The 110,111-nt window shown below is 72.1% G+C and carries 102 protein-coding genes (2 of these 102 cut by a window edge); 44 read left to right on the top strand and 58 right to left on the bottom strand.

The window, feature by feature from the left end; all coding sequences use genetic code 11:
- The 4 genes from ACFQZY_RS07025 to ACFQZY_RS07010 form a co-directional block, all read left to right on the top strand.
- Positions 1 to 981: the 3' portion of a two-component system response regulator gene (locus tag ACFQZY_RS07025; RefSeq protein WP_377414352.1), read on the top strand. It extends 90 nt beyond the left edge of the window; the window shows 981 of its 1,071 coding nt (coding positions 91-1,071); its start codon lies off the left edge, out of view; the stop codon is at positions 979 to 981.
- Positions 982 to 993: 12 nt separating this feature from the next.
- Positions 994 to 1,449 (top strand): MarR family winged helix-turn-helix transcriptional regulator, encoded by a 456-nt coding sequence (locus tag ACFQZY_RS07020; protein WP_377414350.1) that lies wholly within the window; start codon positions 994 to 996, stop codon positions 1,447 to 1,449.
- A gap of 83 nt (positions 1,450 to 1,532) precedes the next feature.
- Positions 1,533 to 2,039 (top strand): CHRD domain-containing protein, encoded by a 507-nt coding sequence (locus ACFQZY_RS07015; protein ID WP_377414348.1) that lies wholly within the window; start codon positions 1,533 to 1,535, stop codon positions 2,037 to 2,039.
- A gap of 93 nt (positions 2,040 to 2,132) precedes the next feature.
- Entirely contained in the window at positions 2,133 to 4,484 is a 2,352-nt protein-coding gene (locus ACFQZY_RS07010; RefSeq protein ID WP_377414346.1) for a YgiQ family radical SAM protein, read from the top strand.
- Between the two features lie 17 nt (positions 4,485 to 4,501).
- On the opposite strand, the gene ACFQZY_RS07005 is transcribed toward ACFQZY_RS07010, so the two are convergent.
- Together ACFQZY_RS07005 and pobA are read right to left on the bottom strand one after the other, a co-directional pair.
- Positions 4,502 to 5,374 carry a CoA transferase gene (locus ACFQZY_RS07005; RefSeq protein WP_377414344.1) on the bottom strand — a complete coding sequence of 291 codons (873 nt, stop codon included), beginning with the start codon at positions 5,372 to 5,374 and terminating at the stop codon, positions 4,502 to 4,504.
- Between the two features lie 71 nt (positions 5,375 to 5,445).
- On the bottom strand, positions 5,446 to 6,618 hold the full coding sequence (gene pobA, locus ACFQZY_RS07000; protein ID WP_377414342.1) for a 4-hydroxybenzoate 3-monooxygenase: 1,173 nt from the start codon (positions 6,616 to 6,618) through the stop codon (positions 5,446 to 5,448).
- Positions 6,619 to 6,745: 127 nt separating this feature from the next.
- Between pobA and ACFQZY_RS06995 the strand changes: the two genes are divergently transcribed.
- From ACFQZY_RS06995 to ACFQZY_RS06965, 7 genes are all read left to right on the top strand, one after another.
- Entirely contained in the window at positions 6,746 to 7,504 is a 759-nt protein-coding gene (locus ACFQZY_RS06995) for an IclR family transcriptional regulator C-terminal domain-containing protein (RefSeq protein ID WP_377414340.1), read from the top strand.
- A gap of 140 nt (positions 7,505 to 7,644) precedes the next feature.
- The gene (locus tag ACFQZY_RS06990; RefSeq protein ID WP_377414338.1) at positions 7,645 to 8,286 is read left to right on the top strand and encodes a peroxiredoxin; all 642 of its coding nucleotides are present in this window, start codon (positions 7,645 to 7,647) and stop codon (positions 8,284 to 8,286) included.
- A gap of 21 nt (positions 8,287 to 8,307) precedes the next feature.
- A complete protein-coding gene (locus ACFQZY_RS06985; protein ID WP_377414336.1) occupies positions 8,308 to 9,303 on the top strand; it encodes a sulfate ABC transporter substrate-binding protein in 996 nt (331 codons plus the stop codon).
- A 4-nt stretch (positions 9,304 to 9,307) separates the two neighbouring features.
- Positions 9,308 to 10,153 (top strand): sulfate ABC transporter permease subunit CysT, encoded by an 846-nt coding sequence (gene cysT, locus ACFQZY_RS06980; RefSeq protein WP_377414334.1) that lies wholly within the window; start codon positions 9,308 to 9,310, stop codon positions 10,151 to 10,153.
- Positions 10,154 to 10,238: 85 nt separating this feature from the next.
- Positions 10,239 to 11,126, top strand: coding sequence for a sulfate ABC transporter permease subunit CysW (gene cysW / locus ACFQZY_RS06975; RefSeq protein WP_377414331.1), 888 nt, complete (start codon positions 10,239 to 10,241; stop codon positions 11,124 to 11,126).
- Positions 11,127 to 11,208: 82 nt separating this feature from the next.
- Positions 11,209 to 12,309, top strand: coding sequence for a sulfate/molybdate ABC transporter ATP-binding protein (locus tag ACFQZY_RS06970; protein WP_377414328.1), 1,101 nt, complete (start codon positions 11,209 to 11,211; stop codon positions 12,307 to 12,309).
- Positions 12,310 to 12,378: 69 nt separating this feature from the next.
- Positions 12,379 to 12,885 (top strand): disulfide bond formation protein B, encoded by a 507-nt coding sequence (locus ACFQZY_RS06965; RefSeq protein ID WP_377414555.1) that lies wholly within the window; start codon positions 12,379 to 12,381, stop codon positions 12,883 to 12,885.
- A gap of 267 nt (positions 12,886 to 13,152) precedes the next feature.
- On the opposite strand, the gene ACFQZY_RS06960 is transcribed toward ACFQZY_RS06965, so the two are convergent.
- The 5 genes from ACFQZY_RS06960 to argA form a co-directional block, all read right to left on the bottom strand.
- Positions 13,153 to 16,686 (bottom strand): hypothetical protein, encoded by a 3,534-nt coding sequence (locus ACFQZY_RS06960; protein WP_377414326.1) that lies wholly within the window; start codon positions 16,684 to 16,686, stop codon positions 13,153 to 13,155.
- Positions 16,687 to 16,787: 101 nt separating this feature from the next.
- Entirely contained in the window at positions 16,788 to 18,155 is a 1,368-nt protein-coding gene (locus tag ACFQZY_RS06955; RefSeq protein ID WP_377414324.1) for an erythromycin esterase family protein, read from the bottom strand.
- A gap of 22 nt (positions 18,156 to 18,177) precedes the next feature.
- Positions 18,178 to 18,846, bottom strand: coding sequence for a phosphoribosyltransferase (locus ACFQZY_RS06950; RefSeq protein ID WP_377414322.1), 669 nt, complete (start codon positions 18,844 to 18,846; stop codon positions 18,178 to 18,180).
- Entirely contained in the window at positions 18,843 to 19,517 is a 675-nt protein-coding gene (locus ACFQZY_RS06945; RefSeq protein ID WP_377414320.1) for a dienelactone hydrolase family protein, read from the bottom strand. The genes ACFQZY_RS06950 and ACFQZY_RS06945 overlap by 4 nt, the downstream gene beginning before the upstream one ends.
- Positions 19,518 to 19,578: 61 nt before the next feature.
- Entirely contained in the window at positions 19,579 to 20,928 is a 1,350-nt protein-coding gene (argA, locus tag ACFQZY_RS06940; protein WP_377414317.1) for an amino-acid N-acetyltransferase, read from the bottom strand.
- 169 nt (positions 20,929 to 21,097) lie between these two features.
- Here argA and hrpA point away from each other — a divergent pair, with 169 nt between their 5' ends.
- Complete coding sequence (hrpA, locus tag ACFQZY_RS06935; protein ID WP_377414553.1) at positions 21,098 to 24,949, top strand: ATP-dependent RNA helicase HrpA; 3,852 nt, start codon at positions 21,098 to 21,100, stop codon at positions 24,947 to 24,949.
- A gap of 94 nt (positions 24,950 to 25,043) precedes the next feature.
- The gene (def, locus tag ACFQZY_RS06930; RefSeq protein ID WP_377414314.1) at positions 25,044 to 25,583 is read left to right on the top strand and encodes a peptide deformylase; all 540 of its coding nucleotides are present in this window, start codon (positions 25,044 to 25,046) and stop codon (positions 25,581 to 25,583) included.
- Between the two features lie 24 nt (positions 25,584 to 25,607).
- Here def and ACFQZY_RS06925 read toward each other — a convergent pair whose 3' ends face one another.
- From ACFQZY_RS06925 to map, 6 genes are all read right to left on the bottom strand, one after another.
- Positions 25,608 to 26,606 carry a DnaJ C-terminal domain-containing protein gene (locus ACFQZY_RS06925; protein ID WP_377414311.1) on the bottom strand — a complete coding sequence of 333 codons (999 nt, stop codon included), beginning with the start codon at positions 26,604 to 26,606 and terminating at the stop codon, positions 25,608 to 25,610.
- A 51-nt stretch (positions 26,607 to 26,657) separates the two neighbouring features.
- Positions 26,658 to 27,422, bottom strand: coding sequence for an SDR family oxidoreductase (locus ACFQZY_RS06920; protein WP_377414308.1), 765 nt, complete (start codon positions 27,420 to 27,422; stop codon positions 26,658 to 26,660).
- Between the two features lie 60 nt (positions 27,423 to 27,482).
- On the bottom strand, positions 27,483 to 27,836 hold the full coding sequence (locus ACFQZY_RS06915; protein WP_377414305.1) for a hypothetical protein: 354 nt from the start codon (positions 27,834 to 27,836) through the stop codon (positions 27,483 to 27,485).
- Entirely contained in the window at positions 27,833 to 28,117 is a 285-nt protein-coding gene (locus ACFQZY_RS06910; protein WP_377414303.1) for a DUF6516 family protein, read from the bottom strand. The genes ACFQZY_RS06915 and ACFQZY_RS06910 overlap by 4 nt, the downstream gene beginning before the upstream one ends.
- A gap of 108 nt (positions 28,118 to 28,225) precedes the next feature.
- A complete protein-coding gene (locus tag ACFQZY_RS06905) occupies positions 28,226 to 30,874 on the bottom strand; it encodes a [protein-PII] uridylyltransferase (protein ID WP_377414301.1) in 2,649 nt (882 codons plus the stop codon).
- A 5-nt stretch (positions 30,875 to 30,879) separates the two neighbouring features.
- A complete protein-coding gene (gene map, locus ACFQZY_RS06900; RefSeq protein WP_377414298.1) occupies positions 30,880 to 31,689 on the bottom strand; it encodes a type I methionyl aminopeptidase in 810 nt (269 codons plus the stop codon).
- Positions 31,690 to 31,825: 136 nt separating this feature from the next.
- Between map and purL the strand changes: the two genes are divergently transcribed.
- Entirely contained in the window at positions 31,826 to 35,794 is a 3,969-nt protein-coding gene (gene purL / locus ACFQZY_RS06895) for a phosphoribosylformylglycinamidine synthase (protein ID WP_377414296.1), read from the top strand.
- Positions 35,795 to 35,820: 26 nt separating this feature from the next.
- Here purL and ACFQZY_RS06890 read toward each other — a convergent pair whose 3' ends face one another.
- Positions 35,821 to 36,756, bottom strand: a complete 936-nt coding sequence (locus ACFQZY_RS06890; RefSeq protein ID WP_377414294.1) for an SAM-dependent methyltransferase — start codon at positions 36,754 to 36,756, stop codon at positions 35,821 to 35,823.
- 134 nt (positions 36,757 to 36,890) lie between these two features.
- Between ACFQZY_RS06890 and ACFQZY_RS06885 the strand changes: the two genes are divergently transcribed.
- Positions 36,891 to 37,691 (top strand): DUF2189 domain-containing protein, encoded by an 801-nt coding sequence (locus ACFQZY_RS06885; RefSeq protein WP_377414292.1) that lies wholly within the window; start codon positions 36,891 to 36,893, stop codon positions 37,689 to 37,691.
- Between the two features lie 30 nt (positions 37,692 to 37,721).
- Here ACFQZY_RS06885 and ACFQZY_RS06880 read toward each other — a convergent pair whose 3' ends face one another.
- Together ACFQZY_RS06880 and ACFQZY_RS06875 are read right to left on the bottom strand one after the other, a co-directional pair.
- The gene (locus tag ACFQZY_RS06880; protein WP_377414290.1) at positions 37,722 to 39,611 is read right to left on the bottom strand and encodes an ATP-binding protein; all 1,890 of its coding nucleotides are present in this window, start codon (positions 39,609 to 39,611) and stop codon (positions 37,722 to 37,724) included.
- Positions 39,612 to 39,618: 7 nt separating this feature from the next.
- Entirely contained in the window at positions 39,619 to 41,604 is a 1,986-nt protein-coding gene (locus tag ACFQZY_RS06875; protein WP_377414287.1) for a U32 family peptidase, read from the bottom strand.
- Between the two features lie 40 nt (positions 41,605 to 41,644).
- Between ACFQZY_RS06875 and ACFQZY_RS06870 the strand changes: the two genes are divergently transcribed.
- The gene (locus tag ACFQZY_RS06870; RefSeq protein ID WP_377414284.1) at positions 41,645 to 42,385 is read left to right on the top strand and encodes a heparan-alpha-glucosaminide N-acetyltransferase; all 741 of its coding nucleotides are present in this window, start codon (positions 41,645 to 41,647) and stop codon (positions 42,383 to 42,385) included.
- Positions 42,386 to 42,442: 57 nt separating this feature from the next.
- Here the strand turns inward: ACFQZY_RS06870 and ACFQZY_RS06865 are convergent, their stop codons facing one another.
- The 5 genes from ACFQZY_RS06865 to ACFQZY_RS06845 are packed head-to-tail and all read right to left on the bottom strand — an operon-like array spanning position 42,443 to position 45,999.
- Positions 42,443 to 43,222 carry a peptidylprolyl isomerase gene (locus ACFQZY_RS06865; RefSeq protein ID WP_377414282.1) on the bottom strand — a complete coding sequence of 260 codons (780 nt, stop codon included), beginning with the start codon at positions 43,220 to 43,222 and terminating at the stop codon, positions 42,443 to 42,445.
- Between the two features lie 11 nt (positions 43,223 to 43,233).
- Positions 43,234 to 43,524: a BolA family protein gene (locus ACFQZY_RS06860; RefSeq protein ID WP_377414280.1), complete on the bottom strand. Its 291-nt coding sequence runs from the start codon at positions 43,522 to 43,524 to the stop codon at positions 43,234 to 43,236.
- On the bottom strand, positions 43,521 to 44,081 hold the full coding sequence (locus ACFQZY_RS06855) for a septation protein A (RefSeq protein ID WP_377414278.1): 561 nt from the start codon (positions 44,079 to 44,081) through the stop codon (positions 43,521 to 43,523). The genes ACFQZY_RS06860 and ACFQZY_RS06855 overlap by 4 nt, the downstream gene beginning before the upstream one ends.
- 20 nt (positions 44,082 to 44,101) lie before the next feature.
- Complete coding sequence (gene msrB / locus ACFQZY_RS06850) at positions 44,102 to 44,512, bottom strand: peptide-methionine (R)-S-oxide reductase MsrB (RefSeq protein WP_377414276.1); 411 nt, start codon at positions 44,510 to 44,512, stop codon at positions 44,102 to 44,104.
- Complete coding sequence (locus tag ACFQZY_RS06845) at positions 44,509 to 45,999, bottom strand: YdiU family protein (RefSeq protein WP_377414274.1); 1,491 nt, start codon at positions 45,997 to 45,999, stop codon at positions 44,509 to 44,511. The genes msrB and ACFQZY_RS06845 overlap by 4 nt, the downstream gene beginning before the upstream one ends.
- Before the next feature lie 114 nt (positions 46,000 to 46,113).
- On the opposite strand from ACFQZY_RS06845, the gene ACFQZY_RS06840 reads away from it, so the two are divergent.
- Positions 46,114 to 47,754 carry a 3-(methylthio)propionyl-CoA ligase gene (locus tag ACFQZY_RS06840; RefSeq protein ID WP_377414551.1) on the top strand — a complete coding sequence of 547 codons (1,641 nt, stop codon included), beginning with the start codon at positions 46,114 to 46,116 and terminating at the stop codon, positions 47,752 to 47,754.
- Here ACFQZY_RS06840 and ACFQZY_RS06835 read toward each other — a convergent pair.
- From ACFQZY_RS06835 to ACFQZY_RS06815, 5 genes are all read right to left on the bottom strand, one after another.
- Positions 47,702 to 49,834: a hypothetical protein gene (locus ACFQZY_RS06835; protein WP_377414271.1), complete on the bottom strand. Its 2,133-nt coding sequence runs from the start codon at positions 49,832 to 49,834 to the stop codon at positions 47,702 to 47,704. The two genes, ACFQZY_RS06840 and ACFQZY_RS06835, sit on opposite strands and share 53 nt — an antisense overlap.
- Before the next feature lie 19 nt (positions 49,835 to 49,853).
- Positions 49,854 to 50,273 (bottom strand): hypothetical protein, encoded by a 420-nt coding sequence (locus ACFQZY_RS06830; protein ID WP_377414269.1) that lies wholly within the window; start codon positions 50,271 to 50,273, stop codon positions 49,854 to 49,856.
- Positions 50,274 to 50,399: 126 nt separating this feature from the next.
- Positions 50,400 to 51,065 (bottom strand): hypothetical protein, encoded by a 666-nt coding sequence (locus ACFQZY_RS06825; RefSeq protein ID WP_377414267.1) that lies wholly within the window; start codon positions 51,063 to 51,065, stop codon positions 50,400 to 50,402.
- A 13-nt stretch (positions 51,066 to 51,078) separates the two neighbouring features.
- A complete protein-coding gene (locus ACFQZY_RS06820) occupies positions 51,079 to 51,483 on the bottom strand; it encodes a type III secretion system chaperone (protein ID WP_377414265.1) in 405 nt (134 codons plus the stop codon).
- On the bottom strand, positions 51,480 to 51,884 hold the full coding sequence (locus ACFQZY_RS06815; RefSeq protein WP_377414263.1) for a type III secretion system chaperone: 405 nt from the start codon (positions 51,882 to 51,884) through the stop codon (positions 51,480 to 51,482). Before ACFQZY_RS06815 ends, ACFQZY_RS06820 begins: the two co-directional genes overlap by 4 nt.
- Positions 51,885 to 52,060: 176 nt before the next feature.
- Between ACFQZY_RS06815 and ACFQZY_RS06810 the strand changes: the two genes are divergently transcribed.
- The 3 genes from ACFQZY_RS06810 (at position 52,061) to ACFQZY_RS06800 (ending at position 55,230) form a co-directional block, all read left to right on the top strand.
- Positions 52,061 to 52,489 (top strand): PaaI family thioesterase, encoded by a 429-nt coding sequence (locus tag ACFQZY_RS06810; RefSeq protein WP_377414549.1) that lies wholly within the window; start codon positions 52,061 to 52,063, stop codon positions 52,487 to 52,489.
- Positions 52,490 to 52,586: 97 nt separating this feature from the next.
- The gene (locus tag ACFQZY_RS06805; protein ID WP_377414261.1) at positions 52,587 to 54,218 is read left to right on the top strand and encodes an acyl-CoA dehydrogenase family protein; all 1,632 of its coding nucleotides are present in this window, start codon (positions 52,587 to 52,589) and stop codon (positions 54,216 to 54,218) included.
- Positions 54,219 to 54,276: 58 nt separating this feature from the next.
- Positions 54,277 to 55,230, top strand: a complete 954-nt coding sequence (locus ACFQZY_RS06800) for a glutathione S-transferase family protein (protein WP_377414259.1) — start codon at positions 54,277 to 54,279, stop codon at positions 55,228 to 55,230.
- On the opposite strand, the gene ACFQZY_RS06795 is transcribed toward ACFQZY_RS06800, so the two are convergent.
- Positions 55,217 to 55,831 (bottom strand): hypothetical protein, encoded by a 615-nt coding sequence (locus ACFQZY_RS06795; RefSeq protein ID WP_377414256.1) that lies wholly within the window; start codon positions 55,829 to 55,831, stop codon positions 55,217 to 55,219. The two genes, ACFQZY_RS06800 and ACFQZY_RS06795, sit on opposite strands and share 14 nt — an antisense overlap.
- Before the next feature lie 148 nt (positions 55,832 to 55,979).
- On the opposite strand from ACFQZY_RS06795, the gene ACFQZY_RS06790 reads away from it, so the two are divergent.
- From ACFQZY_RS06790 to ACFQZY_RS06775, 4 genes are all read left to right on the top strand, one after another.
- Positions 55,980 to 58,307, top strand: coding sequence for a Tex family protein (locus ACFQZY_RS06790; RefSeq protein ID WP_377414254.1), 2,328 nt, complete (start codon positions 55,980 to 55,982; stop codon positions 58,305 to 58,307).
- 95 nt (positions 58,308 to 58,402) lie between these two features.
- Positions 58,403 to 59,935, top strand: a complete 1,533-nt coding sequence (locus ACFQZY_RS06785) for a hypothetical protein (protein ID WP_377414252.1) — start codon at positions 58,403 to 58,405, stop codon at positions 59,933 to 59,935.
- 46 nt (positions 59,936 to 59,981) lie between these two features.
- A complete protein-coding gene (locus tag ACFQZY_RS06780) occupies positions 59,982 to 61,082 on the top strand; it encodes a patatin-like phospholipase family protein (protein ID WP_377414250.1) in 1,101 nt (366 codons plus the stop codon).
- Positions 61,079 to 62,179: an acyltransferase family protein gene (locus ACFQZY_RS06775; RefSeq protein ID WP_377414248.1), complete on the top strand. Its 1,101-nt coding sequence runs from the start codon at positions 61,079 to 61,081 to the stop codon at positions 62,177 to 62,179. The genes ACFQZY_RS06780 and ACFQZY_RS06775 overlap by 4 nt, the downstream gene beginning before the upstream one ends.
- Here the strand turns inward: ACFQZY_RS06775 and leuD are convergent.
- From leuD to ACFQZY_RS06755, 4 genes are all read right to left on the bottom strand, one after another.
- Positions 62,130 to 62,744, bottom strand: a complete 615-nt coding sequence (leuD, locus tag ACFQZY_RS06770; RefSeq protein WP_377414246.1) for a 3-isopropylmalate dehydratase small subunit — start codon at positions 62,742 to 62,744, stop codon at positions 62,130 to 62,132. The genes ACFQZY_RS06775 and leuD overlap by 50 nt on opposite strands.
- A gap of 5 nt (positions 62,745 to 62,749) precedes the next feature.
- Complete coding sequence (gene leuC / locus ACFQZY_RS06765; protein ID WP_377414243.1) at positions 62,750 to 64,177, bottom strand: 3-isopropylmalate dehydratase large subunit; 1,428 nt, start codon at positions 64,175 to 64,177, stop codon at positions 62,750 to 62,752.
- Positions 64,174 to 64,725 carry a ribonuclease E activity regulator RraA gene (rraA, locus tag ACFQZY_RS06760; protein WP_377414241.1) on the bottom strand — a complete coding sequence of 184 codons (552 nt, stop codon included), beginning with the start codon at positions 64,723 to 64,725 and terminating at the stop codon, positions 64,174 to 64,176. Before rraA ends, leuC begins: the two co-directional genes overlap by 4 nt.
- A gap of 65 nt (positions 64,726 to 64,790) precedes the next feature.
- Positions 64,791 to 65,771, bottom strand: a complete 981-nt coding sequence (locus ACFQZY_RS06755; protein WP_377414239.1) for a Bug family tripartite tricarboxylate transporter substrate binding protein — start codon at positions 65,769 to 65,771, stop codon at positions 64,791 to 64,793.
- Positions 65,772 to 65,929: 158 nt separating this feature from the next.
- Between ACFQZY_RS06755 and ACFQZY_RS06750 the strand changes: the two genes are divergently transcribed.
- The 3 genes from ACFQZY_RS06750 (at position 65,930) to ACFQZY_RS06740 (ending at position 69,411) form a co-directional block, all read left to right on the top strand.
- Positions 65,930 to 66,844: an alpha/beta hydrolase gene (locus tag ACFQZY_RS06750; RefSeq protein WP_377414237.1), complete on the top strand. Its 915-nt coding sequence runs from the start codon at positions 65,930 to 65,932 to the stop codon at positions 66,842 to 66,844.
- Positions 66,841 to 67,344, top strand: coding sequence for a GNAT family N-acetyltransferase (locus ACFQZY_RS06745; RefSeq protein WP_377414235.1), 504 nt, complete (start codon positions 66,841 to 66,843; stop codon positions 67,342 to 67,344). Before ACFQZY_RS06750 ends, ACFQZY_RS06745 begins: the two co-directional genes overlap by 4 nt.
- 90 nt (positions 67,345 to 67,434) lie before the next feature.
- Positions 67,435 to 69,411, top strand: a complete 1,977-nt coding sequence (locus tag ACFQZY_RS06740; RefSeq protein WP_377414233.1) for an O-antigen ligase family protein — start codon at positions 67,435 to 67,437, stop codon at positions 69,409 to 69,411.
- 95 nt (positions 69,412 to 69,506) lie between these two features.
- Here ACFQZY_RS06740 and ACFQZY_RS06735 read toward each other — a convergent pair whose 3' ends face one another.
- Positions 69,507 to 70,412, bottom strand: coding sequence for a YgfZ/GcvT domain-containing protein (locus ACFQZY_RS06735; protein ID WP_377414231.1), 906 nt, complete (start codon positions 70,410 to 70,412; stop codon positions 69,507 to 69,509).
- A gap of 68 nt (positions 70,413 to 70,480) precedes the next feature.
- On the opposite strand from ACFQZY_RS06735, the gene mltG reads away from it, so the two are divergent.
- The 6 genes from mltG to ACFQZY_RS06705 are packed head-to-tail and all read left to right on the top strand — an operon-like array spanning position 70,481 to position 74,981.
- Entirely contained in the window at positions 70,481 to 71,476 is a 996-nt protein-coding gene (mltG, locus tag ACFQZY_RS06730) for an endolytic transglycosylase MltG (RefSeq protein ID WP_377414229.1), read from the top strand.
- Between the two features lie 6 nt (positions 71,477 to 71,482).
- The gene (gene tmk, locus ACFQZY_RS06725; protein WP_377414227.1) at positions 71,483 to 72,115 is read left to right on the top strand and encodes a dTMP kinase; all 633 of its coding nucleotides are present in this window, start codon (positions 71,483 to 71,485) and stop codon (positions 72,113 to 72,115) included.
- Entirely contained in the window at positions 72,112 to 73,104 is a 993-nt protein-coding gene (locus tag ACFQZY_RS06720; protein WP_377414547.1) for a DNA polymerase III subunit delta', read from the top strand. Before tmk ends, ACFQZY_RS06720 begins: the two co-directional genes overlap by 4 nt.
- A gap of 5 nt (positions 73,105 to 73,109) precedes the next feature.
- On the top strand, positions 73,110 to 73,472 hold the full coding sequence (locus ACFQZY_RS06715; RefSeq protein ID WP_377414225.1) for a PilZ domain-containing protein: 363 nt from the start codon (positions 73,110 to 73,112) through the stop codon (positions 73,470 to 73,472).
- Positions 73,473 to 73,515: 43 nt separating this feature from the next.
- The gene (locus ACFQZY_RS06710; RefSeq protein ID WP_377414222.1) at positions 73,516 to 74,319 is read left to right on the top strand and encodes a TatD family hydrolase; all 804 of its coding nucleotides are present in this window, start codon (positions 73,516 to 73,518) and stop codon (positions 74,317 to 74,319) included.
- A 14-nt stretch (positions 74,320 to 74,333) separates the two neighbouring features.
- Entirely contained in the window at positions 74,334 to 74,981 is a 648-nt protein-coding gene (locus tag ACFQZY_RS06705; RefSeq protein ID WP_377414219.1) for an ankyrin repeat domain-containing protein, read from the top strand.
- A gap of 120 nt (positions 74,982 to 75,101) precedes the next feature.
- Here ACFQZY_RS06705 and ACFQZY_RS06700 read toward each other — a convergent pair whose 3' ends face one another.
- Entirely contained in the window at positions 75,102 to 75,896 is a 795-nt protein-coding gene (locus tag ACFQZY_RS06700) for a GNAT family N-acetyltransferase (RefSeq protein WP_377414217.1), read from the bottom strand.
- A 145-nt stretch (positions 75,897 to 76,041) separates the two neighbouring features.
- Here ACFQZY_RS06700 and ACFQZY_RS06695 point away from each other — a divergent pair, with 145 nt between their 5' ends.
- Both ACFQZY_RS06695 and ACFQZY_RS06690 read left to right on the top strand, forming a co-directional pair.
- Positions 76,042 to 76,974: a 1-phosphofructokinase family hexose kinase gene (locus ACFQZY_RS06695; RefSeq protein ID WP_377414215.1), complete on the top strand. Its 933-nt coding sequence runs from the start codon at positions 76,042 to 76,044 to the stop codon at positions 76,972 to 76,974.
- A gap of 173 nt (positions 76,975 to 77,147) precedes the next feature.
- Positions 77,148 to 77,492, top strand: a complete 345-nt coding sequence (locus tag ACFQZY_RS06690; protein WP_377414214.1) for a hypothetical protein — start codon at positions 77,148 to 77,150, stop codon at positions 77,490 to 77,492.
- A 75-nt stretch (positions 77,493 to 77,567) separates the two neighbouring features.
- On the opposite strand, the gene ACFQZY_RS06685 is transcribed toward ACFQZY_RS06690, so the two are convergent.
- The 4 genes from ACFQZY_RS06685 to ACFQZY_RS06670 all read right to left on the bottom strand — a co-directional run bounded on the left by ACFQZY_RS06685 (position 77,568) and on the right by ACFQZY_RS06670 (position 81,394).
- The gene (locus ACFQZY_RS06685) at positions 77,568 to 78,479 is read right to left on the bottom strand and encodes an LD-carboxypeptidase (RefSeq protein WP_377414212.1); all 912 of its coding nucleotides are present in this window, start codon (positions 78,477 to 78,479) and stop codon (positions 77,568 to 77,570) included.
- Positions 78,476 to 79,606: a tRNA adenosine(34) deaminase TadA gene (gene tadA, locus ACFQZY_RS06680; RefSeq protein ID WP_377414210.1), complete on the bottom strand. Its 1,131-nt coding sequence runs from the start codon at positions 79,604 to 79,606 to the stop codon at positions 78,476 to 78,478. Before tadA ends, ACFQZY_RS06685 begins: the two co-directional genes overlap by 4 nt.
- Before the next feature lie 46 nt (positions 79,607 to 79,652).
- Positions 79,653 to 80,039 carry a translational machinery protein gene (locus ACFQZY_RS06675; RefSeq protein ID WP_377414208.1) on the bottom strand — a complete coding sequence of 129 codons (387 nt, stop codon included), beginning with the start codon at positions 80,037 to 80,039 and terminating at the stop codon, positions 79,653 to 79,655.
- 65 nt (positions 80,040 to 80,104) lie between these two features.
- A complete protein-coding gene (locus ACFQZY_RS06670) occupies positions 80,105 to 81,394 on the bottom strand; it encodes an MFS transporter (RefSeq protein ID WP_377414206.1) in 1,290 nt (429 codons plus the stop codon).
- Between the two features lie 132 nt (positions 81,395 to 81,526).
- Between ACFQZY_RS06670 and ACFQZY_RS06665 the strand changes: the two genes are divergently transcribed.
- Positions 81,527 to 82,117, top strand: coding sequence for a DUF2878 domain-containing protein (locus tag ACFQZY_RS06665; protein ID WP_377414204.1), 591 nt, complete (start codon positions 81,527 to 81,529; stop codon positions 82,115 to 82,117).
- Here the strand turns inward: ACFQZY_RS06665 and guaA are convergent.
- The 4 genes from guaA to guaB form a co-directional block, all read right to left on the bottom strand.
- Positions 82,068 to 83,687 (bottom strand): glutamine-hydrolyzing GMP synthase, encoded by a 1,620-nt coding sequence (gene guaA, locus ACFQZY_RS06660; protein WP_377414202.1) that lies wholly within the window; start codon positions 83,685 to 83,687, stop codon positions 82,068 to 82,070. The genes ACFQZY_RS06665 and guaA overlap by 50 nt on opposite strands.
- A gap of 5 nt (positions 83,688 to 83,692) precedes the next feature.
- Positions 83,693 to 84,109, bottom strand: a complete 417-nt coding sequence (locus ACFQZY_RS06655) for a type II toxin-antitoxin system VapC family toxin (RefSeq protein WP_377414200.1) — start codon at positions 84,107 to 84,109, stop codon at positions 83,693 to 83,695.
- Positions 84,096 to 84,407, bottom strand: a complete 312-nt coding sequence (locus ACFQZY_RS06650) for a type II toxin-antitoxin system Phd/YefM family antitoxin (protein ID WP_377414198.1) — start codon at positions 84,405 to 84,407, stop codon at positions 84,096 to 84,098. Before ACFQZY_RS06650 ends, ACFQZY_RS06655 begins: the two co-directional genes overlap by 14 nt.
- Before the next feature lie 99 nt (positions 84,408 to 84,506).
- Positions 84,507 to 85,982 (bottom strand): IMP dehydrogenase, encoded by a 1,476-nt coding sequence (gene guaB / locus ACFQZY_RS06645; protein WP_377414196.1) that lies wholly within the window; start codon positions 85,980 to 85,982, stop codon positions 84,507 to 84,509.
- 83 nt (positions 85,983 to 86,065) lie between these two features.
- Between guaB and ACFQZY_RS06640 the strand changes: the two genes are divergently transcribed.
- On the top strand, positions 86,066 to 86,548 hold the full coding sequence (locus tag ACFQZY_RS06640) for a DUF4124 domain-containing protein (protein WP_377414194.1): 483 nt from the start codon (positions 86,066 to 86,068) through the stop codon (positions 86,546 to 86,548).
- A gap of 65 nt (positions 86,549 to 86,613) precedes the next feature.
- Here the strand turns inward: ACFQZY_RS06640 and ACFQZY_RS06635 are convergent, their stop codons facing one another.
- Positions 86,614 to 86,952, bottom strand: a complete 339-nt coding sequence (locus ACFQZY_RS06635) for an RnfH family protein (protein ID WP_377414191.1) — start codon at positions 86,950 to 86,952, stop codon at positions 86,614 to 86,616.
- Complete coding sequence (locus ACFQZY_RS06630) at positions 86,945 to 87,385, bottom strand: type II toxin-antitoxin system RatA family toxin (RefSeq protein ID WP_377414189.1); 441 nt, start codon at positions 87,383 to 87,385, stop codon at positions 86,945 to 86,947. The genes ACFQZY_RS06635 and ACFQZY_RS06630 overlap by 8 nt, the downstream gene beginning before the upstream one ends.
- 58 nt (positions 87,386 to 87,443) lie before the next feature.
- On the opposite strand from ACFQZY_RS06630, the gene smpB reads away from it, so the two are divergent.
- Positions 87,444 to 87,917: an SsrA-binding protein SmpB gene (gene smpB / locus ACFQZY_RS06625; protein ID WP_377414187.1), complete on the top strand. Its 474-nt coding sequence runs from the start codon at positions 87,444 to 87,446 to the stop codon at positions 87,915 to 87,917.
- Positions 87,918 to 87,944: 27 nt separating this feature from the next.
- Here smpB and ACFQZY_RS06620 read toward each other — a convergent pair whose 3' ends face one another.
- Both ACFQZY_RS06620 and ACFQZY_RS06615 read right to left on the bottom strand, forming a co-directional pair.
- Complete coding sequence (locus ACFQZY_RS06620) at positions 87,945 to 89,162, bottom strand: hypothetical protein (RefSeq protein WP_377414184.1); 1,218 nt, start codon at positions 89,160 to 89,162, stop codon at positions 87,945 to 87,947.
- 9 nt (positions 89,163 to 89,171) lie between these two features.
- Complete coding sequence (locus tag ACFQZY_RS06615) at positions 89,172 to 89,651, bottom strand: CesT family type III secretion system chaperone (protein ID WP_377414182.1); 480 nt, start codon at positions 89,649 to 89,651, stop codon at positions 89,172 to 89,174.
- Positions 89,652 to 89,788: 137 nt separating this feature from the next.
- Here ACFQZY_RS06615 and ACFQZY_RS06610 point away from each other — a divergent pair, with 137 nt between their 5' ends.
- Genes ACFQZY_RS06610 through ACFQZY_RS06600 form a run of 3 tightly spaced genes read left to right on the top strand, consistent with a single transcriptional unit; the run spans position 89,789 to position 91,514 of the window.
- Positions 89,789 to 90,169, top strand: coding sequence for a hypothetical protein (locus ACFQZY_RS06610; RefSeq protein ID WP_377414180.1), 381 nt, complete (start codon positions 89,789 to 89,791; stop codon positions 90,167 to 90,169).
- A gap of 39 nt (positions 90,170 to 90,208) precedes the next feature.
- Complete coding sequence (locus ACFQZY_RS06605) at positions 90,209 to 90,727, top strand: sigma-70 family RNA polymerase sigma factor (protein WP_377414177.1); 519 nt, start codon at positions 90,209 to 90,211, stop codon at positions 90,725 to 90,727.
- A 10-nt stretch (positions 90,728 to 90,737) separates the two neighbouring features.
- The gene (locus ACFQZY_RS06600) at positions 90,738 to 91,514 is read left to right on the top strand and encodes an anti-sigma factor family protein (RefSeq protein ID WP_377414175.1); all 777 of its coding nucleotides are present in this window, start codon (positions 90,738 to 90,740) and stop codon (positions 91,512 to 91,514) included.
- A 34-nt stretch (positions 91,515 to 91,548) separates the two neighbouring features.
- Here the strand turns inward: ACFQZY_RS06600 and ACFQZY_RS06595 are convergent, their stop codons facing one another.
- From ACFQZY_RS06595 to rimP, 8 genes are read right to left on the bottom strand one after another with little or no spacing between them, the layout of a single operon-like run.
- A complete protein-coding gene (locus ACFQZY_RS06595) occupies positions 91,549 to 92,628 on the bottom strand; it encodes an enoyl-CoA hydratase/isomerase family protein (RefSeq protein ID WP_377414173.1) in 1,080 nt (359 codons plus the stop codon).
- On the bottom strand, positions 92,625 to 93,500 hold the full coding sequence (locus ACFQZY_RS06590) for a DMT family transporter (RefSeq protein ID WP_377414170.1): 876 nt from the start codon (positions 93,498 to 93,500) through the stop codon (positions 92,625 to 92,627). The genes ACFQZY_RS06595 and ACFQZY_RS06590 overlap by 4 nt, the downstream gene beginning before the upstream one ends.
- Positions 93,501 to 93,513: 13 nt before the next feature.
- Positions 93,514 to 95,346 (bottom strand): translational GTPase TypA, encoded by a 1,833-nt coding sequence (typA, locus tag ACFQZY_RS06585; RefSeq protein ID WP_377414168.1) that lies wholly within the window; start codon positions 95,344 to 95,346, stop codon positions 93,514 to 93,516.
- Between the two features lie 5 nt (positions 95,347 to 95,351).
- Positions 95,352 to 96,323 carry a tRNA pseudouridine(55) synthase TruB gene (gene truB, locus ACFQZY_RS06580; RefSeq protein ID WP_377414166.1) on the bottom strand — a complete coding sequence of 324 codons (972 nt, stop codon included), beginning with the start codon at positions 96,321 to 96,323 and terminating at the stop codon, positions 95,352 to 95,354.
- Positions 96,320 to 96,700: a 30S ribosome-binding factor RbfA gene (rbfA, locus tag ACFQZY_RS06575; protein WP_377414164.1), complete on the bottom strand. Its 381-nt coding sequence runs from the start codon at positions 96,698 to 96,700 to the stop codon at positions 96,320 to 96,322. The genes truB and rbfA overlap by 4 nt, the downstream gene beginning before the upstream one ends.
- A 21-nt stretch (positions 96,701 to 96,721) precedes the next feature.
- The gene (gene infB, locus ACFQZY_RS06570) at positions 96,722 to 99,568 is read right to left on the bottom strand and encodes a translation initiation factor IF-2 (RefSeq protein WP_377414162.1); all 2,847 of its coding nucleotides are present in this window, start codon (positions 99,566 to 99,568) and stop codon (positions 96,722 to 96,724) included.
- 23 nt (positions 99,569 to 99,591) lie between these two features.
- Entirely contained in the window at positions 99,592 to 101,082 is a 1,491-nt protein-coding gene (nusA, locus tag ACFQZY_RS06565) for a transcription termination factor NusA (RefSeq protein WP_377414160.1), read from the bottom strand.
- 1 nt (position 101,083) lies between these two features.
- Positions 101,084 to 101,653 carry a ribosome maturation factor RimP gene (rimP, locus tag ACFQZY_RS06560; protein ID WP_377414157.1) on the bottom strand — a complete coding sequence of 190 codons (570 nt, stop codon included), beginning with the start codon at positions 101,651 to 101,653 and terminating at the stop codon, positions 101,084 to 101,086.
- Positions 101,654 to 102,055: 402 nt separating this feature from the next.
- Here rimP and ACFQZY_RS06555 point away from each other — a divergent pair, with 402 nt between their 5' ends.
- On the top strand, positions 102,056 to 103,030 hold the full coding sequence (locus ACFQZY_RS06555) for a hypothetical protein (RefSeq protein ID WP_377414155.1): 975 nt from the start codon (positions 102,056 to 102,058) through the stop codon (positions 103,028 to 103,030).
- 12 nt (positions 103,031 to 103,042) lie between these two features.
- On the opposite strand, the gene arfB is transcribed toward ACFQZY_RS06555, so the two are convergent.
- The 5 genes from arfB to ACFQZY_RS06530 are packed head-to-tail and all read right to left on the bottom strand — an operon-like array spanning position 103,043 to position 108,981.
- Positions 103,043 to 103,453 carry an alternative ribosome rescue aminoacyl-tRNA hydrolase ArfB gene (gene arfB, locus ACFQZY_RS06550; RefSeq protein WP_377414152.1) on the bottom strand — a complete coding sequence of 137 codons (411 nt, stop codon included), beginning with the start codon at positions 103,451 to 103,453 and terminating at the stop codon, positions 103,043 to 103,045.
- Positions 103,450 to 105,108 (bottom strand): ABC transporter ATP-binding protein, encoded by a 1,659-nt coding sequence (locus ACFQZY_RS06545; protein WP_377414150.1) that lies wholly within the window; start codon positions 105,106 to 105,108, stop codon positions 103,450 to 103,452. Before ACFQZY_RS06545 ends, arfB begins: the two co-directional genes overlap by 4 nt.
- Complete coding sequence (locus tag ACFQZY_RS06540; RefSeq protein WP_377414148.1) at positions 105,105 to 106,142, bottom strand: ABC transporter permease; 1,038 nt, start codon at positions 106,140 to 106,142, stop codon at positions 105,105 to 105,107. The genes ACFQZY_RS06545 and ACFQZY_RS06540 overlap by 4 nt, the downstream gene beginning before the upstream one ends.
- A complete protein-coding gene (locus ACFQZY_RS06535) occupies positions 106,135 to 107,169 on the bottom strand; it encodes a microcin C ABC transporter permease YejB (protein ID WP_377414146.1) in 1,035 nt (344 codons plus the stop codon). The genes ACFQZY_RS06540 and ACFQZY_RS06535 overlap by 8 nt, the downstream gene beginning before the upstream one ends.
- A 3-nt stretch (positions 107,170 to 107,172) precedes the next feature.
- Positions 107,173 to 108,981 carry an extracellular solute-binding protein gene (locus ACFQZY_RS06530; RefSeq protein ID WP_377414144.1) on the bottom strand — a complete coding sequence of 603 codons (1,809 nt, stop codon included), beginning with the start codon at positions 108,979 to 108,981 and terminating at the stop codon, positions 107,173 to 107,175.
- A gap of 36 nt (positions 108,982 to 109,017) precedes the next feature.
- Between ACFQZY_RS06530 and fabI the strand changes: the two genes are divergently transcribed.
- Both fabI and ACFQZY_RS06520 read left to right on the top strand, forming a co-directional pair.
- The gene (gene fabI / locus ACFQZY_RS06525; RefSeq protein WP_377414141.1) at positions 109,018 to 109,812 is read left to right on the top strand and encodes an enoyl-ACP reductase FabI; all 795 of its coding nucleotides are present in this window, start codon (positions 109,018 to 109,020) and stop codon (positions 109,810 to 109,812) included.
- A gap of 121 nt (positions 109,813 to 109,933) precedes the next feature.
- Positions 109,934 to 110,111: the 5' portion of a CesT family type III secretion system chaperone gene (locus ACFQZY_RS06520; RefSeq protein ID WP_377414545.1), read on the top strand. It continues 365 nt past the right edge of the window; only the first 178 of its 543 coding nucleotides appear in the window; it begins with the start codon at positions 109,934 to 109,936; its stop codon lies off the right edge, out of view.

The raw sequence follows: 110,111 nt of genomic DNA, 5'->3' as shown, positions 1-110,111 counted from the left end.
TACCTCATGGCCCGCCTCTTCGAGGGCCGCTTCGAGGTGCTGCAGGCCGGCAGCGGCCGTGAGGCCCTGGCCCTGGCCGCCTCCGCGCCCGACCTGGACCTGGTGCTGCTGGACATCGTCATGCCGGACATGGACGGCTACGAGGTCCTGCGCCGGCTGCGCCAGCAGCCCGCCACCGCCGGCATCCCCGTCGCCTTCCTCACCAGCCTGGACGGCGAGGACCAGCAGCGCCTGGGCCGCGACCTGGGCGCGGTGGACTACCTGACCAAGCCGGTCGACCCGCTGGAAGTGGTGCGCCGCGTCGAGGGCCATGCCCGCGAGGTGCGCCAGGCCCGGCACCTGGAGGCCCTGGGCGAGCGGCTGTCGCGGCACCTGTCGCCCACGGCCTGGCACCAGTTGTTCCATGGCGCGGGCGCGGCCACCATCGGCTTCAGCTGCCAGGCCGCCACGCTGCTGGTGGTCGACGCCGCGCCGCTCAATGGCGAGGCCGCGGCGCGCCAGGCCTTCCTCGACGGCCTCGCCGACCTCGCCGCCGCCGGCGGCGGCGCGCTGGATGCCTATGGCCGCACCGAGGCCGCCCTGCTGTTCGACCACCCGCTCGCCGCCCTGCGCACCGCGCTGGCTTTGCAGGCCCGCCCCGAGGGCCGCGAGGCTCGGCTGGGGCTGCACCATGCCCCCTGCGTGGTGGCCCGCTTCCGCGGCCTGGGCGCCTGGGAGCGCACCCTCCTGGGCGGCGAGGCCCGGCAGGCGCGCGTGGCCACCGCGGGCGCGGGCCCGGGCGTGCTGGTGCTGTCCGCGCCGGCCTACGCCCTCCTGCGCGACGAGATCCAGGCCCGGCCCGATGCCGGCCTGCTGACCGGGAAATTCCTGGGCGACGGCCTGGCGCAAGCCTGGCTGGCGCCCGTCCCGCCGGCCGGGCCTGGGGCCCGGCCCCGCTGGCGCGACACCGCGGCCGGCCTGCCTGCCGCCGTCACACCCTAGGAGACCCGCCCGATGCCTTCCGCTGCCGACAACGCCCTGGCGCCCGAGAACCTGCTCACGTGGCGGCTGCACCGCCTGGGCAAGCTGACCGAGAAGGACACCGGCGATGCCCTGGCCGACGCCCTGGACCTGCCGCATGGCGAGGCGCGCTGCCTGGCCGCCGTGGGGCGGTTCGCGCCGCTGTCGGTGGTCGAACTGGCCCGGCATGCCAACCTGCACAAGGGACCCGCCAGCCGCGCCGCCCAGTCCCTGAGCGAGCGCGGGCTGGTGCGCAAGGCCGCCTGCCGGGACGATGCCCGCGGCGTCGTCCTCACGCTCACCGGCGCCGGGCGCCGCACCTGGAGCCGCGTCGTGCGCGTGCTCGCGCAGCGCAACGAGGATGTCTTCGGCTGCCTCAGCGCCGCCGAGCGCCGCCAGCTCGGCGCCCTCGTCGACAGGCTGATCGCCAACTCGCAGTCCGCGCGCTGAGGCGGTTGCGTGCCGGTCGCGGCGCGTGACATCATCGCGGCCCGACCGGCAAGAAAGGTGCAGCCATGATCTCCTCTCGCGTTGTGACTCGTTCCCTCCTCGTGGCCGCCGCTGCGGCGTCGGCCCTGGGCCTGGCGGCCTGCGCCGGCCACACCATGGGCCACCACCATGGCCACGCGGCGGGCCAGCCCGGTTACGGCGGCGGGATGCACCGGGCCATGGGCGCGCAGGCGGTGATGCTCACCGCCTCCCTCAGCGGCGCCCAGGAAGTGCCGCCGAACACCCGCCCGGGCACCGGCACGGCCGAAGTGCGCTTCGACAAGGACACCCGGGTGCTGACCTACAAGGTGACCTACAGCGGCCTGTCCGGGCCGGTGATCGGCGCCCACATCCACGGTCCGGCCGGCCCCGGCGCCAACGCCCCGGTGGTGGTGCCGTTCTCGCCCGCCGCCGACGGCTCCCTCAGCGGCACCGCCACCCTCAACCCCACCCAGGCCGGCGACCTGCTCGCCGGGCTCTACTACGTGAACCTGCACACCGCGGCCCACCCGCCCGGCGAAATTCGCGGCCAGCTGCGGCTGGCGCCCTGACGCCGGCCCCAGGCGCCGTGGGGGCAGGGGCCCGCCGGTAAAATCACGGGTCCGCCGCGCCGCTTGCGCGCGCCGGACCCCACCTCCCCCCGAATGAACGCCCCTCTCGACGTCTCCCTGTTCCCGCGCGCCGCCAAGCCGATCACCAGCTACCGCAAGTACTGGGCGGCGCGCTTCGGCACGGCCCCCTTCCTGCCGATGTCCCGGGAGGAGATGACCCAGCTGGGCTGGGACAGCTGCGACATCATCCTCGTCACCGGCGATGCCTACGTGGACCACCCCAGCTTCGGCATGGCGGTGATCGGCCGCACGCTGGAGGCGCAGGGCTTCCGCGTGGGCATCATCGCCCAGCCCGACTGGCAAAGCGCCGACCCGTTCAAGGTCCTGGGCAAGCCCAACCTGTTCTTCGGGGTGACCGCGGGCAACATGGATTCCATGATCAACCGGTACACCGCCGACCGGAAGATCCGCAGCGACGACGCCTACACCCCCGGCGACGTCGGCGGCAAGCGCCCCGACCGCGCCGCCGTCGTCTACTCGCAGCGGTGCCGCGAGGCCTGGAACGACGTGCCCATCGTGGTCGGCGGCATCGAGGGCAGCCTGCGCCGCATCGCCCACTACGACTACTGGCAGGACAAGGTGCGCCGCTCCATCGTGGTGGACGCCAAGTGCGACCTGCTGCTGTTCGGGAACGCCGAGCGCGCCATCGTCGAGGTCGCCCACCGCCTGGCCGCGCGCGAGCCGGTCTCGCAGATCACCGACGTGCGCGGCACCGCCTTCGTGCGCCGGGAGACGCCCGAGGGCTGGTTCGAGATCGACTCCACCGAAGTGGATCAGCCCGGCCGCGTCGACGAGCACATCAACCCCTATATGACCATTGCCGACCAGGCGAAGTCGCAGGGCAAGTCGTGCGCGAAGGAGGAGGGCGGCGACCCGCAGGGCGCCGGCGTGCAGCCCCTGACCTTCGTGGCGAACCCCGCCCTCGCGGGCAAGCACCGCCTGCCGCCGCGCGATCGCACGGTGATCCGGCTGCCGTCGTACGAGCAGGTCAAGTCCGACCCGGTGCTCTATGCCCACGCCAACCGCGTGCTGCACCTGGAGACCAACCCCGGCAACGCCCGCGCCCTGGTCCAGGCCCATGACGGCCGCGACGTCTGGATCAACCCGCCGCCGATCCCGCTGACCACGGCGGAAATGGACCATGTCTTCGGCCTGCCCTATGCGCGCAGCCCGCACCCCGCCTACGCCGACGAGAACGGCAGCCACGACGGCGCGACCAAGATCCCGGCCTGGGAGATGATCCGCTTCAGCGTGAACATCATGCGCGGCTGCTTCGGCGGCTGCACCTTCTGCTCCATCACCGAGCACGAGGGCCGCATCATCCAGAGCCGCAGCGAGGACTCGGTGATCCACGAGATCGAGGAGATCCGCGACAAGGTGGCGGGCTTCACCGGCATCATCTCCGACCTCGGCGGCCCCACCGCCAACATGTACCGCCTGGGCTGCCGCACCCCGGAGATCGAGGCGGCCTGCCGCAAGCCCAGCTGCGTGTTCCCCGGCATCTGCCAGAACCTCACCACGGACCACGGCCCGCTGGTGCACATGTACCGCCGCGCCCGCAGCCTCAAGGGCATCAAGAAGATCCTGATCGGCTCCGGCCTGCGCTACGACCTGGCGGTGCAGTCGCCCGAGTACGTGAAGGAGCTGGTGCAGCACCACGTGGGCGGCTACCTCAAGATCGCGCCCGAGCACACCGAGCAGGGCCCGCTGTCCAAGATGATGAAGCCGGGCATCGGCACCTATGACCGCTTCAAGTCGATGTTCGAGAAGTTCTCGGCCGAGGCGGGCAAGAAGCAGTTCCTGATCCCGTACTTCATCGCGGCGCACCCGGGCACCAGCGACGAGGACATGATGAACCTGGCCCTGTGGCTGAAGAAGAACGGCTTCCGCGCCGACCAGGTGCAGACGTTCTACCCCAGCCCCATGGCCACCGCCACCGCCATGTACCACTCGGGCCGCAACACGCTGCGCAAGGTGCACCGCGCGCTGCGCGAGGAGGACGCGGTGGATGTGGTGCGCGGCGAGCGCCGTCGCCGCCTGCACAAGGCCTTCCTGCGGTACCACGACCCGAACAACTGGCCGCTGCTGCGCGAGGCGCTCAAGGCCATGGGCCGTGCCGACCTGATCGGCAACGGCAAGCACCACCTGATCCCCAGCTACCAGCCGGCCACGGACGGCAGCTACCAGAGCGCGCGCCGCAAGAACTCCACGCCGTCCTCGGCGGCTTCGGCCTCCGCGCAGCCGGCCCAGGCCCGGCCGGCGCCCGGCACCACGGCGCGCGCCGCCCCGCGCAAGGGCCAGGTGCTGACCCAGCACACCGGCCTGCCGCCGCGGGTCACCGGCGCAGCCAAGCCGCGCGCCGGCGCGCCGCGCAAGCCGCGCTGAAGTCCGGGCCGGCAGCCTCAGGCCGGCAGGGTGTGCAGCGGCAGGTCGTGCCGGTGCGCGAGCGCCTCGAGCTCGGCGCGGGTGCGGCCGGCGAAGAACGCCGCCAGCGCCTCGCGGGTGGCCGGCAATGCCATCGCCTGCGGGTCGTCGGCCGTGAGGCCCGCCGCCTCGCACAGCGCCTTCGCGAAATGCGGCTCCAGGGCCGCCACCGCCACGCGGCCGTCGGCGCAGGCGTAGACCTGGTAGCCCGCGTGTCCGCCGCCGATGGTGGCGCCCGCGGTGGTCAGGCCCCAGCGGCGCGGCAGGGCGAGGTACTCCGCCGCCTCGGCCAGCCCGACCTCGAACGCGCGGCCCTCGCCGCCGCGTGCCAGCGCCGCCTGCAGGATCGCCTCCATCGCCATCAGCGAGCCGCCCATGTCGGCGTACAGCGTCGCCGGCAGCGCCAGGCCGGTGACCAGCCCGTGCTCGGCCTGGTAGGTCAGGTCGTGCCCCGGCACCTCGGCGGCTTCACCCCGCGCGCCCACGATGGACACATGGCTCACGCCCGGATGGCGCGCGTGCAGCGCCTCCCACCCCAGGCCCAGGCGCGCCAGGGCCGAGGGGCGGAAGGAGGTGAGGAGCAGGTCGCTGCGGGCCAGGTGCTCGTGCAGCAGGGCCTGGCCCTCGCCGGTCTTGAGGTTGGCGGCCAGGACGGTCACGCCCGCGTGCAGGTCGGCGTAGGCCTGCGGGCTGTAGTGCCGCATCGGGTCGCCGGCGGGCGGCTCGAGCTTGGTGCACTCGGCCCCCAGTGCGCGCGCCCGCATCAGGGCGGCGGGGCCCGGCAGGTTCAGGGCGAGGCTGAGGATTCGCAGGCCCGCGAGGGGACGCGGGGGCAGGGCGGAAGCGGTCATGGCGCGCAGGCTACCAAAGCCGGCGCGCCGTGACCGTCATCGCCTTGACAGAGGCGAGGCCGCCGCCCGCCTCACAGCGGCAGGCCGACGTAGTTCTCGGCCATCGCGGTGGACAGCGCCTTCGAGTTCACCAGGTAAGCGAGTTCGGCTTCCTGAAGCTTGCGGTCGATCGGCGAGTCCTCGGGGAAGTGGTGCATCAGCTTCGTCATCCACCAGGAGAAGCGCTCGGCCTTCCAGATGCGCTTGAGGCAGCGCTCGGAGTAGGTGTCGATGCCCTGCGCGCTCTTGTCCTTGTAGTACTCGATGAAGGCGCCGGAGAGGTACTTCACGTCGGTGGCGGCCAGGTTCAGGCCCTTGGCGCCGGTGGGCGGCACGATGTGGCCGGCGTCGCCCGCCAGGAACAGCTTGCCGAATCGCAGCGGCTCGGCCACGAAGCTGCGCAGGGGCGCGATGCTCTTCTCGATGCTCGGGCCGGTGACGATCTTCGCGGCCAGCTCGGGGTCGACGCGGGACTTCAGCTCGTTCCAGAAGCGCTCGTCGCTCCAGTCCTCGACCTTGTCCGTCAGCGGCACCTGCACGTAGTAGCGCGAGCGGGTCATGCTGCGCATGGAGCACAGGGAGAAGCCGCGCTCGCTGTTGCCGTAGACGATGGCGTGCGGCGACACCGGCGGGGTGTCGGCCAGCAGGCCCAGCCAGCCGAAGGGGTAGACCTTCTCGTACTCGGTGACGCGGTCCTTGACCGAGGCGCGCGCGACGCCGTGGAAGCCGTCGCAGCCGGCGATGAAATCGCACTCCAGCGTGAACGACTGGCCGTCCTTCCTGTAGGTGACCTTCGGGCTGGCGCCGTCGAAGTCGTGCAGCTGCACGTCGCTGGCCTCGTAGACCGTGGTCAGGCCGGCGGCGGCGCGGGCGTCCATCAGGTCGTGGGTCAGCTCGGTCTGGCCGTAGGCGGTCACCACCTTGCCGCCGGTGAGGCCGTGCACGTCGATGGGGTGGCGCTTGCCGCCGAACACCAGCTCGATGCTGTGGTGGATGATGCCTTCCCTGTCCATGCGCGCGGCCACGCCGGCCTCGCGCACCAGGTCCACGGTGACCTGCTCGAGGATGCCGGCGCGGATGCGGCCCAGCACGTACTCGCCGGTCTGGCGCTCGAGGATGATGTTGTCGATGCCGGCCTTGTGAAGCAGCTGGCCGAGAAGCAGGCCCGACGGGCCCGCGCCGATGATGGCAACCTGGGTGCGCATGGTGATGTCTCCTTGGAACCCGCTACTGTAGGCACGCCGCGCCGCCTTCCGGCGCCGCATCCCGAGGTGTTGTGCGATCATTGCCCCGTTTGCACGATGATCGTGCAAAGGACATGGAGGGCCGGGCATGGCGATCGCGAAGGCGGATTTCATCGAGGGCATCGCCCGGGGCATGGCGGTGCTGGAAAGCTTCGACACCGAGCGCCAGCGGCTCAACGCCACGCTGGCCGCCGAGCGCGCCGGCATCCCGCGGGCCGCGGCGCGCCGCCACCTGCTCACGCTGGCCCACCTGGGCTACCTCGAGACCGACGGCAGCCATTTCTGGCTGGCGCCCAAGGTGCTGCGCTTCTCCGGCAGCTACATGGCCTCGTCCCGCCTGCCGCGGGCCCTGCAGCCGACCCTGAACCGGCTGGCGGCGCAGACCGGCGAGTCCTTCTCGGCGGCGCTGCTGGACGACGACGAGGTGGTCATCGTCGCCCGGGGCGGGCCGACCCGGGTGCTGGCCTATGGCGTGCACCTGGGCGCGCGTCTGCCGGCCCATGCCACGTCCACCGGCCGGGTGCTGCTGGCGGCCCTGCCCAAGGCCCAGTTCACCGCCTGGCTCAAGGGCCGCTCCCTGGCCCGCCTGACCGCCCACACCGTGACCGAGCCCAAGGCCTTCCGCGCGGAGATCGAGGCGGTGCGGGCGCAGGACTTCAGCGAGGCGGCGCAGTCGCACGAACTCGGCGTCTACGCCCTGGCCGTGCCGCTGCGGGATGCCCGGGGCCGCACCGTCGCCGCGCTGAACGTGGTGGCCGGCGCCCAGCGCGCCGAGGGCGGGGCGCTGCGCCGCGACCTGCTGCCGGTGCTGCAGGACGCGGCCCGGGAGCTGCGGCCGCTGCTGTGAGGCCCGCGCGCGCAGGCAGCCCCCGAGCCTGGCGGGCGCCGCTTCATTCAATGCGCCGGATAAGCAAACAACGAGATGTTCGTTGGTCTTTCATAACCAAATCGCCACAATCCCGGGTCTTGATATACGAAAGGGAAGAAATGGCCACGCTTCGACTGGGCGACACCGCCCCGGACTTCGTCCAGGATTCGACCGAAGGCCCCATCCACTTCCACCCGTGGGCCGGTGATTCCTGGGTGGTGCTGTTCTCGCACCCCGCCGACTTCACCCCCGTGTGCACCACCGAGCTGGGCAGGACCGCGGCGCTGGCCGGCGAGTTCGCCCGCCGCGGCGCGAAGGCGCTGGCCCTGTCGATCGACCCGCTGGAGTCGCACAGCGCCTGGGTGAAGGACATCAACGAGACGCAGGGCGCCACCGTCAACTTCCCGATCCTGGCCGACGCCGACCGGAAGGTGGCCCTGCTGTATGACATGATCCACCCCAACTCGCTGGCCAATGCCACGGTGCGCAGCGTGTTCATCATCGACCCGAAGAAGGTCATTCGCGCCACCTTCACCTATCCTGCGTCCACCGGCCGCAACTTCGACGAAGTCCTGCGCGTGATCGACTCGCTGCAACTGACCGACAACCACAAGGTCGCCACGCCGGTGAACTGGCAGGATGGCGACGACGTGGTCATCGTCCCCAGCCTGCAGGACCCGGCCGAGATCGCCCAGCGCTTCCCGAGGGGCTACCGCACCGTCAAGCCCTACCTGCGCCTGACCCCGCAACCGAACAAGTGATATCGAGAGAGAGAGAACGCCATGAAGAAGCAACTGAAGACCCTCGTCGCGGCCCTGGCCTTCGCCGCCAGCGGCGCCGCCTTCGCGCAGCAGACCCTGCTGAACGTCTCCTACGACGTGGCCCGCGAGTTCTACAAGGACATCAACACCGCCTTCATCCCCGCCTACAAGAAGGCCACCGGCAAGGACGTGAAGGTCGACCAGGCCCATGGCGGCTCCTCCGCCCAGGCCCGCGCCGTGGCCGACGGCCTCGATGCCGACGTGGTCACCTTCAACACCACCACCGACATCGAGTTCCTCGCCGAAAAGGGCGTGGTCGCCAAGGACTGGGCGAAGAAATTCCCGAACAACGCCGCGCCGACCACGTCGACGATGCTGTTCCTGACCCGCAACGGCAACCCGAAGAACATCAAGGACTGGGAAGACCTGATCCGCCCCGACGTGAAGGTCGTGGTCGTCAACCCGAAGACCGGCGGCAACGGCCGCTACGCCTACCTGGCCGCCTGGGGCTACATCAAGAAGAAGGGCGGCTCCGACGCCCAGGCCGCCGAGTTCGTCGGCAAGCTGTTCAAGAACGTGCCGGTGCTGGCCCGCGGCGGCCGTGACGCCACCACCGCCTTCCTGCAACGCAACATCGGCGACGCGCTGATCACCTTCGAGTCCGAGGTCGTGTCCGTGGACAAGGAGTTCGGCGCCAACAAGGTGGACATCGTCTACCCGTCGATCAGCATCGTCGCCGAGAACCCGGTCGCCATCGTCGAGCGCACCGTGGCCAAGAAGGGCACCGGCGAGCTGGCCAAGGCCTACCTCGACTTCCTCTACTCCGAGGAAGGCCAGGAGATCGCCGCCAAGCACAACATCCGCCCGCGCAACGCCGCGGTCCTGAAGAAGTACGCGTCGGCCTTCAAGCCGATCCCCCTGTTCACCGTGCAGGAGCTGTTCGGCTCCCTGAGCGAGGCCCAGAAGGTGCACTTCAACGACGGCGGCCAGTTCGACAAGATCTACACCGTCAAGTAAGTCGATGGCCGCCACGCCCACGCCGGGCGGCACCCGCAAGGTGCTGCCCGGCTTCAATTTGACGCTCGGCTACACGCTGGTGTACCTGAGCCTGATCGTCCTCATTCCCCTTGCGGCCCTGGTCCTCAAGAGCCTCACGCTCTCGGGCGCCCAGTTCTGGGAGGCGGTGAGCTCGCCGCGCGTGATGGCGGCCTACAAGCTCACGTTCGGCGCCTCGCTGTTCGCCGCCGCGGTGAACGTGGTCTTCGGCCTGCTCGTGGCCTGGGTGCTGGTGCGCTACTCGTTCCCGGGCAAGCGCATCGTCGACGCCCTGGTGGACCTGCCGTTCGCGCTGCCCACCGCGGTGGCCGGCATCTCGCTGACCGCGCTGCTCGCCGGCAACGGGTGGGTGGGCCAGTACCTGGAGCCGCACGGCATCCAGCTGGCCTTCAACCCGAACGGCGTGGTGATCGCGCTGATCTTCATCGGCCTGCCCTTCGTGGTGCGCACCGTGCAGCCCGTGCTGGAGGACACCGAGCGCGAGCTCGAGGAGGCCGCCATGTCGCTGGGCGCCACCCGCTGGCAGACCTTCGCCAAGGTGATCTTCCCGGCCATCGCGCCGGCGCTGCTCACCGGCTTCGCCATGGCCTTCGCCCGCGCGCTGGGCGAGTACGGCTCCGTCATCTTCATCGCCGGCAACATGCCCATGGTCTCGGAAATCGTGCCCCTGATCATCATCGGCAAGCTGGAGCAGTACGACATCGCCGGCGCCACCGCGGTGGCCGTGGTCATGCTGCTCATGTCCTTCCTGATGCTGCTCGTGATCAACTCGCTGCAGTCCTGGCAGCGCAAACGCTCGGGGGGCGCATGAGAGCGCAGCGCAGGGCCGCCCCAAGCAAGCTCGCGCCCCCTCGGGGGGCAGCGCAGGACACGAAGTGCCAAGCGTGGGGGCAACCATGAGCCAGGGCAAGCACATCACCACCACCGAATCGGCCTGGGTGCGCTGGACGCTCACCGGGGTCGCGCTGGTCTTCATCGCGCTGTTCCTGCTGCTGCCGCTGGCGGCGGTCTTCACCGAGGCGCTGCGCAAGGGCTTCGGCGCCTACCTCGAGGGCCTGCGCGAGCCCGATGCCTGGGCCGCGATCAAGCTCACGCTGGTCACGGCCGCGATCTCGGTGCCGCTGAACCTGGTCTTCGGCGTCGCCGCGGCCTGGTGCATCGCCAAGTACGAGTTCAAGGGCAAGGCCTTCCTGACCACCCTGGTCGACCTGCCGTTCTCCATCTCCCCCGTCGTCGCCGGCCTGATGTACATGCTGGTCTTCGGCGCGCAGGGCTGGCTGGGGCCGTGGCTGGAGTCGCAGGGGATCAAGATCGTCTTCGCGGTGCCGGGCATCGTGCTGGCCACGGTCTTCGTGACCTTCCCCTTCATCGCGCGCGAGCTGATCCCGCTGATGCAGGCGCAGGGCAACGACGAGGAGCAGGCCGCGATCGTGCTGGGCGCCTCGGGCTGGCAGACCTTCTGGCATGTGACGCTCCCCAACATCAAGTGGGGCCTGATCTACGGCGTCATCCTGTGCAACGCGCGCGCCATGGGCGAGTTCGGCGCGGTGTCGGTGGTCTCCGGCCATATCCGCGGGCAGACCAACACCATGCCGCTGCACGTGGAGATCCTCTACAACGAGTACCAGTCGGTCGCGGCCTTCGCCGTGGCCTCCCTGCTCGCCCTGCTGGCCGTGGTCACCCTGGTGATCAAGTCGGTGGCCGAGTGGAAGCATGAACGAGAAATGAAGGCCGCGGCGGAACTGCCGCCGGAGCGGCCCGTCCTGACGCAGGAAGCAGCATGAACGCAGCGCAGAGCCGCCTCAAGCAAGTTCGCACCCCCTCGGGGGGCAGCGATGTACATGAAATGACGAGCGTGGGGGCCCAATGAGTATCGAGATCCGCAACGTCAGCAAGCAATTCGGCGACTTCCACGCCCTGCGCGACGTCTCCCTCCACATCGACTCCGGCGAGCTGGTCGCCCTGCTGGGCCCCTCGGGCTGCGGCAAGACCACGCTGCTTCGCATCATCGCGGGCCTGGAGTCGGCGGGGCAGGGCAGCATCCTGTTCTCCGGCGAGGACACCACCGACGTGCACGTGCGCGATCGCCAGGTCGGCTTCGTGTTCCAGCACTACGCGCTGTTCCGGCACATGTCGGTGTTCGAGAACGTGGCCTTCGGCCTGCGCGTCAAGCCGCGCCACCTGCGCCCCAGCGAGGCGCAGATCAAGGCCAAGGTGATGGAGCTGCTGAAGCTGGTGCAGCTCGATTGGCTGGCCGACCGCTTCCCCTCGCAGCTCTCGGGCGGCCAGCGCCAGCGCATCGCGCTGGCCCGCGCCCTGGCGGTGGAGCCCAAGGTGCTGCTGCTCGACGAGCCCTTCGGCGCCCTCGATGCCAAGGTGCGCAAGGAGCTGCGCCGCTGGCTGCGCCGCCTGCATGACGAACTCCATGTGACCAGCATCTTCGTGACGCACGACCAGGAGGAGGCCCTCGAGGTGGCCGACCGCGTGGTGCTGATGAACGCCGGCAAGGTCGAACAGGTCGGCTCGCCGCAGGAGGTCTGGGACCACCCGGCCAGCCCCTTCGTCTACGGCTTCCTGGGCGACGTGAACATGTTCCATGGCCGCGCCCACCAGGGCGAGGTGCACCTGGAGGGCCTGCAGCTGGCCGCTCCCGAGCATGCCGACGCCGAGGACGCCAAGGCGCTGGCCTACGTGCGTCCGCACGACCTGGACGTGGTGCGCTATGTCCAGGGCGCCGGTCAGGATGACCAGGGTCGCAGCCGCGGCATCGTGGCCCGCCTGGACCGCGCCATCGTGGTCGGCCCCATCGCCCGCCTGGAGCTGGTGCCGGTGGACGGCGGCGATCGCGTGATCGAGGCGCAGATCCCCGCGCAGCAATTCCGCGAACAGGGCCTCCAGGAAGGCGAGACCCTGCTGGTCACGCCGCGGCGCGCGCGCGTGTTCGTGCAGCCGGGCGCGGGCATTTGAACTTCCGGCTGAACATCCGGATCACAATGGTCCCGTTTCCCACCGAGTGACTCCCTCCTGATGTTCTCCCTGATCGACCGCTTCCTCGCCGCCCCGCGCACCGTCCTCGCCGCCATCGCCATCGCCTGCGTCGCGCTGCTCGCCTTCGGGCTGTACCTGCAGCACGTGGTGGGCCTGGAGCCTTGCCCCATGTGCATCGTGCAGCGCTACGCCATGATCGGCGTGGGCGTGGTGTGCGGCCTCACCGCGCTCTCTCGCTCGCGCGGCGTGCAGGTGGCGGGCAGCGCGGTGGCCTTGCTGTTCGCCGGCGGCGGCGCCTTCACCGCGGCGCGGCAAAGCTGGCTGCAGTGGTACCCGCCCGAGATCGCCTCCTGCGGGCGCGACTTCTACGGGATGATCGAGAACTTCCCGATCAGCCGCTCCATCCCGATGATCTTCCGCGGCAGCGGCGACTGCTCCGCGATCGACTGGACCTTCCTGGGCGGCACCATCGCGAACTGGTCGTTCGCGTGGTTCGTGGCCTTCGCCATCGCGCTGGTGGCGGTGGTGGTTCGGCGCGGCGGCCGGCGCGCCTAGGGTGTGTCATCGAATTCCCCGGGCCCGCGTTGGGGCGCAATCGGGATGGATTGCGCACCGACGGAGCGCGGCATGGGCTGATGCCCATGCAAGCGACGAGGCGTGCAAGACGCCCGATTTCGCCCCAACCCGAAGGGCTCCTGCCTTGGCGGGCGGTGCGCTGCGTTGCAAAACCGGGCAAGGCGTACAGCCTTACCCTGGGTTTTGCGCCTTGCGCCCCATCCCGCCACCGCAGGAGCGCGGGCCCGGGGAATCCGATGACACACCCTAGCCCGGGGCTGCATCCGGCCAGGACTTGCCGTCCTTTCCGGCCAGGGCTTCGATGGCCTCCCGGCGGAGGTTCGGGTTCACCCGAGCGTCCCGGCGGAGGGCGATCCGGATCAGGTCGCGCAGGGTGTCGCGCTCGCCCGGCTCCTTGAAACGCGCCAGGACGTCCTGGAAGGGTTTCAGCAGGGCGCGACCCCTCCCAGGTTCCGCATTCCGCATCTGCGCGGCCACCAACCGCGTGAGTGCGTCGTAGTACGGACGGTCGCTCACGGGGCGCGGGCCGAGGCGGGGCAGCAGGCTCCTCAGCACGGCCTGGGCCACCGGGGTCGGCAGCGGGCGCTGCGCCAGCGCTGCCATTGCCTCGAGGGCTTGGTCACGCGCGCCATCGCCGGAAAGGTTCGGTGGCTCGGCCGTCCCGTGGACGAGCCCGCACGCGAGGTCCTGCAGCAGGGCGTCCGGCAGCTGGCGGTGGGCCTCGTCCAGGGCCGCCAGCAGGCGGGAGCGGACCCAGGGGTCCCGGCCGGCCAGGCGGGCGACCGCGCGCAGGTCCCTGGTGATTGCGTCGCCCGGCGTGACGCGGTATTGCTTCATCCAGGCCACCAGGTCGCCCACCTCCAGGGTGCGCAGGTCGTCCTCCGTGGGCGCCGGCGCAGGGGCCATGCCCGCGGTCTGCGTCCTGACGGGCGCCTGCCGCTGGTAGGCGGGCAGGGTCGGCTCGACGCCCGGCTGCCCCATCGCGGTCCTCAGGGCCTCCGCGCTCTTGGCCAGGCGCCCGGCCAGCGGCGCCAGGGCGGGTGTCAAGGCAGGATGCCGCGTCAAGGTGTCCAGCAGCTGCCCGCGCATTGCCTCGAACGCCGCCACCGCCCGCAGCGCGGGCTCGGGCCCCTCCTCGTCGGGTGCCAGTTGCTGCGTTCCCTTCTGGAGGCGCGTGGCGGCGAAGCGCTCGTCGGCCAGGTTGTGGATGTCTTGCAGCATGTGAAGTTCATGCAGGGCGTCCCGACCCTGCGGCCCGCCCGCGGCGGGCGTCACCTGCGAGGACACGAAGGCGTCCAGCGCGAGGCGGTGGACATCCTGCAGGTCGACGCTGCCCCAATCGGCGGGCACCGCGGCGAACAGCGCGCCGGCCAGTTCGGCCTTGAGCGCCGGCGAGGCCAGGGGTTCGGGCAGCGCCGCCAGGTTCCTGAACGTGGCCTCCACGCCGGGCAGGTTCTTCGGCTTCACGCCGAAGGCCAGGCGGATCCAGGCTTCTCCCAGGGCGTCGCCGGGCTGCGGGCCAGGTGCCGGCTCGCCGGCGGGTTCGTCGTCCAGTCCGCCGGGAGGTCGGCCCAGCGCCGTTGGCGTCATTGCCGCCATCGCGCCGGCATCGCGGGCCAGGGCCCAGCCCTGCTCGAAGGCCTTGGCCAGGGCGGGCGCGCCGTCCACCAGCCCGGCGGTGGCGTCCTGCAGCGCCCGCAGCCGTGCGGCCGGGCGCTCACCCGAGACCTGCGGGCTGGCGTCGTCGGCGTAGGCCCGGCCGACGGCGGCCACCATGGCGGCGACTTCGTGCGGCGGCAGCCGGTGGCCCATCTCCCGGACATGCGCCAGCAGGGCCTCGCAACGCGCCAGCGTCGGCTCGATGTAGGCGAGCCGGGTCTGCGCCGGCCAGTACTGGACGACGGACGTGGCGAGCGACTGCAGGACGGCGGCGTGGGTGAAGGGCGGCGCGGCGCCGGGCGGCAGCGCCGCCAGCGCGTCGAGCAGCCGCAGGTCGTGGCGGCGCAGCACGTCGCCGGGGAGGCGTCCGTCAAGGAACGCCTTCGGATCCTCCTGGCCCACCGCCCCCCGGTCCTGGGAGTCCAGGTTCCCCGTGGCCATCCCGGTCTGGAGGCCTTCGAGGGCGGCGCGCAGCGCGGGCTGGCCGGCCCGGGCGGCCTGCCCGATGAGGCCGTCGCACAGGGCATCCAGGGCCGCGCCGGGATCGAATTCCGCTACCGGTGGGGACGGGTCCTTGAGCGTCGCGCGCAAGTCGTCCCTCTGGCGGCTGGACAGCGCCGCAGCGAAGCGCTCGGCGATGGTCCGCGCCCGCTCGGGCGGCAGGCCGGGCAGGGCGGCGGTGAACCGCGCCAGCAGGGCCTGCACCGCGGCCTGCGCGCCGGGCTGGCGCAGCGTGAACTCCATCAGCCGCGTGGCCAGCAAGGCGACGTCCGGGGTCGCCTGCGGCTCGTCGGCTGCGAGCAGGGGGCGCCGTGCGTCGTAGACCGGGACGCGCAGCAGCCGGTCGATGAAGGGCGCCAGGGCCTCCGGCGGCGGCGGCTCCCGGCCCGGGCTTTCCCGGTCCAGCAGGCTGAGCGCAGGCTCCAGCGAGGTGAAGTCCAGGAACCCGGCCAGCCGGGTGACGATGTCCGCCAGCACGCCGGCCCCTGCCGTGGCCGGCAGCTGGCGGAGGCAGGCCTCCGGCTTGTCGGTCGCGTCGCGCGGAGCCATCGCCTGGCGCAGGGCCCCGTCGTCACCGAGGTCGAGGAACAGGCGGGCCAGACCGGCGCGCCAGGCATTCGGGTCGCGGGGCACGCGCGCCTCCAGGCGGCCGATGACGGCTGCAAGCGTCTCGGGATCTTCCAGCGGGACGCCGGCGCGGCGCAGGGCCTGGGCCGCGCCGCACAGGGCCTCCGGCGCGCCGAGGTGCGGGGCCAGGAAGGCTTCTGCCGCGGCCAGGCGCGACGGGGCGAGCGTGATGAGCCCGGCCAGCTCGTCGTCCGAGAGGGCCGAGGCCGGGGCGGCGGCCCGGTCGGCACGCGCCTGCCGCAGCAGCTCGCCGACATGGCGCGACTCCGGGGCGCTCCAGGCGGGCATGGCGCACAGCAGCGCGAGCTCCTGGACGATGCTCCGGCAGCGGGGCGCCAGGGCGACGCAGCGCGTCGCGTTCAATCCCGTGGCCTCGAGCGCCAGCATTTCCAGAGCCTTCAGGTGGCCGGCCGGGTCCTTGCGCTCTCCAGGGGGAAGGGCGACCAGGGCTTCGCGCATCGCCCGGGCGGCCGCCTGCCGGGCGGGCGGGGCATCGCCGGCAGCCTGCATGAGCAGGGCGGCGGCCAGCTGGGGATCGGGCGCCTTGGCGAGATGGCCGGCCACCTCGGCCAGCGTGAGGACCGCGCGTCCCGCAGCCACGGCCTCGCCGTCGCCACCGGGGCGCCGCGTCCCCAGTGCTTCCCGCAGGTGCCCCGCGAGTGCGGCGGTCGCGGCCGGGGCCCAGGCCGCGAGGGTGCAGACCAGCCTCAACTGCTCTGACACGATCGCGGCCGCCCTGGTCTGCGCGGCGTCGCGCGCGGTGGACGGGTGCACAGCGACGGGCCGATTGCGCAACGGGGCCCTCGCCGCGTTGCCGCCCGGGTCCCCGGCGGGGCGAGCCGGCCGGGGCGAACCTGCCGGGGGCGCGGTCCGCTGGCCCAGGACGGTGTCGTAAGTCGCCTGCGGCCCGCTCTTGGTCTCGGACCGGGGCGCCCGGGTGCGGAAGTCCTCGGCGGACAGGTGGGCAGGACCCGGGCGGGCAGGGATCGTCATGGTGGACTCCGGTCAGGCAGTTCCCGGCTGCGTAACCGCGCGTCAGGCATGGTTCAGCTTTTCGCCGGGCCGGCGTTACGCCGGGGAGGGTCCCGGCGGGGTCAAAGCCCGGACGGATAGGTCTCCGGAGGCTCCGTCCCCGAGACCCAGCCCGACGCGGGTTCGAGCGGCTCGAGCGCCCGGGTCTGGTCGATGTGCACCAGCGCGTCGAATTGCGCCGGCAGCCGGGCGTCGAAGTAGTGGCTGGCCCGCTCCGAGCTGGGGAGGTAGACGACGCCGATGGCGCGCTGCAGCCGCCGGTGGTCCAGCAGCGCCTCGAGCGGCGGGTGGCCCCGCAGCGGCAGCCAGAACTGCGGCTCCCGCAGCACGTGGGCCGTCTCGTGGCCCAGGGCCTCGCAACTCCCGGGCAGGCCCTCGCGCACGCGCCGGCGGTGGGCCGGCTCGTCCCAGGCCGCGGCCGCCGTCACCGTGCCGCAGAAGGTGGTCATGCCGACCGACATCACCTCCGCGCCCCAGCGCTCGCGCGCCAGCTGCCCCACGTTCCACTCGCCCTGCAGGCCCATCTGGGTGGCCCGGGCATCGCCCAGGTGCGAGTTGTGCGCCCAGACCACCAGGCGCGGCGACGGCCCGCCCTCGGTGGCCAGGTGCCGTTCCACCGCCTGCAGGGTCTCGGCCATGTGGCTGTCCCTCAGGTTCCAGGAGGAGGCCCGGCGGTGGAACATGGTGCGGTAGTAGGCCTCGGCATTGCGCACCAGGCGGGCGTTCTGCTGCGCGTGGAAGGCCTCTTCGCGGGCCGCGGAGGCCCCGTACCCGTGGGCGGCCAGGTGCCGGTTCAACTCGCGCAGCTGGTCGACCACCTCGTCCTCGCAGCTCGGGCGCAGCCCGATGCTGGCGCCATAGCCGTAGGCCTCGGAGTCGCCGCCCTGGTGGTCGAAGCAGGCATAGCGCGCACGGGCGCGCCGGGCGGCCTCGGGGTCGGTGCGGTCCAGGTAGGCCAGCACCGCCTGGATCGAGCGGTGCAGGCTGTACAGGTCCATGCCGTAGAAGCCGGCCTGCTGCCGGTGCGGGTGGGTGGCGTTGTGCAGGTGCAGCCATTCGACGAACTCCCGCACCACGGTGTTGCGCCACATCCAGGCCGGGAATCGCTCGAAGCCGGCGAGCGCCTCGGCGGCGTCGCCGTCCTCGCTCACGCCGCGCACGTAGCGGTTGACGCGCCAGGCGTCGGGCCAGTCCGCCTCCGCGACGACGGCCGTGAAGCCGTGTTCGACGATGAGCCGCCGGGTCAGCGCCGCGCGCAGCGCGTAGAACTCGTGCGTGCCGTGCGTGGCCTCCCCGAGCAGCACGATGCGCCCCTGGGCGATGAAATCGAGCAGGGCGTCCTCGTCGGCGGGCCGCGCCAGGGGGCGCGCATGGGGCGCGATCGCATCGGGCAGGTCGGCCTCGGGGGGGCGCAGGCGCGGCGCGTTCATGGCGGCCCCTCGCGTCGCGGCCTCAGGGCCGGGGCGCCGGTCGCGGGGCCTCGGCCAGCAGGGCGCGGACCTCGTCGTCCTCGCACTGCGGGAATTCGCGGTAGAAGCGGCTCACCGCGTCGAAGGGCTCCGGGGTGGCGCTGAACACCGCCCGGTCCGCCCAGGGCGCGAGCCGCCGCGCCGCGGCGGCCGAGGCCAGCGGCGCGGCGACCACCAGCTCGCGCGGGGCCAGCTGGCGCACGGCGCGCGCCGCCACCTCGAGCGAGGCGCCGGTGGCCACGCCGTCGTCGACCAGGACCACGGTGCGGCCCGCCACCTCCAGCGGCGGCCGGCCGCCGCGGTAGGCGCGCTCGCGGCGCGCGAGCTCCGCGGTCTCCTCGCGGATCACGGCCTCGACCCGGGCGCGCTGCGCCGCCCCGGCCGGCAGGGAATCCAGCACCTGCAGGCCGCCGCTGGCGATGGCGCCCAGCGCGTACTCGGGATGGCCCGGCATGCCGATCTTGCGCACCACGAAGACGTCGAGCGGCGCCTGCAGCGCCCGCGCCACCTCCCAGGCCACCGGCACGCCGCCGCGCGGCAGGGCCAGCACCAGCAGGCCGGGCGCGTCCCGCAGGAAGGCCAGGTCGGCGGCGAGCGCGCGGCCGGCCTCGCGGCGGTCCGCGAAGGGCAGGCGCCGGCCCGCCGGGGTCATCCCGCCTCCGCCAGGGCCGGCAGGTGGGCGGCGAACCAGTCGGCCGCCATCTCGGCGGCGTGGGCCAGCACGCCGGGCTGGTCCAGCAGCGCGCCGCCGCCGGGGACCACCGCCAGGCTGCGCTCGCAGCGCAGGTGCTGGTAGGCGGCATCGTGGCTGGCGACGGCCTCGGCGTCCCGGCTGCCCGCCAGCAGCAGGGTGGGCGCGCGGATCGAGGCCAGGGCCGAGGGCCCGGCCTGGTCGGCCCGCCCGCCCAGGGCGACCACCGCGCCCACCTGGGTGCCGAGCCGGCCGGCGGCGATCAGGGCGGCGGCGCTGCCCGCGCCCAGGCCGCACAGGGCCAGGGTGGTGCCCTGGAGGGCCGGGTCGGCGGCGAGCCAGGTGATGGCCTCGAGGATGCGGTGGGTCAGGCGGGGAAGGTCGGGGCCGTGGTGGCCGGGGTGGGGCGGCGCCTGCTGCTCGCTGCAGGTGAGGAGGTCCAGCATCAGGCTGCCGATGCCGTGGCCGGCCAGGTGCCGGGCCACCGCCCGGTCCTCGGGGGCGTGGCGGCCCAGGCCGTGGCCGTCGACGAAGACCACCGCGGCATGGGCGCCGGGGGGCAGGCACAGGTCGCCGAGCAGGGTGCCTTCGGCCAGGGGAATGCGCACTTCGCGCGCGTGCAGGGTCTCCATGGGGCCACCTCCGGGCCGCATGATGGGCTGGCCCCCGCGCGCTGTCTGTAAGACGTTGCCGTCAGGACAGCTTTTTCACGAACACCATGCTGCGGCGGTCCCAGTTGTACTTGCGCTTGCGCGCCTCGGGCAGCCAGTCGGGGTCGACCTGCACGAAGCCGCGGCGCAGGAACCAGTGCATGGTGCGCGTGGTCAGCACGAAGATGCTGTCCAGGCCCATGGCCCGGGCGCGCTGCTCGACGCGCTTGAGGATCTTCTCGCCGTCGCCCTGGCCCTGGCTCTGGGGCGAGACGGTGAGCGCCGCCATCTCGGCGGTGCGGGCCTCGGGGTAGGGATAGAGCGCGGCGCAGGCGAAGATCACGCCGTCGTGCTCGATGATGGTGTAGTTGGCGACGTCGCGCTCGATCTCGGTGCGGCTTCGCTTGACCAGGGTGCCATCGCGCTCGAAGGGCTCGATCAGCTGCAGGATGCCGCCGACGTCGTCGGGCGTGGCCTCGCGCAGCTCCTCGAGCTTCTCGTCGATCACCATGGTGCCGATGCCGTCGTGCACGTAGACCTCCAGCAGCAGCGAGCCGTCCACCGCGAAGGGGATGATGTGGCTGCGTTCCACGCCGGCCTTGCAGGCCTTCACGCAGTGCTGCAGGTAGAAGGCGATGTCGGTGGGCTGCTGCGCTTCGGGCACGCGCGCCAGGATCTGTTCGGCGGTGGCCAGGGGCAGCTCGGTGTCGATCGGGTTGTCCTCGGACTCGGGCTCGCCGGGCTTCATGCGGATGCCGGGCACCTCGGACAGGAAGATCAGCTTGTCCGCCTGCAGCGCGGTGGCCACGCTGGTCGCGACCTCCTCCATGGTGAGGTTGAAGGCCTCGCCGGTGGGCGAGAAGCCGAAGGGGGAGAGCAGCACCATGCTGCCGGCGTCGAGGGTGCGGCTGATGCCGGCGACGTCGACCTTGCGCACCAGGCCGGAATGCTGGAAGTCCACGCCGTCGACGATGCCCACCGGGCGGGCGGTGATGAAGTTGCCGGAGATCACGCGGACCGTGGAGCCGGCCATGGGGGTGTTGGGCAGGCCCTGCGAGAAGGCGGCCTCGATCTCGTAGCGCAGCTGGCCGGCGGCTTCCTGGGCGCAGTCGAGGGCCACCTCGTCGGTGATGCGCAGGCCGTGCGAGTACTTGGCCGGGTGGCCCTTGAGCCGCAGCTGCTCGTTCACCTGGGGACGGAAGCCGTGCACCAGGACCACCTTCACGCCCATGCTCTGAATGAGCGCCAGGTCCTGGGCGATGTGCTGCAGCTTGCCGGCGGCGATGGCCTCGCCCGCCAGGCCGACCACGAAAGTCTTGCCCCGGTGCATGTGGATGTAGGGCGCCACCGAGCGGAACCAGGGCACGAAGGTGAAGTTGAAGACGGTGGACATCGCTGCGGTGGGTGGGATCAGCGGGAAAGTGTACGGGAAGGGCCCGGGAGCGCCCGCGGGGCGCTGGGATAATGGCGCGCCCTGCCTGCACCCCCGAGCCGCCTTGTCGTCCCCGCTTCGCATCACCTTCCCCGAATCCCTGCCGGTCTCCGCCAAGCGCGAGGAGATCATGGCCGCCGTGTCGGCGCACCAGGTGGTCATCGTCTGCGGCGAGACCGGCTCGGGCAAGACGACCCAGCTGCCCAAGATCGCCCTGGCCCTGGGGCGCGGCCGCCTGAACGCAGCCCCCGGCCAGCGCGGGCAGTTCATCGGCCACACCCAGCCGCGGCGGATCGCAGCCTCCAGCGTGGCCAAGCGCATCGCCGAGGAACTCGAGACGCCGCTCGGCGAGGTGGTGGGCTACAAGGTCCGCTTCCAGGACCGGCTCTCGCGCGACGCCTCGGTCAAGCTGATGACCGACGGCATCCTGCTGGCCGAGACCCAGACCGACCCGCTGCTCAAGGCCTACGACACCCTGATCATCGACGAGGCGCATGAACGCAGCCTCAACATCGACTTCCTCCTCGGCTACCTCAAGCAGATCCTGCCGCGCCGGCCCGACCTGAAGATCGTGGTCACCTCGGCCACCATCGACGCCGAGCGCTTCGCCCAGCATTTCGCCTCGGCCAAGGGCCCGGCGCCGGTGATCTACGTCTCGGGCCGCACCTTCCCGGTGGAACAGCGCTGGCGGCCCTTCGAGGAGACCCGCGAGCGCGGGCTGAACGAGGCCATCGCCGAGGCGGTGGACGAGCTGTGGACGGGGCACGCGGGCGGGGACATCCTGGTCTTCCTGCCCGGCGAGCGCGAGATCCGCGAGGCGGCGGACCACCTGCGCGGCCACCTCTCGCACAGCCCGCTCACGCGCGGCGCCGAGGTGCTGCCGCTGTTCTCGCGCCTGTCGCAGGCCGAGCAGGACCGCATCTTCGACAGCCACACCGGCCGGCGCATCGTGCTGGCCACCAACGTGGCCGAGACCTCGCTCACCGTGCCCGGCATCCGCTACGTGATCGACGCCGGCACGGCGCGGGTCAAGCGATACAGCTTCCGCAGCAAGGTCGAACAGCTGCTGGTGGAGCCGATCAGCCAGGCGGCCGCCAACCAGCGCGCCGGCCGCTGCGGCCGCGTGGCCAACGGCATCTGCATCCGCCTCTACGACGAGAAGGACTTCGCCGCCCGCCCGCGCTTCACCGACCCGGAGATCCTGCGCTCCTCGCTGGCCGGGGTGATCCTGCGCATGAAGTCGCTGGGCCTGGGCAATGTGGAGGACTTCCCCTTCCTCGAGGCGCCGCAGCGCCGGGCGATCACCGACGGCTACCAGCTCCTGGGCGAGCTGGGCGCGGTGGACGAGGCCAACGAGCTCACCCCCATGGGCCGCGAGCTCGCCCGCCTGCCGCTGGACCCGCGCGTGGGCCGCATGATCCTGGAGGCCCGCGAGCGCGGCGCGCTCGACGAGGTGCTGGTGGTGGCCTCGGCCCTGTCCGTGCAGGACGTGCGCGACCGCCCCCTGGAGGCGCAGGCCCAGGCCGACCAGCAGCATGCCAAGTTCGACGACGAGAAGAGCGAGTTCTCCGGCTACGTGAACCTCTGGCGCTGGATCCACGAGGCCCGCGGCGGCCATGGGGACACGCACAAGCTGTCCAACCGCCAGTACGAGCAGCTGCTGCGGCAGAACTTCATCAACATCCGCCGGGTGCGCGAGTGGCGCGACATCCACAGCCAGCTGCTCACGGTGGTGACCGAGCACAAGTGGCGGGTCAACACCCAGCCCGCCGACTACGAGGCGATCCACAAGTCCATGCTGGCCGGCCTGCTCGGGAACATCGGCTGGAAGATGGAGGACGGCGGCAACAACCCGGCCACCGGCGCGCGCGCCGGTACCCCGGGCGCGTCCTCCTCGGAGTACCTGGGCGCGCGCGGCATCAAGTTCCACCGCCATCCGGGAGCGCACCTGAAGAAGCGTCCCGGCCGCTGGATCGTGGTCGCGGAGCTGGTGGAGACCACCCGCCTGTTCGGCCGCGGCATCGCCAACATCGAGCCGCAGTGGATCGAGGAGGTGGCCGGCCACCTGCTGAAGAAGCAGCTGCTGGACCCGCACTGGGAGAAGAAGCAGGCCGAGGTGGTGGCGCTGGAGCGCGCCACGCTGTATGGCCTGGTGATCTACAGCGGCCGCCGCACGCCCTTCGCCCGGGTGGACCAGGCCGGCGCGCGCGAGATCTTCATCCGCGAGGGCCTGGTCGAGGGCCAGTGGGACACGAACCTGCCGTTCCTGGCCGCCAACCGCAAGCTGGTGAAGCAGGTCGAGGAGCTGGAGCACAAGTCGCGCCGCCAGGACGTGCTGGTGGACGACGAGCTGATCTTCGCCTTCTACGACCAGCAGCTGCCGGCCGATGTCTTCAACGGCCGCACCTTCGAGGGCTGGTACCGCACCGAGAGCCGCAAGAACCCGCAGCTGCTGAAGCTCACGCGCGACGAGCTGATGCGGCACGAGGCCGCGGGCATCACCACCCAGGCCTTCCCCAAGACGATCCGCCTGGGCGGCGTGGACTGCGCCACCGCCTTCCTGCACGAGCCGGGCGACGCGCGCGACGGCCTCACCGTCACCGTGCCCCTGTTCGTCCTGAACCAGGTCAGCGAGGAGCGCTGCGAGTGGCTGGTGCCGGGCATGCTGAAGGACAAGGTCCAGGCCCTGCTCAAGTCGCTGCCGCAGAAGCCGCGGGCGCGCTTCGTGCCGCTGCCCGAGTCGGCCGCCCGGCTGGCCGAGGAACTGTGCCGGCCCGAGGTGTTCGGCCACGGCGCACTGACCGACGTGCTCCTGAAGAAGGTGCGCGACGCCACCAGCCTCGACGTGAAGCGCACCGACTTCAAGCTGGACATGGTGCCGGCCCACCTGTTCATGAACCTGCGGGTGACGGACGAACATGGCCGCCAGCTCGGGATGGGGCGCAACCTCGGCGCGCTGAAGGCCGAGTGGGGCGCCAAGGCGCGCGGCGCCTTCCAGGCGCTGGCCTCGCTCAAGGCGCCGGCCGCCGCCCCCACGGGCGAGCCGGTGGCGGTGGCCGCGCCGTCGCCGGTGCGCGCCGAGCGGGTGGCCGCCGCCCGGGCCGCCGCGCCTGCCGCGCCGGCCCACGACGCGACCCAGCGCTACACCGCCTGGACCTTCGGCGAGCTGCCGGAGCTGATGGAGATCCGCAAGGGCGGCACCAGCCTGGTGGGCTTCCCCGCGCTGGTGGACCAGGGCGACGCGGTGACGCTGGAGGTCTTCGACGAGCCCGAGGTCGCCGCCGCGAAGCACCGGGCCGGCCTGCGCCGGCTCTTCGCGCTCCAGATCCGCGACGCGCTGAAGTACCTCGAGAAGAACATTCCCGACCTGCAGAAGATGGGCGTGGCCTACATGTCCCTGGGCACGGTCGAAGAGCTGCGCGCGCAGGTGATCGACCTCGCGCTGGACCGCGCCTTCCTGCTCGAGCCGCTGCCGGCCGACGAGGCCGCCTTCAGGCGCCGGGTGGAGGAGGGCCGCGGCCGCCTCACCCTGATCGCCAACGAGGTGGCGCGCCTGGCCGGCACCATCCTGGCCGAGTACGCCGCCGCCCTGCGCAAGATCAAGGACACCAAGAGCGCGCCCGAGGCCACGCAGGACGCCACGCAGCAGCTGCAGCGCCTGGTGGGCAAGCGGTTCCTGCACGACACGCCCTGGGCCTCGCTGCAGCACCTGCCTCGCTACCTCAAGGCCATCGTCCTGCGCCTGGACAAGTGGCGCGCGGACCCGGCGCGTGACGCCGCCCGGCTGACCGAGCTGAAGCCGCAGGAGCAGCGTTACTGGCGCCTGGTCGCCGAGCGCAAGGGCGCGGTGGACGACCGCATGCAGGAATTCCGCTGGCTGCTGGAGGAGCTGCGCGTGAGCTTCTTCGCGCAGGAGCTGCGCACGCCGCAGCCGGTGAGCGTGAAGCGTCTGGAAAAGGTGTGGTCCCAGCTGACAAGTTGAGGCCCTGCTGTCGGCGAAGGCTGGCATTGGCCCGCAGGGCACGTGATGCCGCAGCCCCAAATCCGGGCGCAGTTGGACAACTGAGAGGTTAGAGATGGCCGTTCGCGAGATCCTGAAGATGGGCGACCCCCGCCTGCTGCGCGTGGCGCAGCCGGTGACGGGGTTCGACACCGACGCCCTGCACCTGCTGGTGCTGGACATGGTCGACACCATGGCCGCCGCCAGCGGCGCCGGCCTGGCCGCGCCCCAGATCGGCGTCGACCTGCAGGTGGTGATCTTCGGCACCGACGCGCCGAACCCGCGCTACCCCGAGGCGCCGGTGGTGCCCCGCACGGTGCTGGTCAATCCGGTCATCACCCCGGTCGGCGACGAGGAGGAAGAGGGCTGGGAAGGCTGCCTCTCCGTGCCCGGCCTGCGCGGCGTGGTGCCCCGCTGGAAGCGCATTCGCTACACCGGCTTCGACCTCTTTGGCGACCCGATCGACCGCACGGTGGAGGGCTTCCACGCCCGGGTGGTGCAGCATGAGTGCGACCACCTGCTGGGGGTGCTGTACCCGATGCGGGTGAGGGACTTCCGCCGGTTCGGCTTCACCGAGGTGCTGTTCCCCGGGCTGGACGCGGGGCAGGACGACTGAGTCCGCGAAGGCCCGGCCGCCTCTTCAGTCCTGCTTCGCCGCCCAGGCCTTCACCCGCCGGTGCCATGCCGCCATGCGGTCTCCCGCCGGCGTGCCGGGCTTGCCGGTATTGGCGGCGACCAGCTTGTCGATGGCGGCTTCCTGCTTGGCGTCCAGTTCGTCGGGGAACTCCGGCACCACGGTGACGATGCAATCCCCGGCCGGCGCACCCGCCGTGACCGGCAGGCCCGCGCCCTTGATGCGGTAGCTGAGGGATCCGCGCTGCAGGCGCATCTGCCGCAGGCCATGGGGCGTGGGAACGTCGATCCAGCGGTTCGCCGTCCAGGCGAAGCCGTCCACCGGCAGCTCGCAGCGCACGGTGCCGTCGGCCTCGGCGGTGAACAGGTCGTGGGGCAGCACGCGCACCCGAAGACGCAGACGCACCGGCTGCCTGTGCCGCGGGCCCTGCACCTGGGCGAGCCGCTCGAAGCGGTCGCCGCTGCGCGCACCGGCCGGGACCTCGGCGCGGCACCGGTACTTGCGGGCCGGGGCCTGGCCGCTGCCCTCGCAGCAGGCGCAGGCGGCGTGCGTGGTGCCCTGGCCGCCGCAGTCGGCGCATTCGGCCTGGGTCGGCATCCACGCGAACCACAGGTGCTGGCGGACCTGGCCGGTGCCGCCGCAGGTGGCGCAGGCGGGCGGCGGTGACTGCAGTCCGCTGCCCTCGCAGGCGGCGCAGTCTTCCCGGACCTCGCCGCGCAATTCGCGCACGCAGCCGGTGACGACTTCCTCGAGGCTGATGCCGACCTCGTGCTCCACCACCGTCTCCGGCTCGGGCGGCGCAGGCGCCGCGTCCGCGGCCTCGGCCCGCGCCCGGCGGATCTCCTCCAGGGCACGGTTGATCCGCTGGGTCCGGGCCAGGGCCTGCGGGCTGTCGTTGCGGTCCGGGTGCCAGCGCGCGGCCAGCCGCCGCCATGCCGCCTTGACCTGCTCGTCGCTGGCGTCAGGCGCGAGACCGAGCTCCTCGTAGCACTCGTCGACGTTCAAGGGGTTCTCCGGGCGATATTGCTGCAGTGCAATATCGTACCGGAGGCCGGGTCAGGAGGCGCTCTGCGAGTCGCCGTCGATGGGGATGATCTGGCCCGAGATGGAGCGCGCCGCGTCCGAGGCCAGGAACAGCGCCATCGCGGCGATTTCCTCGGGCGGCACGAAGCGCTTGATCGACTGGTTGGCGAAGGCGGCGGCGCGTTCCTCCGCCAGGCTGCGGCCGCTGTGGGCGGCCCGGCCTTCCAGGACGCGCTCGATCCGCGGGCCCTCGACCGCGCCCGGGAGCAGGGCGTTGGCGCGGATGCCGAACTCGCCCAGCTCGCGCGAGAGCGTCTTGGTCAGGCCGATCAGGCCCCACTTGGAGGCGGCATAGGGGCTGCGGTTCGGGTAGCCGAAGCGGCCGGCGAGCGAGGACAGCACCAGGATCACGCCGTCGCCGGAGGCCTTGAGGTGGGGGATGGCCGACCGCGTGACGTAGAAGGTGCCGTTCAGGTTGACCTGCATCACGGCCTCCCAGGCGTCGGGGTCCAGGGCCTCGACCGGCGCGGTGGGGCCGGCGATGCCGGCGTTGTTCACCAGCACGTCCAGCCCGCCCAGGGCCTCCACCGCGTCGGCGACCATGCGCTCGACGGCGGCGCGCTGGCCGATGTCGCACTCGGAGGTGGTCACGCCCGGGCATTCGCGGCGCAGGTCGGCGAGGGCGGCGGCGTCGATGTCGCAGGCGTGGACGCGCGCGCCGGCGGCCCGGAAGGCCCGCACGATGGCGCGGCCGATGCCGGCGGCGCCGGCGGTGACGAGGACTCGTTGATCGTTCATGCAAGGTTCTCGGACGCAAGGCCGGGTCGGGCCTCGTGGTGACAGGCAAGGCGCGCGCGGTCAGGCGGCCTTGAGGTACATGTCGATGTGCATGGAGGCATAGGGGCAGACCACGCCACCGGCTTCGGTGCGTTCCAGCAAGCCGAGTTCCGCGAGGATGCCGACGTCCTCGTGGACGCGCTTCACGTCTCTGCCCACGAGGCGCGCCAGCTCGCGCACGGGGAGTTCGCCGCGTCCCTGCGCGGCCCGCACGACCTCCCAGCGCTTCTCTGTCAACCGCCCGAAGAACTGGGCGGGCGTTTCGAAGTTCAGGACCTCTCCCTGGTAATCGTCCGAATTGGCTGACCGAGCCGCCGCACGCAGCGCCTCCTTCCAGTCGGACTGCAGGGTGATGGTGAGGTAACGCTGCGTCATGACGCTCTCCTGGCGGACACCGCCGCAATGAAGTCCTCCACGAGCTGCTCGACGGAGGTGAAGTGGTAGGGCAGTTCCTTGCCGTCCAGGTGGCAGTGGTCCCCCTTGCCTCGCTCGTTGTCGAAGCCGACGATACGCACGCCACCGGCCACGTAGACCGCCCGGTACTTGTAGCCGTGCTCCGTGGGCGGGACGGGTGCCGGCACCTTCCAGACCACCAGTTCCAGGATCGAGCCGTCGGGGTTGACGTTCTTGAAGCGGGTGATCAGCCGGGCTGACATGTTGGCGATGATGCCAACACGCAGGCCAGTTGTCAAAATGCCACCAAATTGCGAGCCCGCCAGGTCCCTGGAGGCCGCGACCCGCCAGCGACCCGCGACGGCGCCTCCTCAGGCCGACAGCGCCTCGAGCAGCTCGGTCTCGATCTCGATCTGCCGCTTGTTTTGCTGCAGCTCCGCCCCGTCGATGAGGAAGGTGTCCTCCACCCGCTCGCCCAGGGTCGAGATCTTGGCCAGTTGCAGGTTGATGTGGTGGCGGGCCAGCACCCGGGCCACGCAATAGAGCAGGCCGGCGCGGTCGCTCGCGGAGATGGACAGCAGCCAGCGCTGGGCCTTCTCGTCGGGCGCCAGGCTCACGCGCGGCGCGATCGGGAAGCTCTTGACCCGGCGCGAGACCCGGCCGCGGCTCGGCGGGGGCAGCGGGCCGGCGGCGGCCAGGGTCTGGGCCAGGGTGGACTCGACCATCGCGACCAGCTCGCGGTTGTGTTCCGGCCCCATGCTGCCCACGACCTGGAAGGTGTCCAGCGCGCGCTGGTCCCGGGTGGTGTGGATGCGGGCGTCCAGGATGCTGAAGCCGGCCTGGTCGAAGTAGCCGCAGATGCGGGCGAACAGGTCGGCCTGGTCGGGCGTGTAGACCAGCACCTGCAGGCCTTCGCCCACCGGCGACAGGCGCGCGCGCACCAGCGGCTTGTCGCCGGTGTGGCTGCCGTCCAGGCCGGCGAGGTGGCGGGTGATGTGGCGGGTGTGCCAGGCGATCTCCCCGGCGTCGTGGCGCATGAAGTAGCCCACGTCCAGGTTGTCCCACAGGCGCTTGTGGGCGTCGTGGGGCAGGGCATGCAGGCCCAGCTGCGCCAGGGCCTCGCGCTGGCGCGCCTCGGTCTCGGCCTCGCGGTTCTGGGCGCGGCCGCCCAGCACCCGCAGCGTGGCGCGGTACAGGTCCTCCAGCAGCTTGCCCTTCCAGGCGTTCCAGACCTTGGGGCTGGTGCCGCGGATGTCGGCCACCGTGAGCAGGTACAGCCCGGTCAGGTGGCGGGCGTCGCCCACGCGCTGCGCGAACCGGGTGATGACCGCCGGGTCGCTCAGGTCCTGCTTCTGCGCGATGTGGCTCATGGTCAGGTGCTCGCGCACCAGGAATTCCATGAGTTCGGCATCCTCCTCCTCCACCCCGTGCTGGCGGCAGAAGGCGCGCACCTCCTTGCCCCCGAGTTCCGAGTGGTCGCCGCCGCGGCCCTTGGCGATGTCGTGGAACAGCGCCGCGGCGTACAGCAGCCAGGGCTTGTCCCAGCCGCCCGCCAGCTGCGAGCAGAACGGGTACTCGTGGGCATGCTCGGGCATGAAGAAGCGGCGCACGTTGCGCAGCACCATGAGAATGTGCTGGTCCACCGTGTAGACGTGGAACAGGTCATGCTGCATCTGCCCCACGATGCGGCGGAACACCCACAGGTAGCGTCCCAGCACCGAGGTCTGGTTCATCAGCCGCATGGCGTGGGTGATGCCCTCGGGCTCCCGCAGGATCGCCATGAACATCGCGCGGTTGGCCGGGTCGGCGCGGAACCTGCCGTCCATGAGGTTGCGGGCGTTGTACAGGGCGCGCAGCGTGCGCGCCGACAGCCCGGTGGCGCCCACCGTGGTCTCGAAGACGTGGAAGGTCTCCAGGATGGCGCGAGGCTCGCGCTCGTACAGGTCGTCGCTGGCCACCTCGATGCGGCCATCCTTCATCAGGAAGCGGTCGTTGATGCGGTGCGGCGGGTGGTTGTCCGGGGCGAGGCGCTCCTGGATGTTCAGGAGCAGCACCTGGTTCAACTGGGTAACCGCCTTGGCCGCCCAGTAGAAGCGGCGCATCAGCGCCTCGCTGGCGCGCTGGATGATGCGGCCGTTGTCGCCGATGCGGTTGCTGTCGCCGAAGCTCTCGGCCACCGCGGTCTGCAGGTCGAACACCAGCCGGTCCTCGCGGCGGTTCGACAGCAGGTGCAGGCGCGCCCGGATCAGGGCCAGCAGGGCCTCGTTGCGCTTGATCTGGCGCGCCTCGAAGGGCGTGGCCAGGCCGGTGCGGGCGAGCTCGTCCCAGCTGCGGCCCAGGCCGGCCGCCTTGGCCACCCACAGGATCACCTGGAGGTCGCGCAGGCCGCCGGGCGACTCCTTGCAATTGGGCTCCAGCGAGTACGGCGTGTTCTCGAACTTGTGGTGCCGCTGCTGCATCTCCAGCGTCTTGGCGGTGAAGAAGGCCTTGGGATCCATCGCCGCGTCGAAGCGGCGGGTGAACTCCCGGTACAGGCGCACCTGGCCCGCCAGCAGCCGGGACTCGAGCAGCGAGGTCTGCACCGTGACGTCGGCCTCGGCCTGGGCGATGCAGTCCGACAGGGTGCGCACGCTGGAGCCGATCTCCAGGCCGACGTCCCAGCAGTGGCCGATGAAGGCCTCGACCCGCGCCTTCAGGGCCGGGTCGGCGTCGACCTCGGTGCCGTCGGGCATCAGCACCAGCACGTCGACGTCGGAGTGCGGGTACAGCTCGCCGCGGCCGTAGCCGCCCACGGCGACCAGTGCGAAGCTGTCCGGGAAGGCCGCGGCCGCCCACAGGGCGCACAAGGTGGCGTCCGCCTCGCGGGCGAGGCCGTGCAGCAGGCGGTGGATGCCCCGGGTGGAGCTGCCGGTGGCGCGCAGCGACTCGAGCAGGGCGGCCTTGCGGCGCCGCCAGTCCTCGCGCAGGGCCGGCAGGTCCGGCGTGGCCGTGGGCGTGGTCGTGCCGGGGGCGCCGCTCATGCCGGTCAGGCTGCCGCGGTCACGAACGCCGGCGGCGGCGGGCTGCCGGCCGAGACGGTCAGCACCTCGTAGCCGGTGTCGGTGACCAGCACGGTGTGCTCCCACTGCGCGGACAGCGAGCGGTCGCGGGTGACGATGGTCCAGCCGTCGTTGCCATGCTCCTTCACCTCGCGGCGGCCCAGGTTGATCATGGGCTCGATGGTGAAGGTCATCCCGGGCTTGAGCTCCTCGAGGGTGCCGGGCCTGCCGTAATGCAGCACCTGAGGCTCCTCATGGAACTTGCGGCCGATGCCGTGGCCGCAGAACTCGCGCACGATGGAGAAACCGTTGCTCTCGGCGAACTTCTGGATGGCGAAGCCGATGTCGCCCAGGCGGGCGCCGGGCTTGACCTTGACGATGCCGTGCCACATGGCGTCGTACGTGAGCTGGGCCAGGCGGCGCGCGGCGATGGAGACCTCGCCCACCAGGAACATGCGGCTGGTGTCGCCGTACCAGCCGTCCTTGATGACGGTGACGTCGACGTTGACGATGTCGCCCTTCTTCAGCGGCTTCTCGTTGGGGATGCCGTGGCACACCACGTGGTTCACCGAGGTGCACAGGGAGGCGGGGTAGGGCGGGTAGCCGGGCGGCTGGTAGCCCAGCGTCGCCGAGGTGGTCCCCTGCTTCTGCATGTATTCGGCCGCGAGGCGGTCGATTTCCTTGGTCGTGATGCCCGGCTGGATGAAGGGCGTGAGGTAGTCCAGGACCTCGGAGGCGAGGCGGCAGGCGGTGCGCATGGCCTGGATCTCGCCGGCATCCTTGTACGTGATCGTCATGGGCCCGGATTATTCCAGAGGGGCAATGCAACTGCCGGCGACAGGGCCGCGCCCCGGTAAAATCGCGGATTGCCCGGCCGACCCCAGTCAGCGGCCCGCCCGGACCCCTCACCACCAGCCCCTCCCAGGCCCCACAGTGACCCTGCACATCACCGAATTCGAGGGCGGCGCCGCCCTCAGCGAGTTCCGCGTCCAGCAACTGCTTCCCCGCCTCCAGGCGGTCCACGGCAAGATCACCGGGCTCGCCGCCCGCTTCGTGCACCTGGCCGCCTTCGACCAGGCGCCCGAGGCCGCCGAGGTCCGGCGCCTGGCCGACCTCCTCACCTACGGGGACCCGTACGCCGGCGGCGCCGAGGGCGAGCTGATCGTCGTCACCCCGCGCCTGGGCACCGTCTCGCCCTGGGCCTCCAAGGCCACCGACATCGCCCACAACTGCGGCCTGGCCGTGCACCGGCTCGAACGCATCGTGGAATACCGGGTGCAGTTCAAGTCCGGCCTGCTGGGGGGCAAGCCCGCCCTCGAGCCGGCCCAGCGCGAGGCCATCGCCGGCCTGCTGCATGACCGCATGACCGAGACCGCGCTGTTCGAGCGCGCCGGCGCGCACCGCCTGTTCACCGAGCTGGAGCCGCAGCCGATGGAGCACGTGGACGTGCTCGGCGGCGGCCGCGCCGCGCTGGAGAAGGCCAACGTGGAATTCGGCCTGGCCCTGGCCGACGACGAGATCGACTACCTGGTGAAGGCCTTCACCGGCCTGGGCCGCAACCCCACCGACGTGGAGCTGATGATGTTCGCCCAGGCGAACAGCGAGCACTGCCGCCACAAGATCTTCAACGCCCAGTTCACCATCGACGGCGTGGCCCAGGACAAGAGCCTGTTCGGCATGATCCGCAACACCCACCAGCTGGCGCCCCAGCACACCGTGGTGGCCTACTCGGACAACGCCGCCATCATGGAGGGCAACGAGGTCGAGCTGTTCGTGCCCGCGGACAGCGGCGCCAGCGCCTACGGCAAGCGCGCCTCCACCCAGCACGTGCTGATGAAGGTGGAGACGCACAACCACCCCACCGCCATCTCGCCGTTCCCGGGCGCCTCCACCGGCGCCGGCGGCGAGATCCGCGACGAGGGCGCCACCGGCCGCGGCTCGCGCCCCAAGGCCGGCCTGACCGGCTTCACCGTCTCGCGCCTGTGGGACAACCCCAACGGCCGCCCGGCGCACATCGCCAGCCCGCTGCAGATCATGACCGAGGGCCCCCTGGGCGGCGCCGCGTTCAACAACGAGTTCGGCCGCCCCAACCTGGCCGGCTACTTCCGCGAGTACGAGCAGACCGTGGACGGCGTGGTGCGCGGCTACCACAAGCCGATCATGATCGCCGGCGGCCTGGGCGCCATCGACGCCGGCCTCACGCAGAAGATCCTGTTCCCCGCCGGCACGCTGCTGGTGCAGCTGGGCGGCCCCGGCATGCGCATCGGCATGGGCGGCGGCGCGGCCAGCTCCATGGCCACCGGCGCCAATGCGGCCGAACTCGACTTCGACTCCGTGCAGCGCGGCAACCCCGAGATCGAGCGCCGGGCCCAGGAGGTCATCAACCACTGCTGGAAGCTGGGCGAGAAGAACCCCATCCTCGCGATCCACGACGTGGGCGCCGGCGGCCTGTCCAACGCCTTCCCCGAGCTGACCAACGACGCCGGCCGCGGCGCGCGCTTCGACCTGTCCAAGGTGCCGCTGGAGGAGTCCGGCCTGGCGCCCAAGGAGATCTGGTGCAACGAGAGCCAGGAGCGCTACGTCATGGCCATCGCGCCGGAGTCGCTGGCCGAATTCACCGCCATGTGCGAGCGCGAGCGCTGCCCCTTCGCGGTGGTCGGCGTGGCCACCGAGGAGCGCCAGCTGGTGGTGGCCGACGAGAAGAACCAGGCCGTGGACATGCCCATGGACGTGCTCCTGGGCAAGCCGCCCAAGATGCACCGTGACGTGAAGACGGTGAAGCGCGAGGCGCCCCCCATCGACCTCACCGGCGTGAAGCTGCAGGACGCCGTGATCCAGGTCCTGGCGCATCCCACCGTGGCCTCCAAGCGCTTCCTGATCACCATCGGCGACCGCACCGTGGGCGGCATGACCCACCGTGACCAGATGGTCGGCCCCTGGCAGGTGCCGGTGGCCGACGTGGCCGTCACCCTGGCCGACTACCAGGGCTTTGCCGGCGAGGCGATGGCCATGGGCGAGCGCACGCCGCTGGCCTCGGTCGATGCCGCCGCCTCCGGCCGCATGGCCGTGGCCGAGGCCATCACCAACCTGCTGGCCGCGCCGATCGAGCTGCCCCGCGTGAAGCTGTCCGCCAACTGGATGGCCGCCTGCGGCGAGCCGGGCGAGGACGCCGCGCTCTACGAGACCGTCAAGGCCGTGGGCATGGCGCTGTGCCCGGCGCTGGGCATCGCCATCCCGGTGGGCAAGGACAGCCTGTCCATGCGCACCCAGTGGAAGGAGGGGGATGCGCAGAAGAAGGTCACCTCCCCGGTGAGCCTGGTCGTCACCGCCTTCGCCACCCTGGGCGACGTGCGCGGCACGCTGACCCCGCAGCTGGACGCCGCGCAGGACACCACCCTGGTGCTGGTGGACCTGGGCAAGGGCCGCAACCGCATGGGCGGCTCCATCCTGGCGCAGGTGCTGGAGCAGCCCGGCGGCGCGGTGCCCGACCTGGACGACGCGCAGGACCTGGTGAACCTGGTCAACGCCGTCAACGCCCTGCGCGCGCAGGGCCGCATCCTCGCCTACCACGACCGCAGCGACGGCGGCCTGCTGGCCGCGGCCTGCGAGATGGCCTTCGCCGGCCACGTCGGCGTGGCCCTGAACGTGGACCTGCTGGTCACCGAGGGCGACGGCATCACCGACAGCCGCGCCGAGTATGGCGACGCCAAGAACTGGGCCGGCCAGGTCAGCGCCCGCCGCGAGGAGCTCACGCTCAAGGCCCTGTTCAACGAGGAGCTGGGCGTGGTGCTGCAGGTGCCCACCGCGGTGCGCAATGAGGTCATGCAGGTCCTGCGCGAGCACGGCCTGAGCAAGCACAGCCACTTCGTCGGCACCACCCGCCCGCAGGCTTCGTCCATCGACGTGGGCAAGGGCGAGGTGCAGGTGTGGCGCGACACCAAGGCCGTCTTCAGCGCCACGCTGGCGGACCTGCACCAGGTCTGGGACAGCGTGAGCTGGAAGATCGCGCAGCAGCGTGACAACCCGGCCTGCGCCGACAGCGAGCACGCCCTGGCCGGCGAGCCGACCGACCCGGGCCTGCAGTTCGCCCCCAGCTTCGACCCGGCCGAGGACGTGGCCGCGCCGTTCCTGAACCTGGCGCGGCCCAAGGTGGCGGTGCTGCGCGAGCAGGGCGTCAACTCCCACGTGGAGATGGCCTACTGCTTCGACCGCGCCGGCTTCGAGGCGGTGGACGTGCACATGACCGACCTGCTGGCCGGCCGCGCGAAGCTCGGGGACTTCAAGGGCTTCGTGGCCTGCGGCGGCTTCAGCTACGGCGACACGCTGGGCGCCGGCATCGGCTGGGCCCGCAGCATCACCTTCAACGCGCCGCTGTCGGCGCAGTTCAAGGAGTTCTTCGCCCGCACCGACACCTTCGCCCTGGGCGTGTGCAACGGCTGCCAGATGCTGGCCGAACTGGCCGACATCATCCCGGGCGCGCAGGCCTGGCCGCGCTTCACCACCAACCGCAGCGAGCGCTACGAGGCGCGGCTGTCGCAGGTCGAGGTGCTGCAGTCCCCCAGCCTGTTCTTCCAGGGCATGGAGGGCAGCCGCCTGCCGATCGTGGTGGCGCACGGCGAGGGCTATGCCAACTTCGCCCGGCGCGGCGACGCGGCGAAGGTGATCGGCGCGATGCGCTTCACCGACCACCACGGCCAGCCCACCGAGACCTACCCGCTGAACCCGAACGGCAGCCCGGGCGGCCTGACCGCGGTGACCACGGCGGATGGCCGCTTCACGGCCATGATGCCGCACCCCGAGCGCGTGTTCCGCAACATCCAGATGTCCTGGACCGGGGGCGACATCAGCGCCGACAGCCCGTGGCTGCGGGTCTGGCGCAACGCCCGCAAGTGGGTGGGTTGATCACCCCGGGGTGACCCCGCGGGCGTTCAGGCGCAGCGCTCGCCCGCGGTGCGCCGGAAGGTGGCGCCGCGCGCCAGGGCCAGCGGCCCCGGCCCGCTGCGCAGGACCAGGGCGTCGCCCTCGGCCTGCAGTTCCAGCGCGCCGTCGCGGGTCTCCTGGGTGCGCAGCACGGCGCCGCGCAGGCGGGCCTGGATCTCGCGCACGCGGCCGCGCCGCTCGTACTGCCCGGTGACTTCCTGGTAACGCTGCGCCAGGCGCAGGCTGCTGCCGGTGAGCGGCCCCACGCCGCACCACAGGCCCTCCACGCGGGCCGGCACCACCCAGAAGTGGACCTTGCTTTGCTTCTCGCGGCCGACGGCCTTGTCCGGCACCGCCAGCACGCGGGTCTCGTCGGGCGCCCAGTCGCCCATGTCCCAGTCGTGCGAGACGACGCGGGTGCCGGGCTTGAGCGCCAGCAGCAGGGGCCGCAGCTTCAGGTTGAAGTCCGGCAGCAGGTACATGGTGATGACGCTGGCGGGCGTGAGGTCGGTCTCGAACAGGTCCTGCACCTTGAACTTCGCCTTGTCGGAGACGCCGGCGAGGCGCGCGGCGCGCTCGCTGCGCTCGACCAGGTCCGGCACGATCTCCACGCCCAGGCCGGTGGCGCCGAAGCGGCGCGCGGCGGTGACGACGATGCGGCCGTCGCCGGAGCCCAGGTCGATCACGTGGTCCGCGGCGCCGACGCCGGCGATGGACAGCATCTCCAGGGTCACATGGTCGGGCGTGGTGATGAAGGGGACCTCGTCGAGGAAGGCGGGCTGCGCGGGGACCGCGGGGGCGGCCTGCGGCGCCTGGGCCCGGGCGGGCAGGGCGGCCAGCGCGGCGGCGGCCAGGGCCAGCGCGGCGAGGTGGCGGGTCGTGCGGGCGACGCCGGCGATTCGGGTGGAGCGGGTGGCGGGCGTGATGCGGGCGACGGCGGGCATCGGGGTCATCCTGGCGGTGGGGGAGGTGGGAGCGGTTCGGGGCGCGGGAGTCGATCGCATGGGGGGCGACCATAGCACCACGGCGAGGGTTCCCACGAATGGCCGGTCGCGGCGGGGACGGCTGCAATCAGGCCATGACCCTGTCCGAGGAACCCGTACCCGCCACGCCGCCCGCGCCCGCCCGGCGCGAGCTGCGCGCCGTCTCGCTCGCCGACCCCTTCCGCTGGCTCGCCGCCGGCCTGCGTGACCTGCGCGCCGCGCCGGTGGTGGCCCTGTTCTACGGCGCCTGCTTCTGGAGCATGGCGGCCCTGCTCGGGGCGGTGTTCCGGCACGCGCCGGAGTACACCATGTCCTTCGTCTCGGGCTGCTTCCTGGTCGGCCCCTTCCTGGCGATGGGCCTGTACGACGCCAGCCGCCGGCTCGAGCGCGGCGAGCGCGCCAGCCTGTCGGAGTCGCTGACCTGCTGGGACAAGCGCCTGGGCAGCATGGGCCTGCTGGTGCTGGTGCTCCTGCTGCTGGAGCTGCTGTGGGGGCGGGCCTCGCTGGTCGTCTTCGCGGTGTTCTTCGACACCGGCATGCCCAGCACCGCCAGCGTGCTGCAGGCGGTGTTCAACCCGCGCAACTGGGAGTTCGTGGCGGTCTACACCGTGGTGGGCGGGGTCTTCGCCGGGCTGGTGTTCGGCACCTGCGTGGTCTCGCTGCCGATGATCCTGGACCGCGACACCGACGCCATCACCGCCGGCCTGTCCAGCCTGCAGGCCGTCACCGGCCGGCCGCTGCCGCTGCTGCTGTGGGGCGCGCTGATCGTCGCCGTGGTGCTGGGCGCGATGGCGCTGCCCTGGGCCGCCGGCCTGCTGGTGGCCGGGCCCTGGCTGGGGCATGCGAGCTGGCATGCCTACCGGGGCTGCTTCCGCTGGGTGGAGCCGCAGGCCTGAGGCCGGGCGGGGACGCCGCGGCCCGCGCCCTCACGCCGGTTGCGGCTGCAGCGGCAGGCCCACCACGAAGGTGCTGCCGCGGCCCAGGCCCGCGCTGTGCGCGCGCACCCAGCCGCCATGCAGGCGCACCAGCCCGCGCACCAGTGACAGGCCGATGCCCAGGCCGCCCTGCGCGCGGTCCAGCGAGCCGCGCACCTGGGCGAAGCGCTGGAACACCTGCTCCAGGGCCTGCGGCTCCAGGCCGATGCCGTTGTCGCGGACGGTGACGCGCACCTCGGCCGGCGTGGCCTCGGTGAAGACCTCGACCAGGCCGCCCGGGTCGGTGTACTTGGCCGCATTCGTCAGGAGGTTGGCGAAGACCTGGGACAGGCGCAGCGGGTCGGCGTCCAGCGTCACCGGCGGGTCGGGCAGGCGCACCTGCAGCGTGTGGGCGCGCTGCTCGATCAGGGGCCGGGCCACCTCGATCGCCGACTCCAGCACCCGGCCCAGGTCCGTCGGCTCGCGCTCCAGCAGGATGCGCCCGCTGTTGATGCGGGCGATGTCCAGGAGGTCCTCGAGCAGGCGCGCCATGGCGGCGGACTGGCGCTCGATCACCGAGACGGCCCAGGCGCGGCGCGCCTCGTCGGCCTGCGGCGAGCGCAGCACCGCCGCCGCGGCGCGGATCGGCGAGAGCGGGTTGCGCAGCTCGTGCGAGAGGGTGGCGATGAAGATGTCCTTGGCCCGGTTGTCCTCGTCGGCCAGGGCCCGGGCGACGCGCTCGGCCTCCAGGGCCTGGTCGCGGTCGGCCAGGGCGCGCACCACGTGGCGGCCGGCGGAGACCAGGGCGTCGCGCAGGGCGTCGAGCTGGCGCACGCCCGAGCGCCGGCCCGGCGGCGCCTCGCCGCGCGCCAGGCGCGGGGCGTCGGTGGCCATGCGGTCCACGGTGCGCACGATCCGGCGCGCCAGCAGCAGCGAGGCCGACAGGCCGACCAGCAGCAGCGCCAGGCCCACGCCCGCCAGGCGCAGCAGCGACTCCTGCAGCGCCGCGTCGGCCGCGCGCGCGGGGATGCCGGTCAGCGCGATCCAGCCATCGATCGTGGTGGCCCAGGCCCAGAGGTACTCGTTGCCATCCCGGGTCGGGAAGCGCCGCACGCCGGTGTCCCTGCTGGTCACGGCGCGCAAGGTCTCCTCGCTGGGCATGGCCCCGAGGAAGCGGTCCATCTCGCGGGTTCGCGCGAGGATGCGGTAACGCCCGTCCAGCAGCGTCGCGACCGCGCTGTCGCGGCCGGCGATGTGGCTGCCCATGATGCCGGCGAGGTGGACCGGGTCGAGCCGGGCCGACACCAGCCAGAGGATGCGGCCGGCCCGCCAGACCGGGTAGTTGACCGAGATGGCGAGGCGGCCGTCGGATCCGCTGGCGTGGAGGTCGGAGATCACGACCTGGTTAGTCTCGAAGACCTTGCGGTGGTGGTCCCCCAGGGGGATGCGCCCCGGCCCGCCGGCGGCGGGCGGGTACTCCAGCAGCACCCGGCCGTCCGGCGCCACCACGCTGAGGGTCTGCAGCCCGAGGTCGGCGCGGGTGACCTCGCGGATCTGCGCCGCGAGGTAGGGGAGGTCGATGCGCCCGGCCTCCAGGCCCGGGGATTCGGCCACCAGGCGCAAGGCCTGCCGGACATGGCTCAACTCGCGCTCGACGGAGGCCGCCATCGCCCGGTTGGTGGCGGAGAGCTCGCGCGCCGTGGCGGCGCGGGTCTGTTCGCCCATGAGGTGCAGCAAGACGCCGCTGAACATCAGCAGCGGCAGCACCACGATCACCGGCAGGGAGACGAGCAGCGGGTACAGGCCGACCGCACGGCGCGCCGCGGGCGGGCGTGGCTCTGCCGCCCCGGGGGAGGCCGGCCTTTCCTGGGAGTCTGCGGGGGCAGTCGGAAAGGCCGGCATGGCGGGCTCAGGGCCGTGGCACGGGCGGCCGGGTCCGGTAGAAGGTCAGGGGCGCCTCGGCCATCTCGCGCACCCGCTGGTTCATGACCGATTTCTTCATGCGCCCCACCACATGCATCTCGCAGGGCTTGCAGTCGAAGTGCAGGGTCAGCTTCTCCTTGCCGTTCACCAGCTGGAGCGGCTCGGCCTTGATCGTGCCCTTGACGCCGATCACGCCCTTGGCCTGCTTGGGACACAGGCTCATGGACCAGCGCACGCAGTGCTTGGTGATCATGAGGCTGACCTCGCCTTCCTCCTCGTGGCTCTCGTAGGCCGCGTCGATCACCTTGACGCCGTGCTTCGCGTAGAAGTCATGGGCCTTGTGGTTGTAGACGTTGGCCAGGTAGGTGAGCGTGTCCTCGGGGTAGGGCACGGGCGGCTCCACCGGCTGCCCGCGCAGCGGGCGCTGGTAGGCCTTGGCGCGGGCCTCCTCGAGGGCGGCCACGGCGTCGCGGCGCAGGGTGTTCAGGGACGAGGCCGGGATGAACCAGGGCTGCGACAGCTGCAGCTGGATGTCGATGGCCTCGAAGATCGTGTTGCCGAAGCGCGCCAGCTGCTCGGCGAGCCTGGACTCGCCGCGCGCCGGCTCCTTGGCATGGGGCAGGTCGGCGGCGCCGACATGGCCGTCCTCGTCGGTCAGCGTGAGGCGCAAGCCCCCGGGCGTCTCGGACAGCGTGGCCCACAGGCCGATGCGGCGGTCGCTGGACTTCTTCTCCAGCATGCGCACCCACGCCATGTCGCGGTTGCGGTTGATCTCGGTGCCCTTGCGCAGGTCGGGCATGCCGGCAATGGGGTCCTTGGGGAAGACGCGCCAGTGCCCCAGCTTGCCGGCCGGCTCGGCGCGGTTGATCGCCATGCCGACCAGTTCCTTGTGCAGGTCGTAGTAGCACAGGCCGTCGCCGTTGTGCAGCAGGGTCTGGGCGTCGCTGCACTCCAGATCCACCCAGTTGGGGCCGACGGCGGTGACCCAGCCGATGGCGCGGCCCGGGTTCTTGGGCGAGTCGAAGGCGCCGATGTCGTCCTTGCGGCCGTTGACGAAGTAGTCGGTGAACTCGCGGTTGAAGTTCTGGTTCGGGTCGGGCGTGAAGGTGAAGGTGGTGCGGCCGCTGGAGGCCCGCGCCAGCGGGCGGTCGCTGCCTTCGCGCTCCTCGATCAGCGCGTCGAACAGCCGGCGGTAGTGGGCGGTGATGTTCTTCACGTAGCCCATGTCCTTGTAGCGGCCCTCGATCTTGAAGCTGCGCACGCCGGCGTCCACCAGGGCGGCGAGGTTGGCGCTCTGGTCGTTGTCCTTCATCGAGAGCACGTGCTTGTCGTGGGCGATGAAGCGGCCCTTCTCGTCGACCACGTGGTAGGGCAGGCGGCAGGCCTGGGAGCAGTCGCCGCGGTTGGCGCTGCGGCCGGTGTGGGCGTGCGAGATGAAGCACTGGCCGCTGTAGGCCACGCACAGCGCGCCGTGGATGAAGAACTCCAGCTTGCAGCGCTCGGGGTCGATGGCGGCGTTGATCTCGCGGATCTGCTCCAGGGTCAGCTCGCGGGCCAGCACCATCTGGGAGAAGCCCACGTCCTGCAGGAAGCGGGCCTTGTCCACGGTGCGGATGTCGGTCTGGGTGCTGGCGTGCAGCTGGATCGGGGGCAGGTCGAGCTCGAGCAGGCCCATGTCCTGGATGATCAGGACGTCGGCGCCGGCGCGGTAGACGTCCCAGGCCATCTGGCGCGCGCCTTCGAGCTCGTCGTCGCGCAGGATGGTGTTGTGGGTCACGAAGATCCGCGAGCCGAAGCGGTGGGCGTGGCGGGCCAGGCGCTCGATGTCCTGCACCGAGTTGCTGGCGGAGACGCGGGCGCCGTAGCTGGGTCCGCCGATGTACACGGCGTCAGCCCCGTGGTTGATGGCCTCGATGCCGATATCGGCGTCCCGGGCGGGCGCCAGCAGCTCGATCTGGTGGTTGGCAAGCATGGGCGGGATTATCCCAGCGCGCTTCGGGTAAGGTCGGCCCATGGCCATCGCCGAAACCGCCCGTTACTCCCGCCTCGATGCCTGGCGCGGCGGGGCCGTGGCCTGGATGACCGCGTTCCACCTCGCCTTCGACCTGGCCTGGCTCGGCTTCTGGCGGCAGGACTTCTACAACGACCCGCTGTGGACGGTGCAGCGCACGCTGATCGTCAGCCTGTTCCTCGCCTGCGCCGGCGTCTCGCAGGCGGTGGCCCTGGCGCAGGGGCAGCCGGCCCGGCGCTTCTGGCGGCGGTGGGCCCAGGTCGCCGGCGCGGCGCTGCTGGTCACGGCGGGTTCCTGGCTGGTGTTTCCCCGCAGCTTCATCTACTTCGGCGTGCTGCACGGCATCGCGGTGATGCTGCTGGTGCTGCGGCTCACGGCGGGCTGGGGCGCCTGGCTGTGGCTGGCCGGGGCGCTGGCCCTGGGCGCGAAATTCGCCGCGGCCTGGGCGCATGGCGCCGGCCTCGCACCGGCCTGGCTGGACGCGCCGGCCTTCAACTGGCTGGGCCTGGTCGGGCGCAAGCCGGTCACCGAGGACTACGTGCCCCTGGTGCCCTGGCTGGCCGCGGCCTGGTGGGGCCTGGCCGCGGGCCAGTGGGCGCTGCGGCGCCGCCCGCACTGGTTCGCGGGGGCCGCGCCGGCGCCGCTGGCGTGGCTGGGCCGCTGGAGCCTCACCTGGTACCTGCTGCACCAGCCGGTGTTGATCGGCGCGCTGATGCTGGCGGCGACCCTGCGGGCCCAATGAAAAACGCGGCCCGGGGGCCGCGTCTGCTGGGGAGGCGGGCCGGCGGGCCGGCGGGCCTTATTCCACCTTGGCCTTGGCGCGCAGGTCGTCCTGGAACTGCTGCAGCTTCTGCTGCTGCAGCTGCTGCTGGATCTGCGGCTTGACTTCGTCGAACTTGGGCAGCTGGGCCTCGCGCACGTCGTCCAGGCGGATCACGTGGAAGCCGAACTGGCTCTTGACCGGGGCCTCGGTGACCTGGCCCTTGTTCAGCTTGACCATGGCGGCGGAGAACTCGGGCACGTAGCTGTTGGGGCTGGCCCAGTCCAGGTCGCCGCCGTTCGCGCCGGAGCCGGGGTCCTTGGACTGCTTCTTGGCGATCTCTTCGAACTTGCCGCCCTTCTTCAGGCTGGCGATGATGGCCTTGGCCTCGTCTTCCTTGGCCACCAGGATGTGGCGGGCCTTGTATTCCTTGCCGCCGTTGGCCGCGACGAACTTGTCGTATTCGGCCTTGGCTTCGGCGTCGGTGACGGGGCTCTTCTTCTGGAAGTCGGCGAACAGCTCGCGGATCAGGATGGTCTGGCGGGCCAGCTCCATCTGGGCCTTGAAGTCGTCGCTGCCGTCGAGGCCGCGCTTCTGGGCTTCCTGCATGAAGATCTCGCGGGCGATGACCTCGTCGCGGATCTGGTTCTTGATCTCCGGGGTGACCGGGCGGCCGCTCTTGGCGACCTGGGCGGCCAGGGCCTCGACGCGCGCGGAGGGAACGGCCTTGCCATTGACGATGGCGACGTTCTGGGCCGCGGCAGGCAGCGCGGCGCACAGGGCAGCGGCCGCGGCGGCGGCCAGGAGATGCTTCTTCATGGGGTTGTCCCTCAGGGAATCGGGGTAGGGGTTCGGACGATCTCGATGGCCAGCGCGTGCAGGCCCCGTGCGATGAAATCCTGCGCGGCATCATACACAAGGCGATGCTGCGCCACGCGGGGCCGGCCGTCGAACTGCGGGCAGGCGATGCGCACCCGGAAATGGGTGCCGAAGCCGGTGCCGTCAGCGCCGGCATGGCCGGCGTGCTGGTGGCTCTCGTCGATCACCTCGAGGTGCGTCGGCGACAGCCGCTGCGCGAGGCAGTCGTGCAGGGCCTGCGCGGTGATGCCGGTGCCGGTCATGGCCGCGGCGCCTCCTGCGCGTCCTCCGCATCGCCCTTCATGTGCCGGCTCAGCCAGATGCCCTGGCCCAGCACGAACACCAGCATCAGGCCGATGCCGCCGAACAGCTTGAAGCTGACCCAGGTGTCGGTGTCGAAGTTGAAGGCCACCCACAGGTTGATGACGCCCATCGCGGCGAAAAAGCCGGTCCAGCTCCAGGTCATGGTGCGCCAGGCCGGCTCGGGCAGCGACAGCTGCGCGCCCATGAGGGTGCGCAGGAAGTTGCGCTTGAACACCAGCTGGCCCACGGCCAGCGTGCCGCCCATGAGCCAGTACAGCACCGTCGGCTTCCACTTGATGAAGGTCTCGCTCTGGGCCAGCAGCGTGGCGCCGCCGAACAGGACGATCACGCCGAGGCTGAGCCATTGCATGGGCTCGACCTTGCCGGTACGCCAGCGCAGCCAGCCGATCTGCAGGATGGTGGCCACGATGGCCACGCCGGTGGCCCAGTAGATCCCGGCGACCTTGAAGGTCGCGAAGAACAGGATGATGGGGAAGAAATCGAGCAGGAGCTTCATGCGTCCGTCAGGGTCGGGTGTCAGGTCTCGGGGGTGAAATCGAGCGAGGCGGAGTTCATGCAGTACCGCAGGCCGGTGGGGGCTGGCCCGTCGGGGAACACATGCCCCAGGTGCGACCCGCATTGTGCACACACGGTTTCGGTGCGGACCATGCCGTGGCTGGTGTCGGTGATCTCGCGGATCGCGCCGGGCACGGCCTCGCTGAAGCTGGGCCAGCCGCAGCCGGCGTCGAACTTGGTGCGGGAGTCGAACAGCTTCGCGCCGCAGCAGATGCAGTGGTAGCTGCCGTCGGCCCATACCTGCTCGTACTTGCCGGTGAAGGGCCGCTCGGTGGCGGCGTGGCGGGTGACCTCGAAGGCGCGCGGCTCGGCGCCCTTGGCGGCCAGCAGGGCCTGCCACTCGGCCTCGGATTTGTGGATCGGGTAGGTCATGAGGAGCAGCTGATCTCGATGGAGGATGCCCAGTCGGGCGGGAAGCCGGCGTAGTCTGCCTCAAGCGCCGGGTGCTCGGCGAAGGGATCCTGCAGCAGCGCCAGCAGGCGGTCGACAACCGAGAAGTCGCCCGACTGCGCGGCCTGGATCGCCAGCTCGCCCAGGAGGTTGCGCAGCACGTACTTGGGGTTGGTGGCGCGCATGCGCGCGCCGGCCTCCCCGGCCTCCTCGGCCAGGCGTGCGGCATAGGCCGCGTGCCAGCGGTCGAAGGCGTCGCGGTCGGGGAACAGATCGCGCACCGGCGCCAGGGGGCCGCCGGCCACGTGGTCGGCCAGGCGGCGCCAGAAGATCGGGTAGTCGATGCGGCCCTCGGCGAGCAGGTGCAGCACGCCGTCGACCAGCGCACGGTCGGTCTCGCGCGGCGCGGACAGGCCGAGCTTGGCGCCCATGCGGGCCAGCAGCTCGCGCGGGAAGACCGTCTTGTAGGACTCCAGCGCAGCGAGCGCGAGATCGGGGTCGTCGATCACCGGCAGCAGCGCCTGGCCCAGGCAGAACAGGTTCCAGTAGGCGACGTTGGGCTGGCGGTTGTAGGCGTAGCGGCCGCCGGTGTCGCTGTGGTTACAGATGTGGCCGGGGTCGAAGGCGTCGAGGAACTGGAACGGGCCGTAGTCCAGGGTCAGGCCCAGGATGCTCATGTTGTCGGTGTTCATCACGCCGTGGCAGAAGCCCGCCGCCTGCCACTGGGCCACCATCGCCGCGGTGCGCTCGCTCACCTGCTCGAGGAAGGCCGCATAGGCGTTGCCGCCGAACCGCCCGGTGCCGCGGCACTGCGGGTACCAGCGGTCGATGACATGGTCGGCCAGCGCGCGCAGCTCGGCGTCGCGCCCGGCGGCCGCGAAGTGCTCGAAGTGGCCGAAGCGGATGAAGCTGGGTGCCACGCGCGTGACCACGGCGGCGGTCTCGATCGTCTCGCGCCGCACCGGCGCCGGCGAGCCGGTGACCATGAGCGCCCGGGTGGTGGGGATGCCCAGGGCCGCCATGGCTTCCGAGGCCAGGAATTCGCGGATGCTCGATCGCAGCACGGCACGGCCGTCGCCCATGCGTGAGTACGGCGTGCGGCCCGCCCCCTTGAGCTGGAACTCCTGCGGCCCGGCCGGCGTGTCCGCCTCGCCCAGGAGGATGGCGCGGCCGTCGCCGAGCTGGCCGGCCCAGACGCCGAACTGGTGGCCGCTGTAGACCGTGGCCACCGGGCGGGTGCCGGCCAGGGGCAGGTTGCCGGTGAAGGCCTGCACGGCGTCCTCGCCGCGCAGGGTGTCCGGGTCCAGCCCCAGCTCGCGGGCCAGGCGTTCGCTCAGGCCCACCAGGTGCGGCGCGGGCAGCGGCGTGGGCGGCAGGGGGGTGTGGAAGGACGGGCCGAGGCGCGTGAAGCCGTCGCGCCAGTCCAGGCCCAGGTCGAGGGCGGGAGCGTCCGCCAGGGTGTCGGTCATCGGGCGGATTGTCCCGCACCACCCCGGGCCCCCGGGCGCATGAGGGATTTCCGGGGCACCGCGGCCGCCGGCCCGGCGGGATACTGCCGCGCCTTGAACAAGACGGGAGAGCCCATGCGCGGCCTGATGCAAGACCAGCCCCTGCTGATTTCCAGCCTGATCACCCATGCCGAGCGGCACCACGGCGACACCGAGGTCGTCTCGCGGCGGGTGGAGGGGGACCTCCACCGCTGCACCTGGCGCGACGTCGCCGGGCGTGCCCGCCAGGTGGCGAACGCGCTGGACCGCATGCAGCTCGGCTTCTCGGACCGGGTCGCCACCCTGGCCTGGAATGGCTACCGGCACCTGGCGCTCTACTTCGGCGTGTCCGGCTCCGGCCGGGTGCTGCACACCCTCAACCCGCGCCTGCATCCCGACCAGATCGCCTGGATCGTCAACCACGCCGAGGACCGGGTGCTGTGCTTCGACGCCACCTTCCTGCCGATCGTGCAGGCGATCCATGCGCGCTGCCCCGGCGTCCGGCACTACGTGATGCTGTGCGAGGCCGGCGGCCTGCCCGCGGACAGCGGCATCCCCGGGCTGGTGGCCTACGAGGACTGGGTCGGCGCCGAGCCCGCCACCTACGACTGGCCGGTGTTCGACGAGAACACCGCCTCGAGCATGTGCTACACGAGCGGCACCACCGGCCACCCGAAGGCCGCCCTGTACAGCCACCGATCGACCCTGCTGCATGCCTACGGCGCGGCGCTGCCCGACGTGATGGGCCTGCGCGCGGCGGACGCGGTGCTGCCGGTGGTGCCGATGTTCCATGTGAACGCCTGGGGCATCCCGTACTCCGCGGCGCTGGTCGGCTGCAAGCTGGTGTTTCCGGGCCCGGCGCTGGATGGGAAATCGGTCTACGAGCTGATCGAGGCCGAGGGCGTGACCTTCGCGGCCGGCGTGCCCACGGTGTGGCAGATGCTGCTGGCGCACGTGGCCGCGGGCGGCCTGCGTTTTTCCACCCTGAAACGCACGGTGATCGGCGGCTCGGCGTGCCCGCCGGCCATGATCGACGCCTTCCGCGAGCGGTACGGCGTGGAGGTGCTGCACGCCTGGGGCATGACCGAGATGAGCCCGCTGGGCACGCTGTGCACCCTGAAGAACAAGCACCTGTCGCTGCCGCCCGGCGAGCAGGCCCGTCTGCGCCTGAAGCAGGGGCGGGCGATCTTCGGCGTGGACATGCGCATCGTCGGGGATGACGGCCGCGAGCTGCCCTGGGACGGCGCCACCGCCGGTGACCTGCAGGTGCGCGGGCCCTGGGTGGTGGCGCAGTACTTCAAGGGCGAGGGCGGCGACCCGCTGCGCCACGACCAGGGGGTGGACTGGTTTCCCACCGGCGACGTGGCCACCATCGACGCCGACGGCTTCATGCAGATCACCGACCGCAGCAAGGACGTGATCAAGTCCGGCGGCGAATGGATCTCCTCCATCGACATCGAGAACATCGCCATGGGCCATCCCGCGGTGGCCATGGCCGCCTGCATCGGCATGAAGCATCCGAAGTGGGACGAGCGCCCCCTGCTGGTGGTGGTCCGGCGTCCGGGGGCCGCCCTGACGCGCGAGGAGATGCTGGCGTTCTACGAAGGCAAGTCGGCGAAATGGCAGGTGCCCGATGACGTGGTCTTCGTCGACGCCATTCCCCTGGGCGCGACCGGCAAGATGCTCAAGACCCGCCTGCGGGAGACCCTGAAGGACTACCGCCTGCCGACGGCGTGACCGTGGTCCGGCGCAGCGCAGCCTCCACCGGCGCGGGGTCGGCCATGCGCACCGAGATCAGGTGGTGCGGCTCCACCAGGTACTCGCGGCGGCCCTTGGGGATCACGCCGCGCGGCAGGGGGCGGGGCAGGGGACGCTCGGTGCGCACCACGAAGGTGTCGCGCTGCCGCTCGACCAGGGTCACCCGCATGCCCCGCGGCGCGAAGACCGAGTCGCCCAGCGCATGCACCGTCTTGCGGCCTGCGGTACCGCCCGCGCCCTTGTGCAGCAGGTCCACCTTGCGCTGCTCGTGCAGGCAGCGGGTGATGCGTGCGAGGTTGGCGAAGTCCTTCCAGTTGCCGAAGCTGCGCGCGTTGTAAAGCACGCCCAGGACGTCGCGCTCGGCCTGCGTGAAGTCCACCCCGTCGGCCTCGGCCAGGCTTTCGATCGTGCGGCGGGTGGACGCCACCCGGTCCTCGTCGCCCTCGCGCAGGGGCTCGCCGGTGAGCTTGTGCGTAAGGTAGCCGCTGAGGCTGTCCACCGCCAGCCCGCGGGTCAGGCCGCTGGCCGGAAGGCCCAGGGCCTGCGCCGTGCCCTGGGCAGCGCCGCAGGCATACGCGCCCGGGTAGGCCGCGAGCAGTTCTCCCAGCAGCGTGCTGAAACGCAGCGCCGGCGACTGTGGCGTGCCCTTGCCGCCGAGGGCCACGCACAGCATCACCGGGGCGACGTTCGGCGCGGCATCCACCAGGGCGCGGGACTGCACGCCGCGGCCGGCCGAGCGCGGCTCGTAGGTTTCGGCCGCCGCCTCCTTGCGGGCCGCCTCCAGCCCCTCCAGCCAGGCCGCGTCGTCGTGGTGGCTGCCGCTCGCAATGGCGGGGACGGCCCCGCTGGCGAGCCGGGCGGCCAGGGGTCCGGTGACGGCCTTGGCCAGCCGGGCAGGGTCGGGAAACACGGCCACCCGCAGCTGGCCCGCCTCCAGCAGGTCGTGGGCGCCGAGCATGGGCTGCAGGGCGGCGCGTGCGGCGTCGTTGGCCCGCAGCAGGGCGTGCAGCATCATCACCTGCTGGAGTTTCTGCGGATCCCCATGGAGCAGCGCCTGGCGCAGCGCCCTGAGCGGGCGTTCCTCGAGCAGCTTGAGCAGCTGCCGGGTGCGGTGCCTCTGCGGCGGGTCATGCGCCAGGGCATCGGCGACCACGGCCAGGAAGTCGTGCGCCGGGGCGCCGTCCGCCTCGCCGGTGCAGGGCGTCATCAACGGGCTGGCGGCCACCGTCGCCCGGACCTGCCGGGGCACCAGGGCGCGCGCCACCGCGGCCCGGTCCCCCTGGACCAGGGCCGTGAGCAGGGTGTCTGGATCGCAGGGCAGGTGGCCCAGGTCCTGGCCGGTGATGTGCCCGTGGAGCGCCCGTTCCAGCCGGTCGGCCTCCTGGCCGGAGAGCCGCGCGGCCAGCTCGAGCAGTTCGCGGCAGCGGGGATGCACGAGCAGCGCCTGGACATCGCGGACCGCGCCCGCGGTGAGGCGGCCGGTGTTCGACTGCTGCGTGCGTTGGGCGTCGACCAGCAGGCCGTGGTGCGGTACCCACACGATGCGGCGCCCATCCGGCTTGCCGTCGCGGACGGCCGAGGTCGCCGAGCCGGCCAGGAGCCCGTGTTCCTGGGGCGTGGCCAGCAGCAGGTCCTGGCGGCCGGCGGCCAGGTCGGCGACCCAGGCCGCATCCCCGCTGGCGCCGGCCCTGCGGCGGGCCTGCGCGTACCGGCCCAGCGTGTCCTGGAGTGCCTCGCCCCGTGCCTTGAGCGCATGCAGGCGGGTGGCCGCACCGGCCGGCGTGGCCAGCCCCGCGCCCAGGGCGGCCTGCGAGGCGAGCACCCGGCCCGTGCCGCCGGCCTTCCAGGCCCGCCGGAACTCCTGCCCCATCCAGGCCAGCGTGCCGCCCTGCTCGACCGGGGTGAAGCGCGCGATCTCCCACGGGTCGATCGCCCCCGTGCCGCTGGCGGACACGCCCGCGGCGACGGCGGCCGCGGGCGTCGGGACGTCCGGCAGCGCCTGCGCGGGCGAGCGCGCGAGGCCCAGGAGGGCGGAAGGCAGCAGGGTCAGGGCATGCATGGCGTTTCCTTGGCGCGGGTCAGTGCGCCGGGCCTTGCGCGGTGGGCTGTGGCTGCCCCGCCGCGTCGGCGATGGCCGTCAGGCCGTGGGCGACGGCCACGCCCAGGCCGACTGCGCCGACCAGGAGCCAGGTCACGGGCACCGCCAGGGCCAACATGGCCACCACGGCGGCGGCCGTGACGAGGGCCGCCTTGAGGACACCGGCTTTCAGACGGTCCCAGGCAGAGGCGGCGGGCTGGGTGCGTGGCGCGAGGGTCTGTTCGGCAGGGGCGGCGGCCTGCTGCGAGAGCGGCACCCGGGTGGGCGGGAGCTGCGGGTGGGACTGGCTGGGCGATGACAGCGAACCTGAATCCGGCGTCACCTCGGCGCGCGCAGGGCGGCCGCAGCCGGTGAGGGACTGGAATCGAGCGGACAGGGTGTGGCACACCTCAGTGAACATGGGCTTCTCCGGAAGGGCGGGGCAGGGAGGGGGAAGGGACAGGCTCGCTCGATGCGGGCCTGCGGGCGGATCGGTAACGGCCGCCCCGGGTTGGTTCTGCGGGGCGTGTCGGCGCGGGGCCTGGGCTCAGTTCATCGGGGGCGCGTCGGCCGGCAGGTCCTGCGGAATCTCCGGCGCCGGGAAGTTCACCCGCTGCGCGTCGGCGACGGGGTCCGGCTGATGCGCCACGGGCGGAGGCTGATGGGGGAGAGGGAGAGGCTGATGGGGGAGGGGCTGAGGCTGATGGGGCTGAGGCAGTGCCTGATGTGGCACGGCCTGATGCGGCAAGGCGTACGGCGGCGCTGGCGGCAGGGCTGGAGCCCACCCGGGCGGCAGGGCCGGTTGCGGTGCGACGGCCTGCTTGTCCAGGCGGTCCAGGACCAGGGCCGCGATGCCGACGGCAACCGCGGCGCCCACCGGGCCTCCGGCCAGCGCGCCGATCACCGCGGCGCCGATGAGGGCGATGGCCCGGAACCACCGCTGCTCGATGCGCGGGTGGGCGCGGTGGTCGTCCAGGCTGGCGGCGGGCAGGCGTGGGACGGCCGCCGGCGCGACGGCTTGCCGATGCAGCGGGTGTTCGACGGGCGCGGGGACTTGGGGCTGGCCTTGCGCACCCGGTGGAGGGAAAGCCGGTTGGGCGAGGACGGGCTGAGCCAGGACGGGTTGACCGACTGCCTGGCCGACGGCCTGGTCGACCGGGTGAACGGCCTGGGGCTGCGCGACGCTGGGTTGTCGCTGGATGTTGTTGTTCATGGCACCTCCGGATTCAATGCACCAGCCGTTCACCGGCGAGCTGCCCGCGGGCGACACGGCTGGCGTCGGCCAGGCGGTCCAGGGCGGCCGCGAGGGCCGCGGCATCGAGCGTGTCGATCGGCAGCACCAGGCACAGGGCCAGCGCGCGGGCCTGCGGGTGGTAGCCGAAATGCGGGCGCCCGAGCTCCGACTGGGCGAGGTTGGCAAGCAGCGCGCCGATGAGGATCCCCTGAAGTTCGTCGGCGTCGGCCTCCCCCAGGCTGGCGGCGAGCCGCAGCTCGCCCTGCGCCGGCGCGAACTGGAGCTCGAGGGTGAGGTCGTCGGCGAACCGTAGCGCGCAGGCGCCGTGGGCATCCAGGCCCGGCGGCGCGATCCCCAGGTGGCGGGCGAGGTCGAAGAGCAGGTCGGCCGGGGTCATGCGGCCTCCGCCGGGGAGGGGAAGGCCGCCAGCCCGGCGCGCCAGGCCACGGCCCGGGCCAGGAAGCCCTCCAGTGCGCCGGCGAAGGCCGGGTAGGCCAGCCCCTCGGTGTCGAACCAGTGCTGGAGGAAGACCTCGCCGTCGAAATCGGCGCAGAGGACGCCGCAGGCCGGGCCGGGCGGGAACAGGTTGCCGGCGAGCAGGGCCTCGAGCAGGGTCAGGTCCTCGAGGTCGGCGCGCCCGAGGTGGGCGCGCAGGGCGAAGCCAGGGTGGCCGGCGACCGGGCCGAAGCGCACGACGGTGTCGTCGAAACGGATCGCGATGGCGCCGTCGGCATCGGGCGACGGCGGCGGGAAGCGCAGCTCGGCGCACAGGTTGCGGAGGATGTCGTCCAGCGGCATGGGCCTTCTCCTGCGGGGGATGCCCGCCACGCAGCCTAGTAACGGTCCCGGCAGGCGGGTTCCTGCCGGCCCCTGTTGCGACGGAGACACCGCCGCCCGCGCCCGCGGGCGCGGGTTGCGCGATGATCGAAGCCCTGCGAACCACAGCCCGAGGCCCCTGCACCTTGTCCGACTCCCTGTCTTTCGGCGTCACCATCCCCTTCGTCGAGCACCTGGGCTTTGCCCTGACCCGCTTCGACGGCGGCCATTCGGCGATCGCCTTCACCCCGAAGCCCGAGCACCTCAACTCCTTCAGCGTCTGCCACGGCGGCGCGCTCATGACCCTGCTCGACGTGACCCTGGCCACCGCCGCGCGCAGCGTGGACGCCGACATGGGGGTCGTCACCATCGAGATGAAGACCAGCTTCATGCAGCCGGCCAAGGGCGTGCTGCGCAGCGAAGGCCGGCTGGTCCACCGCACCGCCACGCTGGCGTTCGTCGAGGGGACGGTCTACGATGCAGCGGGCAAGGCCTGCGCGCACGCCACCGGCACCTTCAAGTACGTGCGGCGCCTGCCCACCGGCCCGCGCGAGGCGCAACCGCTCAACCTGATCCCGACCGACTGACACCCACTCCCCGGAGCGATCCGATGACCACCCCGATGTCCTCCCAGGCCGGCCCCCAGCGGCGCCGGACCGGCCGGGACTGACGGGGGAGGCGGGCATGGACACCGGCCGCGACGCGTTCAACCAGCCCGCGCCGCTGCCCGAGGGCGACCTGTTCGCCCGGCACCGGGCGATGCAGGACACGCTGCGCCATCTCGCCCCGGGGCTGGACACCGCCCCGCTGCATGCCCTGGGCCGGCTGGCCGGGTCGCGCGAGATGCAGGTCCACGCCCGGCTGGCCCATGTGCACGGCCCGCAGCTGCATACCCATGACCGCTTCGGCCACCGTGTCGACGCGGTCGAGTTCCACCCCAGCTACCACGCGCTGATGGCCGCCGCCGTGTCGGCCGGCCTGCACGGCGCGCCCTGGGCCGGCGGCTCGCACCTGGCGCGCGCGGCCGGCTTCATGCTGTTCACGGAACTGGAGCCGGCGGTGCTGTGCCCGGTCTCCATGACCTATGCGGCGATGCCGGCGCTGCGGCACAACGCGGCGATCGAGGCCGCGTGGCGGCCTGCGCTGACGGCCCGCGCCTACGACCCGTCGCCCCGGCCCTGGCAGGCCAAGGCCGGCCTGACCCTCGGCATGGGCATGACCGAGAAGCAGGGCGGCTCGGACGTGCGTGCCAACACCAGCCGCGCCGCGCCCGATGGCGAGGACGCCTGGGGCGTGCGCCACCGCCTCACCGGGCACAAGTGGTTCTTCTCCGCGCCGCAGTCCGACGCGCACCTGGTCATCGCCCAGGCGGATGCCGGGCCGACCTGCTTCCTCCTGCCCCGCGTGCTGCCCGAGGGCGGCCGCAACGCGGTGCGACTGGTGCGCCTGAAGGACAAACTCGGCAACCGCGCCAATGCGAGCGCGGAGGTCGAGTTCGACGGGGCGCTGGCCTGGCAGGTGGGGGAGGCGGGCCGCGGCATCGCCCGCATCCTGGAGATGGGCGCGCTCACCCGGCTGGACTGCGCCCTCGGCACCGCCGGCCTGATGCGGCAGGCCCTGTCGCTGGCCCTGGACCATGCCCGCCAGCGGCAGGCCTTCGGCCGGCCGCTGCTGGCCCACGACCTGATGCGCAACGTCCTCGCCGACCTGGCGCTGGAGTCCGAAGCCGCCTGCGTGCTGGCCCTGCGGGTGGCCGCCACGCTGGACCGCGCCGGCGACCCGCGCGAGGCCGCCCTGGGCCGCCTGCTCACGCCGGTGGCCAAGTTCTGGGTCTGCAAGCGCGGCGCCGCCTTCGCCCAGGAGGCGATGGAGTGCCTGGGCGGCAACGGCTACGTGGAGGCGGACGGGGAGGGCGTGATGGCCCGCATCTACCGCGAGATGCCGGTCAACTCCATCTGGGAGGGCGCCAGCAACCTGATGGCGCTGGACCTGCTGCGCGCGCTGCGCCAGCCGGGCGCGGCCGAGGCGCTGGAGTCGCTCCTCGGCCCGGCGCGCGGCGCGCATCCGGCGCTGGACGCCGCGATCGCGGCCTTGCCGGCACGGCTGGCGCGCGAGGCCACCGAGGACCAGGCCCGGCGGCTGGCGCAGGACCTCGCCCTCGCCGCGCAGGCGGCGCTGCTGTGGCAATGCGCGCCGGCGCCGGTGGCGCTGGCCTTCACCGCCTCGCGGCTGGCCCAGGCCGGCGGCGGGGCCTTCGGGCTGCTGCCGCCCGGCCTGCCGCTGGACGACCTGCTGGCACGCGCCATGCCGCACTGACCCCACAGGACGCACGCCCCGACGACGCCGACCGACCCGCACAGCGAAAGGATCCGCGATGAACGCACCCGCCCCCGACCTGCTCCTGCACCACTACCCGATGTCGCCGTTCTCCGAAAAGATCCGGCGGGTGCTGGCGCACAAGCGCCTGGCCTGGAAATCGGTGGTGGTGCCGGCGGTGCTGCCCAAGCCCGACGTGGTGGCACTCACCGGCGGCTACCGGCGCACGCCCTTCCTTCAGGTGGGGGCCGACATCTACTGCGACAGCGCGCTGGTGTGCGACGTGCTCGAGCACGTGCAGGCCGAGCCGCCGCTGTACCCGCCGCACCTGCGCGGCGTCTCGCGGGTGTTCGCGCAGTGGGCCGACACCACGCTGTACGGGGCCGCCATGGCCTACAACTTCCAGCCGCGGGGCGCGGCCCAGGTCTTCAAGGGCGACGATGCGATCGCGGCCGCCTTCGCCGCCGACCGCAAGGCCATGCGCACCAACATGACGGTGCTGCGGGCGCCCGATGCCACCAGCGCCTACCGCTCCTACCTGCGGCGCATCGCCAGCATGGTCGAGGAGCACGACTTCCTGTTCGGGGCGGATGCCTGCGTCGCCGATTTCGCCGCCTACCACCCGCTGTGGTTCACGCGGCACCGCGTGCCGGCCCTGGCCGAGATCCTGGCGATCACGCCCGCGGTGGGCGAGTGGATGGACCGCATCGCCGCCTTCGGCCCCGGCCGGGGCGAGGACTTCGCCTCGGCCGACGCGCTCGAGGTGGCGGCCCGCCACGAGCCGCGGCCCGCCGGCGAGAACCTGCTGGTGGACAGCGGCTTCCAGGACGACCATGGCATCGCCCTGGGCGCGCGCGTGACGGTCACGCCCGAGTCCTTCGGCAACGAGCAGACCGAAGGCGAACTCGTCGCCGCCACCCGCACCCACTACACCCTGCGCCGCGCCGACCCGCGCGCGGGCACGGTGCACGTGCATTTCCCCCGCATCGGCTACGTGCTCAGGCCGGCCTGACCGGCTCGGAGCGGAAGTCCGGCTCGCCCAGGCGCTGCCCGGCGGGTTCGCGCCGGGCGGGCGCCTCGGCCGGCTCGTACAGGGCCTGCGGCGGCCGCAGCGGGGCCTCGAGCGCCGGCTCCAGGCGGGCCAGCCGGGCGTCGACCCGCGCCTCCATCTCGCCCAGGCGCGAGGCCAGCGCCCGGTGCAGCTGCTCCAGCTGCGCGCGCTGGTCCCGCAGGCTGCGGGCCAGCGCCTGGTCCAGGGCGGAGGCGGCGGTGGCCTCGTGGTGGCGGGCGTCGCGCAGGTGCGTCTCCAGCACCTGGCGCAGTTCGGTGAAGCGCGAGGCCTCGGCGCGTTCGGCCAGCTCGCGCTGGGCCTGCAGCACCCGCGCCTGGTCGCGTTCCAGCCGGCGGTGGTGCGCCTCGCGGGCCGCGCCGCTGGCGACGAAGGCGACCACGGCGAGCGCCAGCAGGCCCAGCATCAGCAGGGGCAGGGGGACGGTGGCCGTGCCCCAGACCAGGTTCACCGGGGTCGGGCGGTTGAATTCCTCCCAGTTCAGGAGCGCGAAGACCACGACGGCCGCCGTGGCCAGAACGAGGAGCAGGGAGCGCAGGCGCATGGGGCCTCCGGGACGGGCGAAGTCGCCCAGCGTCGCCGGGCGCGGGCGGCGGCGCTGTCGGCGCCCGGCGCGTGCCGGCGTCCCCGGGCGGCGCGGGGGCGTGTGGCACACTCGCCCGTCCCGAAAACCTCCCCAGTTTCCCTCCCGAATGCAAAGCATCCGCAGCCAGATCGCCGCCGAGTTGAAGGTCCAGGAGCGGCAGGTCGAGGCCGCCGTCACCCTGCTGGATTCCGGCGCCACCGTCCCCTTCATCGCCCGCTACCGCAAGGAGGCCACCGGCGGCCTCGACGACGTGCAGCTGCGCGAGCTGGAGTACCGCCTGGGGTACCTGCGCGAGATGCAGGAGCGCCGCGAGACCATCCTGAAAAGCATCGAGGAACAGGGCAAGCTGACCCCGGAACTGCGCGCCGCGATCGAGGCCGCGCCGACCAAGCAGGAGCTCGAGGACCTGTACCTGCCGTACAAGCCCAAGCGCCGCACCAAGGGCCAGATCGCCCGCGAGTTCGGCATCGAGCCGCTGGCCGACAGGCTGTTCGCCGACCCCACGCTGGACCCTCAGGTGGAGGCCCAGGCCTTCGTGAAGGCCGAGAAGGGCGAGGGCGGCGAGGATTTCACCACCGTGATGGCGGTCCTCGACGGCGTGCGCGACATCCTCTCCGAGCGCTGGGCCGAAGACCCGGCCCTGGTGCAGTCGCTGCGCGAGTGGCTGTGGGCCGAGGGCCTGTTCAAGTCCCGGCTGGCCGCCGGCAAGGACGAGAACCACCCCGACGTCGCCAAGTTCCGCGACTACTTCGACTACGACGAACCCATCGGCCGCGTGCCCTCGCACCGCGCCCTGGCGGTGTTCCGCGGTCGCCAGCTCGAGATCCTGGAGGCCAAGCTGGTGCTGCCGGTGGAGCCCGAGCCGGGCAAGCCCTCGATCGCCGAGGGCCGCATCGCGCTGCACCTGGGCTGGAGCCATGCCGGCCGCCCCGCCGACGACCTGCTGCGCAAGTGCGTGGCCTGGACCTGGCGGGTCAAGCTGTCCCTCTCGAGCGAACGCGACCTCTTCGCCCGCCTGCGCGAGGACGCCGAGAAGGTGGCCATCAAGGTCTTCGGCGACAACCTGCGCGACCTGCTGCTGGCGGCCCCCGCCGGCCCGCGCGTGGTGATGGGCCTGGACCCGGGCATCCGCACCGGCGTGAAGGTGGCGGTGGTGGATGCCACCGGCAAGCTGGTGGACACCGCCACGGTGTTCCCGCACGAGCCGCGCCGCGACTGGGACGGCTCGCTGCACACGCTGTACAAGCTGTGCGAGAAGCACAACGTCAACCTCATCGCCATCGGCAACGGCACCGCCAGCCGCGAGACCGACAAGCTCGCCGCCGATCTGATCAAGCGCCTGCCCGGCGAGGTGCAGAAGGTGGTGGTCAGCGAGGCCGGCGCCTCGGTGTATTCCGCCAGCGAGTACGCCTCGCAGGAGATGCCCGATGTGGACGTGAGCCTGCGCGGCGCCGCCTCCATCGCCCGCCGCCTGCAGGACCCGCTGGCCGAGCTGGTCAAGATCGACCCCAAGTCCATCGGCGTCGGCCAGTACCAGCATGACGTGAACCAGGGCGAGCTCGCCCGCACGCTGGACGCGGTGGTCGAGGACTGCGTGAACGGCGTGGGCGTGGACCTGAACACCGCCAGCGTGCCGCTGCTGGCCCGGGTCTCGGGCCTGTCGCAGTCGGTGGCCAGGGCGGTCGTGCGCTGGCGCGAGGCGCATGGCGCGTTCAGGAACCGCCAGCAGCTGCTGGAGGTGTCGGGCCTGGGCGCCAAGACCTTCGAGCAGTCCGCCGGCTTCCTGCGCATCCGCGGCGGCGACAACCCGCTGGACATGACCGGCGTGCACCCCGAGACCTACCCGGTGGTCGAACAGATCATCGTGAAGCTGGGCAAGCCGGTGCAGGAGGTCATGGGCCGCGCCGAGATCCTCAAGCCGCTGCGGCCCGAGGCCTTCGCCAGCGAGAAGTTCGGCGCCATCACCGTGAAGGACATCCTGTCCGAGCTGGAGAAGCCGGGCCGCGACCCGCGCCCGGACTTCAAGGTGGCCCGCTTCAACGACGGCGTGGAGGACATCGCCGACCTGAAGGAAGGCATGGTCCTGGAGGGCACGGTGAGCAACGTGGCCCAGTTCGGCGCCTTCGTCGACCTGGGCGTGCACCAGGACGGCCTGGTCCACGTGAGCCAGCTCGCGCACAAGTTCGTGAACGACGCGCGCGAGGTGGTGAAGACCGGCGACATCGTCAAGGTCAAGGTGCTCGAGGTCGACCCGGTGCGCAAGCGCATCAGCCTGACCATGAAGCTCGATGCCGCCCCGGCCGGCGCGCGCCGCGACCGCGGCGGCGACAACCGCTTCGAGGGCGCCGGCCGCGGCTACCGCCAGCCGCCGCAGCAGCCGATGAATACCGCCATGGCCGGCGCGTTCGCCAAGCTGCAGGGCCTGCGCAAGTAGGGCGCTCCACTCGGCTGAGATGAACCCGCGGCCGGCGGCGGGTTCCGCAAGGCGGCGCCGGGGAGGGCCCCGGTTCCACCCCAAGGAGCCTTGCCGTGAAGCCGATCCACAAGACTGACGCCGCCCCCGTGTTCCGCCCCCCGGCGCCCGCACCGGAGGGCAAGGCCGACGGCCCCGGCGCCAGCGGCCCGGCCGGGAGCCGCTCGGTCGCGGTCCTCGATCCCGCCGCCCCGCAGAGCGCAGCCGCCCACGCGGCCCGCCAGCGGCTGCAGGACGCGGGCGAGCCCGAGCCCGAGGCCGGCTGTGGCGACCGCAAGTACGGGCCGGGCGCCATGGCGTCCCGGGTCACCGGGCTGGAAGGCGGCGCGGGCGACGCCGGCGGTTTCGACGGCGAGTTGCTGGGACGGCGCTGGGCGGCCGGCGGCGAGGACGGCGCCCGGGCCGAACGCCAGATCGACCGCTGGGTCGCCCGCCTGGCGGACCGCTGCCAGGCGGCCGACGGGAAGGCCGACGGGAAGGCCGGGCCCGAGCCAGGGAGTGCCGGACGGCCGCTGCGCGACGCCATCGCGGCGGTCGGCCGCGGGCTGGCCTGCGCCCCGCCCGCCACGCGCGAGCGCCTGTGCCAGGCCCTGGTGTCCAAGGCCATGGCGCCGGGCGCGTGGCTGGAGGGCACGGATTGGCGCCAGGCCGCCGGGGACGCCGTCCTCCTGGGCACCCTCGGCGCCTTGCACGCGTCGGCCGGCGCCGACGCCATCGCCAAGGACGAGCTGCTGCGGCTGGAGTGCGAGGTGCTCAAGGCCCGCGGCGACCTGGCCGCGGGGGACCGGCGCCGCGACCCGCGCTTCCCGTTGCACAAGGTCATCGCTGAACTCAGGAACTGGCGCGACGGCCTGGACGTGGGGCAGCTGTCGTACCTCCGCGCCTACCGGCTGGTCCGCTACCTGGCGCGCCTGGGCAATGCGGGAACGCTCGAGGGCAGCCGCCAGCTGGCGGCGGCGATGCAGGAGGTGTCGTCCGGGCGGCTGATCGCCATCTTCAACCAGTACGGCGAGCCGGCCTGGGCCGGCAGCGATGTCCTCAAGGTGATGATGCAGGGCTGCGGCGTGAACGCCGGCGCGGCGGGCTGTGCGGCCTGGGCCGTCGGCTGCGACCTGGACGACCTCGCCAGCCTGGAGCGCATGGACGCGAGCCCGGCCGAGGCCGAGACGGACGGGCCGGACTTCGGCACGGCGCGCGGCGCCCGGATCGTCGCCCGCCTGCGGGAACTCCAGCCCTCGCTGCCCGGCTGGGGCGAGCGGCACCTCGTGAAGGGCCTCTACCACCTGCGGACCCTGCTGCGGGGGCAGCCGTCCCGCGTCGACGCCGACCTGCGCGCCATGCTCTGGCAGTACGCGGCGACCGGCGAGGCGCGGGACGTGGTGGCGCTCGCCACCCAGTACGCGCGCTTCGCCGCCGGCCCGGGCCTCACGGGGCCGGGCTGCGAGGACCTGGCCGACGAGTTCGTCGAGATTTCCCTGCGCCCCCGGGGCGTCCCCGCGGCCGGCACGCGGGCGACCGGCGAGCGGCGCGCCCTGATCCTGGAGGGCCTCCAGGCCGGCTCGGGGCACCCGGGCTCCGGGTACCATTGATGGGTTAGCTGTCCCGCGGCCCGGTGCCGCCGGACAGGACGACCCGATGTCCCGCTCCCGTTCTCCTGCACTCGTCCTCCATGCCGGGCCCCGCGCCCGGCAGCACCTGCTGACCCACGGCCTGTCGCCGCGGGACATCGCCGTCATTCCCGGCGCGGCGGGCGGCCCCAAGGGCCTGGTGCTGACGGCGCTGGACCAGTTCCTCTTCGGCGAGTGGCTGCGGGGCAGCCGCCAGACCATCCACCTGGTGGGTGCCTCCATCGGCGCGTGGCGCCTGGCCACCGCCTGCCTGCCGGACCCGCGCGAGGCCTTCGAGCGCTTCGCCCGGGCCTACACCGGGCAGCGCTACGAGGTGCCCCCCGGGCGGCGGCACCCGACGGCGGACCATGTCTCCGAGCGCTTCGCAGGCAGCCTGCGCGCGTTCTACGACGGCCAGGTCGACGCCGTGCTGCGGCATCCCCGCTACCGCCTGCACGTGGTGGCCGCGCGCGGCCGGCACCTGCTGCGGCGCGAGCACCCCCTGGCCACGCCGCTGGGGTATGCCGGCGCCTTCCTCTCGAACGCGCTGAGCCGGCGCGCGCTGGGCGGCTGGCTGGAGCGGGTGATCTTCTCGACGGGGGAGGGTGGCCTGCCCTTCGCCGCGCATGACTTCCGCACCCGCCAGGTGCCGCTGAACGCGCAGAACTTCCACGCCGCGCTGCAGGCCAGCTGCGCCATCCCGTTCGCGCTACGCGCGGTGCAGGACATCCCCGGCGCGCCGCCCGGCGCCTACTGGGACGGCGGCATCACCGACTACCACCTGCACCTGAACTACCACGCGCCGGCCGGCGGCGGCGGCCTGGTGCTGTACCCGCACTTCCAGCGCGCGGTCGTGCCCGGCTGGCTCGACAAGGGCCTGCGCTGGCGGCATGGCGCCACCCCCTTCCTGGACAACATGCTCCTGCTCGCGCCCGATCCCGCCTGGGTCGCCACCCTCCCCAACGGCAAGCTGCCCGATCGCACCGACTTCGCCCGCTACGGCCATGGCGAGGGGGTGGCCGAGCGCACCCGGGCCTGGGACGCCGCGGTCGCGGCCGGCCGGCAGCTGGCCGACGAGTTCGCCGCCTGGCTGGACCGGCCGGACCTGTCGCGGATCCAGCCGCTGTGAGCCCCGGACGCGTCCTCGGCTGGGACCTGCTGCGCGGGCTGTGCGCGCTGGCGGTGGCCAGCTACCACCTGATGGTCTGGCAGGGCCTGGCCGACCTGCCGACCCTGGCCACCTACGGCGTCTACCTGTTCTTCCTGCTCTCCGGGGCGAGCCTGGCCTATGTGTACGGCGACGGGCTGCGTGACCCGCGCTCGGTGGCCGGCTTCCTGGTGCTGCGGTGGCTGCGGTTGGCGCCCCTGTACCTGGCGGTGTGCGTGGGCTTCCTGGCGATGCTGGCCGCGCGCGATGGCGCGTGGACCGACCAGCTCGGTTTCCGGCTGGCGCTCAACGCCAGCTTCGCCTTCGGCCTGTACGACCCCGGGGTGTGGGCCCTGGCCATCGGCGGCTGGTCGCTGGGCATCGAGTTCGTGTTCTACCTGGCCATGCCCGCCCTCGTGCGCGTGCTGCCGCGGCCGGGCCTGCGCTGGGTCGTGCTCGCGCTGCTGGTCGCGGTGCAGGCCGGCTGGATCGCCGCCACCGTGGGCGCGCACGGGCTGGCCGCGGCCAGCGTGGCCTACCACCAGGTGCCGGCCTTCGGGGCGTATTTCTTCGCCGGCTGCCTGGTCGGCTGGGCGCAGCGCCGGGGGCTGCCGCCGCTGTCCGCGCGCGCCGGGGCCGCGGTGTGGCTCGCCATGGGGGCGCTGCTGCTGGCGCTGGCTCCCGCCGTGCCGGGCGACGAGCTCGTGGGCTGGCGCGGCGTGCTGCTGCCGGCGGCCTGCGCGCTGTGCGTGTGGGCCAGCGGGCGGGTGGTGCTGTCGGGGCGGGCCGCGACGCTGGCGGCCTGGCTGGGGGACGTGACCTACGGCGCCTACCTGCTGCACCCCATGGTGTTCTTCGGCTTCACCTGGTTCGTCCTGCCGGCGTTCACCGGCACGCCGATCGAGCAGCTGCCGGCGGCGACGCGGTGGGCCGTGCTGGCGGGCGGGCTGGCGGTGACCTGCGCCCTGGCCAGGGCCAGCGAGCGCTGGTTCGAGCGCCCGCTGCGCAGCGCCGGCCGGCGCCTGCTGCCTACGCCATCCAGGGCTGGCGGGCCAGCGCGTCCTGCTCGAACCGCCTGATCTCGTCGGCCCATTGCAGGGTCAGGCCCACGGCGTCCAGGCCGTTCAGCAGCATGTGCCGCTGCAGCGGGTCGAAGTCGAAGCGCAGGCAGCGGCCGTCGCCGGGCGTGCGGATCTCGCCGGCGGCGAGGTCCACCGTCATCTCGCAGCGCGCCGGGTCGGCGGCCAGGGCCAGCAGGCGCTCCACCTCGGCGGCGGGCAGGCGGATCGCCGGCACGCCGTTGCGGGTGCAGTTGTCGCCGAAGATGCCGCCGAAGGTGGTGCCGATGACGCAGCGGATGCCCAGCTGCCGCATGCCCCAGACCGCGTGCTCGCGGCTGGAGCCGCAGCCGAAGTTCGGGCCGGTGACCAGGATGCGGGCCGCCGTCCAGGGCGACTGGTTCAGGACGAAGCCCGGGCGCGGGCGGCCCGGCGCCTCGAAGCGCAGGTCGTGCAGGAAGCCCTCGGCCAGGCCGCTGCTGCGGTCGATGCCGCGCAGGAACTGCTTGGGCATGATCTGGTCGGTGTCCACATGGGCGGCGGGCAGGGCGGCCGCCACGCCGGTGAGGGTGGTGAAGGGTTCCATGGTGTTCAGCCCTGCGCCGGCAGCAGGCGGCGCACGTCGGTGATCGCGCCGGTGACGGCGGCGGCCGCCACCATCGCCGGGCTCATGAGGTGGGTGCGGGCGCCGGCGCCCTGGCGCCCCTCGAAGTTGCGGTTGGTGCTGGAGGCGCAGCGGTCGCCGGCCTGCAGGTGGTCGTCGTTCATGGCCACGCACATCGAGCAGCCGGCCTGGCGCCACTCGAAGCCGGCCTCCTCGAACACGCGCGCGATGCCCTCGGCCTCGGCCTGGGCGCGCACCTGGGTCGAGCCGGGCACGGCGATGGCGCGCACGCCCGGCGCCACCTTGCGCCCGCGCAGCACGCGGGCGGCGTCGCGCAGGTCGTCGATGCGGCTGTTGGTGCACGAGCCGATGAAGGCATGGCTGATCGCCAGGCCGTCCATGGCCTGGCCGGGGGCCAGGCCCATGTACTCGAGGGCGCGCTCCATGCCGCGGCGGCGGGTGGGGTCGCGCTCGGCGGCGGGGTCCGGCACGGGCTGGCCGATGGCGCCGCCCTGGTCCGGGCTGGTGCCCCAGGTGACCATGGGCGCGACGTCCGTGGCGTCGATCGTGACGGTGGCGTCGAAGGCCGCGTCGTCGTCGCTGCGCAGGCCGCGCCAGGCGGCCACGGCCTGGTCCCACAGCGCGCCCTGCGGCACGCGCGGGCGGCCGTGGAGGTAATCGAACAGGGTGTCGTCCGGCGCGACGATGCCGCCGCGCGCGGCGGCCTCCACCGCCATGTTGCACAGGGTCAGGCGGCCCTCCACGCCCATCGCGCGCACGGCCTCGCCGGTGAACTCGATCACGTGGCCGCTGGCGCCGTCGGCGCCGATCCGGCGTATCAGGGCGAGCACCAGGTCCTTGGCGGTGACGCCCGGGCCCGGGCGGCCGGTGAACTCGACGCGCATCGACTTCATGGGCGTCCAGACCAGGGTCTGGGTCGCCAGCAGGTGCTCGATCTCGCTGCTGCCGATGCCGAAGCCGAGCGCGCCCATGGCGCCGTGGCTGGTGGTGTGGCTGTCGCCGGCGGCGATCACCATCCCGGGCAGCACCAGGCCCTGCTCGCTGGCCACGATGTGCTCGATGCCCTGGCGCGGGTCCAGCATGTCGTACAGCTCGATGCCGTGGCGCGCGCAGTTCTGCGCCAGCAGCGAGACCTGGGTGGCGCGCGCGGCGTCGGCGATGACCATGGTGCGGGCGCTGCGCTCCGGGGTGGTCGGGTTGACGTGGTCGACCACCGCGATCGTGGCCTGCGGCCGCCACACGCTGCGGCCCGCCGCATGCAGCGCGGCGAAGGCCTGCGGGCTGGTGTACTCGTTGAGGACCTGGCGGTCCACGTACAGCAGCACCTTGCCATCGTCGAGGGCGCGCACGGTGTGCGCGTCGACGATGCGGCGGTACAGGGTGCGGCCGCTCACCGCGGGGCCTGCGAGGCGGTGCCGGCGTAGGCCGCGGTCGCGGCCACCACGTCGTCGACGGCGATGTCGGCCTCGGTCAGGCCCTCCGGCAGGACGATCACGCCGTCCTCGTCGGCCACCAGCCGGCGGCCGGGGATGAAGGTGATCCCGCCGAAGGTGACCGGCACGTCCACCTCGCCGGCGCCGTCGCGGCTGCCGCGGCGCGGCACGGTGCCCAGGGCCTTGACGCCGATGTCCATGCCGTCGATCTCGAGGCAGTCGCGGATCACCCCGTTGATCACGAGCCCCGCCCACCCGTTGCGGCTGGCGACACCGGCCATGACATCGCCGAACAGCGCGCGCGCGACCGAGCCGCCGCCGTCGATCACCAGCACCTGGCCGTTGCCCGGCTGGTTGACGGCGTTGCGCATGAGGCCGATGTCCTCATGGCAGCGGATCGTGCGGATCGGGCCGGCGAAGGCGCGGCGCCGGCCGTAGCCGCGAAAGGGAAGGGCGCAGGCCTGGGCGTCCTCGCAGGCGTCGCACAGGTCGGTGGTCTTGGGGATCATGCGGAAGTCATCTCGGGTACTTCAGGGGGGGCGTGCGGGCCCTCGGGCCCGGCACGCGCTGGCGCTCAGTCGGCGCGGACGTTGGCTTCCTTGACCAGCTTGGCCCAGGCGACGGTGTCGGTGGCCAGGAAGCGGGCAAAGTCCTCGGGCGAGCCGCCCAGGATCTCGCCGCCCTGGGAGGCGATCTTCTCCGCCACGTCCGGCATCTTCAGGATGGCGGCGATCTCGGTGTTCAGCTTCTGGGTGATCTCGCGCGGCAGGCCGGCGGGGCCCATCACCGCGAACCACTGCAGCATCTCGGCGTTGGGCACGCCGGCCTCGGCCAGGGTGGGCACGTTGGGCAGCAGCGGCGAGCGCTTGGCGGCGGTGATCGCCAGCAGGCGCAGCTTGCCCGCAGCGGCGTGGGTCATCACGTTGGGCGGGCTCTCGAAGTTCAGTTCGACCTGGCCGGAGAGCAGGTCGACGATGGCCTGGCCGCTGCCCTTGTACGGGATGTGCGTCATCTGCGTGCCGGTGGCCAGCATGAAGCGGGCGGCGCCCAGGTGCTGGGCGCTGCCGCCGCCGGAGGAGGCGAAGCGCAGCGCGCCGGGCTTGGCCTTGGCCAGGGCCACGAAGGACTTCACGTCCTGCGCCGGCACGTTGGGGTTCACCGTGAGCAGCAGCGGGGTGCTGGCGACACGGATGATGGGCGTGAAGTCCTTGATCACGTCGTACGGCAGCTTGGGGTACAGCGCCGGGGCGACGGAGTTGGAGTTGCTGTGCGCCATCAGCAGGGTGTAGCCATCGGGCTTGGCCTTGGCCACCAGGTCGGCGCCCAGGGTGCCGGCGGCGCCGGCCTTGTTCTCGATGACCACGGGCTGGCCCAGGCGCTCGGAGAGCTTCTGGCCGATGACGCGGCCCAGGACGTCGGTGAAGCCGCCGGGGGCGAAGCCCACGACGATGCGCAGCGGCTTGTCGGGCCAGGCCTGGGCGAGCGCGGGGCCGGCGAAGGCCAGGCCGAGGAGGGCGGACAGCGCCAGGCGGCGCGGGAGCTTGAAGCGGGGCATGGGGTCTCCTGCGTGTGGGACGGAAAGCGGCGATTGTCACCGCTGCGCGGCGGCCTTCCTGTCATGTCCGCGTCCCGGATGCGGGCGCGCCGGCGGGCCCGGTTACGATGCCCCAGTTTTCCAGCCGACCGATGCCACACCCGCGACTCACCCCTGCGATGCGTTCCGTGCTCCAGCGCATGGCCCGCGCGGGCAAGCCTCCCCTGCACACCCTGCCGCCGGCGCAGGCCCGCGCCGCGTACGAGGCCGGCGCCGGCGTGCTCGAGATCTCCAGGCCGGCGCTGGCCCGCGTCGAGGACTTCACGATCCCCGCGCGCGACGGCCATGCGCTGCCCGCCCGCCTGTATGCCGGCGAGGGCGCGGCGCCGCGCCCCTGGCTGCTGTACCTGCATGGCGGCGGCTTCACCGTGGGCAGCATCGCCACGCACGACACGCTGTGCCGCGAACTGGCGCGCCGCAGCGGCTGCGCCGTCGTGTCGCTCGGCTACCGCCTCGCGCCGGAACACCGCTTCCCGGTGGCGGTGGACGACAGCTGGGACGCGCTCCAGTGGCTCGTGCGCGAGGGCACCAGCCTCGGCCTGGACCCGGCCCGCTTCGCCGTGGGCGGCGACAGCGCCGGCGGCACCCTGGCCACGGTCTGCGCCATCGCCTGCCGCGACGCCGGCCTGCCGCTGAGGCTGCAGCTGCTGGTCTACCCCGGCTGCGCGCCGCGTGCCGAGCTGCCGTCGCGCCTGCATTACCGCGAGGGCCTGCTGCTGGACGAGACGCTGATCGACTACTTCTTCGCCCAGTACATCGCCGAGCACGAGCGCGATGACTGGCGCTTCGCCCCGCTCAACGCCCCGGACGTCGACGGCGTCGCCCCGGCCTGGTTCTGCCTGGCCGAGTGCGACCCGCTGGTGGACGAAGGCCTGGCCTACGCGGACAAGCTGCGCGCCGCCGGCGTGCCCGTGCAGCTGGAGCTGTACCACGGCGTGGTGCATGAATTCATCAAGATGGGACGGGTGATCCCCGAGGCGCTGCAGGCCCATGCCGACGCCGCGCGGGCCCTGTCGGAGGCGCTGCTCGCATGAACGACGACACCCTGGCCCCGCTGCGCGCGCTGGCGGCGGACTTCAAGGCCGGCCTGCCGGTGCTGGCCGTGCGCACTGGCGACTGGGCCTCGCTGCGGGACGACGCGGCCCCGGTCCGCGTCCGGGTCTTCGTGCACGAGCAGGGCATCCCCGCCGAGATGGAGTGGGACCAGGACGATGCCACCGCGCTGCATGTGGTCGTGGCCAGCCGCGCCGGCGTGCCGGTGGCCACCGGGCGGCTGCTGCGGGGCGGCCCGGGCATCGCCAAGATCGGCCGGGTCGCGGTGCACGAGGCGCTGCGCGGCGCCGGCGTGGGCCGGCTGGTGATGCGCACGCTGATGGACGCCGCCCGCGACCGCGGCGACCGCGAGGTGGTGCTGCATGCGCAGCGCAGCGCCGAGGCGTTCTACCGCGACCTGGGCTTCATCCCGCGGGGCGAACCCTTCGACGAGGTGGGCATCCCCCACATCGAGATGGCCGCGCCGCTGCGGGCCGGCTGAGGCATGGCGCGCCACCGCAGCGCCCGTCCGGCGGCCCCGGCCGCCGCGCCCGCCATCCCGCCAGCGGCTGCAACCACCGCGACGACCTCGATGCCCGCCTGGCAGGACCGGCCCGCCGCGCTGCTCGCGCTGATGGCCCTGCTCGTGCCCGCCCTGGGCGTGCCCTCGGAGCTGATGCTGCAGGACACCTTCAAGTCCGCCGCGGTCGCCTTCCTCACGCTCGGTGCGGCGCTGGCCTTCTTCTGGGCGCAGCGCCGCGAGGCCGCGCCGGTCCACTGGCACGCGGTGCTGTGGCTGCCGCTGGCGCTGCTCGCCTGGGCGCTGGGCAGCATGGCCTGGTCGCATGCGTTCCTGGGCGGGGTGGAGGCGGTGCGCTGGACGCTGTTCACGCTGCTGGCGTGGCTGGCGATGCAGCTGCTGACCCCGCAGCGCCTGCCCTGGCTGGCGCTTGGGGTGCATGCCGGCACCGTGGCCTGCTCGCTGTGGGCGGCCTTGCAGTTCTGGTTGGACTGGCGTTTCTTCCCGCAGGGCCCGAACCCGGCCTCCACCTTCGTCAACCGCAACTTCTTCGCCGAGTACGCGGTGAGCGCGCTGCCGTTCTCCTGGCTGCTGCTGGCGCAGGCCCGCCGGCCCGCGGCCATCGCCGCGATGGCCGCGAGCACCGGCCTGGTCGTCGTCGCGATCGGCATGACCGGCACGCGCGCGGCGCTGATGGCGCTGTGGCTGCAGGTGCTGGTGGTGCTGCCTCTGCTCGTGTGGCGGTGCCGCCGCCAGGTGGCGCTGGCCGGCTGGGATGGCCGGCGCCGCGCCATCGCCGCGGGCGTGCTGCTCGCCACGATCGCAGTGCTCGGCGCGATCCCCACCGGCAACGCCCGCATCGCCGAGGAGGGGCGCGGCCTGACCCCGGCCGCCCGGGCCCTGGTCCGCACCCAGTCGATCCGGCCCGACGACCCCTCGCTGGGCCTGCGCATGCAGATGTGGCAGGCCACCGGCCGCATGGTCGCGGCGCACCCGCTGGCGGGCGTGGGTGCCGGTGCCTGGGAGGTGCAGGTGCCGCGCTTCCAGGCCGGCGGCGCGCAGCTCGAGACCGACTACTACGTGCACAACGAATTCCTGCAGCTGGTCGCCGAGTACGGCCTGGTGGGCTGGGCGGTGCTGGCCGGCCTGCTGGCCTGGCTGCTGCGGGTGGCGGCGGCCACGCTGCGGGATCGCGCACCGGCGGCGCAGGCCGAGGCGCCGTGGCGCGCCACGGCGCTGGCCTCGCTGCTGGTGCTGATGGTGGTGAGCCAGGTCGGCTTCGCCTGGCGGCTGGCGGCCACCGGGGCGCTGTTCGCGCTGTGCCTGGGCCTGCTGGCGGGCTCGCAGGCCCGGCTGGCGGCGCCGCGCCGGCTGGAGGCGTGGCCGATCCAGGGCTGGTCCGCGCAGGCGGCGCGGCTGGGGGTGATCCTGTCGGCGGGCGCGCTGGTGGTCGCGGCGATCATCACCGCCCGGGCCGCCGAGGTCGAGCGCAAGCTGGTCGAGGCGGCGCGGATCGCGCTGACCATCACCGCCTCCGGCCGCCCGCAGGACCCGGCCTGGGGCCCGGCCCGCGCGCAGATGCTGCGGCAGGTGGAGGAGGCGGTGGCCCTCAACCCGCACTACCGCAAGCTCACGCCGATGGTGGCCGACGAGCTCGCCCGCTGGGGCGACTGGTCCAACGCCACCTGGATCTGGGAGTCGGTGCTGGCCTCGCGGCCCTACGTCGTCGCGCTCCTGACCAACGCCGCGCGCGGCCACGCCAACCTGGGCGACGACGCCGGCGCGCGGGCCTACCTGGCGCGGGCCCTCGCGGTGCAGCCGGATGCGCCCTCGGTGCGCTCGCTGGAGGTGGTGCTGCTGGCGCGCGGCGGCGACGAGGCCGGGGCGCTGGCCCGGGCGCGCGACGCGGTGGCGCGCGGCGCCGCGGATGCGGACATGGTGCTGGCCGCCTTCGTGCTCGCGCGCCAGGCGGGCGACGACGCGCTGGCGGCGCGTGCCCGGGACCTTGCCACGCCGCAGCAGCGGGCCTGGATGGACCAGCAGCGCTGAAGGCCGCGGCGCGGGGCCGTCGCGACCCCGATGCCCCGGGCGCCACGGCGTCCCGATCCCCGTGCGAGCCGGATGCCGGGGGCCCGCCGTTGCCGTCAGATGTCCGCGAGCAGCTCGTACGGCAGCGGCTGCAGCGACAGCACCGGCCCGCCGGCCGCGCCCGCATGCAGGCTGCCGCCTTCCATGGCCGCCAGCTGCAGCGAGACGATGGCGTCCCAGCCGCCGCCCGGTGCCGGCGCGGCCTGGGCCACCAGGCCGCAGGGCTGCTCCGGGTCTGCCGAGTGGAAGATCTCCTGGCCGGCCTGCAGGGGCGCATCCGCATGGGCCAGCGTGGCGCGGCGCTTGAGCGTGCCGCGGAACTGGCTGCGGGCCACCACCTCCTGGCCGGGGTAGCAGCCCTTCTTGAAGTTGACGCCGTCGACCGACTCGTAATTGAGCATCTGCGGCACGAAGGCCTCGAACAGCGGCTGGCCCAGGGTGGCGACGCCGCTGCGCACCTCACCCCACAGCCAGGCCTCGTGCGCCAGCGCCGGGCCGGCTGGCTCGGGCGTGCCGGCCGGCGCCAGCCAGAGGGCGCGCGGCTGGCCGTCTGCGGGGTACAGGCCGACCACCTGCGCCTCGCCGCGCGCCTCGACGGCCCAGGGCGCGAGCGTGGCGCCGGCGGCCGCGCCGGCCAGCCCGCGCAGGCTGAATTCCGCGGTGGCATCGGTCAGCCTGGCCTTGGCGCGCAGCACGAACATCGACAGCCGCTTGAGCGTTGCCGGCAGCAGGTCCCGGCTCACCACCAGGGCGATGTCCTGCGGCCCCAGCGGCACGGCGACGAAGCTGGCCTGCATCCGGCCCTTGGCCGAGAGGAAGGCCGCCAGGCGCGCGCGTTGCGGCGGCAGCAGCAGGAAATCGTGGGTGAGTTGGCTGTGGAGGAACTTGCGGGCGTCCTCGCCGGCCGCCCGGATCACCCCGAGGTGGGGCAGGGCGGCCACGCCATCCAGTCGCGTGGTCATCGCTGAATTATCATCCCCGATCACCGTCCCCTGCCCGAACCGGGCCAGTCCCCATCTCCCCTTTGCTCGTGCGGCGCCTCCTCCTGAATGTCCTGATCGCCGCGGCCCTCGCCGCGATCGCCGTCGCCGGCAGCCTGCTGTGGTGGGTCCACCAGCCGATGGCGCTGCGCGCGCCGCGGGTGGACCTGTCCATCGAGCCCGGCACCCTGCCGCGCGAGGTGGCCCGCGTCGTGCGCGAGGCGGGCGTGGACGTGGAGCCGTTGCTGCTGTTCGCGTGGTTCCGCGTGTCCGGCCAGGCCCGCCAGATCAAGGCCGGCAGCTACGAGCTGGAGGCTGGCGTCACGCCGCGCGCCCTGCTGGCCAAGCTGGCACGCGGCGACGAGGCGTTGCGCGCCGTGACCCTGATCGAGGGCTGGACCTTCCGCCAGTTCCGCGCCGCCATGGCCCGCGAGGCCGACCTCAAGCCGGACACCGCCGGCCTGAGCGACGAGGCGGTGATGGAGCGCCTGGGCCGCCCCGGCGTGCCCGCCGAGGGCCGCTTCTTCCCCGACACCTACACCTTCAGCAAGGGCGCCAGCGACACCACCGTGCTGCGCCGCGCCCTGCAGGCCATGGACCGCAAGCTCGAGGCCGCCTGGGCCCAGCGCTCGCCGCAGGCCATGGCGCGTACGCCGGCCGAGGCCCTGGTGCTGGCCAGCATCGTCGAGAAGGAGACCGGCCGCGCCGGCGACCGCCCGATGGTCTCCGCGGTGTTCAACAACCGCCTGCGCATCGGCATGCCGCTGCAGACCGACCCCACCGTGATCTACGGCCTCGGTCCCGCCTTCGACGGCAACCTGCGCCGCGCCGACCTGGTGGCCGACACGCCCTGGAACACCTACACCCGCCGCGGCCTGCCGCCCACGCCCATTGCCATGCCGGGCAAGGCCTCGCTGCTCGCGGCGGTGCAGCCGGCCTCCAGCCCGGCGCTGTATTTCGTGGCCCGCGGCGACGGCAGCAGCCATTTCAGCCAGACGCTCGACGAACACAACCGGGCCGTCAACAAGTACCAGCGGGGGCAGTGAACGGGCATGGACCAGGGACTCTTCATCAGCTTCGAAGGCATCGACGGTGCCGGCAAGTCGACCCACATCGACGCCCTGGCCCAGGCCTTCGCCGCCGCCGGCCGGCGCGTCACCCGCAGCCGCGAGCCCGGGGGCACGCCGCTGGCCGAACGCCTGCGCGAACTGGCGCTCCATGAGCCCATGGATGCCCTGACCGAGGCCCTGCTGATGTTCGCCGCCCGCCGCGACCACCTGCAGCAGGTGATCGAGCCGGCCCTCGCCGCCGGCGGGGTGGTGATCTGCGACCGCTTCACCGACGCCACCTTCGCCTACCAGGGCGGGGGCCGCGGCTTCGACTGGGACACGCTGGCCCAGCTCGAACGCATGGTGCAGGGCAGGGCGGGGCAGGGCCTGCGCCAGCCGCACCTGACGGTGCTGTTCGAGCTGGACCCGGGCGAGGCCGCCCGCCGCCTGGCCGGCGCGCGCGTGCCGGACAAGTTCGAGTCCCAGCCGCTGGACTTCTTTGCCGCGGTGCAGGCCGGCTACCGCCGCCGTGCCGAGGCGGAGCCGGCCCGCTTCGCCCGCATCGATGCCGCGCAGCCGCGCGAGGCGGTGTGGGACGCGGTGCGCGGCGCCGTGGCCGCGCGGGGGTGGCTGTGACCGCCCCGTGGATCGCCGGCCAGGTGCGGGCCCTGCAGGCCCAGCCCGGCCACGCACTGCTGCTGCAGGGCCCCTCGGGCCTGGGCCAGTACGACCTGGCGCTGGGCCTGGCGCGGGCCTGGCTGTGCGAGTCGCCCTCGGCCGACGGCGCCTGCGGCACCTGCGCCAGCTGCCACGCGATCGACGTGCGCACCCACGCCGACCTGTGCTTCCTGATGCCCGAGACCCACATGCTGGCCCTGGGCTGGCCGCTGTCGGAGAAGGCGCAGAAGGAGATCGACGACAAGGCCCGCAAGGCCAGCAAGGAGATCCGGGTCGACGCCATGCGCGACGCGGTGGAGTTCTCCCAGCGCACCAGCGCCCGCGGGCGCGGCAAGGTGGTGGTGGTCTACCCCGCCGAGCGCATGAACGCGATCACGGCCAACACCCTGCTCAAGACGCTGGAGGAGCCGGTGGGCGAGGTGCGCTTCATCCTCGCCAGCGAGGCGGCGCACCAGCTGCTGCCCACCATCCGCAGCCGCTGCCTGACCCACACCCTGGCCTGGCCCCAGCCCGGGGAGGCGCTGGCCTGGCTGCTGGCCGAGGGCGTGCCCGAGGCCGACGCCGCAGTGCTGCTGCGCGCCGCCGGAGGCCGCCCGGAAGATGCCCTGCGCCGCGCCCAGGCCGGGCGCGATGCCCGCCAGTGGAGCCAGCTGCCCAGGGCCGTGGCCCGCGGCGAGGTCGCGGCCCTGGGCGACTGGTCGCCGGCCGAGGCGGTCGATGCCCTCCAGAAGCTGTGCCACGACCTGCTGGCCACCGCCGCCGGCGGCGTACCGCGCTTCTTCGCGGCCCAGGACCTGCCCGCCGGCGCCTCGCTGCCCCAGCTGGCGGCGTGGTGGCGTGAACTCGCCGCAACGATGCGCACGGTCGAACACCCGTTCAACGCCGGATTGATGCTGGAGTCGCTTGTGACCCGCGCGCGGGCGGCCCTACACTCGGGGCGTCCCTGAGCCTCATGAGCACGCCCCTCCCCACCCCGCCCCGGCCCAGCGTCATCCAGCTGGCGATCCGCGAGAAGGCCGCCCTCTACGCGGCCTACATCCCGCTGTTCAAGGAAGGCGGCGTGTTCATCCCGACCACGCGGGACTACAAGCTCGGTGACGATGTCTACGTGCTGCTGTCGCTGCCGGACGACCCCCAGCGCTACCCGATCGCGGGCAAGGTGGCCTGGGTCACCCCGGCGCGCGCCGCGGCCAACCGCACCCAGGGCGTCGGCATCCGCTTCCCGGCGGACGAGAAGTCCCGGCTCCTGAAGATCAAGATCGAGGAGATCCTGGGCAGCCACCTGGCCTCCGACCGGCCGACCCAGACCCTCTGATCCCTGTTTCCCCCGGGCGCCCGCGGGGCGCTCCCTCCGTGCCATGTACGTCGATTCCCACTGCCACCTGAGCTTCCCCGAGCTGCGCGAGCAGCTGCCCGCGATCCGCGAGGCCATGGCCGCCGCCCGGGTCGACCGGGCCCTTTGCATCTGCACCACGCTGGAGGAGTTCGGCGACGTCCATGCCCTGGCCGTGGCCCATGACAACTTCTGGGCCACCGTCGGCGTCCATCCGGACAACGAGGGCGTGCAGGAGCCCACGCTGGAGGACCTGGTGCGGCGCTCGGCCCTGCCGCGGGTCGTCGCCATCGGCGAGACCGGGCTGGACTACTACCAGATGGACGACCGCAAGGGCGGCCGCAGCGTGGCCGACCTGGAGTGGCAGCGCGAGCGCTTCCGCACCCACATCCGCGCGGCACGGCAGGTCGGCAAGCCGATGGTGATCCACACCCGCGCCTCCTCGGGCGACACGCTGGCCATCCTGAAGGAGGAGGGCGAGGACGGCTCCCCGGGCAGCGCCGGCGGCGTCTTCCACTGCTTCACCGAGACGGCCGAGGTGGCGAGGGCGGCGCTGGACCTGGGCTACTACATCTCCTTCTCCGGCATCCTCACCTTCAAGAGCGCGGCCGAGCTGCGCGAGGTGGCCGCCTTCGTGCCGCTGGACCGCATGCTGATCGAGACCGACAGCCCCTACCTCGCGCCGGTGCCCTACCGCGGCAAGACCAACTCGCCGGCCTACGTGCCCTACGTTGCCGCCCAGATCGCCCAGCTGCGCGGCATGACGCCGGAAGCGGTGGGCGAGGTCACCAGCGCCAACTTCGAACGCCTGTTTCCCGAGGCCCGATGATGATGAGAAGCTGGATGAGGTTTGTCGCTTATCTGGTTGTCATTATTGGAGTTTCTTCGTCGTTCGCTGGCTCGTACGAGGACTTTTTCACCGCCATCCGGCGTGATGACACCGGCACCCTCCGCCAACTCCTGCAGCGCGGCTTCGACCCCAACACGCCCAGCCCGGAGGGCCAGCACGGGCTCTACCTGGCGTTGCGGGACGAGGCGCCCCGGGTGGCGGAGCTCCTGGCCGGCTGGCCGCAGACCCGGGTCGAGCACCGCAACCTGGCCGACGAGAGCCCGCTGATGATGGCCGCGCTCAAGGGCCGGCTGGCGATCGCCCGCAAGCTCATCGAGCGCGATGCCGACGTCAACAAGCCCGGCTGGGCGCCGCTGCATTACGCCGCCACCGGCGGGCACCTGGACATGATCCGGCTGCTGCTGGAGCACCATGCCTACATCGACGCGGAGTCGCCCAACGGCAGCACGCCGCTGATGATGGCTTCGATGTACGGCTCCTCGGACGCGGTCAGGCTGCTGCTCGACGAAGGCGCCGACGCCAGCCTGAAGAACCAGCTCGGCCTGGACGCCCGTGCCTTCGCACTGCGCGTGGGCCGGCAGGATGTGGCGGACCTGATCGCCGCGAGGCTTCGGCAGAAGGCGCCCGCCGGCGCCTGGTGAATGCGGCCCCGACTGGGGCCGATCCATCGCCATGAAAATAACACGATGTGCGTTATGTCAAATAACGAATCGAGCGACGCCGGCAAGGCCGGCAGCGACCGCCCCCGCCCGCCCCTTGCCTCACCCGTCCTTGCGATCGACTTCGGTGCGCAGCACGGTGTAGCGGGTCAGCGCCTCCTGCGGCGCGACCACCCCGCCCAGCCGCTCGGCCAGCGCCATGACACGCGGGCTGCGGGTCTCGCCGATCACCGCCCGGTAGCCCGCATCGCCCGCACCCCGCGCCTGGGCCTGCTTGAGCGCCTTGCCGATGCCGTGCCCGCGAAGCTCCGGGTCCACCAGCAGCTGAGACACGCAGACTTCCGACGCCTCCAGTCCTTCATCCTTCAGCACGGCGGCTTCCTGGGGCGTCTGGGTGTGGCGTGGATGGGGATCCAGCGTCGCGCAGCCGACGACCCGGCCGTCGACGACGGCGATGAAGGCATCGTGGCGCGGGTTGCTCGCCATCCAGGCCTGTACCGTGGCGCTGGCCGGCCCGGGCGCGGTGCCTTCGTCGCCGGCCTCGTTGTCCGGCGCGCACCGCTCGAGGAACGCCTCCATCGGCGCCAGGTCCTTGGGCGTGGGACGCCGCACCAGCGCCTCGACGCCGCTGCGGGTGAAGAAGCGGATCTCCACCGGCGGCTTCACGGCCGCCAGGTCGTGATTGGCCCGCGGCTCGAGGGACGCGGCCTTGGCCAGCTGGCGCGCCCCCAACGGCGGGGCATCGGCCGGGGCCTGGGACAACGCCTGGGACAGCGCGCCGGGCACGCGCGGCGGCATGGGCGGCAGCCGCGTCGCCATGGGCCCGCCCGCCTGGCGCAGCGCGCTGCGGCCCAGGTTGCCCATCCATCCGAACAAGGAACTCACGGTCTTGAACATGTCGGCCTCCCAGTAGCGCCCGGCCACCCGGCCAGGCCGCGACGAGGTTAGGCCCGGGCGCGGCGCCGCGGGTCGCCCGTCCGGGTAAGCCCGGTGTGGCTCGAGCGCAAAACCGGGGATACCGCACAGTCCGCACAATAGGCCCATGGCCGCCTTTCTCACCGTCACGCTCAACCCTGCCCTCGACCTGAACACCACCGTGGACCGCGTGGTCGACGCCCACAAGCTGCGCTGCGGCGAGCCGGTCATCCACCCCGGCGGCGGCGGCGTGAATGTCGCCCGCGTGCTCCACCGCCTGGGCGCTGACGTGCTGGCCCTCTACACCGTCGGCGGCGCCACCGGCGAACGGCTCAGCCGCCTGGTGGTGGCCGAGGGCGTCCCCAGCCTGTACCTGCCGATCGGCGGCGAGACGCGCGAGAGCTTCACCGTGCGCGAAACCGCCACCGGCCATGAATACCGTTTCGTGCTGCCGGGCCCCACGCTCAACGACACCGAGTGGCAGGCGGCGCTGGACCGCGTCGCCACCCTCCCCTCGGTCCCGCGCTGCATCGTCGCCAGCGGCGGCCTGGCGCCCGGTGTCCCGGACGATTTCTACGCCCGGCTGGCCCGCCTGGCACGCGCCCGCGGGGCCCGCCTGGTGCTCGACACCGCCGGGCCGCCCTTGGCCGAGGCCTTGCGCGAGGGCGCCTGGATCGTCAAGCCCAGCCTGCGGGAACTCAGCGACCTCGTCGGCCGCCCCCTGGCGACGGCGCAGGCGCGGGAGGCGGCGGCGCGTGCCCTGGTGGACAGCGGGCAGGCGGAAGCGGTCGCCCTGTCCCTGGGCCCGGAAGGCGCGCTGCTGGCCACGGCGGAGGGCGTGTTCCGCGCGAAGCGGGTGGATGTCGCGGTCGCCGGCACCGTGGGCGCCGGCGACAGCTTCCTGGCCGGCCTGGTCTGGGCCCGCGACCAGGACTCGCCCTGGCCCGAGGCCCTGCGCACGGCCGTCGCCGCAGGGACCGCGGCGCTCATCAGGCCGGGGACCGAGCTGGCCCGGCCCGCCGATATCGAGGCCCTGCGCGGGCGTGTCGAGGTCGAGTGAGTACTCCGATTCAGGTGAGTTCTCACGAATGGTTACCAACCCGTTGATTTTTCTCTGGTTTTTACTGTCGCAATAAAAACACAGTCGGCTTGCGGAAGAGCATTCTCCGGAACTACTCTCCTGGACATGCCGATAGCTAAGTTCTCAGGACAGGTCACGCAGGCGGGAGTCGCATGCGCTGGCTGAAGCCGAACCTGCGAAGCAGCCTGTACGCCCTGCTCGGCCATGGCTCAGAGCCGTCGGCGGACCATGTCCACCTGGCCCTGGACCGCATCCGCGATGCGATGCTGGAACTGCTGGGCGAGGACGGCCAGGCCGCCTACCCGGCCTTCGTGCGGCGGGTGCGCTTCGCGGCTGATCCGCAGGCGCTGTGGTTCGCGCGCAGCGACCTCATGGGGGCGCTGGCGGCCCTGCACGGCGAGGCCCGTGCCCGCCAGCAGCTCGAGTCGGTGACGGCCATGTTCACCGGCCTGCTGCCGGCCAGCCTCGAGCCGCGGCCCTCGCGGCACCCGCGCTGAGCCCGCTGACGGCCTGATCCGCGCCGGCGGCAGGCGGCATTCCAAGGGGCCGCCTGCCCCGCGGGCCCTGCCCGCTCAGTGCGCGTGGCCCCAGAGCACCAGGGCGTCGCGGCCCTCCACCACCAGGTCGACCTCGCGGCCCACGGGCAGGACGACCTTGGTCGCCACATGCCCGAACGGCAGGCCAGTGAAGACCGGCGCCTTGACCCGGGTGCGCAGCCAGTCCACCACCGTCTGCAGCTTGAACCCCTTGTCGTGCGGCACCGCCTTGTAGTTGGTGAACTGCCCCAGCAGGATCGCCTTCTGCCGCCCCAGGAGGCCGGCGTGGAGCAGCTGCGTGAGCATCCGCTCGACGCGGTAGGGGTGCTCGTTCACGTCCTCCAGGAACAGGATGCCGCCGTCGGCGGGCGGCAGGTAGGGTGTGCCCACCAGCGACACCAGCACGCTCAGGTTGCCGCCCCACAGCGGGCCATGGGCGCGCCAGGGCTTCTCGCGCGCCTCGGCGCGGGGCAGCTGCCAGCCGGTGCCCTCCCCCGCCCCGCCGGCCAGGTCGTCGAAGCAGGCCAGCATGATGTCGTCGGGCTCGCCCTCGACGCCGAAGTCCTCGCCCAGGGCCGGGCCGGCCCAGGTGGTGGCGCCGGCGCGGGCGGCCACGGCGTTCTGGAGGGCGGTGAAATCGCTCAGGCCGACGAAGCGCGTGCCGCGCTCGATGGCGCGGGCCACCGCCTTGTAGCGGATGTCCGGCAGCAGCCGGGTCAGGCCGTAGCCGCCGCGCGTGATCAGGGCGATGTCGGCGCCGCTGGCGGCGGCGCGGTGGATGGCGGCCAGGCGGGTGGCGTCGTCCCCGGCAAAACGCATGTGGCTGGCGAAGGCGGCCTCGTCGACCTCGACCTCGTGGCCCAGGGCGCGCAGGCGGGCGATGCCGCGGCGCGCGGCGGCCTTGTCGCGCACCGCGCTGGAGGGGGAATAGATGTAGATGTGGCTCAAGCGGCGTCCTCGGGAAACTGGCCGAGGGCGCGTGCCGCGGCGAGCACGCCGTCCTCGGGGGAAATGGGGTCGGTCGGCGCCACCAGGCCCTCGAAGGCCCGCAGCGCGGCGCGGTGGCCGCGGTCGGGGAACGGGGCATCGAAGGCGTCGTGCGTGGCCGCATTGGCGCGCGGCTCCACCTGCAGCAGGCCGACGCAGCGCTCGGGCAGCGCCAGGCGCAGGCCCTTGCCCAGGGGCAGGCCGGCCGCCTGCACCACCACCACCTGGCGCAGGTCCAGGCGCAGCACCAGGTCACGCAGCACCGACAGGTGCCAGTCCAGGTCGTGCGCGGTTTCGCGCTTGGGCTTGTCGCTGCGGCCGAAGCCGGCGAGGTCGGGCGCCACCACGCGGTGGCCGGCGCGCAGGAAGACCGGGATCATGTCGCGGAACTGGTAGCTCCAGGCGGCCGGGCCGTGGACGCACAGCCAGGTGCGCGGCGCGTCCTGCGGGCCCTCGTCGACATAGTGCAGGCGCAGGCCTGCCAGCGACGGCAGGTCGGCCAGGTAGTTGGGCGTCCAGGGGAAGCCGGCCAGCGACTCGAAGCGGCTCTCCGGCGTGCGCAGCGCGTCCTCGCGCAGCGGCTGCCCGCCGGCGCGCTGGTCCTCGCGGCGCTGGCGGAAGAAGCCGCCGAGCAGCTCACCGCAGTCCTGCGCGAGCACGCCGCCCTCGATCGCGGTGTGGTGGTTCAGGCGCTCCTGCGCGAACAGGTCGACCACCGAGCCGGCGGCGCCGGTCTTGGGGTCCTGTGCGCCGTAGACGACGCGCGCCAGCCGGGCATGGAGCATGGCGCCGCTGCACATGGCGCAGGGCTCCAGGGTCACGTACAGCTCGCAGCCGTCGAGGCGGTAGTTGCCCAGGGCCTGGGCCGCCATGCGCAGCGCCTGCACCTCGGCATGGGCCGTGGGGTCGTGGCTGCCGACCGGGGCGTTGTGGCCGGTGCCGACCACCCGGTCGCCCTGCACCACCACGGCGCCCACCGGCACCTCGCCGGCCTCGGCCGCCCGCTGCGCCTGCTCGATCGCCAGGCGCATGAAGGCCTGGTCGCGGCGGGCCTTCTCGTCGCTGCTGGAAGTGGAAGGCTGTTGCATAGGCGGCGATCGTACCCGGGCGCGGCCGGGGACCGCCGCCGCGTCCTCAGACGGACAGGCGCATCCGGTCGGAAGCGATGAAGAACTTGCGCGCGTAGGCCAGGAGCTGGCCGTCGGTGGGATGGTCGGACGACTCCACCGACACCACCTTCTCGGCCACGGCCGGGTGCTGCTTCAGGAGGTACTTGTACAGGACGGTCTTCTCGGTGCCCGGGCCGGTCAGGAGGATGGCCTCGGCATCCTTCACGGCGGAGACGACCTGCTCCAGGTAGGCGCGGTCCTCGCCGGTGCGGCCGCCGTTGCCGCCGGCCTTCACGTGCAGGTGCGGCTTGTGGGCGGACTTGATGATGTCCGTCTGCGACTCGTCGCGGTTGAAGTGGATGACGTGGGCCTCGGTGTGGTCCAGCCAGGCGACGACGTGAAAGCTGTGCATGCGTTCCTTTCGAGTGTTGACGGACTCAGGTTAAACCCGCGGTCCGCCCCGCCCGTTGACGCACGTCAACCCGTGGTCGAAGCGCCTTCCATGGTCAGGTTGACCTGCTTTTTCCGCTGGCGCACGCGCAGGTACAGCCAGCCCGCGATCGAGAGGTTCAGGAGGTTCCAGCCGATGCCGTTGAGGAAGGCGGCGCGGTAGCTGCCGGTGAGGTCGAACACCCAGCCCGAGAGCCAGCCGCCCAGGGCCATCCCCACCAGGGTGGCCATGATCACCGCGCCCACCCGCGCGCCGGCCTCCTGGGGCCGGAAGTGCTCGCGCACGATGATCGCGTACGAGGGCACGATGCCGCCCTGGAACAGCCCGAACATCGCCGACACCACGTACAGCGACACCAGCCCGTCGAACGGCAGGAACAGCAGCAGCGCCAGGCCCTGCAGCGCCGACCCGAGCAGCAGCGTGGCCACCCCGCCGATGCGGTCGCAGATCATCCCCGAGACCAGCCGGCTGACGATGCCGCAGGCCAGCATCAGCGAGAGCATCTGCGCGCCGCGGGCGGCGCCGAAGCCGAGGTCGGAGCAGTAGGCCACGATGTGCACCTGGGGCATCGACATCGCCACGCAGCAGGCCACGCCGGCCACGCACAGCAGGAACTGGGCGTGCGCCGGGCGCAGGCCGAAGGGCCGGTCGGTGCCGCCGCTGGCGGCTGCGCCGGCCCGGGGCGCCGCCCCGTCCACCAGCGGGGGGCGCTGGCGCATGGCCAGCGACAGCAGCAGCATGCCGGCGCCGCAGGCCAGTCCCATGCCGATGTAGGTGTGGCGCCAGCCGATGGTCTCGATGCCCCACTGCACCACCGGCGGCCAGAACGAGCCGGCGACGTAGTTGCCGCTGGCGCACACGGCCACCGCGATGCCGCGGCGGCGGTTCCACCACAGGGCGGTGTCCGCCATCAGCGGGGCGAAGGTGGAGGAGCTCCCCAGCAGGCCGAGCAGCAGGCCGTGCGCGAGGGCGAAGGTCCAGATGCTGGCGGACAGGCCGGCCCAGACGAAGCCGCCGCACACCGCCGCGGCCCCGATCCACAGCACGCGGCTGATGCCGTGGCGGTCGGCGATGCGCCCCGTGAACAGGCCGCCCAGGCCCAGGGCGACCATCATCACCGTGTAGGGCATGGCGGCGTCGGCCCGGCCCACGCCGAATTCGGCCTGCACCGCGGGCAGCACCACGGAGACCACGTACATGCCGCTGTTGCCCAGGGTCACCAGGCCCAGCGTCGCGAGCAGGCGCCACGCGGCGTAGCGCGAGTCGATCAGCGCAGGGTCGGCCGGCGCGTGGCGCGCGGAGGCGGCGGATGGCATGGCCATGACTCTAAGGCCTGGCGCGTGCCGCCGACAGCCGCCTGGGGGACACGGCCCGGACCCGCCGCCGGCGGCGGCCGTGATTCACCCCGGGCGGCGCGGGGACGGGCACCTTCCTAGAATCCCCGCATCATGGATCGCCTGATCAATGCCCTGGGGTTCCAGGCCGGCTGGTGGGCCTGCGTGGCGGGCGTCGCGTCCGGGTACGAGGTGCCGGCGCTGGCCTTCTGCGGCGCGCTGGCGCTCGCGCACCTGTACACCTCGGCGCAGCCCGCGCAGGAGGCACGCCTGGCCGGCGCCAGCCTCGCGCTCGGCATCCCGCTGGACACCCTGCTGCAGCAGTTCTCGGTGATAGATTTCCACGGCCTGGCGATCGGGCCGCTCAGCCCGCTGTGGCTGTGGATGCTGTGGGTGCTGTTCGCGCTGACCCTGAATTCCTCGCTGGCCTTCCTGCAAGGCCGGCACTGGGCGCTGTCCGCGGCGCTGGGCCTGGTGTTCGGCCCCCTCGCCTATGCGGGTGGCGCGGCCCTGGGCGCCGCGTCGTTCGACGGCGCGCCCGGCCACCTCGCCGCGCTGGCGGGGGCCTGGATGCTGGCGCTCCCGGCGCTGGTGCAGCTTGCGTGCCGGAAGCGCCGGGCGCAGGCGCCGCGTGAGGCCGGGGCGCCCGCCCCGCTCACTCCCACTCGATCGTCGCGGGCGGCTTGGAGCTCACGTCGTAGGTGACGCGGTTGATGCCGCGCACCTCGTTGATGATGCGGCCCGAGACCTTCTTCAGCAGCGCGTAGGGCAGTTCGGCCCAGTCGGCGGTCATGAAGTCGCTGGTCTGCACCGCGCGCAGGGCCACGACGTAGTCGTAGGTGCGGCCATCACCCATCACGCCCACGCTCTTGACCGGCAGGAACACGGTGAAGGCCTGGCTGGTCAGGTCGTACCAGGTCTTGCCGGTCGACGGGTCGGTGAAGTTGCGCAATTCCTCGATGAAGATCGCATCGGCGCGACGCAGCAGGTCGGCGTACTCCTTCTTCACCTCGCCCAGGATGCGCACGCCCAGGCCGGGGCCCGGGAACGGGTGGCGGTACACCATCTCCGGCGGCAGGCCCAGGGCCACGCCCAGCTCGCGCACTTCGTCCTTGAACAGGTCGCGCAGCGGCTCCAGCAGCTTCAGGCCCAGCTGCTCGGGCAGGCCGCCCACGTTGTGGTGGCTCTTGATGGTGACGGCCTTCTTGCTCTTGGCGCCGCCGGACTCGATCACGTCGGGGTAGATCGTGCCCTGAGCCAGGAAGGTCGCGCCTTTGTGGCCGCCCGTGCCCGCCTTGAGCTTGGCCGCCTCGGCCTTGAACACGTCGACGAACAGGCCGCCGATGATCTTGCGCTTCTTTTCCGGGTCGCTCACGCCGGCCAGCTGGCCCAGGAACAGGTCGCTGGCGTCGACACGGATCACCTTCGCGTGCAGCTTGCCCTCGAACATGTCCATCACCATGTCGCCCTCGTTCAGGCGCAGCAGGCCGTGGTCCACGAAGACGCAGGTCAGCTGGTCGCCGATGGCGCGGTGGATCAGGGCCGCGGCCACCGAGGAGTCCACGCCGCCGGACAGCCCGAGGATCACTTCCTCGTCGCCCACCTGCTCGCGGATCTTCTGCACGGCCTCCTCGATGTGGTCCTTCATGACCCAGTCCGGCCTGGCCTGGCAGATGCCACGCACGAAGCGCTCGAGGATGGCGTGGCCCTGCACCGTGTGCGTGACCTCGGGGTGGAACTGCACCGCGTAGAAGCGGCGGGCCTCGTCGGCCATGCCGGCGATGGGGCAGCTGTCGGTGGAGGCCATCAGCTTGAAGCCCGGGGGCAGCTCGGTCACCTTGTCGCCGTGCGACATCCACACGTTGAGCATGCCGTGGCCCTCGTCGGTGGTGTAGTCGGCGATGTCCTTGAGCAGCTCGGTGTGGCCGCGGGCGCGCACGGCGGCGAAGCCGAACTCGCGCTTGTGGCCGCTCTCGACCTTGCCGCCCAGCTGGTGCGCCATGGTCTGCATGCCGTAGCAGATGCCCAGCACGGGGACGCCCAGCTCGAAGACGGCCTGGGGCGCCTTGTCGGTGCTGTCCTCGTACACGCTGGCATGGCTGCCGGAGAGGATCACGCCCTTGAGCTTGCCGTCGGCGGCGTACTGGCGGACCCAGTCGTCGGTCACGTCGCAGGGGTGGACTTCGGAGTAGACATGGGCTTCGCGCACGCGGCGCGCGATCAGCTGCGTGACCTGGCTGCCGAAGTCGAGGATGAGGATCTTGTCGTGTTGCATGGGGTTCAGGTGAGATCGGTAATCACGGGATGATCGAGCGCAAGGCAGGCGCGCAGCAACTGCTTGTCCATGGTGACCAGGGGCGCCTTGAGCTCGAGCGCCAGGTTCAGGTAGGTGCCGTCGTACGGTGTCAAACCCAAGGACTGGCACCAGGACCAGTACTCGAGCGGCGAAACGCGAATGGGTGCCAGGGACACCGGCAGGCGGCTGAGCAGACGCAGCACGTGCTGGTGTGCGCTGGGGGTGAAACGACCGCGCTGCAGTGCCTTGCCGGCGGCATGCAGGGCCTCGACATGGAACAGGGCCGGCGTGGTCGCGCTCTCTTCCTGGGTCATCACCCGGATCAACGCCTGCGATACCTTGTCGCCGCCCTCGTCCGGGAATGCCCAGCTGGCGAAGGCAGAGGCGTCAATCACCACCATGGCCGGCCTTCTTGCTGTCGTTCCACGCGCCACCGCGCTCGTCGCGGTCGCGCTTGTGTTCTTCCCAGAGCTCGGCAAAACCCGGCTGGCCCGCTCCCACCTTCGCGCGCAGGGCCTGCAGTTCAGCGACGATGGCCTGCCGGCGCGCCTCGATGCTGGGCTGCTCGGCGTCAGGCTCCCGGATCAGGCGGATCACCCGCTTGCCGTGGCGCGTCAGCACGACTTCCTCACCCTGCTCGACGGCGCGAATCAGCTCAGAGAGCTGGCTCTTTGCTTGATGGATGGGAACGGTTTGCATTCTGGCCCGAATCTCTGCAGATATGGTCAGATTTTAGCCGTGCCCATGAAAAAGGGCCAGAAGATTCTGGCCCTTTTGGGAGGTCATTCCACGGACACCTCACTCCGTCCGGTAGTTCGGCGCTTCCTTGGTGATCTGCACGTCATGCACATGGCTCTCGCGCATGCCGGCGGCGGTGATCTGCACGAACTCGGCCTTGTTGCGCATCTCCTCGATGCTGGCGCAGCCGCAGTAGCCCATGGAGGCGCGCAGGCCGCCCGCCATCTGGTAGACGATCGCCACCAGCGAGCCCTTGTACGGGACACGGCCCTCGATGCCCTCGGGCACCAGCTTCTCGGCGTTGGGGTTGGTGCTGCTGGCTTCCTGGAAGTAGCGGTCGGCGCTGCCCTGCTGCATGGCGCCGATGGAGCCCATGCCCCGGTAGCTCTTGTAGCTGCGGCCCTGGTAGAGGATCACTTCACCCGGGGCCTCTTCGGTACCCGCGAACATGCCGCCCATCATCACCGTGCTGGCGCCGGCGGCGATGGCCTTGCCGATGTCGCCCGAGTAGCGCACGCCGCCGTCGGCGATCAGGGGCACGCCCGAGCCCTGCAGGGCGGTGGCCACGTTGTCGATGGCGGTGATCTGCGGCACGCCCACGCCCGCGACGATGCGGGTGGTGCAGATCGAGCCGGGGCCGATGCCGACCTTCACGCCGTCGGCGCCGGCTTCGACCAGGGCCAGGGCGGCTGCGCCGGTGGCGATGTTGCCGCCGATCACGTCGACCTGGGGGTAGTTCTGCTTGACCCAGCGCACGCGCTCGATCACGCCCTTGCTGTGGCCATGGGCGGTGTCGACCACGATGGCGTCGACGCCGGCCTTGACCAGGGCCTCGACGCGTTCCTCGGTGCCGGCGCCCACGCCCACCGCCGCGCCCACGCGCAGGCGGCCGGAAGCGTCACGCGCGGCATTGGGGAAGCTGGTCTGCTTGGTGATGTCCTTGACGGTGATCAGGCCCTTGAGCTCGAAGGCATCGCCCACGACCAGCAGGCGCTCGAGCTTGTGCTTGTTCAGGAGGGCCTTGGCCTGCTCGGGCGTGGTGCCGTCCTTGTCGTTGACGGTGACCAGACGCTCACGCGGGGTCATGATCTGGCTGATCGGCAGGTCGTAGCGGGTCTCGAAGCGCAGGTCGCGGCCGGTGACGATGCCGACCACCTTGCCGCCCTCCACCACCGGGAAGCCGGAGAACCCGAGCTGCTCCTGCAGCTCCAGCAGCTGGCGCACGGTGTGCGAGGGCGAGACCACGAACGGGTCGCGCAGCACGCCGGACTCGTAGCGCTTGACGCGCAGCACCTGGGCGGCCTGCTCCTGCGCGGTGAGGTTCTTGTGGATGATGCCGATGCCGCCTTCCTGCGCCATGGCGATGGCCAGGCGGGCTTCCGTCACGGTGTCCATCGCGGCGGACACCAGCGGCAGGTTCAGCGTGATGTTGCGGGTCAGGCGCGTGGCCAGGGAGGTGTCCTTGGGCAGGACCTGGGAGAACGCTGGCACCAGCAACACGTCGTCGAAGGTGAGCGCTTTTCCGAGAAGGCGCATGTGAAAGGCTCCAAAAGACGGATTGTATCTGGCGGGTGCGTGCGGTTTTCCGCGGCCGGGCTGGGCGCTACACTGCGGCGATCATGCGCCTTCGTACTTTCCTCCTCGTCGCGGCCTGCGCCCTGCCCCTGGCGGTCCCGGCCCAATGGCAATGGATCGACGGCTCGGGCCGCCGGGTCTTCAGCGACCAGCCGCCGCCGCCGGGTGTCCCGGAGCGCAACATCCTGCGCCAGCCGACGCCGCGCACCCCCTCGGTGAACACCGGCGCCGAGCCCGCCGCGCAGGCCCCGGCCGCCACCCGCGCGGCGAGTGCGCAGCGCCCCGCCGCCAGCCCCCCGGGCGCCCAGGGCGCCGCCGAGGCGCGCAAGGCCGAGGAGGAGCGCATCGCCCAGGTCCGCGCCGAGAACTGCACCCGGGCCCGGGCCGCCAAGGCCACGCTGGACTCGGGCATGCGCATCGCCCGCATGAACGACAAGGGGGAGCGCGAGGTCATGGACGACGCCGCCCGCGCGGCCGAATCCGCCCGCGTGCAGGAGATCATCGCCAGCGAGTGCGCGGCACCCTGAGCGCCCCGGCGGCCTGCCGGCGCGGCGCGCCTGCTCCCTGAGCGCCTCGGTGGCGCGTCCCGGGCTCAGCGCCGGCCCGGCCGCTTCGAGAACAGGCCGGCCGTGCGGGCGCCCTGGCGCTGGAAGCGCTCGCGGCGGGCCACCTTCGGGTCCACCAGCAGCGGGCGCAGCACCTCCACCCGGTCGCCCTCGCGCAGCGCCTGCCCGGGCGCCGCCAGGCGGCCCCAGACCGAGAGGTCCAGCGCGCGCCCCCGCAGCTCGGGAAATTCGTCGTAGAGGCCGCTGGCCTCCAGTGCGTCGCGCGCGCATGCGCCTGCCGGCAGCCGCACGGACCATTCGCGCACCTGCCGCGGCGCCGGGCTCCAGGCCACGCCCACGCGGAGGGCGCCGTCGGCGTCAGCCATAGACCTGCTCGGCGCGCTTGACGAAGGCGTCGACCAGACTGCCGGCGATGCGGTCGAACACCGGCCCGACCAGCGCCGCCAGGGTGCTGCTGCGGAAGGCGTAGTCCAGCGTCAGCTCGACGCGGCAGGCCCGGTCCCCGGGCTGCCCCACCGGCGTGAAGCTCCAGTGGCCCTCGAGCCTGGAGAACGGGCCCTCGACCAGGCGCATGTCGACTTTGCGCCCGGGCACATGCTCGTTGCGGGTCACGAATTTCTGGTGGATGCCGGAGAACGCGATGCCGACCTCGGCATCCATGCCGTGCGCGTCGCGCGCCAGCACCGAGGCGCGGTCGCACCAGGGCAGGAACTTCGGGTAGGCGTCCACGTCGGTGACCAGCGCGAACATCTCCTCGGCGCTGAACCAGATCAGGACGGATTTATGGACGGTTTTCATGGAGAATTGCGGGCCCGCGCCGGATTGTAGAGAGCCGCTGCGCCCCCACATTCCGCCCATGTCCAAGAAGCCCGAGACCTCCACGCGCATCGCCGAGAACAAGAAGGCCCTCTTCAACTACCACATCGAGGAGCGCTACGAGGCCGGCCTGGTGCTGCATGGCTGGGAGGTCAAGGCCCTGCGCGAGGGCAAGGCGCAACTCACGGACGGCTATGTCGTGATCCGCGACGGCGAGCTGTACCTGATCGGGTGCCAGATCAACCCGCTCAAGACGGCCTCCACCCACGTCAACCCGGACGCGGCTCGCACCAAGAAGCTCCTGATGCACAAGGACGAGATCCGCCGCCTCATCGGCAAGGTGGAGCAGAAGGGCCACACCCTGGTCCCCCTCAACCTGCACTGGAAGAACGGACGGGCCAAGTGCGAGATCGCCCTGGCCAAGGGCAAGGGCGAGCACGACAAGCGCGACACCATTCGCGAGCGCGAAGGCAAGCGCGAGGTCGAGCGCGTCATGAAGCAGCGGCACCGCTGAAGCGCCCCGGGCCGGGGTGCCGGCCGTTCAGCGCCGTGGACCGGCCGGATCGAGGCCGGGCAACGGCCCAGGCGAGGGAGGCCGCCTTCCGCCGGCCGCGCGCCCTGCCCGCCTGAGGGCCGCCTCCTCCTCCGCGACCTGGATCTTCAGCGCCAGATCGATGTTCCTGTGCGGGGAGAAATCGGCGCCTTCCGTGCCCAGGCACGCGGCCTCCCTGCGCGAAGGCACCTCGACCAGGTAGCGCGTGCCGAAGGCGCCGACCGAGCCCTTCATCCCGAGCCAGTGCATGAGGCGCGACAGGCGATTGGCGGCCACCCAGTCCTCGCGGCAGCAGACCTCGGTCACCAGCGACGGCGCCCGTGCGCAGGCCGCCGGTCCCAAGGAGCGGCGGGCCATGTCGCCCAGGCGCATCGGCGCCAGCACCAGGGCCGGGACGCCGCAGCGCAGCGACGCGTAGGTCGCCAGCCCGCCGCCCATCGAGTGGCCCGTGAGGGACAGCCGCAGCTGCCGCTGCGGCGGCAGGCTGGCGTTGAGCTTCTCCAGGTGGGCCTGCACCCGGGCCGTCAACCGGGCCGCCTGGGTGAAGCTGGCGGGCGGCGCCAGGCCCAGGAGGTTGATCGCGCACTGCGTCACCTGGGACAGCCACCGCCCCTGGCCGCCAGTGCCGCCGAAGGCGATGACCACCTCGGTGCCCCCGCGCAAGGAGATCGACGCCGACAGCCCCGTCGCCGGGTCGTGCAGCGTGTTGGGCAGGTCCGCCAGCACGCGACCGGCGCCGCCGGGGCCGGTGACGCCCCGGTTCAACAGGCTCGAGCCGGTGATCTCGGCCGGCAGCAACGGCTGGCCGTCGACCTGCTCGCGGAACGCGTCGCGGAGCCCGGCCGTCTCGCAATCGTCCCGGGCGATCGGGTTGCCGGGATCGTAGGCGACGCGGCAGGCCAGGAAGTACGTCTGGATCGCCGGGGCCCATTCCCGGGGCACCCGGGGCAGGTCACGCCCGGTCTCCACGCACCGCATCGTCGTGGCCGCGCCTGCCGGCCCGGGGGGGACCCGGGCAGGAACATCGCCCGGCAGGGCGTGCCGGATCATGAGTCCGCCAGGCCCCACGCCGCGCGCCCGCAAGTGCGCGGCGGCCGGGGCGCCGCGGCCTGCCAGGCCGCGCGTCGCATCCTCGCGGTCGCTGCCGGGGCGCCGCACCAGCGCGTGGAGCCAGCCTGATGCCAGGGGGTCGTTGCCCGTGCGCATCGCCCGCCCTCACCCCGGCCTGCAGCCGTGCGCCTCGGAGGCCGGATCGGCCCATGGCCCGCCCAGGTCGGCCACCCGGGCGGCAGCCTCCTCCAGGCGGCCGGACAATTCCCCGGCGGTCGCACAGAAGCCGTCGAGGAGGGCCAGCAGGTCGTCGGGCGAGTCGAGCGTTCGGGTCGGCAGCCGCCAGGAGAACACCAGCAGCTGGGCATCCGGATCCAGTCCGATCGCGCCACCGCGGGTCTGCGCCTGGTGGAGGTTGCAGGCCAGGGCCGCGGTCATCAGCCCGGCGTCCGCGGTGCTCCCGAGCATCGCCAGGGCGCAGTGCAGGACGATGTCTTCCCCGTCCGGGCTGGGCGAGACGACGACCCCCTGGCCGTCGCCCAGCTCCAGGTAGAGGTTGCCGTCATCGGCCACGCGCACCCCCGCCGCCAGGGTCTCGTTCAACAGGGCAGCAAGCAGGTCGACCGGGGTGGCTGTCTCGCTCATAGCCCAACAGTAGTCTCCGGAGCCTGAGATGTAAATCGTTGAGACTAAATGTCGGGCGGCCTGCGGGAATAAACGCCGCCGCCAGGTCGTTCATGCATCGGGGACCCTTGTTCATCCCCCGACCTGGAGAAACGACCATGACCCTGCGCTCCGTGACCTGTGCCCTCGCCCTGGGCGCGCTGCTGGCCGTGCCGGCCGCCCATGCCCAGACCGCCCCTGCCAGAGCCAGCGACGGCGTGCTGGTGGGCGGCAACGGCATGACGCTCTACACCTTCGACCGTGACGCCGCCGGCTCCGGCAAGTCCGTCTGCAACGGCCAGTGCGCCGGGCTGTGGCCGCCGCTGATGGCCACCGCCGCCGACAAGGACGCCGGCGACTGGACCGTCATCTCCCGCGACGACGGCGGCAGGCAGTGGGCCTACAAGGGCAAGCCGCTGTACTTCTGGGTCAAGGACACCAAGCCGGGCGAGCGCACCGGCGACGGCGTGAACGGCATCTGGAAGCTGGCCCGCCCCTGAGCCGGGCCGGCCAGGCCGCAGGCGCACAATCGACCGTCGATGGCCCCGCCCGCCTCCCCGTCGGAACTCGCCGCCCACGTGGCGCAGCTGCGCCGCTATGCCCGCGCGCTGACGGGCGACCGCTGGGCCGCCGACGACCTGCTCCAGGACACCCTGGAGCGCGCCTGCAGCCGCTGGCGGCTGTGGGTGGCGGGCACCGACCTGCGCGCCTGGCTGTTCACCCTGATGCACAACCTGTTCGTCGACCAGGCGCGGCGGGCGCTGCGCCGTCCCACCGAGCCGCTCGACGAGCAGGCCCTGGAGGCGGTGGCGCAGGAACCCGGCACCGCGCAGGCGCTGGACCTGCAACGCTGCCTGATGCGCCTGCCCGAGGAACAGCGCGAGGTGCTGCTGCTGGTGACCCTGCAGGACCTGGCCTACGAGGATGTGGCGCGCATCACCGGCGTGCCGATCGGCACGGTGATGTCGCGGCTGTCGCGGGCCCGCGCGCGCCTGCGCGACCTGATGGAGGGCCGGGACCCCGCCGGCGCCCGCCCGGCCCTGCGGCGACTGAAATGAAGTGACCGCGATGAGCGACCCGACCTCCCCGCCCGCCGACGACGAGCTCCATGCGCTGGTCGACGGCCGCCTCGCGCCCGCCGACGCGGCGCGGCTGCAGGCGCGCGTGGATGCCGAGCCTGCGCTGGCCGCCCGGGTGGCGGCCTGGCGCCGCCAGCGCGAGCTGCTGCGCGCGCACCTGCGGGAGGACCTGGACGAGCCGCTGCAGCCGCCGCAGCGCGCGGCCCTCGAGGCGCTGGCGCGTGGCGGTCGCCGCCAGGCCGACTGGCGCCGCTGGGGCGGCAGGGCCGCCGCGGTGCTGCTCGCCTTCGGGCTCGGCTGGTTCGCCCATGGCCTGTGGCCGCGGCCAGCGCAACCCGGGCTGGCCTTCGCCCGGCAGGCGCTGGCGGCCCACGTGGTCTACGTGCCCGAGCAGCGCCACCCGGTGGAAGTCGAGGCGGCGCAGCATGACCACCTGGTGCAGTGGCTGTCCAGGCGACTGGGGCGCCCCCTCAAGGTGCCCCAGCTCGCGGCCCAGGGCTTCCAGCTGGTGGGCGGGCGGCTGTTGCCGGGGGAGAACGGCGCCCGCGCGCAGTTCATGTACCAGGACGCCGGCGGCGAGCGCCTCACGCTGTACCTGGGGGCGCTGCCCCAGGCCGGCGGGGAGACCGCCTTCCGGTTCACGCAGCAAGGGCGCGCCGCCACCTTCTACTGGGTGGACCAGGGCTTCGGCTATGCGCTGGCAGGCCAGCTGCCGCGGGAGCGGCTGATGGAAGTCGCGCGGGAGGTCTACCGCCAGGTCGGTTGACGCCGGGCAGCCGCCCGCGGGCCGCCCTCGCCTCTCAGAGGTCCCTCAGCGGGTGGGCGTGCGCGGGCCAGGGACTGGCGAAGAACGGCGCCACCATCGCCGGCGTCACGTCCTCGATGCGCGCCGGATTCCATTTCGGCGCGTGGTCCTTGTCCACCGCCAGGGCGCGGATGCCTTCCACCGTCTCGCTCGCGGCGCCGGGGCGCAGGGCAAAGCAGTGGCGCACCAGGTCGCGCTCCATGCGCAGGTCGTCGGCCAGCGAGAGCGTGCGGGCGCGCCGCAGCTGCTCCAGCACCACGTGAAGCATCAGCGGCGAGCGCTTGCGCAGCGTGGCCGCGGTGTCGCGGGCCCAGTCGCCCCCGTCCGCCTCGAGGGCGGAAACGATCGCGCCGACCGTGGGCAGCCCGAAGAACCGGTCGATGGCCTCGCCATGCGCTGCGAGTGCGCTGGCCGGGTGCGGGCTGCGGCGTTCGCGCAGGGCCTGCAGCGCCTGGACGCCGCCGCCGGCGAGCTGCTCCCACAGGCCGGGCAGTTCGCCGCTGTCCACCACCAGGTCGGCCAGGCCCACGGCCAGGGCGTCGGCCCCGGTGATCACCTGCCCCGTCAGCGCGAGGTACTCGCCCATGCGGCCAGGGCAGCGCGCCAGGAACCAGCCGCCGCCCACATCCGGGAACAGGCCGATGTGGGTCTCGGGCATGGCCATCTTGGTGCGCTCGGTGGCGATGCGCAGCGAGCCCGGCGCACCGTGCCCGGCGATACCCATGCCGCCGCCCATGATGATGCCGTCCATGAAGACGACATAGGGCTTGGGGTAGCGGTGCACCAGGTGGTTGAGGGCGTATTCCTCGGTGAAGAAGTCCTCCAGCTGCGGGTTGCCCGCCAGCGCCGCCTGGTGGAAGAAGCGGATGTCGCCGCCGGCGCAGAAGGCGCCGAAGGGCCCCTCCTTGCCCATGCCGCGGATCGCCACCGCGTCGATGGCGGCGTCCCGCTCCCATTCGCGCAGCGCGCGTGTCAGTTCGCGCACCATGTCCAGGGACAGGGCATTGAGCGCCTTGGCCCGGTTCAGGGTGAGCAGGCCCAGGCGGCCCCGGGTCTCGACCAGCACCTCGGTCATCGTCGTTGTCTCCAGCCTATGAGTTCGTTGGCGACCAGGGCGCCCAGCACGAGGACGCCGCCCGCCAGGACGGTGGGCCCGGGCGCCTCGCCGGCGCCGAGCCAGGCCCAGAGGATACCGAACACCACTTCGAGCAAGGACAGCAACGCCACCTCGGGCGCCTTGAGCACGCGGGCGCACACCACCGCGAGCGCGCAGGGAATCGCCAGCTGCGTCAGTCCGAGGAAGGCGAGCAGGCCCAGGTCGCGGGGCGTGGCCACGAAGGGCATGGCCAGGGGCAGCGTGGCCAGCGAGGACAGCACCGCGCCGGCGAGCACCGCGGGCACGAAGTCGATGTCCTGCCCGCGCGCGTGCGCGCGCTCGGCGATGGCCCAGTTGATCGCGGCTGCCAGCGGCACGGCGAGGGCCACGAGGGTGCCGGCGAGCTGCCCCTCGGCCACCTGGGTGCCGTACATCCAGGCGATGCCCAGGCCGGCGACCAGGATCGCGCCCCAGGTGCGCGCCGGGATGCGGTAGCCGGGAATGGCCATGCGCGCCACCAGCGCGGTGAGCAGCGGGCCGACCGCCATGGTCACCAGCACGCTGGCAACGGTGGTCAGCGTGAGGGCCACCATGAAGGCGGTGAACATCACGCCCCAGCACAGACCGGAGGCCCACAGGGCGGGCCCGGCGCGCAGCATGCGGGCGAACACGCCGCGCCCGCGCAGCATCGGCAGGATCACCAGCAGCGACAGCACCGTGAACAGGCTGCGCCAGAAGGTGACCTCGAAGCGCGCCGCGTGCTCGAGGTGGCGCGTGACCACGCCGGCGGTGGACCACATCAGGGTCACCGCCAGCATGCCGAGGACGGCCTGGCCGTGCGTCAGCCGCATCGGGTGCGCAGCGTCAGGCGGCTTCGCGCTGGGCGCGCTTGCGCTCGTGCTCCTTCAGGAAGCGCTTGCGCAGGCGGATGGTCTTGGGCGTGATCTCGACCAGCTCGTCGTCCTCGATGAACTCCACGCCGTATTCCAGCGTCAGCTCGATCGGGGGCGTGATCTTGATCGCGTCTTCCTTGCCCGACACGCGGAAGTTCGTCAGCTGCTTGGTGCGGGTGGCGTTGACCACCAGGTCGTTGTCGCGGCTGTGGATGCCGACGATCATGCCCTCGTACACCGCGTCGTTCGGCTTGACGAACATGCGGCCGCGGTCGTCCAGCTTGCCCAGGGCGTAGGTGAAGATCTCGCCGTCGTCCATGGAGATCAGCACGCCGTTCTTGCGGCCGCCGATCTCGCCGCGGTGGGCTTCATAGCAGTCGAAGATGTTGGAGATCAGGCCGGAGCCGCGGGTCAGGTTCAGGAACTCGTTGGAGAAGCCGATCAGGCCGCGCGCCGGGATGCGGTACTCCAGGCGCACGCGGCCGCGGCCGTCCGGCTCCATGTTCACCAGCTCGCCCTTGCGCTCGCCCAGGGCCTGCATCACGCCGCCCTGGTGCTGCTCCTCGATGTCGGCCGTCACCAGCTCGATCGGCTCGCACTTCACGCCGTCGATGTCCTTGAACACCACGCGCGGCTTGGAGACGGCCATTTCGTAGCCTTCGCGGCGCATGTTCTCCAGCAGGATGGTCAGGTGCAGCTCGCCCCGGCCGGCGACTTCGAACACGCCTTCCTCGTCGGTCTCCTTCACGCGCAGGGCCACGTTGTGCTGCAGTTCCTTCTGCAGGCGGTCCCACAGCTGGCGGCTGGTCACGAACTTGCCTTCACGGCCGGCCAGCGGGCTGGTGTTCACGCAGAAGTTCATGATCAGGGTGGGCTCGTCCACCTTGAGCATCGGCAGCGGCTGGGGGTTCAGCGGGTCGGTGATGGTCACGCCGATGCCGATGTCCTCGATGCCGTTGATCAGGACGATGTCGCCCGGGCCGGCCTCAGGGGTCTGCATGCGGTCCAGGCCCTGGAAGGTCAGCACCTGGTTGATGCGGCCCTTGACGGCCTTGCCGTCCGGGCCTTCCATCACGAGCACGTCCATCGCGGGCTTGAGCGTGCCGGCGCTGATGCGGCCGACGCCGATGCGGCCCACGAACGTGGAGTAATCCAGCGCGGAGATCTGCAGCTGCAGGGGCGCGTTGGGGTCACCCTTCTGGGCGGGCACGTGCTCCAGGATGGTGTCGAACAGGGCCGACATGTCGGGGCCCCACTGCTCACCGGGAGCGCCCTCTTCCTTCGAGGACCAGCCGTTGATGCCCGAGGCGTACACCACGGGGAAGTCGAGCTGCTCGTCGGTCGCGCCGAGCTTGTCGAAGAGGTCGAAGGCGGCGTTGATCACCTTGTCGGGGGCGGCGCCGGGCTTGTCCACCTTGTTCACGACCACGATGGGGCGCAGGCCCAGGGCCAGCGCCTTCTTGGTCACGAAGCGGGTCTGCGGCATCGGGCCTTCCTGGGCGTCGATCAGCAGCACCACGCCGTCCACCATGGACAGGGCGCGCTCGACCTCGCCGCCGAAGTCGGCGTGGCCGGGGGTGTCCACGATGTTGATGTGGGTGCCCTTCCAGCTCACGGCGCAGTTCTTGGCCAGGATGGTGATGCCACGCTCACGCTCGATGGCGTTGTTGTCCATGACGGTGTCGACCACCTTCTCGTGCTCGGCGAAGGTGCCGGACTGGCGCAGGAGTTGGTCGACCATGGTGGTCTTGCCGTGGTCGACGTGCGCGATGATGGCGATGTTGCGGATTTGCTTGGTGCTCATGAGGGTCAGGCTTCTTTCGAGCTCAGGATCTGCTGGATTTCGATGGGGCTCAGCAGACGCCCCGGAATCAGTTCGTTGGCCTTCACATGGGCCGTGCCCAGGAGGGCCGGCGGCGCTGCGCCGAACACGGCCACCGCCGCGGCATCGGGCCAGTCGCCACGGCGGCGCATGCCGGAAAGGAACCGGCCGGCATTCTCGGCGTCGAGCGTGACGCGGGTGTGGCCAGCCAGCAGGCTCTCGGGCGGCTGCAGGCAGGCCAGGCGCTCGCCCTCGCCCATCGCCTCCAGGTCGGCCAGCGTGATGCACTGGGACACGTCGTAGTGCCCGGTGGCGATGCGGCGCAGCGCGCTCAGGTGCGCGCCGCAGCCCAGCGCCAGGCCGATGTCCTCGCCCAGGGTGCGGATGTAGGTGCCCTTGCTCACGCGGGCGGTGATCTTCAGCGTCGGGTGCCCGCCAGGCGTGGGCGCGGCGGGTTCCAGGCGCAGGTCGTGGATGGTGACGTCGCGGGCCTCGCGCTCGACTTCCTCGCCCGCGCGGGCGTACTCGTAGAGGGCCTTGCCGTCCTTCTTCAGGGCGCTGTGCATGGGCGGCACCTGGCGGATCGGGCCGGTGAACTGCGCCCGCACCTGCGCCAGCCGCTGCGGCGCGAGGGCGTCAGCCGGGACCTCGCGGGTCTCGAGCACCTCACCCTCGGCGTCGCCGGTGGTGGTGCGCACGCCCAGCACGGCAACCGCCTCGTAGGTCTTGTCCGCCTCCAGCTGCAGCTGCGAGAACTTGGTGGCCGCGCCGAAGCACAGGGGCAGCACGCCGGTGGCCAGGGGATCGAGCGTGCCGGTGTGGCCCGCTTTTTCAGCGCGAAGCAGCCACTTGGCCTTCTGCAACGCGTTGTTGCTGGAAAGGCCGAGCGGCTTGTCGATCAACAGCACCCCGTGCACGGGGCGCCTCACGACCCGTACCCGTGGTGCGCTGAGGCTCATGCCGGCTCGTCGTCGTTTTTGGAACGCGAGGCGACCGCGCGCGCAATCAGCGCGTTCATGTCGGCGGCCTTCTCGGTGGTGCGGTCGAACAGGAAGTGCAGCGTCGGCACCGTGTGGATGTGCAGGCGCTTGAACAGGTGGTTGCGCAGGAAGCCGGCCGCCTGGTTGAGGGCGTCCTGGGTTTCCTGCGGGTCACCCACCAGCACGCTGAAGAACACCTTGGCGTGGGCGTAGTCCGGCGTGACCTCGATGGCCTGGATGGTGACCATGCCCACGCGCGGGTCCTTCAACTCGCGCGCGATCAGCTCCGTGAGGTCGCGCTGGATCTGGTCCGCGACCTTGAAGCTGCGGTTGACGGTCGATTTCTTCGCCGGCATGGGACTCTCCCGCGCAACGCCTTACAGCGTGCGCGCGATCTCCTTGACCTCGAAGAACTCGAGCTGGTCGCCTTCCTTGATGTCGTTGTAGTTGCGCAGCTTGATACCGCACTCGAAGCCTTCCTTGACTTCCTTGACATCGTCCTTGAGGCGGCGCACCGACTCGACCTCGCCCGTGTAGATGACCACGTTGTCCCGCAGCAGGCGGAACTTGCAGTTGCGGGTGACCTGGCCGGACGTGATGTACGAACCGGCGACCGTGCCGATCTTGGAGGCCACGAACACGGTGCGGATCTCGGCGGTACCGAGTTCCTCTTCGCGCTGCTCGGGCGCCAGCATGCCGGACATGGCGACCTTCAGCTCGTCCACGGCGTCGTAGATGATGCTGTAGTAGCGCAGGTCCACGCCATTGCCCTCGGCCAGCTTGCGGGCGCCGGAGTCGGCGCGCACGTTGAAGCCGATGACGACGGCCTTGGAGGCGATCGCCAGGTTGACGTCCGACTCGCTGATGCCGCCCACGCCGGTGTAGACCAGCTGCACCTTGACCTCGTCGGTCGAGAGCTTGAGCAGCGAGGCGGCCAGGGCTTCCTGGGAGCCTTGCACGTCGGCCTTGATGATGATCGGCAGGGTCTTGACCTCGCCGGAGCCGATGTCCGCGAACATGTTCTCCAGCTTGGCAGCCTGCTGCTTGGCCAGCTTGGTGTTGCGGAACTTGCCGGCACGGTAGGTCGCGATCTCGCGGGCGCGGCGCTCGTCGGCCAGCACCATGAACTCGTCGCCGGCCTGCGGCACCTCGGTCAGGCCCTGGATCTCCACCGGGATGGAGGGACCGGCCGTCTTGATGGTCTTGCCATCCTCGTCGATCATGGCGCGCACGCGGCCATAGGTCTGGCCGGCCAGCACCACGTCACCCACCTTCAGGGTGCCGGACTGCACCAGCACGGTGGCGACCGGGCCGCGGCCCTTGTCCAGCTGGGCTTCGATGACCAGGCCCTTGGCAGCGGCTTCCACCGGCGCCTTGAGCTCCAGCACTTCGGCCTGCAGCAGCACCTGCTCGAGCAGCTCGTCGATGCCCTGGCCCGTGCGGGCGGACACGTTCACGAACGGCGACTCGCCGCCGTACTCCTCGGGCACCACCTCCTCGACCACCAGCTCCTGCTTCACGCGCTCGGGGTTGGCGTCGGGCTTGTCGATCTTGTTCACCGCGACCACGATCGGCACGCCGGCCGCCTTCGCGTGCTTGACAGCTTCCTTGGTCTGGGGCATCACGCCGTCGTCGGCAGCCACCACCAGGATGACGATGTCGGTGGCCTGGGCGCCGCGGGCACGCATGGCGGTGAACGCCTCGTGGCCGGGGGTGTCCAGGAAGGAGATCACGCCACGCGGCGTCTCGACGTGGTAAGCGCCGATGTGCTGCGTGATGCCGCCGGCTTCGCCCGCGGCCACCTTGGTGCGGCGGATGTAGTCCAGCAGCGAGGTCTTGCCGTGGTCCACGTGGCCCATGACGGTGACCACCGGGGCGCGCGGCAGGGCCGGGCCCTCGGTCGCGCCGACGTCCTCGTCGGTGAACGCCTCGGGGTCGTCCAGGGCGGCGACGATGGCCTTGTGGCCCATTTCCTCGACCACGATCATGGCCGTGTCCTGGTCCAGCGGCTGGTTGATGGTGACCATCTGGCCCATCTTCATCAGCGACTTGATCACCTCGCCGGCCTTCACGGCCATCTTGTGGGCCAGTTCGGCCACGGTGATGGTCTCGGGCACGTGCACTTCCAGCACGCGCGCCTCGACCGGCTGGGCCTGGGACTCCTCGCGCTGGTCGCGGTCATGGCCGCGGCGGCCGCGGGGGCCGGAGCGCCAGTTGTTGCGGCCGACGCCGCCGGTGGCATCGCCACGCGTCGGGATGGCCTTCTTCTTGGCCGGGTCGCCCGCCCAGCTGGAGGACAGCTTGGCGGACTTGACTTCCTTGCCACCGCCGGAGGGGGCGCCGGCGCCAGGGGCGGGGCGGCCGGCCGGGGTGGCGGGCTTGTGCAGGGTGCCCTTGGCGGCGGGCTTGGCCTCGGCCGGCTTCGGCTCCTCGGGCTTCTTGGCGACCAGCACCTTCTTGGGCGCGGCCATCATGGCGCGGATGGCCTCGGCTTCGGCCAGGGCCTTGCGGCGGCGCTCCTCGAGGTCGCGGGCGCGCTGGGCCTCCTCGTCGGCGCGGGCCTTCGATTCGGCCTCGGCCTTGGCCTTGGCTTCCGCGGCGGCAGCGGCGCGGGCTTCGGCGGCGGCCTTGGCCTCGGCGGACGCTTCCTGCTTCTCGGCCTGGGCGGCGGCCTTCTTGGCCTCCTCGGCGGCGAGGTAGGCGGCGGCGCGCTCCTCGGCCTCGCGTTCCTTGCGCTCCTGGTCCTCGCGCTGGCGGCGCTTCTCGGCCAGGTCTTCCTCTTGGCGGCGGATCAGTTCGGCCTGGCGGCGGGCCTCTTCCTCGCGGCGGGCGAGGTCGGCGGATTCGGCGCGCGCGGCGGAGGCGTCGGCTTCCGCGGCTGCGGCCGCCTCGGGGGCCATCTCGGCGGGCGCGGCGACCTCGTCGTCCCGCTTGATGAAGGTGCGCTTCTTGCGCACCTCCACCTGGATCGTGCGGGCCTTGCCGGTGGCATCGGCCTGCTTGATCTCGGTGGTCGACTTCTTGGTCAGGGTGATCTTCTTGCGCTCGGGCGACGCCGTGCCGTGGCTAGCCTGCAGGTAGCCCAGGAGCTTCTGCTTGTCGGCCTCGGACAGGGCATCGGAAGGCGCGGACTTGGCCACGCCGGCGCTGCGCAATTGCTCAAGCAGCGTGTCGGGAGATTTCTTGAGTTCGCTGGCGAACTCGGCGACGGTCGTACTGGACATAGATTCTTCTGCCTCCCATCACATCACTCGGACGCGGCACCGGAGAACCAGTGCTCGCGTGCCTTCAGGATCAGCGCCTTCGCCTCATCGGGCGTCTGGCCGGTGATCTCGGTCAATTCGTCGACGGCCAGGTCGGCCAGCTCGTCGCGGGTGTGGATGCCGGCCTCGGCCAGCTGGGCAATCAGCGTGGGGGTCAGGCCCTCGAGCGTGCGCAGGTCCTGCGAGACCTCCTCGACGCTTTCCTCACGGGCGATTTCCATGGTGAGCAGCGCGTCCTTGGCGCGGGCGCGCAGCTCGTTGACGGTGTCCTCGTCGAGGGCCTCGATCTCCAGCATCTCCTGGATCGGGACGTAGGCCACTTCCTCGAGGCTGGTGAAGCCTTCGGCGATCAGGATGTCGGCGATCTCCTCGTCGACATCGAGCTTCTCCATGAACAGCTTGCGCAGCGTGCTGGTCTCCTCGGCCTGCTTCTGGGCCGATTCGTTGGCGTCCATGATGTTGATCTTCCAGCCGGTCAGCTCGGACGCCAGGCGCACGTTCTGGCCACCGCGGCCGATGGCGATGGCGAGGTTCTCCTCGTCGACCACCACGTCCATGGCGTGCTTCTCCTCGTCCACGACGATGGAGGAAACGTTGGCCGGGGCCAGGGCGCCGATCACGAACTGGGCCGGGTCCTCGGACCACAGCACGATGTCCACGCGCTCGCCGGCGAGCTCGTTGGTGACCGCGTTGACGCGGGTGCCGCGCACGCCCACGCAGGTGCCGATCGGGTCGACGCGCTTGTCATGGGAGATGACGGCGATCTTGGCGCGCGAGCCCGGGTCGCGGGCGCAGCTCTTGATCTCCAGCAGGCCCTGCTCGATCTCGGGCACTTCCTGGCGGAACAGCTCGATCATGAACTCGGGGGCGGACCGCGAAAGGATGATGGGCGCGCCGCGCAGGGTCAGGTCGACCTCCATGATCATGGCGCGCACGCGGTCGCCATTGCGCAGGTTTTCCTTGGGGATCATCTCGCCGCGGCGCAGGCGGCCTTCGACGCGGCCGCTCTCCACGATGATGTCGCCCTTGTCCATGCGCTTGACGGTGCCCACGAAGATCTTGTCGCCGCGCGACATGAAGTCGTTCAGGAGCATCTCGCGCTCGGCGTCGCGGATCTTCTGCAGGATCACCTGCTTGGCGGCCATGGCGCCGATACGGCCGATCGGCACGGAGGCGATCGGCTCCTCGATGTAGTCGCCGACCTCGGCGTCGGCGGCGCGGTCGAGGGCGTCCATCAGGAGCTCCTCGGCGTCGGGGTTCTGCAGGCCCTGCTCGTCGGGCACGACCAGCCAGCGGCGGAAGGTTTCGTACTCGCCGGTGTCACGGTCGATGGCCACGCGGATGTCGACCTCGCCTTCATACAGCTTCTTGGTGGCCTGGGCCAGCGCGGACTCGACCGCGCCGAAGACCACGTCGCGCTCGACGTTCTTCTCGCGCGAGATCGCCTCGACCAGCATCAACATTTCGCGGTTCATGTCACGACTCTCCTGCATCTTGCTTGGGGCGGCGCCCCTTGAAATCCACGACCGGCGCCAGGCGGGCTTCCTTCAGCTCGTCGAGCTGGAAACCCAGGGCCTGCAGCGGCGCCGGCTCCCTCTTCTTGCTCACTTTCTGGCCCGGCTTGGCCTGCGGCTCGTCGCTCCACACCACCTGCCAGCCGCCGGCCTCGGCGCGCTCGAGCGTGCCCCGGAATTTCTTGCGGTTGGCGGCCACCTGGCCGGCGGCGGCGGAGCCCATGGGGGCCTTGAGCGTGATGTCGACCTGCTCGCCCTCGAAACGTTCGAAGTCCCGCTCGTTGCGCAGGGGGCGGTCGATGCCGGGCGAGGACACCTCCAGGCGCTTGTAGTCGATTTCCTCGACTTCGAGCGTGTACTGCAGCTGCCGCGTCACCTTCTCGCAGTCCTCGACGTTGACGAACTGCTCGGCGCCGGGCGTCCAGGGCAGGTCGATGGTGATGCGCAGCAACCCGCCGGCGGAGCGTTCGATCTCCACCAGCTCGTAGCCGAGCCCGGTCACGGTTTGTTCGACGATGTCCTGTAGAGCCACTGGTATGGGGTTTGTCCTGTAATGCGTTCGGCCAAAAAAAACGGGCGGTTGGAACCGCCCGGTTTGGTCGTTAAGCGAGCATTGTAGCCTCTCGCGGCGCGGTTTGCAACGGGTCGTGTTGGTGCTCTACCGGAACTCGGGCGGGAGGTGAGGCCACTATGCGCCGAGGCGGTTGCCTCGAGCCCGCTCCTTTTTCCACACCAACGCCCACCCGCCATGTTCAAGTTCCCCATCAGCCTCCCAGCGCTCCAATCCTGGTTCGGTCGGTCGCAAGACACTGCAGCAGCGCCCCAGCCCCCTCGCAACGTTCCGACCGACGCCTCCGACGCGGACCGCGGGCCCGGGCGGACCCTCGAGGCGGACCGCCCCATCCCCCGCCGCAGCACGGCCACCGGAAGCGACTTGACGGGGCGTTCCCCTCTCAGCTTGCGGGAGCGCTATGTGCGCTGGGTCGCGGGGCGGGAAGCCCGGGCCGCGCTCCAACGCGAGGTCGCGGCGGCGCGCCGGGACCAGTTGACCCGGGAGTTCAGGCAGAGCGCAACCGCTTTGGTCCAAGCCGTGGCCTCCGGCCAGCCTTCCGCGTTCGAGCTGGCGGCGGTCCGGCAGCCCGGCCACGCGCTTCACGGCTACTTCGGCAGTGCCTACAGGCGTCAACTGACCGATCACCTCCATCGCAAACTCGCGGAGCTTTCACCGGAGCTGAGGTCGAGGGTGGTCCGAAATGCGACGGCGCAGATCGCCGGGGTCCGATGGGGCGCGCCCGACGAGCTCCGGTTCATCGTGGCTGCCGGGAGGCTGGCGCAGGAAAACGAGGGCCGCCACGCGTCACGCATCCCCCGGGCTGAAGGCGACGGCAAGCAACCGGAAGCGCGAGCCAGGACAATTTCGCCCGTGGCGCATGTCGGCGCGCGGGCCGGGAGCCCAGGCGTCGGCGCCTGGGTCCTGCGAATGATCGGGCGCCCTCGCCCCGAGGCGTCACTTTCGCCCAAATTCCAGGCCTTCAACGCCTGGCAGCGCGGGGATGAAGAGACTGCCGTGCGGATTCATCTGAGCAGCCTCAGCAGCACGCCGGCCTCGTCCCCGGACCGCTCCTCGACGGTGTACCCGCAGGAGGCGCCCGACGTGGCGCGCCCTCCCCTGGGTCAGGCTGGGCGCAAAATCCTGGTCCAGCGCCTGGAAAGACTGGCCCTGACCCGGAGTGAGCTCGCGGGGCTGCGCGGCGATGCTCGCCGGTTCAGTCGTGCGGTGAACGAGCTCCAGAAGTTCTGTGATCGCTGCGAAATCGACCTGGCGCTCATGAACGACGACGATCTCGTGGGTTACGTCGCTCCCACCGCCCGGAGCGACCGGGCCTCGCCGACAGGCCCCGACGCCTGACCCGGCCCCTCGTCAGCCCCGCACGGGTGCGCGCAGCAGCTTCACCTCAGCGCGCAGCTTCTTGCCCTGAAGCCGACGCTGGCGCGAAGCCCGCGTCGGCTTCGTCGCTTGGCGCACCTTGGGGGGCCGCGCCACGCTGTCCACCAGCTCCTGGAGCCGCCCGAAAGCCTCGGCCCGGTTCATGTCCTGGCTGCGGTGCTCCTGGGCCTTGATCACCAGCACGCCGTCGCGTGTGATGCGGTGGTCCCGCAGCGCCAGCAGGCGGGCCTTGTGGTCCTCGGGCAGCGAGGAATGCCGGATGTCGAAGCGCAGGTGGATGGCGCTGGAGACCTTGTTGACGTTCTGCCCGCCCGCGCCCTGCGCCCGCACCGCGGTGACCTCCACCTCGGCCGGGTCGATGGGCGTGGACGCCTGCGGGATCATGCGGCCGCCGCCACCAGGGCCTGGGTGTACGGGTCGCGCGGCGCGTCGAGCACCGCCTCGACCGGGCCGGACTCCAGGATCCGGCCGTCCTTCATCACCAACACCTCGTGCGCCATCGCCCGGATCACCTGCACGTCGTGCGTGATCAGCAGGTAGCTCAGGCCGTGGTCATGCTGCAGCCGCTGCAGCAGGCGCAGCACCTGCTGCTGGATGGTGACGTCCAGCGCGCTGGTGGGCTCGTCCAGCACCAGCACCTGCGGGCGCACGATCAGGGCCCGGGCCACGGCCAGGCGCTGGCGCTGGCCACCGGAGAACTCATGGGGGTAGCGCGCCAGCAGGCCCGGAAACTGGTCCTGCGTGAGGCCGACCTCGGCCAGCACCTGCAGCACCCGCTCGCGCCGCTGCGCCTCGGGCAGCGCCGGCTCGTGCACCACCAGGCCCTCGCCCACGATCTCCTCCACGGTCATGCGCGGGGACAGCGAGGAGAACGGGTCCTGGAACACCACCTGCACGAGGCGGCGCAGGGGCCGGTTGGCCGTGGTGCCGGCCTGCCAGCGCCGGCCGGCGACCTGGAGTTCGCCGCGGTGCGGCGCCAGGCCCAGCGTCGCCATGGCCAGGGTGGACTTGCCCGAGCCGGACTCGCCCACCACGCCCAGGGTACGCCCGGGCATCAGCCGGAAGCCGGCCTCGTGGACCGCAATGAACTCGCCCCGGCGGAACCAGCCCCGCAGTCCCGGGACCGGCACCGGGTAGGCGACCTGAACGCCGCGGGCCTCGACCGCGGGCCGGGCGTCGGGCGCCGGCGGGACCTCGGGCACGTCGCGCACCGGGCGGCTGTCGATCAGGCGGCGGGTGTAGGGGTGGGACGGCGCCGTGAACACGGCGCCCACCGGCCCCTGCTCCACCAGCCGGCCCTGCTCCATGACCGCCACCCGGTCGGCGAAGCGCCGCACCAGGTTCAGGTCGTGGGTGATGATCAGGACGGCCATGCCGGTCTGGCGCTGCAGGTCGGACAGCAGGTCCAGGATCTGACCGCGCAGGGTGACATCGAGCGCCGTCGTCGGCTCGTCCGCCAGCAGGAGCCGGGGGCGGGCCGCCAGCGCCATCGCGATCATGGCGCGCTGGCGCTGGCCGCCTGAAAGCTGGTGCGGGAAGGACTGGGCGCGCCGGGCCGGGTCGGGAATGCCGGTGGCGGCCAGGGCCTCCACCGCTGCGTCCCAGGCCGCGCGCCGGCCGAGGCCCTGTTTGACCTCCAGCACCTCGGCCACCTGGTCGCCCACCGTGAACAGCGGGTTCAGCGCGGTCATCGGCTCCTGGAAGATCATGGCGATGTCGTCGCCGCGCACGCCCAGCATCTCGCGCTCGGACAGCTGCAGCAGGTCGCGCGACGCGCCCTCGCCCGCCAGCCGCGCCGAGCCCGTCAGGCTGGCGCCCTGCACCAGCCGCAGCAGAGACAGCGCGGTGACGGTCTTGCCGGAGCCCGACTCGCCGACCAGGGCCAGCTTCTCGCCGGGCGCGATGTCGAAGTCGACGCCATGGACCACCGGGCGGCCGCCGAAGGACACGCCGAGCCCGCGCACCTGGAGCAAGGGCTGGTCCGGCGCCTCGCGCAAGGCGCCGCTGCCGGGGCGGGAAGAAAGCGGCCCGGCGCTCATGCCGACTCCTTGCGCGGGTCGAGCGCATCACGCAGCGCGTCGCCCATGAAGGTCAGGAGCAGCAAGGTGACAGCCAGCACGCCGAAGGTGGACAGCGAGATCCACCAGGCGTCCAGGTTGGCCTTGCCCTGGCTCAGGAGCTCGCCCAGCGAGGGCGTGCCGGGCGGCACCCCCAGGCCCAGGAAGTCCAGCGAGGTGAGCGCCAGGATGGCGGCACTCATGCGGAATGGCAGGAAGGTCACGACCGGGGTCATCGAGTTGGGCAGGATGTGCCGCCACATGATGCGCAGGTTGCCCACGCCCAGGGCGCGGGCGGCGCGCACGTAGTCCATCTGGCGATTGCGCAGGAACTCGGCCCGCACGTAGTCGGACAGGCCCATCCACCCGAACAGGGACAGCAGCACCAGCAGGAGCGCGACGCTGGGCGCGAAGACCGCGCTGAAGATGATCAGCAGGTACAGCTCCGGCATCGAGCCCCAGATCTCGATGAACCGCTGGAAGGCCAGGTCGGTGCGCCCGCCGAAGTAACCCTGCACCGCGCCCGTGATCACTCCCAGGAGGACGCCGATCGCGGTGAGCGCCAGCCCGAACAGCACGCTCACGCGGAAGCCGTAGATCAATTGCGCGAGCAGGTCCCGGCCGCGGTCGTCGGTGCCGAAGACGTTCTCGGGGGACGGTGCGGCGGGATTGGGCAGCTTCGCGAAGTAGTTCAGCGTCTTCGGGCCGTAGGGGTTGGGCGGGTAGATCGCCCAGTTGCCGCCCGCGGTGAGGCGCTCGCGGATGAACGGGTCGAGGTAATCGGCCGGCGTGGCGAAGTCGCCGCCGAAGGTCTTCTCGGGGTAGTCCTTGACCAGCGGGAAGTACCACTGCCCCTCGTAGCGCACCAGCAGCGGCCGGTCGTTGGACACGACCTCCGCGGCCAGGCTGGCCAGCACCATGAAGGCAAACAGCACCAGGCTCACGAAACCGAGCCGGTTGCGGCGAAAGCGCTGCCAGGCGCGGCGGCCGGGGCTGAGGGAGACGGGTTCAGTCAAATTTGACTCGCGGGTCCACCAGGACGTAACTCAGGTCGCTGATCAACTTGGTGACCAGGCCGATCAGAGTGAAGAGGTACAGCGTGCCCAGGACCACCGGGTAGTCGCGCCGGATCACGCTCTCGTAGCTCAGGAGGCCCAGGCCGTCGAGCGAGAACAGCGTCTCGATCAGCAGCGAGCCGGTGAAGAAGGCGCCGATGAAGGCCGCCGGGAAGCCGGTGACGATGGGGATCAGCGCGTTGCGCAGCACGTGCTTCCAGAGCACGCGGCGCTCGTCCAGGCCCTTGGCCCGGGCGGTCAGCACGTACTGCTTGCGGATCTCCTCGAGGAAGCTGTTCTTCGTGAGCATGGCCGTGACCGCGAAGCTGCCGAACACCATGGCCGTGACCGGCAGGCAGATGTGCCAGAGGTAGTCGACCACCTTGCCGGCCAGGCTCAGCTGCTCCCAGTTGGATGATGTCAGCCCGCGCAGGGGGAACCACTGCAGCTGCCCGCCGAACACCACCAGCAGCGCCACGCCCAGGACGAAGCCGGGGATGGCGTAGCCGACCAGCACGAACAGCGTGGTCACCAGGTCGAAGCGCGAACCCGCGCGCACCGCCTTGGCCACGCCCAGGGGCACCGCGATCAGGTAGGACAGGAAGAAGGTCCACAGGCCCAGGCTCACCGAGACCGGCAACTTCTCCTTGACCAGTTCCCAGACGTCCTTGTGCTGGTAGAAGCTCTTGCCCAGGTCGAAGCGGGCGAACTGTGACAGCATCTGCAGGAAGCGCTCGTGGGCCGGCTTGTCGAAGCCGTAGAGGGCCTTGATCTCGGCGATGCGCTTGTCGTCCACGCCCTGGCGGCCGCGGTAGCCGGCGCCGGAGGCCGCGGCGCCCTCCCCGCCCGTGTCGCGCCCCTGGAGCTGGGCGACCATCTGTTCGACCGGGCCGCCCGGCACGAACTGGATCACCGCGAAGGTGACCAGCAGCACCCCCAGCAGCGTGGGGATCATCAGCAGCAGGCGCTTGAGGATGTAGCTGGCCATGGCTTAGCGGTTCGAGGGCGAGGCCCACCAGGTGGACATGGCCCAGTTGTGGGCGTCGTAGTACGGCGGGATGGTGGCCGGCAGCTGGAAGCGGCCCGGCCGGTACCCGATCAGGAAGTTGCTGCCGTAGTAGTGCGGCACCGAGTAGTGGGCGTGGGTCAGCACCCGGTCGAGGGCGCGCAGGGCGGCGCGCAGCTCGGGGCGGGTGCGGGCCTGCACCACCTTCTGCAGCAGCGCGTCGACCGCGGGGTCGGCGATGCCCCAGTAGTTGCTGGAGCCGGGCGTGCGGGCCGCCTGCGACCCCAGCCGCTCGATCAGCTCGCCGCCCGGGGCGGTGCTGCCCGGGACGCGCGAGGACGTGAGCTCGAAGTCGAACTGGTCCATCTTCTGCTTGGCCAGGGAGAAGTCGACCTGCCGGAACGTGAGCTGGATGCCGAGCTTCTCCAGCGCCTTCTGGAACGGGGTGACGACCCGCACCAGCGAGGGCTGGTCGCTCAGGAACTCGATGGTGAAGGCCTCGCCCTGGGCGTTGCGCAGGGCGCCGTCGCGGTAGGTCCAGCCGGCCTGGGCCAGCAGGGCCTGGGCCTGGCGCAGGTTCTCGCGCAGGCTGCCCGGCGGCGCCGTGCCGGGCGACTTGGGCACCGGCCCGAAGACCTCGGGGCGAAGCCGGTCCTTCAGCGGCTCGAGCAGCGCGAGTTCGTCCGGGCCGGGCAGGCCCTGGGCCTGGAACTCGGAGTTGGGGAAGTACCCGTCGACCCGCTTGTACAGCCCGTAGAACAGCTGCCGGTTCATCCACTCGAAGTCGAACGCCAGGGCGATCGCCTGGCGCACCCGGATGTCCTGGAACTTGGGCTTGCGCAGGTTGAAGACGTAGCCCTGGAAGTCGCCGGGGTTGCGGTTCTCGAAGGCGCGCTTGGCCACCTCGCCCGAGTCGAACACCCGGCCCTTGTACTGGCGGGCCCAGTTGCGCGAGATGAACTCGCGCATGAAGTCGAACTCGCCGGCCTTCAGGCCCTCGAAGCGGGAGGTCTCGTCGAGGTAGGTCTTGAAGGTGATGCGGTCGAAGTTGAACAGGCCCTGGCGCACCGGCAGCCCGGCGCCCCAGTAGGTCGGGTCGCGCACGTAGGTCACGTCGCGCCCGAAGCGCAGGCTGGCCAGGCGGTAGGGGCCGGAGCCCAGGGGCGCGTCGGTCACCACCTGGTCGAAGGGCTTGCCGCGGCCCCAGTCGCGGCTGAAGACGGGCATGCTGCCCACCACCAGGGGCAGCTCGGGGTTGGGCACGGCGAAGTCGAAGCGCACGGTGCGCTCGTCCACGGCCACGGCATCGCGCACCTCGGCGAACAGCACGCGGTACTGGGGCGCGGCCAGAGGCCCGACCAGGGTCTTGTACGAGTGCACCACGTCGGCGGCGAGCACCGGCTTGCCGTCATGGAAGCGGGCCTTGGGGTGGAGGCGGAAGGTGGCGGACAGCCCGCCCGCCGGCACCGAGACATCCTCGGCGAGCAGCCCGTAGGCGGTGGTGGGCTCGTCGAACGTGCCGGTCAGCAGGGACTCGAAGACCAGCGAGGCCAGCGCGTGCGGCGCGGTGCCGCGCAGGGTGAAGGGGTTGAACTTGTCGAAGGCGGTGGGCCGCGTCGGCGGCACCATGCGGATCTCGCCGCCCTTGGGGGCGGCCGGGTTCACGTAGTCGAAGTGGGTGAAGCCCGGCGGGTACTTGATGTCACCGAACTGCGCGTACGCATGCCCCGCCCGGGCGGGCGCGGCGGTCAGGAGCAGGCACAGGAAGGCAAAGAACCACGGCAAACCTCGCATGCGACAATTCTGCCGATTTTTCACAAGCGAGCGACCATGGGATTCCTCTCAGGAAAAAAGTTGTTGATCACCGGGGTTCTGTCGAACCGTTCCATCGCCTACGGCATTGCCAAGGCCTGCCATGCGCAGGGGGCCGAGCTGGCCTTCAGCTACGTGGGCGAGCGATTCAAGGACCGCATCACCGAGTTCGCCGCCGAGTTCGGCTCCAAGCTGGTCTTCGACTGCGACGTGGGCGACGACGCCCAGATCGAGAAGCTGTTCACCGACCTGTCGGCGGTGTGGCCCAAGTTCGACGGCTTCGTGCACGCCATCGGCTACGCCCCGCGCGAGGCCATCGCCGGCGACTTCCTGGACGGCCTGTCCCGCGAGGGCTTCAAGATCGCCCACGACATCAGCGCCTACAGCTTCCCCGCGATGGCCAAGGCCGCCCTGCCCTTCCTCAATGACAAGTCGGCCCTGCTGACCCTGAGCTACCTGGGCGCGATCCGCACCGTCCCCAACTACAACACCATGGGCCTGGCCAAGGCCTCGCTCGAGGCCTCGGTGCGTTACCTGGCCGAGTCGCTGGGCCCCAAGGGCATGCGCGTCAACGGCATCAGCGCCGGCCCGATCAAGACCCTGGCCGCCTCCGGCATCAAGGGCTTCGGCAAGATCCTGAGCGTGGTCGCCGAGACTTCCCCGATCCGCCGCAACGTGACCATCGAGGACGTCGGCAACGTCGCCGCCTTCCTGCTGTCCGACCTGGCCGGCGGCGTGACCGCCGAGATCACCTATGTCGATGGCGGCTTCAGCCAGGTGGTGGGCGGGATCGCGGAGCCGGCCGAGGGTTGATCGCGGCCTTCCCCTGAAGAGCCCGCCATCGGCGGGCTTTTTTTCGTCCATCCGCGGAGCCTGGCCCGGCACCGGTGGCGCGCGGTTTGAAAATTGAATTCCTCCGTACTATTTTTCCGTGATGGCAGGATCAGGCCCCGGGCCCGCGCGGATCGCTCAGCTTCTGAACGAAGGCTTCGGCACAGGAGCCTCGGTCACGGAGGATGGCGTGCTCCACCTGCAGGCGCACGATGGCGTGGCTGTCGCGGTCTCACGCTCTCCGGATGGCGAAGACCTCGTCCTCTACGCTGCCCTCGCCG

This window comes from Ramlibacter sp. GCM10027632 (genome assembly GCF_042675325.1).
Lineage (GTDB): Bacteria > Pseudomonadota > Gammaproteobacteria > Burkholderiales > Burkholderiaceae_C > Ramlibacter.
The sequence above is the reverse complement of the archived record's forward strand: the minus strand, read 5'-3'. Positions and strand labels throughout refer to the sequence as shown.

Coding starts and splice junctions, on each gene's coding strand:
- smpB (WP_377414187.1), top strand. CDS start 87,444: ATGTCCAAGAAGCCCGAGACCTCCACGCGCATCGCCGAGAACAAGAAG.
- ACFQZY_RS06820 (WP_377414265.1), bottom strand. CDS start 51,483: ATGACCCCGGCCGACCTGCTCTTCGACCTCGCCCGCCACCTGGGGATC.
- ACFQZY_RS06860 (WP_377414280.1), bottom strand. CDS start 43,524: ATGACCGGCACCGGCATCACCGCGCAGGCCCTGCACGACTGCCTCGCG.
- ACFQZY_RS06705 (WP_377414219.1), top strand. CDS start 74,334: ATGAGGTTTGTCGCTTATCTGGTTGTCATTATTGGAGTTTCTTCGTCG.
- ACFQZY_RS06610 (WP_377414180.1), top strand. CDS start 89,789: ATGACCCTGCGCTCCGTGACCTGTGCCCTCGCCCTGGGCGCGCTGCTG.
- ACFQZY_RS06710 (WP_377414222.1), top strand. CDS start 73,516: ATGTACGTCGATTCCCACTGCCACCTGAGCTTCCCCGAGCTGCGCGAG.
- ACFQZY_RS06855 (WP_377414278.1), bottom strand. CDS start 44,081: ATGAAGCTCCTGCTCGATTTCTTCCCCATCATCCTGTTCTTCGCGACC.
- ACFQZY_RS06780 (WP_377414250.1), top strand. CDS start 59,982: ATGTCCCGCTCCCGTTCTCCTGCACTCGTCCTCCATGCCGGGCCCCGC.
- ACFQZY_RS06755 (WP_377414239.1), bottom strand. CDS start 65,771: ATGCCCCGCTTCAAGCTCCCGCGCCGCCTGGCGCTGTCCGCCCTCCTC.
- infB (WP_377414162.1), bottom strand. CDS start 99,568: ATGTCCAGTACGACCGTCGCCGAGTTCGCCAGCGAACTCAAGAAATCT.
- ACFQZY_RS06870 (WP_377414284.1), top strand. CDS start 41,645: ATGGCCATCGCCGAAACCGCCCGTTACTCCCGCCTCGATGCCTGGCGC.
- argA (WP_377414317.1), bottom strand. CDS start 20,928: ATGTCCACCGTCTTCAACTTCACCTTCGTGCCCTGGTTCCGCTCGGTG.
- ACFQZY_RS06615 (WP_377414182.1), bottom strand. CDS start 89,651: ATGAGCGAGACAGCCACCCCGGTCGACCTGCTTGCTGCCCTGTTGAAC.
- hrpA (WP_377414553.1), top strand. CDS start 21,098: ATGGCCGCCGTGTCGGCGCACCAGGTGGTCATCGTCTGCGGCGAGACC.
- ACFQZY_RS06950 (WP_377414322.1), bottom strand. CDS start 18,846: ATGACCCCGGCGGGCCGGCGCCTGCCCTTCGCGGACCGCCGCGAGGCC.
- nusA (WP_377414160.1), bottom strand. CDS start 101,082: ATGAACCGCGAAATGTTGATGCTGGTCGAGGCGATCTCGCGCGAGAAG.
- ACFQZY_RS06955 (WP_377414324.1), bottom strand. CDS start 18,155: ATGAACGCGCCGCGCCTGCGCCCCCCCGAGGCCGACCTGCCCGATGCG.
- ACFQZY_RS06795 (WP_377414256.1), bottom strand. CDS start 55,831: ATGCGCCTGCGCTCCCTGCTCCTCGTTCTGGCCACGGCGGCCGTCGTG.
- guaB (WP_377414196.1), bottom strand. CDS start 85,982: ATGCGCCTTCTCGGAAAAGCGCTCACCTTCGACGACGTGTTGCTGGTG.
- leuD (WP_377414246.1), bottom strand. CDS start 62,744: ATGGAACCCTTCACCACCCTCACCGGCGTGGCGGCCGCCCTGCCCGCC.
- ACFQZY_RS06905 (WP_377414301.1), bottom strand. CDS start 30,874: ATGAGCGGCGCCCCCGGCACGACCACGCCCACGGCCACGCCGGACCTG.
- ACFQZY_RS06915 (WP_377414305.1), bottom strand. CDS start 27,836: ATGACGCAGCGTTACCTCACCATCACCCTGCAGTCCGACTGGAAGGAG.
- tadA (WP_377414210.1), bottom strand. CDS start 79,606: ATGCAACAGCCTTCCACTTCCAGCAGCGACGAGAAGGCCCGCCGCGAC.
- ACFQZY_RS06630 (WP_377414189.1), bottom strand. CDS start 87,385: ATGAAAACCGTCCATAAATCCGTCCTGATCTGGTTCAGCGCCGAGGAG.
- def (WP_377414314.1), top strand. CDS start 25,044: ATGGCCGTTCGCGAGATCCTGAAGATGGGCGACCCCCGCCTGCTGCGC.
- ACFQZY_RS06790 (WP_377414254.1), top strand. CDS start 55,980: ATGCAAAGCATCCGCAGCCAGATCGCCGCCGAGTTGAAGGTCCAGGAG.
- tmk (WP_377414227.1), top strand. CDS start 71,483: ATGGACCAGGGACTCTTCATCAGCTTCGAAGGCATCGACGGTGCCGGC.
- ACFQZY_RS06970 (WP_377414328.1), top strand. CDS start 11,209: ATGAGTATCGAGATCCGCAACGTCAGCAAGCAATTCGGCGACTTCCAC.
- ACFQZY_RS06910 (WP_377414303.1), bottom strand. CDS start 28,117: ATGTCAGCCCGGCTGATCACCCGCTTCAAGAACGTCAACCCCGACGGC.
- ACFQZY_RS06880 (WP_377414290.1), bottom strand. CDS start 39,611: ATGCCGGCCTTTCCGACTGCCCCCGCAGACTCCCAGGAAAGGCCGGCC.
- ACFQZY_RS06590 (WP_377414170.1), bottom strand. CDS start 93,500: ATGCGGCTGACGCACGGCCAGGCCGTCCTCGGCATGCTGGCGGTGACC.
- ACFQZY_RS06740 (WP_377414233.1), top strand. CDS start 67,435: ATGCCCGCCTGGCAGGACCGGCCCGCCGCGCTGCTCGCGCTGATGGCC.
- ACFQZY_RS06635 (WP_377414191.1), bottom strand. CDS start 86,952: ATGGCTGACGCCGACGGCGCCCTCCGCGTGGGCGTGGCCTGGAGCCCG.
- ACFQZY_RS06830 (WP_377414269.1), bottom strand. CDS start 50,273: ATGTTCACTGAGGTGTGCCACACCCTGTCCGCTCGATTCCAGTCCCTC.
- cysT (WP_377414334.1), top strand. CDS start 9,308: ATGGCCGCCACGCCCACGCCGGGCGGCACCCGCAAGGTGCTGCCCGGC.
- ACFQZY_RS06735 (WP_377414231.1), bottom strand. CDS start 70,412: ATGACCACGCGACTGGATGGCGTGGCCGCCCTGCCCCACCTCGGGGTG.
- ACFQZY_RS06655 (WP_377414200.1), bottom strand. CDS start 84,109: ATGGTGGTGATTGACGCCTCTGCCTTCGCCAGCTGGGCATTCCCGGAC.
- ACFQZY_RS06945 (WP_377414320.1), bottom strand. CDS start 19,517: ATGGAGACCCTGCACGCGCGCGAAGTGCGCATTCCCCTGGCCGAAGGC.
- ACFQZY_RS06600 (WP_377414175.1), top strand. CDS start 90,738: ATGAGCGACCCGACCTCCCCGCCCGCCGACGACGAGCTCCATGCGCTG.
- ACFQZY_RS06620 (WP_377414184.1), bottom strand. CDS start 89,162: ATGCGCACGGGCAACGACCCCCTGGCATCAGGCTGGCTCCACGCGCTG.
- ACFQZY_RS07010 (WP_377414346.1), top strand. CDS start 2,133: ATGAACGCCCCTCTCGACGTCTCCCTGTTCCCGCGCGCCGCCAAGCCG.
- ACFQZY_RS06700 (WP_377414217.1), bottom strand. CDS start 75,896: ATGTTCAAGACCGTGAGTTCCTTGTTCGGATGGATGGGCAACCTGGGC.
- cysW (WP_377414331.1), top strand. CDS start 10,239: ATGAGCCAGGGCAAGCACATCACCACCACCGAATCGGCCTGGGTGCGC.
- ACFQZY_RS06545 (WP_377414150.1), bottom strand. CDS start 105,108: ATGAGCGCCGGGCCGCTTTCTTCCCGCCCCGGCAGCGGCGCCTTGCGC.
- ACFQZY_RS06825 (WP_377414267.1), bottom strand. CDS start 51,065: ATGAACAACAACATCCAGCGACAACCCAGCGTCGCGCAGCCCCAGGCC.
- ACFQZY_RS06605 (WP_377414177.1), top strand. CDS start 90,209: ATGGCCCCGCCCGCCTCCCCGTCGGAACTCGCCGCCCACGTGGCGCAG.
- typA (WP_377414168.1), bottom strand. CDS start 95,346: ATGAGCACCAAGCAAATCCGCAACATCGCCATCATCGCGCACGTCGAC.
- ACFQZY_RS06800 (WP_377414259.1), top strand. CDS start 54,277: ATGAACGCACCCGCCCCCGACCTGCTCCTGCACCACTACCCGATGTCG.
- ACFQZY_RS06960 (WP_377414326.1), bottom strand. CDS start 16,686: ATGACGATCCCTGCCCGCCCGGGTCCTGCCCACCTGTCCGCCGAGGAC.
- ACFQZY_RS07020 (WP_377414350.1), top strand. CDS start 994: ATGCCTTCCGCTGCCGACAACGCCCTGGCGCCCGAGAACCTGCTCACG.
- ACFQZY_RS06665 (WP_377414204.1), top strand. CDS start 81,527: ATGGATCGCCTGATCAATGCCCTGGGGTTCCAGGCCGGCTGGTGGGCC.
- ACFQZY_RS06865 (WP_377414282.1), bottom strand. CDS start 43,222: ATGAAGAAGCATCTCCTGGCCGCCGCCGCGGCCGCTGCCCTGTGCGCC.
- ACFQZY_RS06985 (WP_377414336.1), top strand. CDS start 8,308: ATGAAGAAGCAACTGAAGACCCTCGTCGCGGCCCTGGCCTTCGCCGCC.
- ACFQZY_RS06805 (WP_377414261.1), top strand. CDS start 52,587: ATGGACACCGGCCGCGACGCGTTCAACCAGCCCGCGCCGCTGCCCGAG.
- ACFQZY_RS06990 (WP_377414338.1), top strand. CDS start 7,645: ATGGCCACGCTTCGACTGGGCGACACCGCCCCGGACTTCGTCCAGGAT.
- ACFQZY_RS06750 (WP_377414237.1), top strand. CDS start 65,930: ATGCGTTCCGTGCTCCAGCGCATGGCCCGCGCGGGCAAGCCTCCCCTG.
- fabI (WP_377414141.1), top strand. CDS start 109,018: ATGGGATTCCTCTCAGGAAAAAAGTTGTTGATCACCGGGGTTCTGTCG.
- ACFQZY_RS07005 (WP_377414344.1), bottom strand. CDS start 5,374: ATGACCGCTTCCGCCCTGCCCCCGCGTCCCCTCGCGGGCCTGCGAATC.
- ACFQZY_RS06745 (WP_377414235.1), top strand. CDS start 66,841: ATGAACGACGACACCCTGGCCCCGCTGCGCGCGCTGGCGGCGGACTTC.
- ACFQZY_RS06840 (WP_377414551.1), top strand. CDS start 46,114: ATGCGCGGCCTGATGCAAGACCAGCCCCTGCTGATTTCCAGCCTGATC.
- arfB (WP_377414152.1), bottom strand. CDS start 103,453: ATGATCCCGCAGGCGTCCACGCCCATCGACCCGGCCGAGGTGGAGGTC.
- ACFQZY_RS06835 (WP_377414271.1), bottom strand. CDS start 49,834: ATGCATGCCCTGACCCTGCTGCCTTCCGCCCTCCTGGGCCTCGCGCGC.
- ACFQZY_RS06675 (WP_377414208.1), bottom strand. CDS start 80,039: ATGCACAGCTTTCACGTCGTCGCCTGGCTGGACCACACCGAGGCCCAC.
- ACFQZY_RS06890 (WP_377414294.1), bottom strand. CDS start 36,756: ATGCCCGCCGTCGCCCGCATCACGCCCGCCACCCGCTCCACCCGAATC.
- ACFQZY_RS06885 (WP_377414292.1), top strand. CDS start 36,891: ATGACCCTGTCCGAGGAACCCGTACCCGCCACGCCGCCCGCGCCCGCC.
- ACFQZY_RS06640 (WP_377414194.1), top strand. CDS start 86,066: ATGCGCCTTCGTACTTTCCTCCTCGTCGCGGCCTGCGCCCTGCCCCTG.
- rraA (WP_377414241.1), bottom strand. CDS start 64,725: ATGATCCCCAAGACCACCGACCTGTGCGACGCCTGCGAGGACGCCCAG.
- truB (WP_377414166.1), bottom strand. CDS start 96,323: ATGAGCCTCAGCGCACCACGGGTACGGGTCGTGAGGCGCCCCGTGCAC.
- ACFQZY_RS06530 (WP_377414144.1), bottom strand. CDS start 108,981: ATGCGAGGTTTGCCGTGGTTCTTTGCCTTCCTGTGCCTGCTCCTGACC.
- msrB (WP_377414276.1), bottom strand. CDS start 44,512: ATGACCTACCCGATCCACAAATCCGAGGCCGAGTGGCAGGCCCTGCTG.
- ACFQZY_RS06815 (WP_377414263.1), bottom strand. CDS start 51,884: ATGCCGCTGGACGACATCCTCCGCAACCTGTGCGCCGAGCTGCGCTTC.
- ACFQZY_RS06845 (WP_377414274.1), bottom strand. CDS start 45,999: ATGACCGACACCCTGGCGGACGCTCCCGCCCTCGACCTGGGCCTGGAC.
- ACFQZY_RS06670 (WP_377414206.1), bottom strand. CDS start 81,394: ATGCCATCCGCCGCCTCCGCGCGCCACGCGCCGGCCGACCCTGCGCTG.
- ACFQZY_RS06920 (WP_377414308.1), bottom strand. CDS start 27,422: ATGAACGATCAACGAGTCCTCGTCACCGCCGGCGCCGCCGGCATCGGC.
- ACFQZY_RS06690 (WP_377414214.1), top strand. CDS start 77,148: ATGCGCTGGCTGAAGCCGAACCTGCGAAGCAGCCTGTACGCCCTGCTC.
- pobA (WP_377414342.1), bottom strand. CDS start 6,618: ATGCGCACCCAGGTTGCCATCATCGGCGCGGGCCCGTCGGGCCTGCTT.
- ACFQZY_RS06595 (WP_377414173.1), bottom strand. CDS start 92,628: ATGACCGAGGTGCTGGTCGAGACCCGGGGCCGCCTGGGCCTGCTCACC.
- ACFQZY_RS06995 (WP_377414340.1), top strand. CDS start 6,746: ATGGCGATCGCGAAGGCGGATTTCATCGAGGGCATCGCCCGGGGCATG.
- ACFQZY_RS06650 (WP_377414198.1), bottom strand. CDS start 84,407: ATGCAAACCGTTCCCATCCATCAAGCAAAGAGCCAGCTCTCTGAGCTG.
- ACFQZY_RS06715 (WP_377414225.1), top strand. CDS start 73,110: ATGAGCACGCCCCTCCCCACCCCGCCCCGGCCCAGCGTCATCCAGCTG.
- ACFQZY_RS06875 (WP_377414287.1), bottom strand. CDS start 41,604: ATGCTTGCCAACCACCAGATCGAGCTGCTGGCGCCCGCCCGGGACGCC.
- ACFQZY_RS06535 (WP_377414146.1), bottom strand. CDS start 107,169: ATGGCCAGCTACATCCTCAAGCGCCTGCTGCTGATGATCCCCACGCTG.
- guaA (WP_377414202.1), bottom strand. CDS start 83,687: ATGCAACACGACAAGATCCTCATCCTCGACTTCGGCAGCCAGGTCACG.
- map (WP_377414298.1), bottom strand. CDS start 31,689: ATGACGATCACGTACAAGGATGCCGGCGAGATCCAGGCCATGCGCACC.
- rbfA (WP_377414164.1), bottom strand. CDS start 96,700: ATGCCGGCGAAGAAATCGACCGTCAACCGCAGCTTCAAGGTCGCGGAC.
- ACFQZY_RS06695 (WP_377414215.1), top strand. CDS start 76,042: ATGGCCGCCTTTCTCACCGTCACGCTCAACCCTGCCCTCGACCTGAAC.